This window comes from Paenibacillus sp. FSL P4-0081, assembly GCF_000758565.1.
GTDB classification, from domain to species: domain Bacteria; phylum Bacillota; class Bacilli; order Paenibacillales; family Paenibacillaceae; genus Paenibacillus_AQ; species Paenibacillus_AQ phytohabitans.
In genome coordinates, this window is record NZ_CP009280.1 from 3,229,603 (window position 1) to 3,344,945 (window position 115,343).

107 protein-coding genes and 2 pseudogenes (1 of these 109 running past the window's edge) are annotated in these 115,343 nt (G+C 50.9%); 77 read left to right on the forward strand and 32 right to left on the reverse strand.

What is annotated here, in order from left to right; translation table 11 throughout:
* The 7 genes from P40081_RS13340 to P40081_RS13370 form a co-directional block, all read left to right on the forward strand.
* A protein-coding gene (locus P40081_RS13340) for a GNAT family N-acetyltransferase (protein WP_042136040.1) crosses the window boundary here: on the forward strand, window positions 1-478 show its 3' portion. Its footprint begins 8 nt before the window's first position; 478 of the gene's 486 nt are visible here — the last part of the coding sequence; its start codon lies beyond the left edge, outside the window; the stop codon is at window positions 476-478.
* Window positions 479-496: 18 nt separating this feature from the next.
* Complete coding sequence (locus P40081_RS13345; RefSeq protein ID WP_042136042.1) at window positions 497-970, forward strand: GNAT family N-acetyltransferase; 474 nt, start codon at window positions 497-499, stop codon at window positions 968-970.
* A 364-nt stretch (window positions 971-1,334) separates the two neighbouring features.
* Window positions 1,335-2,273 (forward strand): ring-cleaving dioxygenase, encoded by a 939-nt coding sequence (locus P40081_RS13350; protein ID WP_042136044.1) that lies wholly within the window; start codon window positions 1,335-1,337, stop codon window positions 2,271-2,273.
* 29 nt (window positions 2,274-2,302) lie between these two features.
* On the forward strand, window positions 2,303-2,896 hold the full coding sequence (locus tag P40081_RS13355) for a flavin reductase family protein (protein ID WP_042136046.1): 594 nt from the start codon (window positions 2,303-2,305) through the stop codon (window positions 2,894-2,896).
* A 300-nt stretch (window positions 2,897-3,196) separates the two neighbouring features.
* Window positions 3,197-5,614: an RNA polymerase recycling motor HelD gene (helD, locus tag P40081_RS13360; protein WP_042136048.1), complete on the forward strand. Its 2,418-nt coding sequence runs from the start codon at window positions 3,197-3,199 to the stop codon at window positions 5,612-5,614.
* A gap of 44 nt (window positions 5,615-5,658) precedes the next feature.
* Window positions 5,659-6,402 carry a hypothetical protein gene (locus P40081_RS13365; RefSeq protein WP_042136050.1) on the forward strand — a complete coding sequence of 248 codons (744 nt, stop codon included), beginning with the start codon at window positions 5,659-5,661 and terminating at the stop codon, window positions 6,400-6,402.
* A 415-nt stretch (window positions 6,403-6,817) separates the two neighbouring features.
* Window positions 6,818-7,375 carry a P-loop nucleotide/nucleoside kinase family protein gene (locus tag P40081_RS13370; RefSeq protein ID WP_042136051.1) on the forward strand — a complete coding sequence of 186 codons (558 nt, stop codon included), beginning with the start codon at window positions 6,818-6,820 and terminating at the stop codon, window positions 7,373-7,375.
* Window positions 7,376-7,802: 427 nt separating this feature from the next.
* Here P40081_RS13370 and P40081_RS13380 read toward each other — a convergent pair whose 3' ends face one another.
* The 8 genes from P40081_RS13380 to P40081_RS13415 all read right to left on the reverse strand — a co-directional run bounded on the left by P40081_RS13380 (window position 7,803) and on the right by P40081_RS13415 (window position 19,807).
* Window positions 7,803-8,768 carry a hypothetical protein gene (locus P40081_RS13380; protein WP_042136054.1) on the reverse strand — a complete coding sequence of 322 codons (966 nt, stop codon included), beginning with the start codon at window positions 8,766-8,768 and terminating at the stop codon, window positions 7,803-7,805.
* Window positions 8,737-9,258: an RNA polymerase sigma factor gene (locus tag P40081_RS13385; RefSeq protein WP_042136056.1), complete on the reverse strand. Its 522-nt coding sequence runs from the start codon at window positions 9,256-9,258 to the stop codon at window positions 8,737-8,739. Before P40081_RS13385 ends, P40081_RS13380 begins: the two co-directional genes overlap by 32 nt.
* A 208-nt stretch (window positions 9,259-9,466) precedes the next feature.
* Entirely contained in the window at window positions 9,467-12,106 is a 2,640-nt protein-coding gene (locus tag P40081_RS13390; RefSeq protein WP_042136058.1) for a family 16 glycosylhydrolase, read from the reverse strand.
* Window positions 12,107-12,652: 546 nt separating this feature from the next.
* The gene (locus tag P40081_RS13395) at window positions 12,653-14,248 is read right to left on the reverse strand and encodes a response regulator (RefSeq protein WP_042136060.1); all 1,596 of its coding nucleotides are present in this window, start codon (window positions 14,246-14,248) and stop codon (window positions 12,653-12,655) included.
* A 1-nt stretch (window position 14,249) separates the two neighbouring features.
* Window positions 14,250-16,088 carry a sensor histidine kinase gene (locus tag P40081_RS13400; protein WP_042136062.1) on the reverse strand — a complete coding sequence of 613 codons (1,839 nt, stop codon included), beginning with the start codon at window positions 16,086-16,088 and terminating at the stop codon, window positions 14,250-14,252.
* A gap of 140 nt (window positions 16,089-16,228) precedes the next feature.
* Entirely contained in the window at window positions 16,229-17,899 is a 1,671-nt protein-coding gene (locus P40081_RS13405; protein ID WP_081969941.1) for an extracellular solute-binding protein, read from the reverse strand.
* 45 nt (window positions 17,900-17,944) lie between these two features.
* Window positions 17,945-18,829 carry a carbohydrate ABC transporter permease gene (locus P40081_RS13410; protein WP_042136063.1) on the reverse strand — a complete coding sequence of 295 codons (885 nt, stop codon included), beginning with the start codon at window positions 18,827-18,829 and terminating at the stop codon, window positions 17,945-17,947.
* A 57-nt stretch (window positions 18,830-18,886) separates the two neighbouring features.
* Window positions 18,887-19,807, reverse strand: a complete 921-nt coding sequence (locus P40081_RS13415) for an ABC transporter permease (RefSeq protein WP_042136065.1) — start codon at window positions 19,805-19,807, stop codon at window positions 18,887-18,889.
* A gap of 149 nt (window positions 19,808-19,956) precedes the next feature.
* Here P40081_RS13415 and P40081_RS13420 point away from each other — a divergent pair, with 149 nt between their 5' ends.
* Window positions 19,957-20,703, forward strand: a complete 747-nt coding sequence (locus P40081_RS13420) for a glycoside hydrolase family 16 protein (protein WP_052421811.1) — start codon at window positions 19,957-19,959, stop codon at window positions 20,701-20,703.
* A gap of 6 nt (window positions 20,704-20,709) precedes the next feature.
* On the opposite strand, the gene P40081_RS13425 is transcribed toward P40081_RS13420, so the two are convergent.
* Both P40081_RS13425 and P40081_RS13430 read right to left on the reverse strand, forming a co-directional pair.
* Window positions 20,710-21,684 (reverse strand): phosphotransferase, encoded by a 975-nt coding sequence (locus P40081_RS13425; RefSeq protein WP_042136067.1) that lies wholly within the window; start codon window positions 21,682-21,684, stop codon window positions 20,710-20,712.
* 656 nt (window positions 21,685-22,340) lie between these two features.
* The gene (locus P40081_RS13430; RefSeq protein ID WP_042136068.1) at window positions 22,341-25,454 is read right to left on the reverse strand and encodes a beta-galactosidase, LacZ type; all 3,114 of its coding nucleotides are present in this window, start codon (window positions 25,452-25,454) and stop codon (window positions 22,341-22,343) included.
* A 200-nt stretch (window positions 25,455-25,654) separates the two neighbouring features.
* Here P40081_RS13430 and P40081_RS13435 point away from each other — a divergent pair, with 200 nt between their 5' ends.
* Window positions 25,655-26,476 carry an AraC family transcriptional regulator gene (locus P40081_RS13435; protein WP_042136069.1) on the forward strand — a complete coding sequence of 274 codons (822 nt, stop codon included), beginning with the start codon at window positions 25,655-25,657 and terminating at the stop codon, window positions 26,474-26,476.
* A 42-nt stretch (window positions 26,477-26,518) separates the two neighbouring features.
* On the opposite strand, the gene P40081_RS36375 is transcribed toward P40081_RS13435, so the two are convergent.
* Both P40081_RS36375 and P40081_RS13445 read right to left on the reverse strand, forming a co-directional pair.
* Window positions 26,519-27,409 carry a choline kinase family protein gene (locus P40081_RS36375; RefSeq protein ID WP_052421812.1) on the reverse strand — a complete coding sequence of 297 codons (891 nt, stop codon included), beginning with the start codon at window positions 27,407-27,409 and terminating at the stop codon, window positions 26,519-26,521.
* Window positions 27,410-27,449: 40 nt separating this feature from the next.
* Window positions 27,450-28,907 carry an alpha-L-fucosidase gene (locus P40081_RS13445; RefSeq protein WP_042136071.1) on the reverse strand — a complete coding sequence of 486 codons (1,458 nt, stop codon included), beginning with the start codon at window positions 28,905-28,907 and terminating at the stop codon, window positions 27,450-27,452.
* 123 nt (window positions 28,908-29,030) lie between these two features.
* On the opposite strand from P40081_RS13445, the gene P40081_RS13450 reads away from it, so the two are divergent.
* From P40081_RS13450 to P40081_RS13460, 3 genes are all read left to right on the forward strand, one after another.
* On the forward strand, window positions 29,031-29,867 hold the full coding sequence (locus P40081_RS13450) for an AraC family transcriptional regulator (RefSeq protein WP_042136072.1): 837 nt from the start codon (window positions 29,031-29,033) through the stop codon (window positions 29,865-29,867).
* A complete protein-coding gene (locus P40081_RS13455) occupies window positions 29,864-30,385 on the forward strand; it encodes a GNAT family N-acetyltransferase (RefSeq protein WP_052421813.1) in 522 nt (173 codons plus the stop codon). The genes P40081_RS13450 and P40081_RS13455 overlap by 4 nt, the downstream gene beginning before the upstream one ends.
* A gap of 84 nt (window positions 30,386-30,469) precedes the next feature.
* Window positions 30,470-31,375, forward strand: coding sequence for a hypothetical protein (locus tag P40081_RS13460; RefSeq protein ID WP_042136074.1), 906 nt, complete (start codon window positions 30,470-30,472; stop codon window positions 31,373-31,375).
* A 122-nt stretch (window positions 31,376-31,497) separates the two neighbouring features.
* Here P40081_RS13460 and thiD read toward each other — a convergent pair whose 3' ends face one another.
* The 3 genes from thiD to P40081_RS13475 form a co-directional block, all read right to left on the reverse strand.
* Window positions 31,498-32,310: a bifunctional hydroxymethylpyrimidine kinase/phosphomethylpyrimidine kinase gene (gene thiD / locus P40081_RS13465; protein WP_042136076.1), complete on the reverse strand. Its 813-nt coding sequence runs from the start codon at window positions 32,308-32,310 to the stop codon at window positions 31,498-31,500.
* A gap of 286 nt (window positions 32,311-32,596) precedes the next feature.
* Window positions 32,597-34,066 (reverse strand): DUF4850 domain-containing protein, encoded by a 1,470-nt coding sequence (locus P40081_RS13470; protein WP_042136078.1) that lies wholly within the window; start codon window positions 34,064-34,066, stop codon window positions 32,597-32,599.
* On the reverse strand, window positions 34,063-34,605 hold the full coding sequence (locus P40081_RS13475; RefSeq protein ID WP_171719715.1) for an RNA polymerase sigma factor: 543 nt from the start codon (window positions 34,603-34,605) through the stop codon (window positions 34,063-34,065). Before P40081_RS13475 ends, P40081_RS13470 begins: the two co-directional genes overlap by 4 nt.
* 175 nt (window positions 34,606-34,780) lie before the next feature.
* On the opposite strand from P40081_RS13475, the gene P40081_RS13480 reads away from it, so the two are divergent.
* Window positions 34,781-35,902: a glycosyltransferase gene (locus P40081_RS13480; protein WP_042136080.1), complete on the forward strand. Its 1,122-nt coding sequence runs from the start codon at window positions 34,781-34,783 to the stop codon at window positions 35,900-35,902.
* Window positions 35,903-36,006: 104 nt separating this feature from the next.
* Here the strand turns inward: P40081_RS13480 and P40081_RS39330 are convergent, their stop codons facing one another.
* Complete coding sequence (locus P40081_RS39330; RefSeq protein ID WP_269323274.1) at window positions 36,007-36,231, reverse strand: glycoside hydrolase family 30 beta sandwich domain-containing protein; 225 nt, start codon at window positions 36,229-36,231, stop codon at window positions 36,007-36,009.
* A pseudogene (locus tag P40081_RS13485) lies at window positions 36,220-37,353 on the reverse strand (glycoside hydrolase family 30 protein); the annotation flags it as partial. The pseudogene P40081_RS13485 and the gene P40081_RS39330, both read right to left, overlap by 12 nt.
* A 137-nt stretch (window positions 37,354-37,490) precedes the next feature.
* Between P40081_RS13485 and P40081_RS13490 the strand changes: the two are divergent.
* On the forward strand, window positions 37,491-38,285 hold the full coding sequence (locus tag P40081_RS13490) for an AraC family transcriptional regulator (protein ID WP_042136081.1): 795 nt from the start codon (window positions 37,491-37,493) through the stop codon (window positions 38,283-38,285).
* A 138-nt stretch (window positions 38,286-38,423) separates the two neighbouring features.
* On the opposite strand, the gene P40081_RS13495 is transcribed toward P40081_RS13490, so the two are convergent.
* Window positions 38,424-39,185 (reverse strand): SGNH/GDSL hydrolase family protein, encoded by a 762-nt coding sequence (locus P40081_RS13495; RefSeq protein WP_042136082.1) that lies wholly within the window; start codon window positions 39,183-39,185, stop codon window positions 38,424-38,426.
* Between the two features lie 184 nt (window positions 39,186-39,369).
* Here P40081_RS13495 and P40081_RS13500 point away from each other — a divergent pair, with 184 nt between their 5' ends.
* The 4 genes from P40081_RS13500 (at window position 39,370) to P40081_RS13515 (ending at window position 42,157) form a co-directional block, all read left to right on the forward strand.
* The gene (locus tag P40081_RS13500; protein ID WP_042136084.1) at window positions 39,370-39,774 is read left to right on the forward strand and encodes a hypothetical protein; all 405 of its coding nucleotides are present in this window, start codon (window positions 39,370-39,372) and stop codon (window positions 39,772-39,774) included.
* Window positions 39,775-39,780: 6 nt separating this feature from the next.
* Complete coding sequence (locus P40081_RS13505; RefSeq protein ID WP_042136085.1) at window positions 39,781-40,179, forward strand: hypothetical protein; 399 nt, start codon at window positions 39,781-39,783, stop codon at window positions 40,177-40,179.
* Window positions 40,180-40,536: 357 nt separating this feature from the next.
* The gene (locus P40081_RS13510; protein WP_042136087.1) at window positions 40,537-40,908 is read left to right on the forward strand and encodes a hypothetical protein; all 372 of its coding nucleotides are present in this window, start codon (window positions 40,537-40,539) and stop codon (window positions 40,906-40,908) included.
* 16 nt (window positions 40,909-40,924) lie between these two features.
* A complete protein-coding gene (locus P40081_RS13515; protein WP_042136089.1) occupies window positions 40,925-42,157 on the forward strand; it encodes a beta propeller repeat protein in 1,233 nt (410 codons plus the stop codon).
* Between the two features lie 94 nt (window positions 42,158-42,251).
* On the opposite strand, the gene P40081_RS13520 is transcribed toward P40081_RS13515, so the two are convergent.
* Both P40081_RS13520 and P40081_RS13525 read right to left on the reverse strand, forming a co-directional pair.
* Window positions 42,252-43,355, reverse strand: a complete 1,104-nt coding sequence (locus tag P40081_RS13520; RefSeq protein ID WP_063779794.1) for a glycosyltransferase family 4 protein — start codon at window positions 43,353-43,355, stop codon at window positions 42,252-42,254.
* A gap of 277 nt (window positions 43,356-43,632) precedes the next feature.
* The gene (locus tag P40081_RS13525; RefSeq protein ID WP_042136091.1) at window positions 43,633-44,469 is read right to left on the reverse strand and encodes a sugar phosphate isomerase/epimerase family protein; all 837 of its coding nucleotides are present in this window, start codon (window positions 44,467-44,469) and stop codon (window positions 43,633-43,635) included.
* Between the two features lie 99 nt (window positions 44,470-44,568).
* On the opposite strand from P40081_RS13525, the gene P40081_RS13530 reads away from it, so the two are divergent.
* Entirely contained in the window at window positions 44,569-45,528 is a 960-nt protein-coding gene (locus P40081_RS13530) for an acetylxylan esterase (protein WP_042136093.1), read from the forward strand.
* Window positions 45,529-45,644: 116 nt separating this feature from the next.
* The gene (locus tag P40081_RS13535; RefSeq protein WP_042136095.1) at window positions 45,645-46,019 is read left to right on the forward strand and encodes a YkvA family protein; all 375 of its coding nucleotides are present in this window, start codon (window positions 45,645-45,647) and stop codon (window positions 46,017-46,019) included.
* A gap of 45 nt (window positions 46,020-46,064) precedes the next feature.
* On the opposite strand, the gene P40081_RS13540 is transcribed toward P40081_RS13535, so the two are convergent.
* A complete protein-coding gene (locus P40081_RS13540) occupies window positions 46,065-46,466 on the reverse strand; it encodes a winged helix-turn-helix transcriptional regulator (protein ID WP_042136096.1) in 402 nt (133 codons plus the stop codon).
* 149 nt (window positions 46,467-46,615) lie between these two features.
* On the opposite strand from P40081_RS13540, the gene P40081_RS13545 reads away from it, so the two are divergent.
* The 3 genes from P40081_RS13545 to P40081_RS13555 all read left to right on the forward strand — a co-directional run bounded on the left by P40081_RS13545 (window position 46,616) and on the right by P40081_RS13555 (window position 48,628).
* Entirely contained in the window at window positions 46,616-47,302 is a 687-nt protein-coding gene (locus P40081_RS13545; protein WP_042136098.1) for an NAD(P)H-dependent oxidoreductase, read from the forward strand.
* Between the two features lie 223 nt (window positions 47,303-47,525).
* Window positions 47,526-47,942, forward strand: coding sequence for a CidA/LrgA family protein (locus P40081_RS13550; protein WP_042136100.1), 417 nt, complete (start codon window positions 47,526-47,528; stop codon window positions 47,940-47,942).
* A complete protein-coding gene (locus P40081_RS13555; RefSeq protein WP_039297246.1) occupies window positions 47,939-48,628 on the forward strand; it encodes an LrgB family protein in 690 nt (229 codons plus the stop codon). Before P40081_RS13550 ends, P40081_RS13555 begins: the two co-directional genes overlap by 4 nt.
* Before the next feature lie 9 nt (window positions 48,629-48,637).
* Here P40081_RS13555 and arfA read toward each other — a convergent pair whose 3' ends face one another.
* A complete protein-coding gene (arfA, locus tag P40081_RS13560) occupies window positions 48,638-50,146 on the reverse strand; it encodes an arabinosylfuranosidase ArfA (RefSeq protein WP_042136102.1) in 1,509 nt (502 codons plus the stop codon).
* A 162-nt stretch (window positions 50,147-50,308) separates the two neighbouring features.
* Here arfA and P40081_RS13565 point away from each other — a divergent pair, with 162 nt between their 5' ends.
* The 9 genes from P40081_RS13565 (at window position 50,309) to P40081_RS13605 (ending at window position 56,493) form a co-directional block, all read left to right on the forward strand.
* A complete protein-coding gene (locus P40081_RS13565; RefSeq protein ID WP_042136103.1) occupies window positions 50,309-51,211 on the forward strand; it encodes an ArsR/SmtB family transcription factor in 903 nt (300 codons plus the stop codon).
* Window positions 51,212-51,328: 117 nt separating this feature from the next.
* A complete protein-coding gene (locus tag P40081_RS13570; RefSeq protein ID WP_042136106.1) occupies window positions 51,329-51,871 on the forward strand; it encodes a hypothetical protein in 543 nt (180 codons plus the stop codon).
* 90 nt (window positions 51,872-51,961) lie between these two features.
* Window positions 51,962-52,135, forward strand: coding sequence for a hypothetical protein (locus P40081_RS38985; protein WP_179093583.1), 174 nt, complete (start codon window positions 51,962-51,964; stop codon window positions 52,133-52,135).
* 255 nt (window positions 52,136-52,390) lie between these two features.
* On the forward strand, window positions 52,391-52,579 hold the full coding sequence (locus tag P40081_RS13575; RefSeq protein ID WP_039297241.1) for a hypothetical protein: 189 nt from the start codon (window positions 52,391-52,393) through the stop codon (window positions 52,577-52,579).
* Window positions 52,580-53,101: 522 nt separating this feature from the next.
* A complete protein-coding gene (locus P40081_RS13580) occupies window positions 53,102-53,686 on the forward strand; it encodes a putative ABC transporter permease (RefSeq protein ID WP_042136108.1) in 585 nt (194 codons plus the stop codon).
* A gap of 440 nt (window positions 53,687-54,126) precedes the next feature.
* The gene (locus P40081_RS13590) at window positions 54,127-54,585 is read left to right on the forward strand and encodes a DUF4362 domain-containing protein (protein ID WP_042136110.1); all 459 of its coding nucleotides are present in this window, start codon (window positions 54,127-54,129) and stop codon (window positions 54,583-54,585) included.
* A gap of 53 nt (window positions 54,586-54,638) precedes the next feature.
* Window positions 54,639-55,115, forward strand: coding sequence for an NUDIX domain-containing protein (locus P40081_RS13595; RefSeq protein WP_042136111.1), 477 nt, complete (start codon window positions 54,639-54,641; stop codon window positions 55,113-55,115).
* Between the two features lie 75 nt (window positions 55,116-55,190).
* The gene (locus tag P40081_RS13600; RefSeq protein ID WP_231575349.1) at window positions 55,191-55,580 is read left to right on the forward strand and encodes a ribosomal maturation YjgA family protein; all 390 of its coding nucleotides are present in this window, start codon (window positions 55,191-55,193) and stop codon (window positions 55,578-55,580) included.
* Window positions 55,581-55,701: 121 nt separating this feature from the next.
* Window positions 55,702-56,493 carry a lipid II flippase Amj family protein gene (locus P40081_RS13605; RefSeq protein WP_039297192.1) on the forward strand — a complete coding sequence of 264 codons (792 nt, stop codon included), beginning with the start codon at window positions 55,702-55,704 and terminating at the stop codon, window positions 56,491-56,493.
* A 14-nt stretch (window positions 56,494-56,507) separates the two neighbouring features.
* Here P40081_RS13605 and P40081_RS13610 read toward each other — a convergent pair whose 3' ends face one another.
* Window positions 56,508-57,296, reverse strand: a complete 789-nt coding sequence (locus tag P40081_RS13610) for a hypothetical protein (RefSeq protein ID WP_042136114.1) — start codon at window positions 57,294-57,296, stop codon at window positions 56,508-56,510.
* 301 nt (window positions 57,297-57,597) lie between these two features.
* Here P40081_RS13610 and P40081_RS13615 point away from each other — a divergent pair, with 301 nt between their 5' ends.
* The 11 genes from P40081_RS13615 (at window position 57,598) to lepB (ending at window position 67,314) form a co-directional block, all read left to right on the forward strand.
* Window positions 57,598-58,599, forward strand: a complete 1,002-nt coding sequence (locus P40081_RS13615; protein ID WP_042136116.1) for a beta-ketoacyl-ACP synthase III — start codon at window positions 57,598-57,600, stop codon at window positions 58,597-58,599.
* Complete coding sequence (locus P40081_RS13620) at window positions 58,589-59,800, forward strand: ATP-grasp domain-containing protein (protein ID WP_042136118.1); 1,212 nt, start codon at window positions 58,589-58,591, stop codon at window positions 59,798-59,800. The genes P40081_RS13615 and P40081_RS13620 overlap by 11 nt, the downstream gene beginning before the upstream one ends.
* Window positions 59,797-60,789 (forward strand): NAD-dependent epimerase/dehydratase family protein, encoded by a 993-nt coding sequence (locus tag P40081_RS13625; RefSeq protein ID WP_042136120.1) that lies wholly within the window; start codon window positions 59,797-59,799, stop codon window positions 60,787-60,789. Before P40081_RS13620 ends, P40081_RS13625 begins: the two co-directional genes overlap by 4 nt.
* A complete protein-coding gene (locus P40081_RS13630; protein WP_042136122.1) occupies window positions 60,786-61,640 on the forward strand; it encodes an MBL fold metallo-hydrolase in 855 nt (284 codons plus the stop codon). Before P40081_RS13625 ends, P40081_RS13630 begins: the two co-directional genes overlap by 4 nt.
* A 5-nt stretch (window positions 61,641-61,645) precedes the next feature.
* Window positions 61,646-62,953, forward strand: a complete 1,308-nt coding sequence (locus P40081_RS13635) for a F390 synthetase-related protein (protein WP_231575415.1) — start codon at window positions 61,646-61,648, stop codon at window positions 62,951-62,953.
* The gene (locus tag P40081_RS13640) at window positions 62,950-64,101 is read left to right on the forward strand and encodes a GNAT family N-acetyltransferase (RefSeq protein WP_042136125.1); all 1,152 of its coding nucleotides are present in this window, start codon (window positions 62,950-62,952) and stop codon (window positions 64,099-64,101) included. The genes P40081_RS13635 and P40081_RS13640 overlap by 4 nt, the downstream gene beginning before the upstream one ends.
* Window positions 64,102-64,131: 30 nt before the next feature.
* Complete coding sequence (pgsA, locus tag P40081_RS13645) at window positions 64,132-64,719, forward strand: CDP-diacylglycerol--glycerol-3-phosphate 3-phosphatidyltransferase (protein ID WP_042136127.1); 588 nt, start codon at window positions 64,132-64,134, stop codon at window positions 64,717-64,719.
* Between the two features lie 26 nt (window positions 64,720-64,745).
* Window positions 64,746-65,618: an SDR family oxidoreductase gene (locus P40081_RS13650; RefSeq protein ID WP_042136129.1), complete on the forward strand. Its 873-nt coding sequence runs from the start codon at window positions 64,746-64,748 to the stop codon at window positions 65,616-65,618.
* A gap of 143 nt (window positions 65,619-65,761) precedes the next feature.
* Window positions 65,762-66,346 (forward strand): hypothetical protein, encoded by a 585-nt coding sequence (locus P40081_RS13655; protein WP_042136131.1) that lies wholly within the window; start codon window positions 65,762-65,764, stop codon window positions 66,344-66,346.
* Between the two features lie 43 nt (window positions 66,347-66,389).
* Window positions 66,390-66,791: a DUF4265 domain-containing protein gene (locus tag P40081_RS13660; RefSeq protein WP_179093582.1), complete on the forward strand. Its 402-nt coding sequence runs from the start codon at window positions 66,390-66,392 to the stop codon at window positions 66,789-66,791.
* Between the two features lie 25 nt (window positions 66,792-66,816).
* Complete coding sequence (gene lepB, locus P40081_RS13665) at window positions 66,817-67,314, forward strand: signal peptidase I (protein WP_042136135.1); 498 nt, start codon at window positions 66,817-66,819, stop codon at window positions 67,312-67,314.
* A 6-nt stretch (window positions 67,315-67,320) separates the two neighbouring features.
* Here lepB and P40081_RS13670 read toward each other — a convergent pair whose 3' ends face one another.
* Window positions 67,321-67,626, reverse strand: coding sequence for a Dabb family protein (locus P40081_RS13670; RefSeq protein ID WP_042136136.1), 306 nt, complete (start codon window positions 67,624-67,626; stop codon window positions 67,321-67,323).
* Window positions 67,627-67,762: 136 nt separating this feature from the next.
* Between P40081_RS13670 and P40081_RS13675 the strand changes: the two genes are divergently transcribed.
* The 7 genes from P40081_RS13675 to P40081_RS13705 all read left to right on the forward strand — a co-directional run bounded on the left by P40081_RS13675 (window position 67,763) and on the right by P40081_RS13705 (window position 74,145).
* A complete protein-coding gene (locus tag P40081_RS13675; RefSeq protein WP_042136138.1) occupies window positions 67,763-68,215 on the forward strand; it encodes a hypothetical protein in 453 nt (150 codons plus the stop codon).
* Between the two features lie 153 nt (window positions 68,216-68,368).
* Complete coding sequence (locus tag P40081_RS13680) at window positions 68,369-69,403, forward strand: HD-GYP domain-containing protein (protein WP_042136140.1); 1,035 nt, start codon at window positions 68,369-68,371, stop codon at window positions 69,401-69,403.
* 198 nt (window positions 69,404-69,601) lie between these two features.
* Window positions 69,602-70,342: a GTP pyrophosphokinase gene (locus P40081_RS13685; RefSeq protein WP_042136141.1), complete on the forward strand. Its 741-nt coding sequence runs from the start codon at window positions 69,602-69,604 to the stop codon at window positions 70,340-70,342.
* Window positions 70,343-70,371: 29 nt separating this feature from the next.
* On the forward strand, window positions 70,372-71,229 hold the full coding sequence (locus tag P40081_RS13690) for a Cof-type HAD-IIB family hydrolase (RefSeq protein ID WP_042136143.1): 858 nt from the start codon (window positions 70,372-70,374) through the stop codon (window positions 71,227-71,229).
* Entirely contained in the window at window positions 71,222-72,847 is a 1,626-nt protein-coding gene (locus tag P40081_RS13695; protein WP_042136144.1) for a glycoside hydrolase family 9 protein, read from the forward strand. The genes P40081_RS13690 and P40081_RS13695 overlap by 8 nt, the downstream gene beginning before the upstream one ends.
* 20 nt (window positions 72,848-72,867) lie before the next feature.
* Window positions 72,868-73,572 (forward strand): HAD family hydrolase, encoded by a 705-nt coding sequence (locus P40081_RS36380; RefSeq protein ID WP_052421814.1) that lies wholly within the window; start codon window positions 72,868-72,870, stop codon window positions 73,570-73,572.
* Between the two features lie 21 nt (window positions 73,573-73,593).
* A complete protein-coding gene (locus P40081_RS13705) occupies window positions 73,594-74,145 on the forward strand; it encodes a YfiT family bacillithiol transferase (protein ID WP_042136146.1) in 552 nt (183 codons plus the stop codon).
* A gap of 109 nt (window positions 74,146-74,254) precedes the next feature.
* Here the strand turns inward: P40081_RS13705 and P40081_RS13710 are convergent, their stop codons facing one another.
* Entirely contained in the window at window positions 74,255-75,112 is an 858-nt protein-coding gene (locus tag P40081_RS13710) for an alpha/beta hydrolase (RefSeq protein ID WP_042136148.1), read from the reverse strand.
* A 171-nt stretch (window positions 75,113-75,283) separates the two neighbouring features.
* Here P40081_RS13710 and P40081_RS13715 point away from each other — a divergent pair, with 171 nt between their 5' ends.
* Entirely contained in the window at window positions 75,284-76,876 is a 1,593-nt protein-coding gene (locus tag P40081_RS13715; protein WP_042136150.1) for a sensor domain-containing diguanylate cyclase, read from the forward strand.
* Between the two features lie 139 nt (window positions 76,877-77,015).
* Window positions 77,016-77,544: pseudogene (locus P40081_RS39920) on the forward strand (cupin domain-containing protein); the annotation flags it as partial.
* Between the two features lie 397 nt (window positions 77,545-77,941).
* Here P40081_RS39920 and P40081_RS13725 read toward each other — a convergent pair.
* The gene (locus P40081_RS13725) at window positions 77,942-78,934 is read right to left on the reverse strand and encodes an acrylyl-CoA reductase family protein (RefSeq protein WP_042136153.1); all 993 of its coding nucleotides are present in this window, start codon (window positions 78,932-78,934) and stop codon (window positions 77,942-77,944) included.
* 120 nt (window positions 78,935-79,054) lie between these two features.
* Between P40081_RS13725 and P40081_RS13730 the strand changes: the two genes are divergently transcribed.
* From P40081_RS13730 to P40081_RS13740, 3 genes are all read left to right on the forward strand, one after another.
* The gene (locus P40081_RS13730) at window positions 79,055-79,651 is read left to right on the forward strand and encodes a TetR/AcrR family transcriptional regulator (RefSeq protein WP_042136155.1); all 597 of its coding nucleotides are present in this window, start codon (window positions 79,055-79,057) and stop codon (window positions 79,649-79,651) included.
* Window positions 79,652-79,689: 38 nt separating this feature from the next.
* On the forward strand, window positions 79,690-80,181 hold the full coding sequence (locus P40081_RS13735) for a hypothetical protein (protein ID WP_144026159.1): 492 nt from the start codon (window positions 79,690-79,692) through the stop codon (window positions 80,179-80,181).
* A gap of 292 nt (window positions 80,182-80,473) precedes the next feature.
* Window positions 80,474-82,873: a hypothetical protein gene (locus P40081_RS13740; protein ID WP_042136159.1), complete on the forward strand. Its 2,400-nt coding sequence runs from the start codon at window positions 80,474-80,476 to the stop codon at window positions 82,871-82,873.
* Here the strand turns inward: P40081_RS13740 and P40081_RS13745 are convergent.
* The gene (locus P40081_RS13745) at window positions 82,870-83,880 is read right to left on the reverse strand and encodes an ATP-grasp domain-containing protein (RefSeq protein ID WP_042136161.1); all 1,011 of its coding nucleotides are present in this window, start codon (window positions 83,878-83,880) and stop codon (window positions 82,870-82,872) included. The two genes, P40081_RS13740 and P40081_RS13745, sit on opposite strands and share 4 nt — an antisense overlap.
* A 23-nt stretch (window positions 83,881-83,903) precedes the next feature.
* Entirely contained in the window at window positions 83,904-84,848 is a 945-nt protein-coding gene (locus tag P40081_RS13750; RefSeq protein ID WP_042136163.1) for a tyrosine-type recombinase/integrase, read from the reverse strand.
* A gap of 230 nt (window positions 84,849-85,078) precedes the next feature.
* Between P40081_RS13750 and P40081_RS13755 the strand changes: the two genes are divergently transcribed.
* The 16 genes from P40081_RS13755 to P40081_RS13825 all read left to right on the forward strand — a co-directional run bounded on the left by P40081_RS13755 (window position 85,079) and on the right by P40081_RS13825 (window position 101,272).
* Window positions 85,079-86,485: an NAD-dependent malic enzyme gene (locus P40081_RS13755; RefSeq protein ID WP_042136165.1), complete on the forward strand. Its 1,407-nt coding sequence runs from the start codon at window positions 85,079-85,081 to the stop codon at window positions 86,483-86,485.
* Window positions 86,486-86,683: 198 nt separating this feature from the next.
* Window positions 86,684-87,616 carry a hypothetical protein gene (locus tag P40081_RS13760; RefSeq protein ID WP_144026158.1) on the forward strand — a complete coding sequence of 311 codons (933 nt, stop codon included), beginning with the start codon at window positions 86,684-86,686 and terminating at the stop codon, window positions 87,614-87,616.
* The gene (locus tag P40081_RS13765; RefSeq protein ID WP_042136169.1) at window positions 87,613-88,146 is read left to right on the forward strand and encodes an AAA family ATPase; all 534 of its coding nucleotides are present in this window, start codon (window positions 87,613-87,615) and stop codon (window positions 88,144-88,146) included. The genes P40081_RS13760 and P40081_RS13765 overlap by 4 nt, the downstream gene beginning before the upstream one ends.
* Before the next feature lie 64 nt (window positions 88,147-88,210).
* Window positions 88,211-88,372, forward strand: coding sequence for a hypothetical protein (locus P40081_RS38455; protein ID WP_156118603.1), 162 nt, complete (start codon window positions 88,211-88,213; stop codon window positions 88,370-88,372).
* Window positions 88,373-88,381: 9 nt separating this feature from the next.
* Complete coding sequence (locus P40081_RS13770) at window positions 88,382-88,660, forward strand: hypothetical protein (protein ID WP_042136171.1); 279 nt, start codon at window positions 88,382-88,384, stop codon at window positions 88,658-88,660.
* Between the two features lie 68 nt (window positions 88,661-88,728).
* Window positions 88,729-89,298: a histidine phosphatase family protein gene (locus P40081_RS13775; RefSeq protein ID WP_042136173.1), complete on the forward strand. Its 570-nt coding sequence runs from the start codon at window positions 88,729-88,731 to the stop codon at window positions 89,296-89,298.
* Between the two features lie 37 nt (window positions 89,299-89,335).
* Window positions 89,336-89,779, forward strand: coding sequence for a GNAT family N-acetyltransferase (locus P40081_RS13780; protein ID WP_042136175.1), 444 nt, complete (start codon window positions 89,336-89,338; stop codon window positions 89,777-89,779).
* Window positions 89,780-89,833: 54 nt separating this feature from the next.
* Window positions 89,834-90,709, forward strand: coding sequence for an alpha/beta fold hydrolase (locus P40081_RS13785; protein ID WP_042136177.1), 876 nt, complete (start codon window positions 89,834-89,836; stop codon window positions 90,707-90,709).
* Between the two features lie 425 nt (window positions 90,710-91,134).
* Entirely contained in the window at window positions 91,135-92,766 is a 1,632-nt protein-coding gene (locus tag P40081_RS13790) for a response regulator transcription factor (RefSeq protein WP_042136179.1), read from the forward strand.
* A gap of 5 nt (window positions 92,767-92,771) precedes the next feature.
* Window positions 92,772-94,553 carry a sensor histidine kinase gene (locus P40081_RS13795; RefSeq protein ID WP_042136181.1) on the forward strand — a complete coding sequence of 594 codons (1,782 nt, stop codon included), beginning with the start codon at window positions 92,772-92,774 and terminating at the stop codon, window positions 94,551-94,553.
* A gap of 187 nt (window positions 94,554-94,740) precedes the next feature.
* Window positions 94,741-96,081, forward strand: a complete 1,341-nt coding sequence (locus tag P40081_RS13800; protein ID WP_039297147.1) for an ABC transporter substrate-binding protein — start codon at window positions 94,741-94,743, stop codon at window positions 96,079-96,081.
* 210 nt (window positions 96,082-96,291) lie between these two features.
* The gene (locus P40081_RS13805) at window positions 96,292-97,188 is read left to right on the forward strand and encodes a carbohydrate ABC transporter permease (protein WP_042136182.1); all 897 of its coding nucleotides are present in this window, start codon (window positions 96,292-96,294) and stop codon (window positions 97,186-97,188) included.
* Window positions 97,181-98,005, forward strand: coding sequence for a carbohydrate ABC transporter permease (locus tag P40081_RS13810; RefSeq protein ID WP_042136184.1), 825 nt, complete (start codon window positions 97,181-97,183; stop codon window positions 98,003-98,005). The genes P40081_RS13805 and P40081_RS13810 overlap by 8 nt, the downstream gene beginning before the upstream one ends.
* A gap of 783 nt (window positions 98,006-98,788) precedes the next feature.
* On the forward strand, window positions 98,789-99,616 hold the full coding sequence (locus P40081_RS36385) for a stalk domain-containing protein (RefSeq protein ID WP_052421815.1): 828 nt from the start codon (window positions 98,789-98,791) through the stop codon (window positions 99,614-99,616).
* Window positions 99,617-99,640: 24 nt separating this feature from the next.
* Complete coding sequence (locus P40081_RS13820; protein WP_231575350.1) at window positions 99,641-100,717, forward strand: DUF1835 domain-containing protein; 1,077 nt, start codon at window positions 99,641-99,643, stop codon at window positions 100,715-100,717.
* Between the two features lie 63 nt (window positions 100,718-100,780).
* Window positions 100,781-101,272: a DinB family protein gene (locus P40081_RS13825; RefSeq protein ID WP_042136186.1), complete on the forward strand. Its 492-nt coding sequence runs from the start codon at window positions 100,781-100,783 to the stop codon at window positions 101,270-101,272.
* A gap of 115 nt (window positions 101,273-101,387) precedes the next feature.
* Here the strand turns inward: P40081_RS13825 and P40081_RS13830 are convergent, their stop codons facing one another.
* Complete coding sequence (locus P40081_RS13830; protein WP_042136189.1) at window positions 101,388-103,064, reverse strand: ABC transporter substrate-binding protein; 1,677 nt, start codon at window positions 103,062-103,064, stop codon at window positions 101,388-101,390.
* A 114-nt stretch (window positions 103,065-103,178) separates the two neighbouring features.
* On the opposite strand from P40081_RS13830, the gene P40081_RS13835 reads away from it, so the two are divergent.
* From P40081_RS13835 to P40081_RS13850, 4 genes are all read left to right on the forward strand, one after another.
* Window positions 103,179-104,711 (forward strand): DUF4153 domain-containing protein, encoded by a 1,533-nt coding sequence (locus P40081_RS13835; protein ID WP_052422187.1) that lies wholly within the window; start codon window positions 103,179-103,181, stop codon window positions 104,709-104,711.
* A 1-nt stretch (window position 104,712) separates the two neighbouring features.
* The gene (locus P40081_RS13840) at window positions 104,713-105,246 is read left to right on the forward strand and encodes a hypothetical protein (RefSeq protein ID WP_042136192.1); all 534 of its coding nucleotides are present in this window, start codon (window positions 104,713-104,715) and stop codon (window positions 105,244-105,246) included.
* A gap of 81 nt (window positions 105,247-105,327) precedes the next feature.
* On the forward strand, window positions 105,328-106,026 hold the full coding sequence (locus P40081_RS13845; protein ID WP_042136194.1) for a Crp/Fnr family transcriptional regulator: 699 nt from the start codon (window positions 105,328-105,330) through the stop codon (window positions 106,024-106,026).
* Window positions 106,027-106,802: 776 nt separating this feature from the next.
* Entirely contained in the window at window positions 106,803-108,509 is a 1,707-nt protein-coding gene (locus tag P40081_RS13850) for a methyl-accepting chemotaxis protein (protein ID WP_081969945.1), read from the forward strand.
* A gap of 158 nt (window positions 108,510-108,667) precedes the next feature.
* On the opposite strand, the gene P40081_RS39340 is transcribed toward P40081_RS13850, so the two are convergent.
* From P40081_RS39340 to P40081_RS13860, 3 genes are read right to left on the reverse strand one after another with little or no spacing between them, the layout of a single operon-like run.
* Window positions 108,668-108,958 (reverse strand): hypothetical protein, encoded by a 291-nt coding sequence (locus P40081_RS39340; protein WP_231575351.1) that lies wholly within the window; start codon window positions 108,956-108,958, stop codon window positions 108,668-108,670.
* A 1-nt stretch (window position 108,959) separates the two neighbouring features.
* Window positions 108,960-109,424 (reverse strand): creatininase family protein, encoded by a 465-nt coding sequence (locus tag P40081_RS39345; protein ID WP_231575352.1) that lies wholly within the window; start codon window positions 109,422-109,424, stop codon window positions 108,960-108,962.
* Window positions 109,425-109,470: 46 nt separating this feature from the next.
* Complete coding sequence (locus tag P40081_RS13860; RefSeq protein WP_042136197.1) at window positions 109,471-110,553, reverse strand: nucleotidyltransferase domain-containing protein; 1,083 nt, start codon at window positions 110,551-110,553, stop codon at window positions 109,471-109,473.
* A 365-nt stretch (window positions 110,554-110,918) separates the two neighbouring features.
* Here P40081_RS13860 and P40081_RS39770 point away from each other — a divergent pair, with 365 nt between their 5' ends.
* Together P40081_RS39770 and P40081_RS13865 are read left to right on the forward strand one after the other, a co-directional pair.
* Complete coding sequence (locus tag P40081_RS39770; protein WP_269323256.1) at window positions 110,919-111,044, forward strand: hypothetical protein; 126 nt, start codon at window positions 110,919-110,921, stop codon at window positions 111,042-111,044.
* 22 nt (window positions 111,045-111,066) lie between these two features.
* A complete protein-coding gene (locus P40081_RS13865) occupies window positions 111,067-114,996 on the forward strand; it encodes a galactose-binding domain-containing protein (RefSeq protein WP_063779795.1) in 3,930 nt (1,309 codons plus the stop codon).
* The last annotated feature ends 347 nt before the right edge of the window (window positions 114,997-115,343 follow it).

Consider the following 115,343-nt stretch of genomic DNA (forward strand, 5'->3'; position numbering starts at 1 on the left):
TGAATTTAAGAAGGTGAGCAGTTTTCAACGGGGAATATTGTTTGAATTATTGAAAGATGCCTATGCCTTTGATTGCCGGTATGAGCAAAGCTGCCTTGCTGAATGGCGGGAATTTGATAACTTTTTCTTTGACAATCCGCCGATTGCAGATAAATACGGGTTCATCACAACGCTGCATGATGAAGCTGTCGGCTTCGTTTCCTGGGACCCGAGGAACCTGCCTGAGGTTGCGGAAATCGGCCATAACTGCATTGCTTCAGCCCACAAAGGTAAAGGTTACAGTAAAATGCAGCTGCAAGAAGCAGTGAATAGAATCCTCCAAAATGAAGTCCGGAAAATTATTGTAACAACAAATGATGATCTGGTTCCTGCCCGGCGGATGTATGAGAGTATCGGATTCACCATGTATCAGACAAGGCCGAATCAACATATTGCAGGGATGGTCGGCGAACACTTGGATTATGTATATTTTGTATAAAATCTGGAGGTACATAGGATGGAAGTTACTTTAAGTAAAGCGGTAGCAGAAGATGCGGCAGCGATTCATGAAATGCAGACCCGGGCATTCCTGCCCTTGCTCGAGAAATATCAGGATTATGGTACGAACCCTGCTAATGAGACTGTAGACAGAGTAGTGGAGCGGCTCAATCAAGCTTGTGTGGATTATTACATCATCCGGAATGCGGGTGTTGCGGCAGGCAGTATCAGAGTCAAGAAGACAGATGAGCAGAAATATTGGCTCGGCCAAATATTTATCTTGCCGGAATATCAAGGTCAAGGCATTGCCCAGCAAGTTTTCAATCAGATTGAGCGCATCTATGCTGACGCCAAGTCTTGGGGGCTGGCTACCATCGTGCAAGAGGAAAGAAACTGCTACTTGTATGAGAAACTGGGTTACAGAAGAACAGGTGAGACCAAAGAGATCAATGACAAGCTGACTTTGTGCTTCTATGAAAAAACGCTTATTTAAGGCTCACGTTGTAAAAGTATAAAATGCTGTATATATTGCAACTTTGATTCATAAATACCTAAGTATTCGAGGGGGATTGTTGTATGAAATGCAGGAATTATCTCTTTCAGCGGCTTGGAGGCAGAGGAATACTGCATTCCGTACAACAATTTTCGATTATGGACGTTTTTGGGAGGAGAATGTTGTATTTTGTGCAGGATTGTAAATAGTAAGAGAGATAGACAAGTGCTTGACAAGCGGAATAATAAAAAGTAAAGTGAGAATATAAATTATCTTAACTTAAAGATAATATTTAACCTAATATCTTAAAGTAAAGATAAAATGTTAATCTAAGCTAACCAAATTTAATTAGGAGTGAATTTAAATGAACAAACAAACTATGGGCATTCATCATATCACCGCAATTGTCGGCCATCCGCAGGAAAATATGGATTTTTATGCAGGTGTGCTGGGACTCCGGCTGGTTAAGCAAACGGTCAATTTCGACGATCCGGGAACATATCACTTCTACTTCGGCAACAATGGCGGCAAGCCGGGGACGATTATTACTTTCTTCCCGTGGGCAGATGCATATCAGGGTAAAATCGGCGGGGGGCAGGTCGGCGTTACTTCATATGTGATTCCGGTAGGGGCGATGGCTTTCTGGAGAGAAAGACTGACGAAGTTCAAGGTTGCTTTTACCGAAATGGAGCGGTTTGGCGAGCAGTATCTGGAATTCGATGATCCCCACGGTCTTCATCTCGAACTGGTGGAACGGGAGGCTGGAGAGCGTAACGAATGGACCTTCGGCGGGGTAACTCCGGAGGTTGCGATCAAGGGCTTCGGTGGTGCGACACTGCTGTCCACGCATCCGGAGCAGACTGCTGAGCTGCTGGAGAAGGTGATGGGACTTACATTCGCAGGACAAGAAGGCGATATCGCCCGTTACCATTCCACTGCGGACCTCGGAAATGTGGTTGAACTGAAGGTAACAGCGGTACAGCGCGGCGAAATGGGTGTCGGCACCGTGCATCATATTGCCTGGAGAGCGAAGGATGACCAGGATCAGCTTGAATGGCAGGAATATGTGCATGATAATGGATATGGAGTAACGCCTGTTCAGGACCGGAATTACTTCAATGCTATTTACTTCAGAGAGCATGGGGAGATCCTGTTTGAGATCGCTACTGATCCTCCTGGCTTCGCCCATGATGAAACGCCGGAAACGATGGGCAGCCACCTGATGCTGCCGGCACAATATGAGCCGCACAGAGAACAGCTTGAGCAGGTATTGCTGCCTTTTACCGTAAGAGCAGTAGATTAACCGACTTTCAGAGAAGAGGGGATGCTAAGATGATTTCAATTGATCCACTGCAGAATAGCGAGCGGGATAATTATAAGCTTCTGACCGGGAGCATTATCCCGCGGCCGATTGCTTTTGTGACGACGATGTCGGGAGAGGGGATTTTGAATGGTGCGCCGTTCAGCTATTTCAACATTGTTTCCTCCAATCCTCCGATGATCTCCATTTCGATTCAGCATGCTGCGGGCCAGTCCAAGGATACGGCGCGGAATATTATGCAGACGAAGGAGTTTGTCGTTCATATTGTGGATCAGCAGAATGTCGGGCAGGTGAATATCACCGCAGCGCCCCTGCCACCGGACCAGAGTGAAGTTGCTTTAGCCGAACTGACGCCTGTAGATAGCCTGCAGATTACTGTTCCGGGGGTTAAGGAAGCGAAGGTGCGGATGGAATGTACACTTGAGCATTGTCTGGAGCTGCCTAATAATGACCTGATTATCGGCAGGATTGTACAGTTTCATATCGATGAGGATATCTACGAACAGGGAAGAATTGATCCGGTGAAATTAGGGGCGGTAAGCCGCCTGGCAGGGAATAATTATGCGGGGATTGGTGAGGTTTTTACCATAGAGCGCCCGGTTTAAGGCTGTGCTGGTAAACAGGCAGCCGTAGGAAGTCTGTTATACTCAGTTTCTTATATCTGAACAACAAAACCCTGGCGCAAGCGCCAGGGTTAATTATGTATCGGGAAGTATTGCATACAAAGAAGTAATATGTTAATGTTAAAGAACTGTTGACTTTTTTTAAAAAAAGAACGGAGGTAATGCATCTTACTTATATTTTAATTATAGCAAATGGACATCCGGTTTGTCAACCCGCCAGTTTGGGATTATTGCAGCGGGGAGGATAAGGAATATCATTCAAGAAAAGGGAGTGGTCGGGTGATGGAGAAGATTAGCAGCTGGGAGCAGGAACAGGAGTGGCTGGAGCAGGTAAAAGAAAAGCTGAAATTGGGGATCGCAAACCTGGAGCCGGAGGTTGGCCGGCTAAAGGAGCAGGCAACAGATATCCGCAAAAGATTCTGGGAAGAGGTAACGGTGAATACCAGCACCCAGGAAGACTTCGAAGAGAGCTTCTTCACCATAACTCAGCAGGATGCCGTCTTATCTGAGCGGGAACGCAGCCACGCGCGGAAGCTGCAGCAGTGGAAGAATATGAAGCGGCTGCTGCCGTCCCCTTATTTTGGGCGGATTGATTTTCATGAGGATGGGCAGAGTGCTGAAGAACAGGTCTATATCGGGGTCTCCTCCTTCGTCGATACAGACGGACTGAGCTTTGTGGTCTATGACTGGCGCACTCCAATTGCGAGCCTGTACTATGACTATCCGCCGGGAAAAGCAGCCTTCGACACACCGGGAGGACGGATCAGCGGAACAATGAGTCTGAAGCGGCAGTACCAGATCCGTAACGGCCAGCTTCAGCATCTGTTCGATGCGAATGTAACGATCGGCGACGAATTGCTGCAGCAGGTGCTCGGCAAGGGTGCGGATGCCCAAATGAAAAGTATCGTGGCAACCATCCAGGCGGAGCAGAATGCGATCATCCGCAACGATAACAGCCAGATGCTCATTGTGCAGGGAGCCGCCGGCAGCGGCAAAACATCAGCAGCGCTGCAGCGTGTAGCTTACCTGCTGTATAAACACCGCGAGCGGCTATCGGCGGATCAGATCGTGCTGTTCTCCCCTAACCCGATGTTCAACAGCTATGTGTCTACTGTTCTTCCCGAACTGGGTGAAGAGAATATGCAGCAGACGACCTTTCAGGAATATCTGGAAACTTGGCTAAGTCCGGAATTCCGGCTCGAAGATCCGTTTGATCAGATTGAATATGTATTGACCGGGGAGCAGGACAGGAGTTATGGCTCCCGCCTTCAGGCTATTGAATATAAGGCATCGGAAGCCTTCCTCCGGGCACTTCAGGGCTATTCGCAGTGGATCAAGCAAGAGGGCATGCTGTTTAACGACATCTGTTTCCGGGACCGCGTGCTGATCTCAGGAGAGCAGATCAAGACCAGGCTGTATAGCTATGATCCTTCGATTCGTCTGCCGAACCGCGTCACCCTGGTGCAGAAATGGCTGCTGGAAGAGCTGGCCAGACTGCAAAAGGAAGAGCAGGGAGCGTCCTGGGTACAGGAGGAGATGAATTACCTCGATAATGAGCAATACGCTAAGGTATACGGCATGCTGCACAGAGAGAAAGGGGTGTTTGACTTTGCCGAGAAATACCTCCGGCTTCAGGAAATGCTGGTGCACAAGCGCGAGCTGGATGAGAGTGATTTTGATTACGCCGAACGTGAGGAAGAGCTGCTGGGCCAGATGATCGTGAAGGAGCAGTTCAGACCTCTGAGACGGGGAATCAAGCGGTTCACATTTATCGACATGAGCGGGTTATACCGCCAGCTGTTCACTGATGAACGGGCCTACAGGGAAATGACAGGTGAAGCGGAGGTGCCGGAGCTTTGGCTGGAGATCTGTGCGCAGACGAAGGAGAAGCTGAGCGGGCAGGAACTCTTTTATGAAGATGCGACACCCTATCTGTATTTAAAAGAGCTGATCGAAGGCGTCCGGACGAACACGCAGGTGCGGCATATTTTCGTTGATGAGGGCCAGGACTACTCCATGTTCCAGTATGAGTTTCTCAAAAAGCTGTTTCCCCGCGCCCGTATGACGGTTCTTGGTGATTTCGGCCAGGCGATCTTTACCCAGGCGACGAATCTGTCAGGTGCGGGTTCACCGCTGGTTCAGCTGTATGGAGAGGCGGAGACTACGCAGTATCAGCTGGTCCGGAGCTACCGGTCAACTTATGAGATCGTGGAGTTCACGAAGCCGCTGTTGCCCGGCGGTGAGGCGATAGTCCCTTTTGAGCGGAGAGGCAGAAAGCCTGTTCTAACTAAGCTGGAGAGCCATGAGATGAAGGCGGAACGCATAGTGAAAGATCTTGCCACGCTTCAGGCGGAAGGGTACACTTCAATTGCCGTGATTACGAAGACTGCGGCTGAGAGTATAGAAGCTTATAAGAAGTTGACCGCCGGAGGCGCCGCCGAGCTGCGGCTAATCACGAAGAACACGCCTACTTTTGAGAAAGGGGTACAGGTGATTCCTGCTTATCTGGCCAAAGGCGTGGAGTTCGACGCTGTGCTGATCTATGATGCTTCCCCGCAGACGTACCGGAGGGAGAACGAGCGGAAGCTTTTTTATACCGCATGTACACGGGCGATGCATGTGCTTCAGCTGTACACGACGGGGGAATGGACGCCTTTCATCCGGGAGGAAGACCCGGCATTGTATGAACTGGCGGAGTGATAAGCGCAGGTTATACCCTGAGATTTCTTGAAAGGAGTGGATGCATGCTTATTTCCAGTCATTTGAACAAGTATAAACAGACGATTCTTGAGCTCCAGGAAGATAAAATGCTGTCCAAAGCGGAATTGCTGGCCAGTGACTTGCTCATGAAGCGCAGCGGCCTGCTTGAAATGTATTATGCTCCGCACAACGAGTATGTCAATCCTGCTGCCAAAGTAGTGATTATCGGAATTACGCCCGGATGGACACAAATGAGAATAGCGCTGCAAGCAGCCAAAGCCGGCCTTAAGGCCGGACTCTCCGATGAGGCAGTGTGCAGGCTGGCGAAGGAAGCGGCCGGCTTTGCCGGAACCATGAGAACCCATCTAATTGACATGCTGGACGCGCTTGAACTGCACCGATATCTGGGAGCCGGATCTTGTGGGGATTTGTTTCGGGATCAGCATGAGCTGCTGCACACCACTTCTCTGCTGCGGTTTCCGGTTTTTGTGGCGGGGAATAATTATAACGGAACCCATCCCCCTCTGCTGACCAACCCTTTTCTGAACCAGACTGTCTTACGCTCATTGCAAGATGAACTCAGTCTCATGAATCAGCCGTTAATCATACCTCTGGGCAAAAATGTAGAGCAGGTGCTTCAGCGGCTGGTAGCGGACGGGATGCTGGATGCACGAGACTGTCTATGGGGATTCCCTCATCCTTCCGGCGCCAACGGACATCGACATAAGCAGTTTGCCAGCCATCAGGAGTCCATGCGAAATAAGATACGTGCACTTAGCGGTAAATGAAGAACGCTCTGAATGCCATATCCTAGAGAAAATATGAACAGTAACCGACCGGCTGCGCTGCAGCTGGTTTTTTATTATATGTGTTTCCGCGCCTCATTGGTTGCTGGGAGACCTGAGATTCTTCAGACAATGTGGCTTAAATGTTGTACGTAATGCAACTTGGCTAGCCAGAAACCTAGGTGTTTGGACAGATTGTTGTATGAAATACAAGATTTATTCCTTTAAACCGCTTGCAGGAGGAGAAATCCTGCCTTTTGTACAACAATTTTGGATTTAAGCCGGGATCTCGAGGGAAATGTTGTATTATGTGCAGGATTGTTTATGGCGGGAATACCTTAAATCATTCCCGCATATGAACGGTCCTCAAACACCGGTATGATTAAGCTGTTTCGGAATACCTAAAGGGAGCGGGATTATGAAAGCGAAATTGCCATTATTCATTATCACTGGAGCCAGCGGCGTGGGAAAGACTACGGTTATGCACGAACTGAGAGGGCGGATGCCTGAATTTGTGCTGTTCAGCACGGATAACGATAATTTCGGGACAACGGCTGGGAAGCTGGAATATCAGGACCGGTATAACGTGCTGCTGCACTGTGCCCATGCGGTCGCCATGTCGGGAAGAGGGACCATTATATGTGGAACGTTCATGCCCTGGGATGCCAGGAAATGTGATGTCTACAGTACATTTAGTGAACTGCACTTTATTAATCTGCACTGTGATGATTCTACCCGGAACAGCCGCCTGCGTACCCGTGAAGATGCAGCGATGTGGAATGACGGTATGCTGAAGCGGCATGAAGAGTTCGCCCGGTGGCTGCTTGAGCATGCGGATACAGATTATGATCCGCCGATGCCTACGTTTGACTCGACTTCTACGCCGCCAGCCCTGCTGGCGGAGCAGATCAAGGAATACATCGGGTTAAAATGGCATGAGAGCGTTGGTGAGGAGAAGAAGGGGACGGGTGTATGAACGTGAAACTGGAGAATCCCAGGAGTTCATCTGTCCGGTTTATAATGCAACGGGAAGATAGAAAGGAGCCAACGGACAAATTGCCGTTGGCTTTAAAAGTTTTTGCACCCGATAAGGTGAATGGAGTGAACTGGATAAGCTCAGAGGGGAGGGGAAGCGGAATTAGTTGGATTTCCTCCACTTGCTGATGAACGAATGGCAGCATCTAAACCAACAGTTGTAAAAACAACACTTAAAGCTGCCCATTTTATCCACAGTAGCGAAAACTAACTAGATTAGATGCTGTTTTTCCACTTGCTTCCGTATATCCCGCGGAACTGGGCTAATTAAGATACCTTTATCCACTTGTTTGCCGCTGAAGAGGTAATGCAGGGGTAAAAGTGCACCTGATTCTGGTGGAAGTGGGCTGATGCCCGTAAGCAGCAGCTTAAGGATTCATGCTGTTCCACAGCGCCTGGAAAGCGCCGGATTCGACCTCGAAGAATACCGGAGCATTGCCGTAGCGTACCAGTCCCTGGCCGAACAGGGTCAGCTCCACCCGGGCCTTGTCATCCAGCTGAAGGTAGATGATCTTGCGGTCTTCGCTGTCATAGATGCCTTGCTCCGTCAGCGGCTCTGCTGCCAGTGGTTTGGCGGCATTAAGTGCGCTCAGGAAGCCATCCAGCGCGACACCCTCCGGCAGCGGCAGATACTGCTGCTGGCCATTATTCCAGCTGCTGAAGCTCTCCCACTGGGCGGAGGCAATGCGGCCTTCCAGATTCAGCTTGCCGAACAAATCAGCGCCGCTGCTTACAGTAATACCATTCGTGTGTTCATACAGCTCCGCATATACCTGGCCGTCAATCTCCGTATAGGACATCAGCAGGAATCCGGAATCGTATCCCTTTACGGCATAGATATCCGCTTCGCCAATATTGGAGGCCAGCTCGATATAGTCATCCTTGCCGCTCCATTCATCAATGCCGCCGGACGTCCGGCCCAGCTTCTCGCCGCGCAGTGCTGCAGCATCAGCCGCATCGATACGGGTCGCCGCTTGAGTATAGATGTTGCCCTTATATACGACAAGGGCGATCATATCTGCTGAAACACCGGAGCTTTTATCCGGCATCTCTATCTTGGGAATGACGATGCTGGCGGAAGTACCCGCAGCAGGTGTGCCCGGGTCTACCTGAGCCACTTGACCCGGGGAGGCCGTTCCATTCAGCTGCTGCATAATGCTTGGTCCGGCTAAGCCGATTCCGGCGGCGAGCAGTACGCTTGCTGCCACATAGACCATTTTACGCGGACGGCGTTTCTGCTCCATTTTATCGGTTAATCCTTGTTTCATGGTTTCACTGGATTTCATTGAATTCACCGCTTTCTTATAGTTTGTGCGAAAATCTTCTTCCTTCACTCGGGTCCGCTCCTTCCAGCTCCAGTTTTAACAGCTGACGTCCCCGCTGAAGTCTCATCTTCACGGCAGACTCGCTGATTTGCAGAATCCTGCTGATTTCCTGGATGGGGTAATCCTCGTAATAATACAGATGGATCACCGTTTTATACTTTACCGGCATCGCCAGCACAAGCTGCAGGATCGCCATATCCTCGGGGGTGTCGGCCGCAACCGGCTCAATACCCTCCAGCTTGACTTCGCGCTTGCGCCAGCCTCTGCCCAGCAGATTTTTACAATGATTGGTGATTACCCGGATCAGCCATGCCTTCTGATGTTCGTCATCCTTAAATGCGGGAGCTTTCTCCATCAGCTTGATGAAGGTGTCCTGCGTGGCTTCTTCGGCATCCTGGCGGCTGCCCAGATGGATCAGGGCAATCCGGAACAGCATATCTGAGTAGACCTCGTAACTTTGTATCACATGATTGCCCGGCCGGGTCATGGGTTGCTGCATGAGGTTATGCCCTCCTTTACCTATAACACCCTTAAGGACGGCATTTGGTCACATTTTGTTTCCGCAAAATTTATTTGGGCTGCATTACCGGCCCTTGAGTGAAATAGAACAGGGGATGGGAAAGTCCTAAGACTTCCCCATCCCCTGTATTAGCGGTCATATGAAGCGGCCATACGTTCAGCCGCTTATCTGTGCCAGGATGCTCTTCCTACTCCGGGGTTCCTTGGGTCACCCCATGCACATAAGTCTGCCATGGGGAATCCAGCGCCCCCTGACCCGGATTGTAGGTGAAGAAGTATTCCACGGTATCACCCTGCTGAAGGTTATTTACCGCGTAGGTGTAGTTGCCGTTGCCCGTTGAGGTCATGGCCACGTTCTGCTGTCCGCCGTTGTTGATTTTGTAATGCAGGTCGGCGAAGGTTGCCTCGTTCACATAGAACAGCAGGTTATTGCCTGTTTTCTTCAGGCCGCGCACCTGATCGCCGATCACAATTACAGTTGCAGGCTGGGGCACCACGGTAATCGTGCTGGTGGCTGTTTTGTTGCCATCTGCCGTTGTGGCCGTAACGGTTGCTGTACCCGGGGCAAGACCGGTTACGAGACCATTCTGGTTCACGGAGGCAGTACTGCTGTTCGATACGCTCCAGACAACCTGTTTATTAGTTGCACCAGACGGCGCCACATTGGCAGTTAACTGGACGCTCTGTCCGGCCTGCACCTGGGCGGTGGAAGGAGTTACGGAGACACCGCTAACCGGAACGTTGCCCGGGTTGCCGGGATTCCCGCCGCCGCTGCCTTCCTTGTAGACCCGTACATAATCTACCTGCATCGTTGCCGGGATGTCAGACGGAGCGGGGGAGAGCCCGCCGTCAAAATGTCCGCCGACCGCCAGATTCATAATCAGATAGAAGGGCTGGTCGAAGGGGGCATTCGGATTGTTCGGTGCTGCTACGGAATACCATTGCTCTCTGTTGACCTTGAAGAAGAATTTGCCGTCCACATACCATTTCACATTGTCTTCTTCCCAGACCATGGAATAGACGTGATAATCGTTCGCGAAGGTCTGCCCCGAAGGGAAGTGATACTCACCGGCGATATACCGGTTCACAGGCCATTGTCCGCCGAAATGTACGGCGCTGGTCGTGCCGGGAAGCCGTCCCTTGGCTTCCATAATATCGATTTCACCGGATGCGGCCCATGCCCCGTAAGCGGCATCTTCCGGCAGCATCCACAGTGCAGGCCAGATGCCATTGCCTGTAGGCAGCTTGGCGCGGATGTCCACCCGGCCGTACTGGAAGGACAGATGGTCCTTGGTGTTGATTTTGCCGGAGGAATATTGCGCATACCGGCTCGGGTCCTGCGGGAAGGACTTTGGTTCATTAATGGCCTTGATATTCAGCTGTCCATTCTGGACAAATACATTCTGGGTACTGTTGGTATAATGCTGCAGCTCCGCATTGCCCCAACCCCAGCTGTTGGGGTCATTAGTGATATAGTACCCCTGTTCATAATTCCACTTGCCGGTGTCGAGCGCTGTCCCGCTGAACTCATCCTGCCAGAGGAGGTTCATCCCGGCCACAGCCGGGTCTGTTGGTGTTCCCAGCGTAATATCTTCCTGGTCGCTTTCATCGGGACGCGGGGCATTGGGATTACCGGTGAAGGTGTAATAGACATAATTGCTGCCGACATTTCCGCCTTGCTGCCCGTTCAGCGGATACCCGATGCGGATTTCCATATTCACCTGGATCGGCTGGAACCACAGGCCATAGATGTAATCGGCCCAGTAGCCCCACTGGTTGGCAGCGGACATATTATTATAGCCATTGCCGGCATAGACGAATCCGCTCTGGCTGGAATCGCTGAGATCCACCCACTGGCCGCCCGCTTTGATCTGATAGACGAATTTGCCAAGCTCGCTGCCAACTGGTGCGCCTCCGTCTATTTTTGGGAGAGGGAAGCCGATGGAGCCGTTGTTATCCGCTGTGTAAGCCGTACCGTCATATGCCGATAGGACATATGAATTCCGGACCGGCTGATTGAAGGTAATCGTATAGATGAGACTGGCCGAAGAGGTCTTGGATGCCAGCTTGACATTGATGGATTCCGTAACGGTGAACCAATAGCCTCCGCCGCCATCGGTGAACTGGCCAAAGTTGCTGTCATAGATCCAGCCGCTGGCTGCGTTATTATCGATATCAATCCAGGTGCTGCTGTTAACAGGCTTCACGTATACTTTCAGATCATCCGCCACGGATTCATAAGTTAAGGCCGGATCATTATTGAAGGTAGGGTAGGTAAAGCCTGCGCTGCCTGTAAAGCCTGCTGTAATCTGCGGCCCTTGTGTAGGCGCCATAGCCGAGATGGTTGTTGTGTTCAGGTTCTGAAAGGCCAGTGTGTAATTAAGAGTGACCGCGCTATTAGCCTTGGAATAGAGCTGAATTTCGGTTGTAGCGGAGAGCGTGAACCAGTAGCCGTTCATCCCGCCGTCGCTCCAGTGCCCCCAGTTCTGGTTGTAGACATAGCCGCCTGCGCTGTCGATGTCTACCCAGTTGCCGTTTACTTTGACTTTGACGCCTACATCATCCGACACATCATTCCAGGTGGCAGAGCCTCCGTTGAACACTGGCATGACGAAGCCAAAGCTCGCTTGTCCAACCCCTGATTTGGAGATAACTGGACCGTCTGCTGCTGAAAAATAGGTCATGGAGCTAACAGTGATACCTGCTGCTTCCGCCGTCTGAATTCTCGAAGCAGGCAGCAGGCCGATACCGGCCAGCATCACTAAGCTCAGGAACAAACATAATACCTTCTGTTTAAATCCGATATCCCTAAGGTGAAGTCGCTTCATACTTGCCCTCCTTTAATTAAATGGTAGTGAAGGTAACCGCTTACATATGAGAGAACATCTTTATTCTATCGAATCTAATATCGCGCTTAAAGGGACAATCCTTTTTGTTATGACCCAATTTTTTGGCTTTTGCTTTATAGGCAGACGCTATTGCGCCTACAGTTCAGAACCTAAGAAGTGAGTGTATTCAACATTGCAGCAATTGATGGAGTTCTGTTCTAAGTGAATATTCAGTGATAGCTGTATAACGTGCAATTAAAAACAGTGAAAAGGAATGCGTGACTCTTATAACTGTAGTCTATACAACTAAATCTGCCCGGATAGGTGAGAACCAAGACAAGTGGAGGTTTTAATTGTACAAAATACAGCTAAACGGATAACTGGTAGCAAATCAGACATTTTAGTTGTACGAAGTACAATTAAGCCGCCTACCGCCTACCGTCTATGCTCATGTACCATAACGATAATCGTGGCACGGCAAACCCTCTGCAAGTATTTTGCCAGCGTGGTTGTCGATGGTCTAAATCTGACACTGTATTGGTGGACTTATTTAGTGAAGTCTTGCTCGATTTGCAGCCCGCTGTCCCGGTAATCGCCCTCCTTGCCATGCCTGCGGCGGATCAGCTGCCGGTATTCCGTGGGCTGCATATGCATCACATCCCGGAAGGCCCGTGTGAAGCTTTTGTAGCTTTCATATCCGACCATTGAGGCAATCTCGACGATCTTATGGTCAGTTTCTGCAAGCAGACGCCGGGCTTTATCCAGACGCACATCACGCAGGTATTCAGCGAAGCCTTTGCCGATATTCTTCTTGAACTGGTTGGAGAAATAAGCGTAATTCAGCGACACATGGTTGGACACCATCGCGAGATCCAGCGGCTTGTGGTAATTCTCGTGGATGAAACGGATGGCTTCGTTCAAGTCCTGAGAGTTGCGGTAGCTGCACTTGTATTCATAATAAAATTGGTTCAGCCGGAGCAGCTGCTGCTGCAGCGCCTGAATATAATCGCGGATGCCCGGATAGTCGAACAGGTTGCGCAGAGAGTCTAAGTCCAGCGCTTCTTCTCCCATGTACGGGCGGATTACACGCTCATATTCCTCCATCATCTGGACTACGGCCCGGCATAGCTGCTGTGTATATCGAATGTGATACCGCTGCAGCACATCCTTGTGGAATAGGCTGGAGATCCCTTGGGTGATTCTGCCGCTGTTCTTGGTGCCGGTTAACTGGAACAGGGCATACAGCTCCTCATAGGGGAGCTCCCACTGCTGCTCCAGCCGCTCTATATGCGCAGGCAGGAGACAGCGCTTATCCGGAAACAGGAAGCTGTGGCGGTACAGCTCCAATACCAGCGTATAGCTGCCCGGAAGCTCCCTTAATCCATGCTGCGGGCTGGTCATTGCAGTAATGGCCTCCATCTGCTCGGTTTGGAGTGCAGCAGGGAAGATCCCCGGATCTACGGCTGCATCAACCGCCAGGATCAGGTGGGGGCGGTGCTGAAGACAGATACAGCCGTGTCTGCCATATACGCGGTAAGCAATAGATTCAATGCTATGGCTGCTGCTGGCACCCGGCTGGTTAATCCACAGCTCCTCGCGCAGCAGGCAGAGCCGGTAGCTGCTCCATAGCTCTGCGCTCTGCTGCTCAGTCGCGTCAATCCACGTTTCATCACCCGCCGCGCCTTGCATATACATGCGCAGCTCCTTACGGTCGGTCTCCATGGCGCGGCGGGACAATTGCTCAAGATTACGCGAGAGCGACATTCGCGTCTGAATTTCCTGCCAGACATGCTCCACCGAGGACTGCAAATCCTCCCGTTTCACAGGTTTGAGCAGATAACCCTTAGCCCCAAGCTCAATGGCCTTCTGGGCATAGGCGAAATCGCTGTAGCCGCTAATAATCAGATAATCAACCTTAATACGTTCCTCTTTGGTCTGAGCCATCAGCTCCAGACCATCCATATCAGGCATCCGGATATCGGTAATCACCAGCTGGATGCTGTGCTGACGCAATAGCTCCAGTGCCTCAATCCCGCTTACAGCGCTGTATATATGGTCAAGCTGCAGAGGGAATTGGCGCAGCATGGCCTGCAGGCCGTCACGGATCTGCTTTTGATCATCCACAACCAGAATATTGATCATGCTACCATCCTCCAAGATTCACATTTTCCCAAGGGAGCCGTATGGTTACGCAGGTATAGGCGCTCTGCACGCTGTCAATCCAAAGTCCGCAGCCCTTGCCGTAATGCAGCTGCAGGCGCTTATGCACATTCTCCAGACCCAGCCCGTTCTTGCTGGTAATAATCGGCGTATCCGAGTCGCCCCGCAGCACAGACTGCAGCTTCTCCAGCATCTGCGGATCAATGCCTGCGCCGTCATCGCGGACCTCGATCAGCAGCAGGCTGTCATTCTCTACCCTAACAGTAATTTGGATATGTACACTGCCGCCTGCAGGGGCTGCGTGATGCACGGCATTCTCGACGATAGGCTGCATGCACATTTTGGGAATCGTATAGTGCTGCACCTCCGGGGGAAGAGCGGCCGACAATTCAATGCTTCCGCCTTCCATGAAGTTGATGAACCGGATATAGCTGTGGATGTTGGCAAGCTCTTCACTAAGGGCAACCGTATCGCTGCGCCACTGCATGCTATAACGCAGCAGTGAGCCTAAAGAGACCAGTGCACCAGCAATAGCTGGCTGCTGCTGGACCTCCGCATGCATCCGGATCGACTCCAGGGCGTTGTACAGGAAATGGGAATTAATCTGTGAGTGCAGGGAGTGGAGCTGTGCGTTCTTGGCGATAAGCTGTTTATCCACCACCTGTGTCATCAGATGCCGGATTTCGTCCAGCATATTATTGTAGCTGACGGCTACGTAGTCGATTTCGTCACCGGTTTCGTTATGCCGGAGTCCTGTTTCAATCTTCGCATCCAGTTGCCCCCTGCGTACCTTGCGCATGGAGACGAGCACCTTCTCCAGCCGCCGGAATATACGCCGGGTCATCTGTGAAACGAGCAGCAGCATAAGCAGCAGCACACAGGAGGTGACGGCGATCACAATCAGGTACCAGTTCCGCGGGCCCTGCATCAGCGCCTGACGGGAGGCGATATCGACCACATAGGCGTTCAGAGGAGCGATGTAGCGATACATCGCGTAGTAGGTCTGATCCCCGGAATGAATCTTAACCGGGTTATTCTGCTGCAGCACATCCAGCTGTTCATGAACCCGGCTAAGGATTCCGTCCAGCTTCTCCCCGGCATTCTGCGGGAATTCATGCCCCGGATTGTATACATTCCGGAAAGCACTTGTTCCGTCCATTACAACACTGAAGAAATCACCACCCGTGTCTTCAAGCAGATCGCTGAAAAAAACACTGTGCCTGGCGCGGATTTCCATAATGGTGGGGAGCTTCTGCTGCTGGCCCTGAGGCCGCACCAGCCTGTAGTAGGATAATGTATCCTCGCCATCCTTAAAGGCGGATAAGCGGAAGGCGGCCCCGCCTTCATCCCGGAGCGTCATCCAGTAATCCTGCGGCCAAAACTTGCTGTAATGATAGATTTCAGGCCAGATTTCGTATACATCCGGGTTATCGACATAGAAGCTTAGCTCACTTATCAGCTCATGGCTTTGAATGATATTATGCATCTGCTCATACTGGTTTTGCTTGAATTTCACGAGCCGCAGGCCGTCCCCGCGCATATTGGTATGAATGAAATCCACAAATGCCTTCTGGGTCAGAGCGGTGGAGGAAGCGTTCTCAAGAATATCCATCCGGCTGCGCAGCCGTTCATTCAGGCGTGCGACATGATTGCTGCCCTCCGCCATAGCTTCCTTGTAGAGCTGGCTTTCCTGCGTACGGATGAATAAAAAGGAGACCACGATCGCAGGTATGGCAATCATGAGGCTGAAGGCCAGAAACAGCTTGGTTGAGATGCGGGAATTCCGGTAAAGCTTCCTCATCGTAGTCAGCAAATACTTCATCTGGTTAACCTCCCATCCCTGTAATATACCATATATTACAAACCGGCTGGTAGGTAATAAGGCGCTGCGGCTTAAGGGGAGAAACCCCTCTAAGCAGGGAATACCGGCCGCCATTCCGGCCGCCGGCATAGTTCAAGACATTATTCCGCCATTTTGGCTTTGCGTGCATCCAGCTCCGTCTGGCGGTATTCCTTCACCTGCTCGAAGCCGTAGCTGTCGCGGCGGGACAGGAAGCTGTCGAAGATTTTGTCAAAAGCAGCTTCGTCCTTGGCCGTAATCAGCTCAGGGAGTACTTCTTCCCAGTTCTGGGAGATGCGCGCCCAGGCCACCGCTACATCCGAATCGCCAAGCGGGTCCAGTCCTTTATAGATACCGCTGTCGATATCGGCCTGTGCGTTCGCGAAGTCTTCCATCTGCTTGATAACAGGCGCTTTCTCCGGTCTCCACTGGTTGACGATAACAGGGTTGCGCATCATCCAGTAGGTATCCAGTATGCCGTATTCCTTCTCCAGCTTCTCAATATTGCTGCCCAGCATGTCAACGAATTCAGTCTTCAGCTGCGGTTTGCCGTCCACCGTATCCCAGGTTTCGCCTTTCTTGCCGAGGAACAGGTCTCGCTGGCCCTCTTCACTGGCGAGGTAGGTCAGGAAGCGGATCGCACGCTCCGGATTCTCTGTGGATTTGCTGATCATGGTTACCATCCAGCCGTCCATGTTGCCGGGGAACAGCTTGGCGCTGCCGCCTTTGCTGTTCTGCGGCCCGTCAACTGCGATGTAGTTGGAGTCCGGATTAGCACCCGCAGCCAGCATCGGATTGACAGCGGTCATGCCGGTCCATTCGCGGATCATCATGAAGTAGCGGGCGTTGTTTGTTTTCTCTTCCACCTGGGTATCGGAATCCACCAGGAAATCCACGTTAATCAGTCCGCGCTCGTAAGCGGTACGGAAGGTTTTGAGCCAGGCGATATAATCCGGGTCCGTTACACGGTCATATACGCTGCCGTCTTTCTCATGCGGAACGGCCAGCAGATTCTGCAGATATTCCGTCATCCCGTAAGGAACATTTCCCTGGGCGAAAAAGGGGCTCATAGGCTGACCCTTATACTCGGAATACTTATCCTTCAGCAGCTGCAGCGCACCCAGGAAGCCCTCCGGGGTACTGAGGTCCGGACTGCCCATTTCCTCGTACAGATCTTTGCGGACCAGGAAGGTCTGATTGGCGGCCGTCATGCCGGTCTCATGCATCAGGTTGGGGCTGTAGGAGTCATTCGGTACACCATAAGTGTTGCCGTTCTCCTGGCGGTACCACTTCAGCGTACCATCACCTGCTACCTTGTAAAAGTAAGGGTCATACTGATCGGCCAATTCATTGAGGGCATAGACATGATCGCCTTCCCACAGCTTTTTGACAGCGGTTTCCCAGGAACCCATAGAAATGAGATCCGGCAGCTTGCCCGAGGTCATCATCAGTGTGATCTGCTCATTCGCTTCACCGGAAGGGACCTCAAGCTTGACATTGACACCCGTTTTCTCCGTCACATATTTGGAAGCCAGGCTCTCGCCCCAGGTGTGTGCATACCAGTTCGCTCCAACAAACCAGGTTAAATCTATAGGGCTGGTATCGAGCTTCCAGGCGGGTTCATCAGGATTCAGAGTGGCTTCTGCCTGCTGCTCCGGCGTAGCCTCGGTCTGCAGCGCAGTCGTGGGCGAACTTTCCTTATTCGCGGAATTGCTGCTGCATGCGGCCATAGTTAACGTCAGTATTACGGCCAGAATGATAGCTAAGAATGGTTTGACAGATTTGCTTTTCACGGCATAATCATCCTTTCTGTATAGGTGTAGAATGCTTCATTACGGCTAGCCTTTAATAGCACCAATCATCACGCCTTTGACCAGATAGCGCTGGATGAAAGGGTAGAAGATGAGGATAGGCAGCGTAGCCACCATCATGGAGGCGAATTTGATCGAGTTGCCGGGTAATCTTGCACCGAATTGCGCCATCGCCTGCTGCTGCATGAAGGACATGGAGTTCTCGGCAATGATTTTGTACAGCATGGTCTGCAGCGGCAGCAGCTCCTGGGAATGGATATAGATGACTCCCTGATAATAGTCGTTCCAGTGATAGACTGCAGAGAAGAGGGAAATGGTGGCAATGACAGCCATGCTGTTGGGCAGGACAATCCGGAACAGGACGCCATAATCCGAAGCCCCGTCCACCTTGGCTGATTCCTCAAGGCTGTCTGGAATGGTGCGGAAGAAGCTCATAAATATAACCATATTAAAAAAAGTATACATGGAAGGGATAATGAATACCCAGAAACTATCATACAGGCCCAGCTTCGTCATGAGAATGAAGGAGGGGATCAGCCCGCCTGAGAACAGCATCGTAATCAAAGAGATTTTGAGATACAGCTTGCGGCCCATCAGATTGGACTTGCTCATTCCGTAAGCTACGATAGCGGTGAACAGCACATGCACCACAGTCCCTATCACCGTACGCATGGTTGTGATGTAGAACCCGTTCATCAGCGTCTTATCATTAAAGGCTACACTGTAGCTGGCCAGCGAGAGCTCTTTGGGAAACCAGTTGACGGTACCCAGCGAGGCCTGCGCCGGTGAATTCAGCGAGTTGACGAGTACAAACCACATCGGGTACAGCGTCAGAAAGCAGACCGCCAGCATCAGCAGGGTATTGCCGACCTCGAAAGCGCCAATCCGCCGGAATCTTCCGCGTCTTGCCATGAATCTGTTATCTCCTTTCCAGGTGGAGTCGGCTTCGCCGCTCATAATCCGTTTTTTCTAAAAAATACTGTCGCCGGTCAGCTTCTTGGAGGTCTGATTGGCCAACAGCAGCAGCCCCAGCGCTACGATTGAGCGGGCAAACAGGACGGCGGTGGAGAAGGAGTGACGCCCGGAGACAAGCCCCATGTTGTAGATGTAGAGGTCGAGACTTTCCGCCATCTTCATATTCATGTTGTTCTTAAGCATGAAGATTTGCTCGAAATTACTTCCGAGTATTCCGCTGACCGCAAGGATGAACAGAATAGCGATCGTGGGGCGGATGCTCTGTACCGTGATATGCCACATCCGCTGCCAGCGGTTCGCCCCGTCCAGCTCGGCCGCTTCATACAGCCCCGGATCAATGCCCGCTATGGCTGCTATGTAGATAATGGCGCTCCAGCCGGTTTCCTTGAGCGTATCGGTGAAAAAGGAAATCCACCAGAAGTACTTAGGGTCGCTGTTAAACAGGATTTCCCGGTCCTGGAACCCGATCGCCATCATCAGCTGGTTAATGACACCGCCCTCCCCCAGCCAGTTGAGTGCGATTCCGCCAAAGATCGTCCAGGCGATAAAATGGGGCAGGTACGAGATTGTCTGCACCGTGCGCTTAAACCGCAGACCCCGGATTTCATTAAGCAGCAGGGCGAATAGAATGGGGATTGGAAAACCTAGTACGAGCTTGATTGTACTCATCCCGAGGGTATTGCGGATCGAGCGCCAAAACCGGTCATCCGTCATAAAATCCTGAAAATGCTTCAGCCCGACAAACGGCGACTCCAGCATAGGCTTAGCGATGCTGAAGTCCATAAAGGCGATGATCAGCCAAAACATTGGGATATAACAAAAGATGAACATCCAGATAATGCCCGGTATTACCATGCTTTGCAGCTGCCACTGTCTGACAAGCGCTTTCATTTGTTCCGTTCTGTATTGGAACATGTGCTGTGCCCCCCTTCCTCTTTCATCGTATGAGAAAAGGGCAGAGGAAAAAAGGCCATGATTATTGACTCTATCCCAATTTTTTGGATTCCACCCACCGGGCCTGGAAATTAAGTATGCTGTGATTAACTGAAGGGAGTGTGCGAAGGATGAACAAGCTTGTATGGGAGCAGGATTTCCTAAGCGGAAATGCGGATTTGCAGAGCTGGAATATCCGCCTGGGTAACGATTTATTAGACAATGACGGGAAGCCGGTGTATCCGGGCTGGGGCAACGGGGAGCAGCAGTTTTATACGGGGAATCCGGGGAATCTGTCTATTGGAGAAGAAGGCCTGCAGCTGTGTGCGCGCCGCGAAACTGTGGAGCAGGATGGACGCAGCTTCGCGTATACTTCAGCCCGCCTGGATACCCGGAACCAGTTCTCTTTCTGCTACGGCAGGCTGGTCGTGCGGGCCAAGCTGCCGGTGGGGCAGGGAATCTGGCCCGCCATCTGGCTGCTTCCGCAGGATCAGGCTTACGGGCCCTGGCCCGCCTCCGGGGAGATCGATATGCTGGAGGCGAAGGGACGCCTGCCCCGGCAGATTGCGGGAACGCTGCATTATGGACCGGATCTTGCGCATAAAGTCGTCGAAGAGTTCACCTATGAGCTGGAGAACGGAACGATTAACGAGTTCCGGGAGTATGCGCTGGAATGGGAAGCCGGTTCCATGCGCTGGCTTGTCGACGGGCAGTGCTTCGCGGAGCGGAGTCTGGAGCCGGGGGTGATGCCCTTTGATCAGCCTTTTTATCTGCTGCTTAATCTTGCAGTGGGCGGGTGGTATGACAATGTGGCGGTGGACGAAGCTAGCCTGCCGGCGGTGATGACGGTGTCAAGCATCCGGCTGTATCAGCACTGAGGCAGCTCAAATTCCGGCGAAAATATCCTCCAGGCGGTCCCAGTTGGCGGCGACCCAATTATTTTCGTGGCGGAAACGGATGAGCGGTGTGAATTCATCCTTTTGGGGAACCGCAATCCATTCGGCTTCCCTCCACCACGTTAATTTAATGGAACGGATCAATTTGTTAACGGGTAATGGGATATGCTCGCGGTAGCCGGTCACAAAGGCTTGGACCCGGTCCAGCCGGAGCTGGCTGCCTGACAAGGCGCAGGACAGGATGGGGCGTGATATATCGAACTCCGGGTACACGAAATGCAGTCTGTCGAAGTCAAGGATAGCGGCCACTTCATCGGCGCTGAACAGAATATTATCGACGAACAAATCCCAGTGCCCCCAGCCCCGTTCGCAGTCTGCAAAGATACCGGTATCCATTCCATCAATAATTCTCCGCTGAATCTCAAGCGCTGCAACCGTTTCGCCATTATGAAGGGTGGTCGCCTGAAGGTATCTTTTGTCCCAGTGCTTCACCATAGCTTCTTGGGTCCGTATATTCCAGTGCAGGGGCAATGGAGTCAGGTCCGTGTTCAGCAGCTTATGCATCCGGCCCACTACGCTCCCCAGCGCATACATTTGGGGCTCACTTGCCGAGCCCGGCTCAACACTGCTTCCGTCACACAGGTTCATCAGCACATACCGTTCCTGCGAAGGCGTTCGTAAGACATATTTCCCCTGATGTGAAAATAACTTCGGAACCGGGATGCCCTGCAGCTGCAGCTGATCCTGATGAGTCAAAGAAACCTCAAGTCCGTGGGTGAGGTGCTCCGGGTAACGTATCTTGCTGTATTGCTTCACGAATAAACGTCCGTGATCACTTTCAAGCTTCCATTTCAGATTCAGGAAACCCTGATCAATCTGCGTAGCCTTAGTAACGTGTACCCCGAAAATCTTTGAAATGGAGCCTAAGATTTCATCCCGGATGGTTGCGGCTGTGTCGGACATATAATATCTCCTCACCTGGAAATATAAATGATGAATGTATTCAGGGTTAACACTAGTTTAATCTCTGTAATGCTGCTATATGACTTTATTTTCACCGGAGTGACGGGATTATTCAAGATAAATATTTGCTGAGAAACCGAAGGGGGACGCAGCCATTTACTGCCTGGTTAGTTTTTGTTCATAGACCAGGGGATGCAGAAAACAGGTGCTTAAATTTACACTGTAAAAGCTTAAATGTTGTACGTATTGCAACTTGGTTTCGCAGAAACCTGGGTGTGGGGATAGATTGTTGTATGAAATACAACAATTGTGCTGCTAATCCGCTTGGAGAAGAGAAAAATGTTGTATTTCATACAACAAAAGTGGATTATGCCCGGAATTATAAGGGAAATGTTGTATTTTGGGCATGATTTTTAAAAAATGGTTATTACCTCACAAGCATCCGGCAGAGAATTTTATTCGCCAGGGCGCATGAGGAGGATTGAAGCTCAATTTCGTGCGGTGAGGCTTAGTTCAGCAGTTGATGGGCAGATGATGAGCAAGCGAAAAGAGGTGTCCCAAGCCGCAGAACCGGCTGCCGGGACACCTCTTTATTGAAAATATAATTTATATGTTTCACATGCTAACTTATCCTTCTATTCTACTTGTGCGGAAATTTACACGAGTGAAAGCGTGAAACGGAAGGAATACGGACGGTTAGCAGGCAGGGTGAACTGCTCATGGGTCGGGGCGCCCCAGCTGTCGTCACCGCCGACGCCCATCTGCTTGTAGTTCACGCGCAGCACCGTTTTGTTGGATACAGGTAGCTTGTAGCCATGATCGCTGGCTTCCAGCTCAGCTGCACTCCAAGGCAGGGCGTTGACTTCGATAGGCAACGCGCCTTCTACATGCAAGCCGTGTCCATCACTGCCTGCAGTGACAGAGGCATATCTTACATCCGTCTTGTTGCCGCATTCCTGCGGACGGAGATACGGTGTGTATTGCCCGCTGACCGAGCCGCTGTAACGTCCCAGCGGAGCTCCGGACTGCCGGTCCCAGTAGTTCTCATGCGGGCCGCGGCCGTACCAGGAGATGGTGTCGAGGCTGCTGTCCAGCTCGAAGGCCATGCCGAATTCCGGAATCTCCGGCAGCTTGCTGCTGCCCGGCTGAAGCTCCTGAACAATCTCTACCGAGCCGTCTGTGCGGATCTCGAATTGAACACGCAGCAGGGATTTCGGCTGGGTATCCAGCAGATACTCAGCAGTCACGAAACCGAGACTGCCCTCTACACGGCAGCTGAACCCGGTGAGCTGACGGCTGTAAGAGACTTCCTTCCAGACTGCGCATCGCTCGGGATGCTTGTTGCCGAGGTCATTGTCGGTTACCGCTCTCCAGAAGTTAGGTCTTGCCGGTGCAAGCAGATGCTCTTTGCCGGAAGACTGGTAAGAAACCAGGGCGCCGGATGCCGTGTCGAACGATATTCCGAAGCTGCTGCCTGCAAATGTCACCAGCCCGTCTTGCTCATTGACCTGCAGCTTACTCCCTGGAATAACAGGAGTGGCGGCCGGAATATATGGGGACAGAATGAACTGTTCCCAGGCGACTTCGTGGCCTGCACCTGCCCAGGCTGTTTCGGCCTGCAGGACGAACGAGACCGTAAGTACAGCTTCTTTGCCGGTTTCAAGCAGGCTGTGATCGTACGGAACGGCAATTTCAGCGGTTTCACCGGGTGCTGCGGACAGAGGCAGCGTTCCCTCCTGGACGGCTTCTCCATCCAGCGCCAGCTTCCATTGCAGCTGATAGTCTTCCAGATCCGTAAACAGGAAGTTATTGCGAACCTGCAGACGTCCGGTGTTCAGGTCCAGCGCGGTGAGGACAATGCTCTGATAGCATTTTTTGACCTCCAGCAGCTTGGGAGTAACCGTACGGTCAGCAAACAGCAGGCCGTTGCCGCTGAAGTTGCCGTCATGCGGATTTTCCCCGAAATCGCCGCCGTAGGCCAGATAGCTTGTGCCGTCAGCTGTAGTAGTGCGGATCGCCTGATCTACCCAGTCCCAGATAAAAGCGCCCTGAATGATGTCATACTTGTCAAACAGCTCGGTGTACAGATGCAAACCGCCGCAGGAGTTGCCCATAGCATGGCTGTATTCACAGAGAATGTATGGCTTCTTGGGATGGTTCAGCGCATATCTCTCAACATCATCCGGTTTGATGTACATGGTGGATTCGATATCACTTGCGGCTTCCGATGCTCTGTAATGGAAAATCCCTTCGTAATGCACCAGACGGGTCGGATCGGCTTCCCGCAGATAGTCGTGCATGGCCAGGAAGTTGTCGCCGCCGAAGGACTCGTTGCCGAGTGACCAGATGATGACCGACGGATGATTCTTGTCTCTTTGCATCATGGAGTTGCAGCGGTCAATGACATTGGCGCGCCATTCCGGCCGGCTGGCAGGGACATTGAACTCATGCAGTTCCTGCTGCCCGTATTGCCAGGAGCCATGGGTCTCCAGATTCGTCTCGTCGATGACATAGAGACCGTATTCGTCACACAGCTCATACCATACGGACTGATTCGGATAATGGGAAGTCCGCACAGCATTGATATTATGCGATTTCATGAGCTTGATGTCGGTGATCATGTCTTCTCTGGAGAGTGCACGGCCGGTGTCGCAGGAGAATTCATGACGGTTGGTGCCCTTGAGCACAATCCGTTTGCCGTTGATCTTCATCAGACCATCCTGGATCTCGAAGGTACGGAAGCCTACCTTGCAGCTGACCGCTTCCAGCACTTGTCCCTGATCATCCGATACAGCAATAACCAGTGTGTACAGATAAGGCTTCTCGGCGCTCCACTTCTTCGGGTTCGTCACTGCTGCGGACAGCTCTAGCTGCTGAACTCCGTCCTGACCGAAAGCGACAGAGGCGGAGACAGGTTTAGCCCATATGGGCTGTTCCTTACCGTCATAGAGCTGCACCTGTACTGAATGAGACTCAATCACCTTATCAAAATAATTCTCGACCGTCAGGTTTACGTTCAGCTGCGCATCGGTATACTTCTCGTCCAGCTCTGTCCGGACGAAGAAATCGGCAACCCGCACAGGCGGTGCAGTATACAGATAAACGTCGCGGAATATTCCGCTCAGCCGCCAGAAGTCCTGATCCTCCAGCCAGCTGGCATCGCACCATCGGTAGACTTCTACAGCCAGCTTGTTGACACCGGGTACCAGATAAGCGGTAATATCGAACTCGGATGGCGTGAAGGTATCCTCACAGTATCCGGCCAGCTCGCCGTTCACCCAGACATAGAAAGCGGATTCAACCCCCTGGAAGCTGAGGTACACCGGCTGCCCATCCCAAGTCTCGGGTACGGTGAAGGTGCGGATATAAGAGCCTACCGGATTGTACACGGTCGGGGCAAAAGGCGGCTTCAGCTCCGGCTCGGACACGGCCCATGGATAACGGACATTGGTATATTGCGGATAATCATATCCCTGGAACTGCCAGTGGGAGGGTACGGTAATATCCGCCCAGTCTCCGGAGTCATAACCGGCAGTATAGAAATCCTTGATCCGTGCTTCCGCAGTTTCGGCGAATGCGAATTTCCAGGTTCCGTTCAAGGATTGATAACGGGAGGAGGCTTCTTTAGTTCCCTGCAGGGCTTCAGCCACTGCCGGGAAAGACATCATGGAGGCATGCGCGTCTATCCGGTTCAATTGAAATAGCTCAGGATTATTATTCCATTCCGGATATCCGTTTGCAGGCTGCTGGTATGAGAGCTTATGGCGCAAGTTAACATCTCCTTATATTGTTATATTCATATTATAGAATGGAGTATGTCTGGGGTATATATAATGATATTCATCAAATATATCAAAATATGAAACAAGAATAGACTGGAATTTGAAACTGCGGGCCGTTATGATGGAGAGGCGGGACAGGAATACCGGCGGTTAGAACCCGCTGGGCTTTTACAGAAAGGGGGACGCCTGTGAGAAGTACAATGATCTTCAGCGAAATGGAAGAAACGCTTCCGCTGCCGCTCTATGCCACAACCATCGGGTATTGGGAGCATCAGGAAGAGACTCTCCGGCCTACGGGCTTTCCGGATTACCAGCTGCACCAGGTACTTGGCGGAAAAGGCGAATTGACTATCGGGGATAAACGTTATACTGCAGGTCCCGGTGATATCATGTTTCTCTATCCGGATGTTCCCCATTCGTATGCGCCGCTGAGCCGGGAATGGGAGCTGGCCTGGATATCCTTTAACGGGAGGGAAGCGGCCCAGATGCTGCTCTATGCCGGTATACGCGAGTCAGGAATGGGGAGCTTAAGAGAGCAGCCCATCCTGAAACCGCTGGAGGAGATGCTTACCCTTTCATACGGCAATGAGCTTCAGGATAATCTGGAACGTTCGAAGTTATTGTACTCGCTGCTTCTGGATCTGAAACGCAGCCTGCTTCCCGCCTCGAATGAGGATAATGAGCTGGAGCGGATGAAGCCGGTGCTGCAATATATAGAGCTCCACCTGCACCGTCCGCTGCTGCTGAAGGAACTGGCCGAGGTGGCTGAAGTATCGCCGCAGTATCTGTGCCGGCTGTTCCAGCGCACCGTCCGCGAGCGGCCGGTCGCCTACATTAACAAACAGCGGGTGAACCGGAGCAAACAGCTCATGTTCAGCAGCAGAGGGCAGAGAGTCTATGAAATCGCCCAGCGGGCAGGGTTCGAGAATGTCAGCTACTTCTGTGCTGTGTTCAAACGGATGACCGGTATGCAGCCCGAAGAGTGGAGGCGCCTGCATGGTCTGGATTAGGGGCCGCCAGGCTCCGGATTCGGATTCGAATTCGAATCTGTATCATAGACTCTCCCTCAGCCGGGCGAACATCCAATTCGCGATTTGGCGGTAATTTGCAGCCGGTTCAGCGGACTCTGCGGGTACAACCGGCTTAGGGTCAAACGTCTGCAGCACTGCCCACATCGCATTCCAGAAGGTGACTACATAAGACATCTGTTCAAGGCTATGCAGGGTATCCGCATCATAATGACCGAAGTAGCAGGCAAGGAAGGTTTCCTTCTGTGGCAGGGAATAAGCCGAGCATACACATGCCAGATCAAACATGATATCGCCCATTCCGGCATATTCCCAGTCAATCAGCCGCACCGTTCCGTCATCCAGGAAGTTGTTTGTAAAAGGATCATTATGGCACAGCCCCAGCTGCTGTTGTCCGTTTGACGCCCTGTCCTGCTGAATGGCCGCAAGCTTCTCCAGGAACTCGTTCAGATCTCCAGGAAGCCCGAGCTGATGCCGGGCGGCGAATTGTATCCGGTCCTTAATATCCTGATAAGGAGAGAATGCATAAGGAACCGGCGGCAGGGCATGCACTTTCCTCAAAGTATCGGCGATCCGCTTCATATTCACATCGGTGCCGGCATCTGCGTCGTTCCATTTCACGCCATCAATAAACTCTGTGACCATATGACCCGTCTCCGTGGAGAAATACACTACCTCTGCACCTATCCCTAAGTCTGCCGCCGCCTGCATAGCGGCAAGCTCTGCTTCCCGCTTAATGCCAAGCCTGTCCGCATTCCCGCCGCTAATGCGCAGCGCCAGCTTGCGGTTACCGCTGGAGATTATATAATTCGTGTTGGTTAAGCCATCCTGCTGGTATTCAATGGTTGTATCCGCGATATCCCACTTCAATTCTTCTTCAATAATCTGCTTCATGGCTTCAGTCCATCCGCTCATGCTGGTTATTCCTTCCGTTGTGAAGAGTAGTAGGCAAAGATCACGCAAGTTCAAGCTTGAACACAACCGGCAGGGCGCTGGCCACCGCTGTGGTGCGGATCGTTAATGCTTCTGCATCCCGCTCCCAGGCAGGCTGCTCATCGAAACCGAGCACGGACATTTTCTGGATAATTCCCTCGAAATAGGGGGATTTCTCCCTAAGCGATGTAATGCGGACCACGCCATCCGCAGGGAACACCAGGACGGTTGCATACAGGCAGCTTCCCTTCACGGTGAAGCGGATGTCCTCAGGGGTGAACACCTTGGCGCAACCGTCGGTGAATTGTCCCTCTTCAATGCATGTCGGCCCTTCACCGAACGTGCGCCAGAAGGAGCTCTCATAGATGGCTTCACCATTTGTGCCCAGCCAGCCGCCTATAGCAGCCAGTATCTCCTTATCTTCATCAGCAAAGCTGCCGTCAGCCCGCGGACCCACATTCAGCAGGAGATTGCCGTTTTTGCTGACGATATCCACCAGATCGCGGATGATTTCTCCGGCGGATTTGAAGTCATTATTCTCCGTATAACACCAGGAGTTTCGTGCGGCTGCTGTATCCGTCTGCCAGAAGAACGGCTTCAGCTCAGCGAATTGCCCCCGCTCTACATCGGGAATGGCCGTGCCAAACATGAAGGCATCATGTTTATAATTAATGGCAGCCGTAGTTCCGCGCTGAACAGCCCGGTTGTAGTAATAGGCGGCGAATTTTTTCAGATACGGCTTGAATACAGCATTCTCAATCCACCAGTCGAAATAGAAGACCTTAGGCTGATACTGGTCGACCAGCTCGCAGCAGCGGATCAGCCAGTCTTCCAGATACTCTTCAGACGGGGGAGAGCCGTAGAGATCGTGATGATCGGGTTCCGGCATGGACGGCCAGTAGAAATCGCCGCGTTCCAGCGGCTCATGGATATCGGACTCGAACTCTTTGCCGTGGGACATGAAGAACCAATGCTCCGCGCGGTGGGAGGAGACGCCCAGCTCCAGATCATGCTTCCCGAAGGCGGCCTTCAGCTCGCCGAGAATATCCCGCCCGGGCCCCATCTCGTACGTGTTATAATGGGAGACAGCGCTTTTATACATCTGGAAGCCGTCATGATGCTCTGCAACGGGAATGACATACTTGGCGCCGGAGGCTTGGAATAAGGCAGCCCACTCGTCCGGGTTGAACTGCTGCGCCGTGAACAAGGGAATAAAATCCTTATAACCGAAATCCTTGTGGTTCCCGTAGACAGCCAGATGATGCTCATATTCCTTCGTGCCTTGGATATACATATTGCGGGAATACCACTCATTACTGAAGGCCGGAACAGAATACAGCCCCCAGTGAATGAAAATGCCGAATTTGGCCTGGCGGTACCACTGCGGCACCTCATACATACTTAGCGAATCCCAATCATCCTTATAGGGGCCGTTCTTAATGGTCTCGTCGATAAGGTGCAAATAATCAGTCAGGTTCATAGTCAGTTTCTCATCCTCCCGCGATTAATATAACGCTTTCATTGTACCGGGCCGCAGGGGGATTAAGAATGTACGGGATTAACTTTCTGATGTACAAAAATAACCTTTAAGGCGGTCTGAACGATGGATCATCACGCATTGCTCACCAGCTACTTATCCAATCTGAAGGTCGACCTGCTCATGGCGGACTATAACCAGTGCACCACACAGTGGAGGGATCTGGACTATACTCCGGACTACAGCAAGTTCTATTACATCTGCGGCGGTGAAGGTTGGCTGAAGATCGGGGATAAGGAATATTATCCGCAGCCGGGGGAGCTGATCCTGATGCCTGAGGGTGTGAAGCAGTCCTACTCATGCATCAGCGAACGCCCTTTTCTCAAATACTGGTGTCATTTCAGCGCCAAGGTCGGAGAGATTAATCTGTTCCGTATCCTGGAGATGAGCCATGTATGCATTCCGGAGAATCCTGCTGCTGTCGAGGCGGCGTTCAAAGGGATTACCGGGGGTGCCCAATCGGACGCTGTATATGCCCCGCTGCTGGCCAAGAGCAAGCTGCTGGAGCTGATCTCCTATTACATCATGAACCTCAGGCTGGATGAAATCTCTTATAAGAATCTGGGCTCCGCCCGGAAGCTGACAGCCGTTCTGGATTACATCGCCGCGAATATCGAACACAATATTACCATTCATGACCTTGCCGAAATTGCGCATATGCACCCTAACTATTTCATACGCCTGTTCAAGCAGCAGATCGGCGTGCCCCCCATCCAATACATCACCCGGCAAAAGATTGAAAAAGCGAAAGACCTGCTGGCAGCCACCTCCGGTTCGGTCAGCGAGATTGCCGACCAGCTCGGCTTCGGCGATCTGTTCTATTTCTCCAGGCAATTCAAGAAGCATGCCGGGCTTGCGCCCACAGAATTCAGGAAACAGGAAACAGGAGGTGTTAAACTATGATCAGCGAACCATACAGCGGTTATCAGATCCGGTTAATGGATGAGCCGGCAGCCAGAGAGATTCTGAACTGGAAATACGAACCGCCATATTCTCTGTACAATATGCTGGATGATTCTGCTGGAACGGAGGATATCGAAGAGCTGATGGACGGCTCCTACTTCGGCGTACGCACTGCGGAAGGGGAATTGGCCGGATTCTTCTGTTACGGGAGGAATGCCCAGGTGGGAAGAGGGGTAGAGCTGGGATATTATCTGGATGGTACAGCGCTTGATATCGGACTGGGATTAAGGCCGGACCTGACCGGCGCTGGAAAAGGGCTTGTTTTTCTGCAGGCGGGTATGAAGTTTGCACAGGGGACCTATAACGCGAAGCGGTTCCGGTTGTCGGTTGCGGCCTTTAATCTCCGGGCTATTGCCTTGTATAAGAAGGCGGGCTTCCTGCCCGGGCAGAGCTTCATCAACCGGTATGGAGACAGCGAAACGGAGTTCCTGCTGATGGAGACGCCGGGCCTGTTCTGAGCATCTATAGCCAGAGTGGAGAATACAGGGCGAAGTCTGTTAAAATAGAATTATGGCATCATACATATCAAAGGAGAACTGAATGTGAACGATAACTTGAAGCAAGCGTACGCGCGGCTAGGATTAACTGAAACCGTAACCAGAGAGGAATTGAACAAACGGTTCGATTTGCTCCTGAAGCGCAGACGGACCCTTTCTACGGATGAAGAAATAGCGGACTATGAAGCGGATTTCCAGGCGTACAAGCTTATTCTGGATACTTGGGACGAGCAGGAGATTCAGGAAGCTGAAGACCAGCGTCTAGCCAAATACGGGCGGTTCTCCGGGACTGCAAGCAAATGGGAACGCTTTATGCGGCTCTACAAAACGCATGTTATCCTGTCCATCGTCGCAGTGCTTGTGCTCATTTTTGGCGGGAAGGCACTGTACGATAACTATCAGCACAGACAGTATCTTGCTTCGCTGCCGCCGGTGGATGCGACCATTATGTTCGTGGGTAATTTCGGGGCCAAGGACAGCAGCGGGGATACAGCGGCATTGGAGCAAGCGGTCATTGACGCTTATCCGCAGTGGAAACGGGTAGAGGCGACCATTGTGTATCTGCCCAAGACCGGAGAAGGTGCTGATACGCTGGATATGAACCATATGCAGAAGGCTGTGGTCGAGCTGGCGGCCAACCGGCCGGATATCGTCATTATGGATGATGCGACCATCGAGTGGATCGGCGGACAGGCCGGATTCCAGAATCTCGAACCCATTACGGCGGACGGCAAGCTGGCTGCTGACGATACACGTATGAGATGGGGAACGAATGAAGATACCGGCAAGCGAGAGCTGTATGGTGTGAATATTATGGATTCTCCGTTTATCTCTGCGCTGCCCATTGACTACAATGTGAAATCGATCATTATTGGTGTGCTTGGCGAAGACAATAAGGATAAGACGATTGAGTTTGTGAAGCATATTGCGGAGGAACAAGCCGCGAAGTAAATAGAATACAGAGATCAGCATCTCTGAAAATAACAAAAAACCTCTCTTCCAATGGATGTTCACACCCATTCCCGAAGAGAGGTTTTTTGCTGCTGCGCCGTTATCCGGCAGACTGGCTGTTCCTAGTTCTCCAGACGGTAGCCGCCGTGGAATACTGGGCCGACATACTGGTTGAAGGCATAACCGTTGCGGATGGCTGCGGACACGAAGTCCTTCGCTTTCACTACGGCTTCTTTCACCGACAAACCGTTAGCCAGGCCGCCGGTAATAGCGGCAGCGAAGGTGCAGCCGGCTCCGTGATTGTGGGCGGGTTCGATCTTGGCCGTCTCCAGAACGACATATTCGCTGCCGTCGAAGAAGATATCGATCGCCTTATCTCCGCCCAGTGCCTTGCCGCCTTTGACGACAACATTCTTGGTGCCGAGCTGATGGATCAGGCGGGCCGCTTCTTTCATCTCTTCAAGAGTAGTCAGCCTGCCCAGTCCGGAGAGGACACCTGCTTCGAACAGGTTCGGTGTCGCTACAGTAGCCAGAGGCAGCAGCAGATCGCGGATCGCATTGGCGCTCTCCGGATTCAGCACTTCATCTTCGCCTTTGCAGACCATCACCGGGTCGATAACTACATTGGTCTGCAGATTGTTCTTGATTGCCTGCTCGGTAACTTGCACAATCTCCACGCTGCCCAGCATACCGGTCTTCATCGCGTCTACGGGACCGCCGGCGAAGATCGTTTTGAGCTGCTCTGCAACGATTGCGGCATCGATCGGATATACATTATGGTGCCAGCCCCGGTCGGGGTCCATGGTAACGATTGTAGTCAGTGCGCTGAAGCCATAGGTGCCGTATTCCTCAAAGGTTTTGAGGTCAGCCTGAATGCCTGCGCCTCCGCTGGAGTCACTGCCGGCAATAGTTAAGGTTTTGATGATTTTTGACAAAGGTAACGTCCCCTTTTTGTATATGAATGGTATGGAGCCTGTTTTGGGTGCAACTTTTTAAAAATATAAGCGTTTATATGTTTCACACGATAACTTATCCTTCTATTTCTCGCTGAAACGGTACCGTCCTTTAAAAGGACGGCAACGCCGTTTCCACTTGCTCTACGACATTATAACAAAAAACACTCTAGCTGTCCGCATGACAGTACTATTTTCAAAGATAAGAATTGAGAATAACCTATGTGTGCAGCCGGGATAAGTGGTGCGGGAGCAAATAAACGGAATCTCAGTCCGCTTCAGAGGCGGAGCTGCCTTCGAGGCTGCGCAGCGCCAGCTTGATGGCCTTGTCATAAACGTAGGGCTCAGCACTGTCTCCGCCCATCCAATACACCACAAGGAATTTCCCTCCCCTGAAGACATGAGGGTATATGCGAGCTCCTCCATCATTTGTCGTACGGTTAATCTCCAGCTTCAACGCAGCCAGACCTTCGGCACATTCCAGGCTGTCAGCGTAGGTATAGACGGACAACCGGTCCGGCCGGGCCGGTGTATCGGTCTTATCGATCAGCAGCTCTTCAGGCCAGACACCGGCCAGCTGCTTCTTGAACATGAGCTCAGTGGTATCCGGGACGAGACTGAGCTGCATGCCCCGCTGTTCCAGAGCCAGGTAGAGAGACTGCGTGGTATACTCTGCAATGCCTGCGGCAGATTCCGGATTCTGCACTGCAGGAAGGAGGAGCGGGCCATGATTGGCTGCAAAAAATCCCTGGATGCTGTCAATCACATCCTGCCCGTCAAAGGCTGAAGAGGTGGTCATCTCCAGCTTGCGGAACAGATACCCCCATTCGCCTTCATCATAGTAGGCCGTTCCGGCTGTTTCATACCCCCTGGCTTCCGCAGGCAGAGAATACCGCACAGTGCGTGCATCCGCTCCTCCGGTTCCCGCCATATACTGTTCGGTGAACGCAGGAGGAATAATGGTCAATCCGTATTCATCCGCCCATTCTGTCTTGCCGGGGAAATAGGTCCCGATGCTGCCGACTGCACAGCCCTGACAGCCCCAGGCATTATCGGTATATTGCAAAGTTTGCCCCGGATTTTCCGGGTCCTCAAACGTTGCCCCAAGGGAGCCGTTGGCTCCGGTAACGGCCGAAGCTTTCCAGCCGGCAGGGGCCAGCAGGATATAAGCACTGCCGGTATCGCCCTGGAAGATGAGGGCCGCCTGCAGCTTGTCTTCCATGCCGGCCGGCAGCGGGAAGGTCATTCCGGGCAACGGGGGCGGAGTGACATGTGCAGGACTGTTACCGTCGTCCAGAACGGGAACTGAAAGGATGGCAGTCAGCGGGATCGATACTTCAGCCCTTTTGTCTTCAACAGAAGGGAAAGGGACTTCAGCATTATAAATGCTGCGGATGCCAACCGCATAATCATTGCTTGGAACGCTTTGGCTATTGCCGGTGGGAGCGGGGGAGAAATCCGCAGCTCCGGTTTCCCGGGGCGGGGGAGCTTCCGATACCAGGGGAGTTATCCGGCCGGCAAGCTTGCCGGGTTCCAGGCCGCTGTAACCGAACCATAGCAGCATGGCCATGACCGGCAGCAGTACCGCTGCGTAAGCAAGAATCTTATAACGCTTGCGCTTGGGCTGATACCCTCCCAGACGCTGCTCTACCTTCTTCTGCATTTGCGGAGTGAAATTCATGCCCTCAAAAGGCTTCTCCTTCAACTGCTGTTCCCATTCCTCCGGTAATTTGCTCATGATCTGTTCAACTCCTTTTCCTTTTCCCAGTATTCATTGGCTTGCTGCCTTGCGCGGTGCAGTCTGGATTTGGCTGCAGATAAGGATATCCCCAGCATTCCGGCCAATTCCTCCATGCTGAGTCCGTAGTGGGCATAGAGCATAAGAACCTCCCTGGCGTTACGAGGCAGCTGCAGGACTACCTTCCACACCTCACTGCTCAAGGATTGCTGCAAAAACACCTCTTCAGCGGATGGGCTTGAGCCGGATCTGCCAGCGTGAGCTTGTAAGGTTACCCGCCGGATGAAGCTGCTGCTGCGGTAGGACAGCCAGCGGTTGCGGGTAATCCGCAGTAGCCAGGTTCTGACTGAAGCTTCACCGCGAAAAGTATCCCTGTATTTATAAGCCCGGATGAAGGTCTCCTGGGAGATATCATCAGCAGCGCTTCTGCTGCGGGCCAGGTAGTAGGCATAGTTCCATACATCCTCGCCATAGTCTTCCATAAGTGTCTTTAACGCGGCGGCGTTCATAGTATTGGAATCCTTCGTTGCACCGTACATACGGTCCCTCCCTTTTCTCTCTACTGTATTGACCTCTGCATCCTCCGGAAAGTTTCTTTTGTGCTGAATAAAATTATATAGGGGGGCATTAAGGGCGGCAGATTGGGTAGGAACGGGAGTTCCAATTGGAGGGGGCTGCATATTTATATAAGAGGATAACGATTAGGAGGCTGCCATGATAGAAATCAGCTTATGCATGATTGTCCGCAATGAAGAGAAGAGCCTGCCCCGCTGCCTTACTTCCATTGGAGCGATTGCGGATGAGATTATCATTGTGGATACAGGCTCGACGGACAGAACCAAGGAGATTGCGGAAACCTTCGGAGCGGTGATATATGATTTTACCTGGATCGAAGATTTCTCTGCTGCCCGCAATTTCGCCTTCAGTAAGGCGACCAAGGAATACATCTTCTGGCTGGATGCGGATGATTATCTGAAGGATGAGGATCATGCGCGGCTCAGGGAGCTGAAGCACGCCCTGCCGGAGAATGTGGACAGTGTGAACATGCAGTATAATCTTGCTTTTGACGGGGAGGGGAAGGTCGTTACGTCCCTGCGGCGCAACCGGCTGGTCCGCCGGTCCTGCGGGTTCAAATGGATCGGCCCGGTGCATGAATACCTCGAGGTATACGGCCCTTCTTACAGCAGTGACGTCTGTATTACCCATGAGAAAGACAAAGCGTATACGGACCGCAACTTGCGGATCTATCGCAAGCGGGTGGCTGAGGGGGAAGTCTTCTCTCCGCGCGATCAATATTATTATGCCAATGAGCTGCGCGATCATGGAATCCATGAGGAGGCCAGCCAATATTACGAGCAGTTTCTGAACGGAGGCCAAGGCTGGATTGAAGATAATATTCAGGCCTGCCTGCGGCTGGCCGAATGCCGGGAGCGGCTGGGTGACAAGGAAGCGGCGTTCACTGCGATTACCCGGACGCTCCAGTACGATTCTCCGCGTGCCGAGTTCTGCTGCCGGCTCGGTGCCTGGCATGTGGAGCAGGGCAAGCTTCACCCGGCTATCTACTGGTATGAGCTCGCTGTTATGCTGCCGCGGCAGACAGAGTCTATGGGCGTGAAGAATGAAGCCTTCGCCACCTGGATTCCGAATCTGCAGCTTGCGCTCTGCTACGACCGGCTGGGCCAGCATGAACGGGCTAATATGTTCAATGAAACGGCACTGCGTCACCTTCCCAGTCATCCCAGTATGCTGTATAACCGGACCTACTTCCAGAAGCTCCTGGGGGACAAATATGTTTCGCTTCAGCCGCAGGAGACCGCCGGGGAGAAGAAGGAATAGCAGGGTTACTTGACAGCGGTACAGAAGCGGCGAATAAATGCAGACCGGCCAAATGAATAAAGGCGCTCCTCAAGCCGTAGCTTGGGAGCGCCTTTATGTGTTTTTTATTGGAACAGCAGGGTTTGAATCGCATGGGCCGGAATTGAACCCTCCGCCAGCTGATCCCGGAAATGCAGGGTGTATGGAAGCCCGCTGTCCGTGCGGTTAAGTACGACTACGGCATAAGTGCCGTCTGTATTGCGGAACGCCGTAGTTTCGAATTTGTCGGTATATCTGGAGGTGCCTACACGGACGGCGCCCGGACGGATATACTTGCTGAAATGCCCGATGTAATAGAACGAGCTCTCATAGATTACTTCATCCTTCAGGGTATCGCCGATAATCGGTGCATCGCAAAAGTTGCCTACATGATTCGGGCCGCCCTGCTCATCAAGGACGATATTCCAGTCCGTCCAGCTGGACATCCAGTTGTTCAGGTTGCCGATGATATCATGGCCGTAACGTTCACCGGTGTTCCAGGAGCCGAGGTGTACGCCGCCCTCCTGGCAGCCTTCGCTGAAGAACAGCTTTTTGTCAGGAAAACGCTCATGTACAGCGCTCAAGGCTTCGAAATGATCACCGGAATACTAGTGGAAGCAGATGCCCCAGATATACTTTGCTGCTTCCTGATCTGTAAAAGCGGTCTTCGCCCGGTCATAGACCCGTTCTTTATTATGATCCCAGATCATGATTTTGACATGGCCTAAGCCGGCTGCTTCCAGGGCAGGACCGAGATAATCGCGTACGAAATCCTTCTCTTCTTCAGCGGTATAAATGCAGGAATCCCAGATCTGCTTGGCTTTGGCTTCATTCTGCACACTGACCGCCCAGATATCGATGCCGGCTTCAGCGTAAGCCTGAATGTATTTCACGAACAGATTAGCCCAGGCTTCCCGGTATTCCGGCTTCAGCTTGCCGCCGTTATTCATCTCGCCGTTCGTCTTCATGAAGGCCGGAGGGCTCCATGGGGAGGAGAACAGCCGGAAGCTCCCGCCCACAGCGTCAGCCGCGCGTTTGATTAACGGAAGTATCGACTCCTGATCTCTGGAGATATTGAAAGTAGCCAGCTCCGGGTCAACGCCATCTACATAAGCATAGTTGCCTGTTGAGAAGTCACAGCTCTGGATATGTGATCTGCACAGGGTGTAGCCGATTCCGTGCTCCGGATGGAAGTAGGCATCGATTATTTCCTGCTGCTTCTCCGGACTAAGCTTGGCCAGCGTGACTGCAGAGGCTTCCGTCAGCGCACCGCCGAAGCCTTCAATTTCCTGATATTCCAAATCCTCATAAATGTTAATCAATTCCATTTCCTTCTCTTCGGAATCGGGCCGGAAGGACAGAGGCTGTAATTCTGTTAACCGGTCACCGGTTTCTTTGGCTGTCTGGATTACGCGGACTGTAGGGCTGCTCATAGGACTTATGTTACCTCCTGAAAGTTTGTAGGAATAGTCTCATTATAGAAGGTATTCCGCTGCACTTTGAAGAAACAATATGGTTAAGAACCTCAACGATCTGGTCATGAGGCAAGAGCAAGGAAGGGTGATCCAGGATGGGTACAACCGGGGTAGACATTCATCTCAGCTCATTTTCCCGGCATATCCAGCCGTTCTGGCATTTGTTCCGGGAAGGGCTGGATACCTATATCATCAGGCTCCAGGCAGAAGGGGAATGTGAAGCGCTGATTGACGGGGTGATGGTCACGGTGATGCCGGGTGATCTGCTGCTGTTCCGTCCCGGCGAGCTCTACGATCTGCGGATTGGCGAGAAAGAAAGTCCGCTGGGCTTCAGCGCAGACTACTATGTCATGTGTACAGGTGAATGGGTGGATGAGTGGTGGAACAAGCAGGTGAGGGCTAAGAAGTCCAGGATTGCCGAAGACAGCAAGCTGCATAGCATCTGGCAGCAATTAATTCTGGAAAAGCGGCGGATCGACGGAGGCAGCCCGGAGATTCTTGAGGCGCTGTTCAAGGCCCTGTGCCTGCTGCTGGACCGGGCTATCGCCGAAGCGCCGGCCTCCTCCTCCTCTTCACTCCTGCAGGGACTGAAGATCAAGAATTATGTGGAAGAGCATGCGACATCCTCCATCCGGCTGGAGGATGTGGCCCGCCACGCAGGAATCAGCGTCACCCGGGCGGTTCACCTGTTCAAGGAACAATTCGGGTATTCGGTGATGCAGTATGCGGTGCAGGTCCGTCTGGCGATGGCGCTTCGGCTGATGGACAACAGCAACTATACACTGGAGCGTATTGCTGAGGAGACCGGCTTCGGCAGCTATACCTACTTCCACCGGGTATTCCGGGAGCGGTACGGCGTTGCACCGGGAGTGTACCGGAGGCGTTCATAGCCTGTGAAGATGAAAAGGTGTGTCCCAATCCGCCATTACGTGGCTATGGCGGATTGGGACACACCTATGTATGTAGCCCGCAGGGGCTGCCCTGAAATTTCAGTTGTTTGCTTAACCTATATTCCGCATGTCCGGTAATCAGTGTCCCGGCAACGCCGAATTGTCCATCAGAAGATGGGGTTCGCTTGTGCGGATGAAATCCATGACTTTGTCATAGATAATCCGGTGGCCCTCCCGGTTAGGGTGAATCCCGTCCCGGCAGATAAACTTGGTGTAATCCGGCTGCTGCAGGAATGCGCCCCGGACATCAATGATCTTGGTCTTGGTGCTCTCGGCGACCTTGATAATTGCGGAGTTGTACCGCTCCTGCCACCAGTAAATCTTGGTGACGCTGCCGAGGAATTTCAGAATGTTCAGCTCGGTGTCCGGATTATTGCCGCTGACCCATTTGAAATAGTTGTCCGCATTCAGCGGGGGCAGACTCATCAGAATAGGCGTAATCCCCTGATTCTTCAGGTAATCAATCATATCCAGCAGCATCCGTTCAAAGGCCGGAAAATCAGTTTTGGGATTATGCTCTGCCTCGGGATTGCTTGCAATTTCTTCCCAGTGATAGTCGCAGTCATTGCCTCCGTATTCAATCAGTACCACATCCGGTTTGTCTTTCAGCACATCGCGTTTCAGATTGCCGAAGCCCTTCATCAGCGTATTGCCGAATCTGGCGGTATTACGCATAGCTCCCTTAAGCTTGCCCTGCAGCAGGGACACGTAGTTATCCTCCAGAATGACATACCTGCTTCTTGCTTCATCATAGACAACACCCTTGGAGATCGAATCTCCGCTGACCATGTATTTAAATTCAAGCCCCGTGGCTTCCTTCTGCTCTTCGTGCGAGTTCATTGTCCCACCTCCGATAACCCTAGTGTATATAGCTTTAGTGTAAACCATACATGGAGCAGTGACTATGCATAGATGTCATGGTTTCATGCGGGCCGATGATGTGCCGGAATGGTGTTAGTCCAATCAGTAAGTTAAATTCACCATATTATATACGAGATTGAATTTGTAACTGGGAGGTTAGGGGATGACCCAAATTATTGATTTCAGCAAAAGTTCACTTACCAGCTTCAGCCAAACGATTGCTATACCGGTTCTCGCTGCTCCGGCCAGCAATACGCTCACCCAGTTCGGGCTTGCGACTGCTCAAGGCGGGAGCGTACTGCTTAATGCTTCTATAGGTGTGCAAACCGTGTTAGGCAGTCCCAACCTGTTATTTACTATTTTGCGTGCAGGGGCGCCCGTATTCACACTCCGGACCACGGCGCTTAGCACCGGGCAATATGATCTGGTCAGTCTTTCTTATGTGGATGCCAGTCTTCCGGCAGGGTATTTCGCTTACACCTTAACGGTCTCACTTGTGAACTCCTCTGTTCAAAATGCTGTTAATCTGATTGGTCCCGTGGATTTCTCGGGCCTTTCCATGGTGTGAGCGAGAATGAACATTATTGATTTCGGCAAAAGTGTCCCGTCGAGCTTCAGTCAATCCGCCACTCTTCCCGTAATGAGTCTGCCAAACAGTACTGTCCTGGGACAATTCGGGGTATCCGTCGGCGCTAACGGTTTAGTACTGCTGGAAGCAACGTTTGGTCTGCAGAACAGTAGTCCCAATACTTCGGATCTGATCATTACAATTGTTCGTAATGCGGTACAGATATTCACTGCAAGGTCCAGCTCCTGGGCCGGGAGTAATTATGGAGCCATTCATCTAGAATTCACTGATAGTGGTATTCCCGCCGGTTACTATGGATATGCTCTCATTGCCTCCTCGATTAGCAGCATGAATCCGCCGACCATTATAGGCCCGCTTGTGTTCTCGGGGCTGTCGGTTTCTTAGCATAAAGCCGGGGATGGAGTTCCCCGGCTTTATTAGCTGATCACTCAACCTTGCCGTCGAAGCGGACTGAGAATCGCTTATATTGTTCATTGGGGCCCGAAATGCGGCGTAACGGGACCTATAAAGGATTCTCGGTCCGATTGGGCAGTGAAACCGCCTGATCTGCTCAAATAGGGGTTTCTCAGTCCTCCTCATTAGCCAATCACAACCTTCTTACATATATTTGCTCATTGGACAAATAACGGTCTACATATACATAGAAATGGAGAGATATGCAGCCTGTTGTTAAGAGAGGAGAAGAGAAAGGCTAATCATGAATGCTCTGCTTGACAGAAGCCGGGAAGGAGTACGGGAATTATGCCCTATACAACGGGAGCGGTATACAATCCGCCCGCCGGAACGTCACATATCGACCGGATTCAAATTTCCTGCCTGAATGATTCCATTATCGTAGCCATTAATATTAATCTGCAGATCTTTCATTTCATCGGCAGCAGCTTCACGCGGGTACCAGTGGGTGAGGCTTTGTTTCAAGTGGATCCCCAGCAGCTGGTTGTGCAGACGTATTCGGTGAATGCTGCTAACTATTACGAAGCACAGATCAACTTTTATAGTGCAGTCAACACAATCGTGAATGTATTTGCACTAGATGCTGCCGGAAATATCATCGAGCAAATCCTTCAGCCTGAGCTTACATACATTGACCGGTTGTCCATTATTCCTACTTGAAGTGAGGTGATATTTATTGGCGAATGTCAATATTACCGCAGGACTGCCAGGCAATCATATTGAGCCTTCAATCGCGGTTAATGAACTGGACCCTAATATTATGTGTGCGGTAGCGGTAGATTCCAGTACCGGTACAGCTTTGACCGGCTTCTACCGTTCCATAGACGGCGGAGCGACCTGGTCAGCGACAATTCTGCCGCAGGCTCCGGGATTTATGAGCGCGGAGGCACCGACAATTGATTATACGTTTCCGAATACGTTTATCGTCGCTGTCCACTTCTTTAATGAGTTCAATGACGGGACAATCGCAACGTATACCACCTTTGACAATGGGCTGACCTTCAATCCGCCGGTGATCGTCCAGCGGGGGTATGGTTTATACGTTCATAACGACGAACCCTTTCTTGCGGTCGACCGTTCTCCCTCCAGCCCGTACCGGGGTCATGCTTATGTGGGCTATACGCCGCTGTATTATTTGGCGACCAATGCCGCCATCTTCTTCCAGCGTTCGCTGGATCAGGGCATGAGCTGGGAGCCGCCGCAGCGCATATCCGATCCAAGGGGCGACCTGGAACGGGCGGCTCTGATTGTCGGGCTTGCGGGCCAGGTATATGTGGGTTATATCCAGCTCGGGCCAGGCCCGAAATATGCCTATATCCGGGTCTCCCAGGATGGAGGCGTTACGTTTAGCCCTCCAGTAACCCGGGGAGCTACCTTCCTGGCGAATACAGTCCCGGTACCTAGTCCGCTGCCTGTCCCGAATTATGCCTTCCGGGTACAGACGAATCTGGCCCTTGGAGCCGATATATCACCCGGACCCTTCGCAGGTTTCGTATATGCGGTGTGGAATGATTTCCGGCTGGGCTATGCGGATATATTCTTCTCCCGCTCACCGGACGGCCTGCTATGGTCGCAGCCGGTCAGCATCACCGGCGCACCGCCGGGGTCGCAGAACTTCTCGCCTGCGATCACCGTTTCGCCGTCCAATGGAACGGTGCGTGTAATCTATTATACGAACCGGCTGAACGGCTTCCTGCTGGATGTGTTTGTGGCTGAATCCATCAACAGCGGCTTGTCCTTCGCGAACCGTAGAGTGTCCGATGTATCCACCAATCCGAATGGAAGCTCACCGATACCTTCAGTGCTGATTGGTGACTACATTACTGCGGCAACGATCTTCCCGGATACACTGGCGGCGGTGTGGAATGACACGCGGCTAGACAAACAGGATGTTATCTTCGGAAATTGAAGCATACTTTAAGCGGATGCAGACATACAGAAGAGGTCCAACTCATGTGCTTCCAAGTTGGGCCTGTTTCTGTATTTCCGTGTCCGGAGCAGGATTACTTCCTGCGCAATCTGAAGCCGCCTAGTCTTTGCAGAAGCGCTGATTTGGGCGGAGTGTTTACTGGATTTCCAGTCAGGAAGCCAAGCGCGGTCTGCTCCATAATCCTGACACTGTTCTCCCAGGTCCAGGCCCGGGAATCGGCTTCCCCCCGGGAGGCAAGGCGGACACGGAGCGCAGGGTCCTGAATCAGCCGGATGACATCCTCCGCAATCCGGTTCTCGTACCGGTAGGACAGCAGGCAGTTCTCTTCGTGGCGGGCATATTCCAGATTCCCTCCCGAGTATACGGACACAAGCGCAGCACCGCAGCGCATGGCCTCAAGGCCCGGCAAAGATCCGGTATCGAAAATACTGGAGCTGACAAAAATATCGGCCCCGTTATAGTGATAGCAGAGTTCATCATCATTCAGGGGCGTGAAAAAGCGGTATTTGCCGCTGGCCTTCATTTTTTGCAGTGAATCCGAACTGTAGAACTCATCCGGCGGACTGATGAAATTGATATTTACCCCCGGAACATTATGCTTCACGATATCAAGCTGCTTCACCAGATAATCCTGTTCACGGTGCCAGGAGAAGCCGTTCTCCACTTTGCGCAGGATGGCGGTAATGTTCAGCGGCTCCTGAAGCTTGTGGCGGATATGCATATTTTGAAAAGAGGAGCTGATCCCTACAGGCACAATGCTTCCGCTAATGCCGTGACCAAGCTCAATTAACTCCTGCTGCCACTGGGACAGAACAATCAGCTTATCGGTGGTATGATAGGAGGGAAAGGATACCTCATTCTGCGGCAGAAACAGCGGTTCGTAACACAGGGACAGGCGGATATGGATGCCCTTGCCATTCTGGCTTGCAGCCTGTGATACCGGAACCGTTGTATAAAAATTCGAAACGATAATATCGCTGACCGGGAAATCGGATTCACGGAGCAGCGTATAATCGGTAATCAGCAGAGTGGAATGGACTTCATAAGAAACATCGCCTCCAAGCGGCATGAGGATCACCACCTGATGCCCTCTGGCAGTAAGACCATTCGTGAGCTCCACGAGCATGCGTTGTGCCCCGCCATGGCATAAGGTAAGAATGGGGAAAGTGAATCTCATGTATGATCCCTTCCTTTCTGGCTCGAGAATCGCTTGCGAACCTGCGGTATGTATACTATTTTATTCAGCAGTTAGCGAAAAGTACCGGATATACGGCGTATTTGCAGCAAATGGGGGTTATGGAGTGAGGCTCAGGAATGGAGGGCTACAGCTGGAGTATATAAAAAATACTGGCCGGTACAGCAGAGGGATCACCCCTGACATACCGGCCGGATTGTAGCGCTGCCAAAGTCACTGCAGGAGGATGAAGCACGTCTCCTGAACTGGCAGCTTATGATTAGTGGCGCAGATTGCGCAGCAGGGTAACAGTGTCCTTAATATCTATGCCAGTTACTTCTTCCAGCGAAACGTCGATCATCGGCTTGTGTGCCTCCAGCTTGTTCAGGAACTCTGTGGTGTGGAACAGCCCTTGCCCTGAAGCGCCATGGCGGATCCGGGTTCCGTCCTTATAGATATCCTTGAGATGGGCCAGAATGATCCGGTCGCCGAACAGGCTGAATGCACTGTCTACGATCTCATCCTGCAGATGCACCTCTTCGCCAATCAGGTTGCAAGGGTCCAGTACCACACCGATGGAGCTGGAAGGAACCTCGTCGAGGATACGGCGCATTTTGGCCGGAGAGGACAGCGTATGGGTGCAGACTCCTTCAAGCGCCAGGAATACACCCCATTTCTCGGCTTCCTCTGCCAGCTCCTCGACCGTTGCCTTGAGGGCGTCCCAGCCGATTTCTTCATACCGGTAAGGATCGAATTCCTGAAAAGTCGTCAATGCGCCGGTCTCTGTAGCGACCATAGGTGCACCGAACTGGCGGGCATAACGCAAATGCTCCTTGAAACGGTCAATCTCTACCCGCCGGATGGCAGGATCGGGATGAATGGGGTTGATATAGCAGCCAAGTACGCCAATGCGGATGCCGGCTTTGTCGAACTGCTCACCGATATAGGAGGCCAGGCCGGGGCTCAGCTTGCCGGGAGACAGATCGATATCCTGAATGGCTTTGGCCAGGGCGAGCTGTACGAAGTCAATATCGTAGGTCTGTAGAGTGGCGGTCAATTCTTTGAGCGGCAGGCAGCCCGCTGTATGTGCCAAGGTTCCGTAACGAATGAATAACATCTCCTTTGGAATTCTATGGATTTATATTTATAATATTAAATGCGCTTACAGTGTCTTGCAATGATAAAGAAGTTTATGAGAAACAGGAGGAACCGATGAATGAATGCTATTGAGCAACGCAAACAGGAGCTTGAGAATTGCCGTCCAGAGCCTACGCTGGACCCGGAAACGATTGACGAATTCTGGAATGATCTGCTCGCCGAAGATGAGGAACTGCCGCTGGATGTTACCATAATCCCTGAAGAAACTCCATATCCGGGCATGGAGGTTAGCAAAGTAAGCTATACAGGTTATGGGGAAACGACCATCCATGCCTGGTACATCCGGCCTGCTGCTGACACAAGTGTGCAGAGAGATCTGCCGTGTATTGTTACGTTTCCCGGTTACACCGGCGACCGGGGGTATCCGGAACGGTATGCTCACTTTCTAATGCTTGGCTATGCTGTGCTCGCCGTGGATGTGCGTGGACAACTGGGAGAGACCGGCAATCTGCTGCCGCAGGAAGAAGGTATAGTCAGAGGCTGGATCACCCAGGGGCTGCTGGAGAAGGAACGTTCCTATTATGTGGCTGTAGCGATAGATACGGTTCGTGCCATTGAGACCGCAGCACAGCTGCCTGGTGTTGATCCCGAGCGTATTGGCATCACCGGTGGGAGCCAGGGAGGCGGGATTGCGCTGTTGGCCGGGGCACTGAGCCGCCGGGTTGCTGCAGTGGCTGCAGACATTCCGAATCTCTGCCGCCTGGACTTCGGAGTGCTGAATTCAACCAGCTCTCTCACAGAGATTGCCGATTACCTGAAGCGCTATCCGGAGCATCTGGAGCGGGTGCTGCAGAACCTGGCTTATTTCGATATTGTTAATCTGGCGCACCGGTTCACCGTACCAGTTCTGATGTCCGCAGGCTGGAAGGATACTGTGTGCATGCCGGAGACCATCTATGCTGCCTATAACCGTATCGGGTCACCCAAGCAGATGATGGATTATCCGTTCTCCGGGCATGAGGTCAGCGAATATCAGCGCAGGCAGACGGTACTCTTTTTCCGGGAGCATCTGGGTTAAAAGATTAATTACCGGAAGGCTGATTAGCGGCGGGTGTTTGGTGTAAAGGTTATAATGAAGCTGCTAAGCTGTTGTCAGAATGCGAGGGCAGTCTAAGGAATGGGAGGGAATGGCAGATGAATAAGGATGGAGACAAGCTTCCCGCGGAACTGGTCGTGGAGAATTTCGAATACAGCCAGAAGAATGAGCAACTGGTGAAGAAGAGCTTCTGGAGCAAAACGAGGAAAGCGGCGGGCAAAATCCCGTTCACCAAAGATGCGGTTGCCATGTATTACTGCGCCATTGATGCCAAAACCCCGTTATGGGCCAAAGGCATAGCATTCGGCGCGCTGGCCTATTTCATTTCACCCATTGACGCGATTCCTGATGCGCTGATCGGACTCGGTTTCACGGATGATGCAGCGGTCATTGCCGCAGGCATCCGGGCGATTGCCGGACAGGTGAAGGAGGAGCATAAGCAGAAGGCCGAGAATTTTTTTGAACAACCGTGAGGTAACGGTACAAAAAAAGTGCAGCGGGTTGCTGCACCGGATTCATTATGCTTCGTCCTCTAAATGTCCATTTCCAGGAGGGCAGCGGTCTGCGGATTGCTGCTTCGCCTGGTATTCTGTGCCCCAATCCCTCATCAGCTTAATGATCGGAATCAGCGTCCGGCCAAATTCGGTCAGCGAATATTCAACCTTCGGCGGAACCTGATGATACACCTCGCGGTGAACCACGCCATCCTCCTCCAGCTCACGGAGCTGAAGTGTCAGCATACGCTGCGTGATGCCGGGACAGATCCGGCGGAACTCGTTGAAGCGTTTCGTTGAATCCATCATATGGTATAAAAGCACACCCTTCCACTTGCCTCCGATGACGTCGAGGGTGAATTCAACAGGACAAGCGGCGCCCTGGCCGTCCGGACAAGCTCCGAAACCGCCTTTACGGTCACGCATAACCGAACACGCTCCTTAAGTATCATTTTGTATACTACATAACAAAAATGTGCGTACTTCACGAATGGTTATCTATCCACTACTATAAGCATGTGAGCAGGATAACGTCAATTCCAACCTGAAGGATACACTGAAAGGGAGTATGTGAAATGGATACTACAGTAAAAGAAACCGCAACAACCAAGCAGGAAATTCTGGCCGCCTATGCATACAGACACGCTACCAAGGTATTCGACAGCAGCAGAAAGATCAGCGATGAGGATTTCGGGTTCATCCTGGAAACAGGCCGCCTGTCACCAAGCTCCTTCGGCTTCGAGCCCTGGAAATTCGTTATTGTCCAGAGTATGGACATCCGTGAGAAGCTGCTTCCTTATGCCTGGGGTGCACAGAAGCAGCTGCCGACAGCAAGCCATTTCATGCTGATTCTCGCAAGACTGCCGCGTGATATGGCTGCGGATTCGGAGTATATTCAGGGCATAATGCGGGATGTGCAGAGTCTGCCGCCGGAGGTTGCCGAGGGTAAGCGGAAGGTCTATGATGTGTTCCTGAAATCCGATTTCGGACTGGAAGGCAATGAGCGGGCGATATTTGAATGGGGTGCACGGCAGACCTATCTGGCTCTGGGGAATATGATGACTGCTGCGGCGCAGATTGGCATCGACTCCTGTCCGATTGAAGGCTTCGACAAGGCAAAGATCGAGCAGGTGCTGACTGAGGAAGGGATAATGGACCCGGCACATTTCGGAATTGCCTGCATGGCGGCCTTTGGTTACCGGGTTAATGAGCCGCGCGGCAAAACCCGTCAAACGGCCGGTCAGGTGGTTCAGTGGGTCTAAACGCAGCCGCGTCAGCAATTTAGGCGAAGTGTGAGCCAATTAAAAACAGATGCCATCCTTATAAGGGCGGCATCTGTTTTTTTGACGAGTTATGAAAATACATAGAAGCTTCGAAAAAAGTTTGAAAACTTGCTGAAAATTCTGCTACTCTTAATAAGTCAGCTTGTTACTTGTAACAGGCTGCTTGTGACCGCCATTTCAAGATTGAAGGGATTCCTGCAATATGAAAATCATCCGCGTTATCGCTGAAGTCTGCTTGCTGTATGTGTTCTTCCTGGCAGGAGATTACTTGCAAAAGCTGCTGCATCTGCCGGTTCCGGGCAGTATCGTAGGGCTGTTGCTGCTATTCGCCCTGCTGCTGCTCAGGATTGTTCCGGTGAAGCTGATCGAGAACGGCTCATCCTTTATTCTGGCTTATCTTCCCATGTTCTTCATCCCGGCAACCGCAGGCATTATGAACCATCTGGATATCTTCAGCGGAAGAGGGCTTCTCCTGATTGGCATTCTGGTGGTCAGCAGTGTACTGACCATGGTCGTCACGGCACATTCCAGCCAGTGGATTGCCAGCCGCAGCGCCAAAAGGCTGATACGCCGGACGTATCGTGCCCGCAGCCTGCAAGGGAAGGGGAAGGAAGCATGAGAATTCTGCTGGCCGTTGGTTTTGTCCTGATGAATGTTCTCATCTATCTCTTCATGTCCATGTTATACAAGCGCTACCGTCTTCCTGTCCTGCTGCCGGCACTGACCGCAACGTTCACTGTAGTCGTGCTGCTCATGGGCTTCCATATCTCTTATGAGACTTATATGATCGGCGGCGACTGGATTAACCGTCTGCTTGGACCGGCGGTTGTATCCCTGGCCTATCCGCTGTACAAACAGCGGCATGTGCTGTGGAAGAATCTCCCGGCCGTTCTTGGCGGAACGGTGACCGGACTGCTCGTCGGAATGTTCAGCGGTCTGCTGCTGGCAGCCGGACTCGGCTTCTCCAAGCTGTATGTGCTCTCCATCCTGCCCAAATCAATCACAACCGCTGTAGCCATCCAGATCTCCAGCAATCTGGGCGGAGATTCCTCGCTTACCTCCGTATTCGTAATGATCGCCGGATTCACGGGGGCCATCGGCGGGCCGTATATTATTAAGCTGTTCAGAATCCGCGGCGAGTCCGGCATCGGCATCGGCCTGGGAACAGCTTCCCACGCCCTTGGCACAGCCAAAGCCCTGGAGTACGGTGAGCAGTCGGTGTCCATGAGCTCTGTGGCCATGACGGTATGCGCCATTGTCGGCTCCATTGCCGGACCGTTTGTTGCCTGGATCATGTACCATTAATGCAAGGTATTACCCGTTGACACGCAGCCGGATAACATTCCACGAAGCTGCCGGAAGCAGGGCGCTTACCCGGCCGCCGTCAGCGGCCGCCGTTCCGCGGTTATGCGGGAGCACATTCGCCGGGTTCGAGCGGGTGTTCGCCGCTTGGAGATCCTCATGCTCAAGGATGGTATGCTGAATCACCTCAACGGCACCGAAGCTGCGCAGATCGACGGTCAGCTCCATACCTTCGCCCAGATGACGGTTGACAGCAAAGACGGTAACCTCGTTCACCTCTTCGTTAAATACACTGACCGCTTCCAGATAAGGGACGTCGGTGAAATCCCGGGAATCATATTTCGGACTGGTAATCAGCGGGTGCAGCACCGTTCCCCGGCCATAGATTGAAGCGTGCATGTAAGGATAATACGTGGTCTGCAGCCAGAGGGGCCCCCCGTTCTCAGTCATAATAGGGGCAATGACATTGATCAGCTGGGCAATGCAGGCCATCTTCACCCGGTCCGCATGCTTCAGCAGGCTGATCAGGCAACAGCCTACCACAAGTGCATCCTCAAGGTTATAGACATCCTCGAACTCCGGCGGGGCAATTTCCCAATGCTGCTGCGCGCGGCTGGTCCCCTGCGTTTTCCACACATTCCATTCGTCCAGAGACAGATAAATCTTTTTCTTGCTTTTCTTCTTAGCCTTGATATAATCACATACTGCTGCTACGCTGTCGATGAACTGGTCCATATCGAGTGAGCGTGCCAGGAAATTGGCCGTGTCTCCATCATTATTGTTGTAATAGGTATGCAGGGAGAGGAAATCTACGTTATCGTAAGTGAGATCCAGCACGGTTGCTTCCCATTCGGCAAAAGTATTCATGGAGCTGCCCGAGCTGCCGCAGGCGACAAGCTCCAGGGTAGGGTCAACCCAGCGCATGGCTTTGGCGGTTTCATTCGCGAGTCTGCCGTATTCGACGGCTGTTTTGGCTCCGATCTGCCACGGGCCGTCCATTTCGTTGCCCAGGCACCAGGTGCGGAAATTGTGGGGAGCCTGATACCCGTGGGAGATCCGCAAATCGCTCCAGTAGGAACCGGAAGGGTGGTTGCAGTATTCCACGAGGTTCCTTGCGGCATCGATCCCGCGGGTGCCCAGATTGACCGCCATCATGACCTCTGAACCGGCCTGCTTGGCCCAATCGGCAAATTCATTGGTACCCATCTGGTTCGTCTCAGTAGTCCACCAGGCTAATTCAAGAGAGCGCTTACGGCTCTCCTTGGGACCTACGCCGTCTTCCCAGTTATAACCCGAGACAAAGTTACCTCCGGGATAACGGATGATTGGCACGCGGAGAGCCCGGATGGCCTGCAGGGCATCACCCCGAAAACCGTTAGCGTCTGCGGTTGGATGTCCCGGCTCATATATTCCGCCATAAACGGCCCGGCCCAGATGCTCGATGAATGATCCGTACAGTCTCGGGTCTACCTCGGCCAGCTTGAAGTCCTTGTCGACAATCATCTTGGATTGAATGCTCATTGTGTTAAGCTCCTTTTGTAGTGAAGTCGTATTACGATTAATGAAAATATTAATCTAGTATCCTGTATTATGATTACATCATACGAATTACAGCGTCTACTAAGCAATGAAAATATTTAGGATTAATAAAAATGCTAATTCAAAGAGTGCGGAGGTTAGAGGATGTATTTAACAACGGATTCCGAATCGCTAAAGGTATATGAAGCATTAGCCAGTGAAGTGCGGCTGCGGATTATTGATCTGCTCAGCGCGCGGGAGATGCATATCAAGGAAATCGCTGCCCGGCTGTATCTAAGCAGCGCCATTGTCAGCTCCCACGTAGCCAAGCTCCAGAAGGCAGGCATCGTCAGCTCCCAAATGAAGCGGATTGACGGCGGCACGTATAAATACTGCTCGCTTTCCGCTAATTTTCTGCAGATTAAATTGTCTGGAGCCAAAGGCATTGCCCGGAAGGTGGTTGAGGTCTCCGTGCCGGTAGGGCATTATACCGATCTTCAGGCTTCACCGACCTGTGGCATTGCCACCACCGAGAAGCTGATCGGATATTATGATGATCCGCGTTATTTCCTGGACCCGGAGCGGGTTGATGCCGGAATTCTCTGGTTCGCCAAAGGCTATGCCGAATATAAGGTGCCGAACTATCTGTTCATGGACCAGACGGTACAGGAGATTGAGATTTCGATGGAGGTCGGCTCGGAAGCGCCGCATGTCAATGAGAAATGGCCTTCAGACATTGCGTTTACGATGAACGGAATTCCGCTTGGCAAATGGACCAGTCCCGGTGATTTCGGTGTGCAGCGCGGAAGGCTGACTCCGGCCTGGTGGAATTCCGATGTGAACCAGTATGGGTTGCTGAAGGTGCTGAGGATTAATGCAGGGGGAACTTACATAGACGGCCAGCAGATTTCTGCAGTCACCATTGATGAAGTAGGCTGGCAGCAGGACCAGTGGAGCTTCAGGTTAACTGCAGAAGACACCACCCGAAGGCGGGGCGGTTTAACCTTGTTCGGACGCGGGTTCGGGAATTACGAGCAGGATATTGTTTTTCGCGTGTATTACGAATAGTGAAACTGTATGGATGAAGAGTATGCTGAGTGATAAAATATCTTGCCCGCCGCAAAGAGCTTATTTATTGTTAAATAATGGTCTTTGCGAAGCTTTTTACAGGGGATGTGTGCCGGTTTGAGACAATTGCTCTACGGCTGTATTGCTGTATTTATTCTGGCAGGAATTATTGCTTACGGCTTCCTGAGTGCACCCAAGGTGGTCCGGCTGGACCGGGAAATGCAGGTAACCGCCTATAAGCTGCAGGATGCGGGTTATGAGAAGACAGTAACTGTAACACTGAAAGGTGCTTATGCCGAAAAAACCCGGTCCTACACCGGCAAGCTTGCTGTTAACGGGGTTCAGTATGAATACTGTGAGTTGAATTCGGAGCTGGGGTTCATGATCTGTGCCCTGGAGGCCGCGCGGGGTGAAATTAAAGTATTGGGTCAGGTATTTGCAGATTCCGGCAGTATGGCATGGAGTCTTGCCCTGCAGAAGGGGGAGAAGGCACCCGGTTATGCTAGTAACAGCTTCTACTATGCAATTTACGGGGAAGATGATCCTGGTGATGACAGCATCATTCTCAGCTATCCGGCAGAAGACAGGAACTCAGCGATTCAGCAGTATGAGTCCCTGCAATCAGTCTGGCAGGATCAGTGGGAGCGCCGTGTGAAATAACCTCCAGCCAAAATGTTTGCAAAACAGGTCAACGGGTAACTATAACTAAGTAGTTCAAAACCTGCACAGCTTGCATAAGGAGGAGTTCAGATGCCAGATCATATCGAGAATGAAGCAGACATCCGCAACAAAGAGAATAAAGACGGTGATTCACTCGCGGAACGCAAAAAGATGGAAAATGGTGTGGACATTGAACCGGAAGCCGATGACTGGGTTGCCAAACCGGCAGAATCCGCTCATCCCGACCCGCTTCCGAAGAATTAGAGCGTCAAATACATTGCGCATGGATGCAGCAGACTGTTCCTAAGGGACAGTCTTTTTTCACATTGGTAGGACGCTCTCCTTACGAGGAGGGTATCGGGTTTTTGATTGTTTACGCTTATGTACATGGGCATATTGAGCTTGGTTTAGTAAATACTGTATACTATAGAGAAGTACAACCTCATCACGTCTTGATTCTCCAGATCATCGCAGGTTTACAGGTCTCAGGCAATTCAAATTGCAGGGAGGAAACCTAGTATGCGTAGTCGGAACGAGAACGGCCGGTATCGGCAAAAGCGCGGTGATGCCCTGACAGGCAACCTCGAGAAGAAGTACGGATCGAGCTTCGGTGTGCGAAGCGACATGAAGCTGGAAACGCTGAGAAGCCAGCGTGAGGAAGGTCCGCCCTTAATGCAGATGCAGAGAGAACAGCAGCACAAGGAATGAACCCTGAAGGCTAGTGTGGTCGTTATTCGGCCCTAAATCATTAACTCCTATAAAAGACTGCAGTTCCTAACCGGAACCCTGCAGCTTTTTCTTTGTATAGGAAATTACGATATTCGTCAGTTGTGGATAAGCTTCTCTGGAAATTGTAGCAGGTCCGTCTGAAGGAGGCAGGAGGAAATTAAAGGGATAAATCCCTCTGATTCCGCTGAAAGCGGGAGGCAGGAGGAAATTAAAGGGATAAATCCCTCTGAATCAGCTGAAAGTGGGCGCAGGCAGGAATAAGGGGCAAAAGTGCCCCTGATTTTACCGGAGGCTACCCCAAACAAAGCAGTCAGAAAAGAGCAATGTGAGATGGCTTATAATCTACATTAGCTGTAAGGCTGCATAGCACGGGCTGATTCACCCGTTAGGGTAATTTTGTTCGTGTGAGGACCGCCAGAAATTACCGTCATAACCTCCGTTTCCCGGAGGCATACTAGCTTCCATTAGTGAATACTGGGGCTGGAGGCGGGAGCGAACACGATGACAACGGTACTCTTGCAAGATAGTTATAATGCACTGGCAGCTATAAGTCCGTATTTGTTCTATTTCACCGTATATTCTTTCCTCGGCTGGGTGCTTGAAGGCAGTTATAACCTCTACAGCGCAGGCACCTTCCGCAAAGAAGGCTTCTTGAAGGGTCCGTTCAAACCCATGTACGGCTGTGCGCCGCTGCTGCTGCTGACGGGACAGGGTATTGGGCTTCCGCTTCCTGTATTCCTGATGCTTGCCCTGATTGTTCCGTCGGCTGTTGAGTTTGTCAGCGGCTGGCTGCTCAAGGGTATTTTTCGTAAGCAGTGGTGGGATTATTCGGGAATGCCATATCAGCTGCAGGGACATATCTGCCTGAAATTCTCGCTGTACTGGTGGGGGTTGTCTATTGCCTGTATCTATGGTTTGCAGCCGCTGGTTCATTTCCTGTATCTGCATGTTGAGCAGGTATGGACACCGGTGATTCCGCTGGCTATGCTGCTATTCTCGGCAGATCTGCTGTGGACTTTCCGTACCCGTCGGCGCGGGCTGAGGGAGCTGGATCCTACGGAGCAGCTGGAGCTTGGTGAGGGATAATTAGTCTAGGGGATGTTTGTGTTAATAGGTCAGCCAGAGCAATTTGGTTGGCCTATTTCTGTTGAGGATGAAAAAGAACTCACTCTTATCTGTTCTTAAGTCCCTTTAAGGTTTGATCATATTCATTCATAACCTGAAACAGGTAGTCCATGAATTCTATACTAATGCCGGCGGGTAATGAGGACTTCGTGTTTGTTTTGATTACAATCTTACGTTCCATTTCAGTCACCTTTTTCCTCGTCAGATTGATTTGATTTTTTTAGCTGTTAAAGCAATCATACGATAACCTTAAGACTTAAGAAATATTTATATCCAAAAATATAGGAAGTGGACTGCGTTATGGATCTGTTCGGATTACGCACAGACAAGGAATATCTTACAACCGTGTCAAATATAAGAGGTATACGGGTTGCCTAATATACCCCGGAGCGGGAGGGAATATGAAGAAATTCAAGAAATACTATCCGGCTATTATCATTCTGGAAGCGCTGATCATAGTTTTACTCTCAGGGTTATGGATACGGGAAATCAATAAGCCAGTCCCTCTAGCCAGGGATCAGCGTAACTTGATTACGCATTTTGATCAGCTGGATTTGGACAGAATTAGAGAAATGATACATAGATTTAAGGAAGGCAAGGGAGATAATCTTACCATGCTCCGGTGGGGTGTCGATAGCGGACCGTTTATTCATGATGTATATGATGACGGTAAGGTGGTGCACTGGACGGTGGATAGCAGCCGGGATGGGGCCGGGTACAATGGGAAAATAGAATATGTATGCAAAGCGGTCCGGATAGCCGATAGCGGAGATTTCTACAAGGTAGAGCTGTCTGATTGTGAGAATCAGCCGAAGGACTTCAAGGTTAATCCGGTTTCTTTTCGCAAGGATGAGCTTTAGGCCAGAATGAAGGGTTATAATAAAATGCTAAATCAATCTTAGGAGGAATCTTCATGCCAATGTCTGAATATTACCGGGAGCTGCGCGGCAATACCGGCAACGGGTTATTAATGATGCCGTCAGTAGCGGCGGTAGTGCGGGACGAACAAGGCAGAATTCTGCTGATCCGCAAGAAAGATGAAACGCTGTGGGGGCTGCCCGCAGGGGCGGTCGAACCTGAAGAAACACCATCCAGAGCACTCCGCAGAGAGGTGTTCGAAGAGACCGGCCTGATGGTTACACCGGAACAGATCATCGGCGTATTTGGCGGCGGGAAATACAGATATGAATATATAAATGGTGATCAGGTGGAGTACACGGTGATTGTGTTTGAATGCGTCATCGTCAAAGGACATCTGAGAAGTATGGATGGGGAGGCGGAAGAACTGGAGTTCTTCAAGGAAGATGAACTGCCTGAGTTAGCCATCCCGTATCCCCCAAAGCTGTTTCTGAGCGATGCCGCTGATACACGGAAAGTTATTTTTGAGTAGAGCACTGCCATTTAAGCAAAATGAAGATATTGTTCCTATAGGATTCAGCAGTTTCAATACAAAGGAGTAATTCCATTGCATAATCCGGTAATAAGATCCAAACTGATCTACTGCGGCGCAGTAATGCTCGCTGTTATGCTGGGCCTTGGGACCAGAGCATACGCTGACCAGCTGCCGCGCTTTGTCAGCGGACATTTTGGGGATGCGATCTGGGCAGGGATGATATATCTTGCCTTCCGGGTGCTGTTGACCCGGTATCCGCTAAAGGTGTCGCTTATACTCAGCCTGTGCTTCAGCTTCGGGATTGAGTTCAGCCAGCTCTATCAGGCAGAATGGATTATACATGTACGCTCGACAACAGCAGGCGGACTGATTCTGGGCCAGGGCTTCCTCTGGATTGATCTGGTCCGGTACACGGCCGGAATTCTGTTCTGCTATGTAATTGACCAAATCTTACAAAATTGATTCTGGAATATACAGGAGGAAGAATATATATTAAGTGAGGCGATGCCGGTATGTAATAATTTGGAATGAGACTGCCGGTAATCAGCCGAACGCTGCCTGATTTGGAGATGAGTAACTGCAAATGACGAACAGTTTAATCGTGGTATGCCTGCTGACCTTGATCATTCACACTGCTGAGACGTTATCGTATTCGGTACGGTTTGCCGGAGTGAAGCTGAATAAGATTGCCATCGCCTTATCCCTGACCGGTATCATTGTGCTGGTCTCCAGAACGGCTAATATGGTACAGGCTCCTTTAACCGCCAAATTCGTAGACTATGGCAAAATAGATGACAGCTTTCCGCTGCTCAACTATCTGCGGATTATTATGCTGGCTTCTTCACTGGGCACATTAATAGCCATCGCCTTGTTTCCTACCTTCGTAGGGCTGTTCGGAAGAATCATCTCCAAGCTTGAGATTGAAGGCTCCATTCCGAAGCTCCTGACCAGCGTAACCGTCGGCCAGCTCAAGAATACGCGGAAATATATCCGCAGGCCGAAGGTAAGGCTGCGCAGCTTCCGTTATCTGGGTATTCCAAAACGGTTCATTGTGATGAATATATTCGTTACGGCCTTCTATACCGTTGGGGTGTTATCCTCCATGTATGCAGCCAAACTAATGCCTGACTTAAGCACAACTGCATCCCAGGCTTCGGGTCTGATAAACGGGTTAGCGACGATACTGCTGACAGTGTTCATCGACCCGCAGCTCGGAATCATTACCCATAAGGCGACTGAAAATGTGGAATACCGTGATCAGCTGGGCAAAATCTATGTTCTGCTGATGGGCTCACGCTTTCTGGGATCACTGCTGGGTCAAGCACTGCTTGTTCCGGGAGCCTACATCATTTGCTGGCTGGTGAAGCTGCTCTGATTCTGCGGGACAAGTTACTTCGGCAGCTTCAATTCTGCGGAACGGAGTGCTGTACTGATCTGCTGTTCCCAGCTGTACATACGTCCGGTCATTGTCCGGATCTCACCCATTTTGCTGTAAGACAGCTTCATCGCAGCCGCGGCATTGGTGGCATCTCCCGCCTTGACGGCGGCTTTGTAGCGTTTGTCAGCTTCGCTTCTTTCGGCTTGCATGGCTGAGTACAACTTGTTCTGGGCGGTGATCTGTTTCTTGAGATTTGCAATGGGTGCAAGGGCATCCTTAGCAGGCTTATTTCTTGCAGCAGCAAGCGACTTGGCTTCTGCTAGTGCAGAGGTTGTGACCTTTACCTCAGCCCGCGCTGCAATTGCGGCCGGCTTAAGCTTATTGCGCTTGATCTCAAGGAGCGTGGCGCTCTTCAGGTTATTGGCCTTGCGCGCAGCTGCCGCCTGTTTACCAAGTGAAGTGTATTGCTCCAGCACTGGGGCATGCTTCTTCTGCATGGCTTCGGCTGCAGCACGCAGCTTGGCAAGCTGGGCGGCATCTGTGGATTGCAGCTTGGCATTAACCGCTGTGAGCGCCGTATTATTCTGCTTGCGCAGCTCCTGATTCCGCTGAATTTCCGACTTTAACACTACTTGCAGTTCCGTATAAGCCGAATAAAGATTGTGAATCTCTTCAAGTGCTGAATCCCAGTCTGAAGCAGCAGAAACCTGAGGGGCAACACCAGGCCAAAGTGTCAGCAGGATCAGCATAACCGTGATTCTCTTTACAAACTCGCTGGTAAAACGGTTCAATTTCAACATTCCATTCCGCTCCTGTCATCATTAATTTGCCAATACAACACCATAGGACACAAAGAAGCACCTCCAAGAAAGGCATGAACTGCCGATCCTGCGAGGTGCTTCTCCCGCTTAGCGTGTGTTATTGTTTATTTACTATAACCCTGAAGGAATGGATAGTCAAGGAAAATGAAGAACGTTAGTTCTTATTTGTGTTATGCTTCTTTTTATATGACTTGGCCAGGAAATCTAGTAGAATATATCTATAGTTTACAATAATATATAAAGTTCGACATCTAGGTACTCATAGGATAGGGGATGCAGGATGCAACTTAGACATGTAAAAATAAAAGGTACAGGCAAATATCTGCCGGAACGCGAGATTAGTGACGCGGAGCTTGATCTTGTCCTTGGCACACCTGCGGGCTGGGTTAATAAAATTACCGGAGTAGGCGTCCGTCACTATGCCGGTGAAGGTGAAACTGCTTCTATGATGGGGGCAAAAGCTGCGGAAGCAGCATTGGCCGATGCAGGCTTAAGCTTTGAGGACATCGATTGTCTGGTCTGTACAAGCGGGACCAAGGAGCAGCCGCTTCCGAGTACGGCAGTATTTATTCAGCAGGCGATGGGACAGGCAGATTCCGGCGTTCCGGCTTTTGATATCGATGCGACCTGCCTGAGTTTTCTGGTAGGTCTTGATGTTATGTCATATATGGTTGAAGCGGGAAGATACAGGAATGTACTGCTGGTTGCTACAGAAATAGCATCGGCAGGGCTCAACTGGGAGGATAAGGAGAGCTCGGCACTGTTTGGTGACGGGGCGGCGGCAGTCGTTATTGGTCCTACAGAAGCCGGTGATGCCTCAGGGATTCTTCATGCTTCACTCAAAACCTACAGCAGCGGCGCGCGTTATTCGGAAATCGCCGGGGGCGGCACAAGGCTGCATGCCCAGAAATTCACTGCGGAGAATGCGGTGCCTTATTTATTCCATATGGACGGGCAGGCCATCTTCCGCAAGGCTTCGAAGCTGCTTCCGGATTTCATCAGTGAAATGCTTACAGCTACGGGTAATCAGATGAGTGACTTCCGTCTGGTCATTCCTCATCAGGGCAGTGCCATGGCTATGCGGCTGCTGCGCAAGAAGCTGGGAATTGCCGAGGACCGGTTCCTCGACAATACAGCAGGACATGGCAATACCATTGCGGCATCCATACCGATGGGACTGCATGAAGCGATAGGGCAGGGCCGGATTACACGCGGAGACCGGATTATGCTGATTGGTACAGCGGCAGGGTTGTCTTTGGGAGGCATGATTATTGATTATTGATCAGAATATTCTGATTACCGGCGGACGCGCCCCGGTAGCCCTGGAGCTGGCCAGGCTGTTCAAGGCAGCAGGCCACCGGGTCTTCGTTGCGGAAAGCGCAGAGTATCATCTGTGCCGGGTGTCCTCCGCTGTCGAGGCCAGCTTCCTTGTGCCTTCTCCCCGGCATCAGCCACAGGCTTATATTCAGCGGCTCGCCGGATTAACGGAGGAACTGAATATTAACTGTCTGATTCCCACCTGCGAAGAGATATTCTATATCGCTGCTGGACTTGAGCATATAACCGACTGCCGGGTGCTTGCTCCCTGCCGTGAGATCCTGGCGCGGCTGCATCACAAGGGGGAGTTCATTGACTGGGTCCGCTCTCTTGGATTTGCCGTCCCGGAGACTACCCTAATTAGCAGCGCTGCCGAGTGGCACCGGACCCAAGAGATTGCTGCGGCGGAAGGTAAACAGCAGGTCTATAAACCGGCCTTTTCCCGGTTTGCCTCTAAAGTGATCCTGCCTGGTAACGGTGATGACGCAGGGTCCCGGAGCCAGAAGCAGCGACAAATCCCCCCTCCGTCCGGTATTTCCGCTGCTGCACCCTGGGTGGCACAGCAGTATATCAAGGGCAAGGCAGTCTGTACTTACAGTATCGTGTATGAAGGCTCGGTAGTAGCGCATGCAGCGTATGACAGCAGGTACCGGACGGGCCGGAGCGGTGCGAGTGTATATTTCGAGCATCTTGACCACCCAGCGGCACAGGAATGGGTGCAGCGGTTTGCCGGAGTTATTGGCTTCAGCGGCCAGATCGGGTTTGATTTTATAGAGTCGGAGGATGGAATTCTGTATCCGATTGAATGCAATCCGCGTGCGACCAGCGGGATTCATCTGTTCACCCCGGAGGAAGGGCTAACTGAGGCTCTGCTGAACCCCGGTATGCTTGTGCAGACCGGAGAGGTATTGATTCCGCGCTCAGGCCGAAGAGCTATGCTGACTCTGCCCATGCTCGGCTGCGGACTGAAGCCGGGGCGCGGGGGCTGGAGCAATTGGCGACGGGCATTGCGCGGGGCAGAAGATGTAATCTGCCGGAAGGATGACCAGCGTCCTTTCCGCGAGCAGTTCCGTGTGGTCTATGCCGCACAGAAGACTGCCTGGCGGCACCGGATTTCAATTACAGAAGCGCTGACAGAAGATATAGAATGGAATGGTGAAGGATGACAAAAGCACTGGTGACAGGGGCGACCGGCTTTCTGGGGCAGCATACCGTACGCAGACTGGTTAAGCTGGGCTGGGAGGTCTACGGGCAGGGACGGAATCCTGAGCTTGGGAGACGGCTTGAGAAGGAAGGAGCGGTATTCCTTCCCGGGGACCTGCGGAATGCTGAAACGGCAGACCGTGCCTGTCAGGGGATGGATTTCGTATTCCACTGTGCGGCGTTGTCTTCGCCTTGGGGGAAATACCGGGACTTCTATGCATGCAATGTGGAAGCGACAGGCCATATTGCCGAGGGATGCAAGCGGCAGGGTGTAGGGCGGCTGATTCATATCTCTACACCAAGCGTGTATTCCAGCCAGCGTCACCGCTTCGGAATCCGGGAGAGTGACCCGCTGCCCGGGAAGCCGGCCAATGCTTATGCCGCGACGAAGCTTATGGCCGAGCGGGTAGTGGAGCAGGCAGCAGGGCACGGGCTTACAGCATTTATGCTCCGGCCGAGAGCGATCTTCGGCCCGATGGACAATGCCCTCTTCCCGCGGCTGCTTGCGGCTAATGAGACCAAGGGTGTTCCGCTGATGAACGACGGAACGGCAAGAATTGATCTTACCTGTGTGGAGAACGTAATCGATGCCATGCTGCTCTGCTGTGAAGCCCCGCACTCTGCCTCCGGGCGGGCCTATAACATTACCAACGGTGAGCCGGTCATGTTCAGGGACCTGATGACCAGCTTGTTCTCCCTGCTTGATATTCCTCTGCATACCAGGCGGCTGCCGTATGCTGCCGCTTATGCCGCAGCAGGGATGATGGAGGGTGTCCACAGGCTGCTGCCTTTCCTGGGAGAACCGCTGCTCACCCGTTATTCGGCAGCCGCGCTGGGAATCTCCCAGACACTGGATATTTCGGAGGCCCGGGAGCAGCTTGGCTATCACCCGCGCGTGACCTTAGACGAAGGTCTTCGTAACTTCGCAGAATGGTGGAGGGAACAGCAATGATTACAGAGATACCGGTTGGATTATCTATATTGTCTGCGGGATATTGCCTGCATCCTGAACTGCTGACACTGCGGGGAGGTTCGCTTAAGCCCGCCCGTTTTCCGGCAGGCTATGCCTTGATCCGGCATCCGCAGCATGGCCCAATCCTGTTCGATACGGGCTATAGTGCCCGGTTCTTTCAGGAAACAGCGCGTATGCCGGCTTCGCTCTACCGCCGGATCACGCCAGTAGTGTATACAGATGAAGAGAGTGCTGCGCGGCGGCTCCAGGAAGGCGGGATTGCTCCGGAGGATGTTCGTTATGTTGTGCTGTCTCATTTCCATGCCGATCATATCGGCGGGGTGCAGGATTTCCCGCAGGCGAAGTTTATCTATTTGCGTAAATCCTACGATGCCGTAAGCAGACTGGGTCCGGTCCGGGCAACGAAGGCAGGATTTCTGCCGGGACTGCTGCCGGAGGACTTCAACGTCCGTTCGTTGCCCGTAGATGAGTATTCGGCTATGCGCCAGCTGCCGGAAGGGCTTCCGTTCACGGAGGCGTATGATCTGCTTGGAGACGGAAGCCTGCTGGCGGTGGAGATGTCAGGCCATGCCGCCGGCATGATTGGCTTGTTCGTCTCCACCGGGGAACATGATTATCTGCTCTGCGCGGATACGGTCTGGTCCAGCCGGGCGTTCCGGGAGAACCGCAAGCCGCATCCGGCAGCCGGCCTGATCATGTCCAGCCGCGCGGAGTACAAACAGAATTTTGAACGGCTGCGCCAGATCCATGAGCGGTTTCCGGATATCCGGATCGTACCGAGCCATTGCCGCGAGGCGCTTGCGCTCTGGGGAACGGGAAGTGTGAAATGAAGCGGATGAGGCTAGTCATTACACATTATATTCTCACCAAATGGGGCCGGCGCTGGAAGAACCGAGCAGAGCTGGAGCAGTGGCAGGAGCTGCGCATCCGGCGCCATGTGGACAAGGTAAGGGAGAGCTCACGGTTCTACAGGGAGCTGTGGGGAGGCATTCCGGCGGCTGAATGGCGGAAGTTTCCTGTGATTGAGAAGTCACTGATGATGGGGAATTTCGATGACCTGAATACAGCGGGTATCACGAAGGAACAGGCGTTTGCTGAAGCCTATGAAGCGGAGAACAGCAGGGATTTCAAGCCTACCCTTCAAGGCGTCACTGTTGGTTTGTCCTCAGGAACCTCGGGCAGCCGGGGGATCTTCCTCGTCGGAGAAGACGAACAGGCAGCCTGGACCGGCACCGTGCTGGCCAAGCTTTTGCCCGGGGGACTGTGGAGACGTGCGCGGATTGCCTTTTTCCTGCGGGCAAACAGCAATTTGTATGAATCCGTGGAGCAGGGCCGGCTGCAGTTCCAGTACTTCGATCTGCTGGAGCCGCTTCCGCAGCTCATGGCCCGGATGGAGCAGTACCGCCCGGATATCTGGATCGCACCGCCTTCCATGCTGAGACTGTTAGCCGAAGCACGGCAGTCAGGCAGCCTGAATCTGCAGCCGCGCAGAATCATCGCTGTCGCGGAAGTGCTGGACCCGCTGGACCGGGAGCATATTGAGCGTACTTTCGGACAGAAGGTGCATCAGGCTTATCAATGCACCGAGGGCTTTCTTGGCGCTACCTGCAGTCATGGGACACTGCATCTCAATGAGGACATCGTACATATTGAAAAGGAAGTACTTGATGAGGCATCCCGGCGGTTCATACCGGTCGTGACCGATTTCTCCAGATCCGTCCAGCCTATAGTCCGCTACCGGCTGAATGATATTCTGACCGAAGCGGCTGAGCCTTGTCCCTGCGGTTCACTGTTTACAGCGATCGAGCGGATTGAAGGCCGTTGTGATGATATCCTGTATCTGCCGCATGTTTCAGACGGCCAAATGGTCACGGTGTTTCCGGATTTCATCACCCGGGCAGTACTGGCAGCCTCTGCAGATATTGAGCATTACCGCGTTATCCAGCATAGCTTGCTTGAGCTGGAGATCTCGTACCGCACACGGCCGGGCAGCACGGAAGATACGGAGCCGCTGATTGCCGGCGAGCTGTCACGTCTGTTCGCTCGGCTGTCCTGTATTCCTCCGCAGCTGAAATTCAGAGCGTACAGCTTCACTCCCGGCAGGCAGAAGCTGCGCCGGGTGGAGAGGGGCTGGAAGCTGTGAACAGCAGAGTAATTCAATATGACCGCCATTCGGTGGATCAGCTGGAATGGCCGGATACAGAATATGGGCGGTATGCCCGCGCGTATATTACTCCGCTGCTGGAACGGGATACGGAATATTATATCTCCAACGTCCATACCATCGTTAAGGTGCTGACAGTGGACGGGATCCCGGTTCCGGTTACGGTCAACGATGGCAATTATGATAATTCATATGTGTGTTCCCCCTATACGCATTATGTCAGTTATGCGCGCGAGGAGCTTGCTCTGCTGAACAACCGGATGCTTGAAGGCGCATTATCCATCATGCTGGGGGGAATGGGCTGGCTGCTGAGACAAGGACGGTTCAACCGGGTGATTCAGGTTAATAACTGGCTGCTGTCCACCAATCTGTATCCTGCGCTCAGCGCCAGTCAGCTGACGGAATTGCTGGAGTATCTCCGTCACGCCTATCCCGGCTATACGATTATGTACCGCTCGCTCAGTATAGAAACTTCAGGAGACCTCATCGGCAGTCTGCGCGGGTACGGCTGCAAGCTGGTGCCAAGCCGGCAGATTTACCTGCTGCAGCAGAACAGCACCGGCTCCAAAGCCAGATGGCTCGTTAAACGCGACCATAGTCTGCTGGCCAAACACGGGTACACCGAAGTATCCCCGGCTGAAATTAAACCAGAGGATATTAACCGGATTGTGGAGCTGTATAGGCTGCTGTACATTGACAAGTATTCGGCGTATAACCCGCAGTTTACAGAAGCTTTCATTGCCTTGGCACTGGAGCGGGGGACGCTGCAGATCTACGGGCTGCGGCATGAACAGGAAGGAAGGCTGGATGCGGTACTTGGCTTCTATGAGCGGGATGGCGCAATGACAGCGCCGCTCTTCGGCTATGACACAGCTCTGCCCCAGTCTGTCGGACTCTACCGTATGCTGTCTGCCGTTCTGATCGGGCTTGCCGGAAGCCGCGGTCTACTGCTGCATGAGAGCTCTGGTGTAGGCCAGTTCAAACGCAATCGGGGAGCGGTGGGGGCCATAGAATATTCTGCCGTGTACGACCAGGACACTTCCTGGCTGAACCGCTGCGGCTGGTCATTTCTGGAGCAGGTGCTCCGGCGGATCGGCATGCCGCTGATTCAGAAGCTGAAGCTGTAGTCTGGATCAACAAATCGTAGGAGGCAAAAAATGAATCTCGCTAACCGTATCACCTTATTCCGGATACTGCTGATTCCTTTGTTCATTGCACTCTTTCCTATTTATCCTGAAGCCTTAGTTAGTAAATCGGCAGTCCTGCAACATCTTGAAATACATGGGGTTTTCTATGCGGCATTGGTCTTTATTGTGGCTTCTGCTACAGACAAGCTGGATGGATATATCGCAAGAAAATATAATCAGATCACAAATTTCGGGAAATTGCTTGATCCTCTGGCAGACAAACTGCTCATTGCCGCTGCGTTAATCCTGATGGTATGCCTGCATTTGATCGCTTCTTGGATTGCTTTTGTAATCTTGGCCAGGGAAATTGTAATGATGGGCATCCGGATCGCTGCTTCAGCGCAAAGACTGGCTCTATCAGCTGACAGATATGGCAAGTGGAAAATGGTGCTGCAGGTTGCGGCCATCTCGGCAATCCTGTTGAATGATGCTCCGTTCAGCCTGTTCACTTCGTTTCCGGTCAGCCAGACACTGATGTATGGCGCTTTGGGCATGACTGTATACTCGGGATATAACTATATTAAGAACAACTATCTGGCATTGCAGCTAGGCCGCTAATAATCACCTAACTAAAGGAGTTGCTTATGGAACCTATTTCCAATTTGCCCCATGGTCATGATCCAATCGCACTCATTACCGGCACTTCCAGCGGTTTCGGGCTGCTGACTGCACTTACACTGGCGCGCAGAGGCTATAAGGTAATCGCAACCATGCGGGATCTCAGCCGCAAAGATGAGCTTGTTCAGCAGGCTGAACAGGCAGGTGTTCTGGAGCGTATTCATCTGATGACGCTGGATGTGACGGATGAATCTTCCGTTGCTTCAGCAATCCACGCGGTTACTGAGCTGTTCGGAAGAATGGATGTGCTGGTGAACAATGCCGGATATGCTGTAGGCGGCTATGTGGAGGAAGTAAGCATGGAGGCGTGGCGGCGGCAGATGGAGACGAACTTCTTCGGCCTGATAGCAGTAACCAAGGCGGTACTTCCCATCATGCGCATGCAGCGCGCGGGGCTGATTATCAACGTAAGCAGTGTCAGCGGGCTGACCGGTTTTCCCGGATATGCACCGTATGCCGCCTCCAAGTTTGCAGTGGAAGGCTTCAGCGAGAGCCTGCGGCAGGAGATGCTTTCTTTTGGCGTCCGCGTAGTACTGGTGGAACCCGGCTCATTCCGCACGCCGATCTGGGGAAAAGGCATTGCCGGAATCCATAGCAGCGAAGGCTCTCCTTACCAGGCCAGGCTGGAGGAGGTGCTGCGCTACTCCCGGCGGACCGCTGAGACAGCGCCGGATCCGCAGGAGGTTGCTGAGCTGATCGGGCGGATTACAGAGAAGCGTGCACCCAAACTGCGCTATCCTGTCGGCAAAGGCTCACGGGTCCTCATGCTGGGCAAAATGCTGCTTCCCTGGAAGGTACTGGAGGGCATCATTGCAAGGTCATTGCGCGCGATGAAATGAATGACAACCTGAAATAGCTGGGAGCCGCAGCCCAAGGATGAGGATTGCGTTCTGCCGGAATTTCCCTTACAGTTTAGCTATGGCGCTGACGCCGGGAATTGTCTGGAAGATCACATTTTGAACTTGAACAGAGGAGAATGGTCATGCATGAGCTGAATGGAGCTAATCAATGGCATATCAGCATTGGCGGAGATTACGGGTTGAACTTCGCATCATATGTAGGCTGTTCAGTCGGGGCATTGCGCGGACCTGGAGGGCAGCATGTGTGGCCTGCTTCCGGCTCTGACCCGGGTCTTCCGGACTCCGATTCGCTGAAGTTGGCTTATGAACAGTGGTGGCTGGAGCTGGTGCGTTATAAAACGGATTGCATCCTGGCGGGGAGACATCCGCTGCTGCATCAGCCTCCGGGGTTTGAGACTGTGGCCGATCCGGCACTGCGGCAGACCTGTGCCGGACTGTGGCCGGCTTTTATAGAATGGTGGGAGATGGAGGTGGGGGGGCAGACTGCTATGCGCTTCTGGGAGGCTGCACCGGACATCTACAATTATATTAACGAGTTTGAGGTGCAGACAGGCAGAAACATCAGTACCTTCACACTGAGGATTGATCTGGTCTATGGTATTACGGAACCCGTGAAGCCGGTCCATGGTTATCTTCTGCTGCCGCCCGGTTATAAGTATCTGGTGAACAAGCAGTGGTGGATAACGCTTTTGGAGGAGTATTGTTAGCTGTATTTCTTATCTTTGCAGAAGCAGAACTGGGGTGTATGCATTGCCGGGAACAGTAGGATTACATATTTGCTTTGATGAGCGTGGCCGTGAGATTGAGGTTCTGGATGTGACTCCAGTTGCCCCGGACAAATACCGGATTGAAGAAACGCCGATTTTTAACCCGGGGATTGCTCTTGGAGACATTATCAGAGTGAGAGAACAAGAGGGCATTGCCTATTATGTAGAAACGGTGCAGAAATCCGGGTTCGTCAGGTATGCCTGGCTGCTTAGCAAAGAAGCGGCTGCTTCGCAGGAGATCCGCAGCTTCACTGAACGGGTTACGGAGCACGAGGGGAGATGGGAGCAGATCTTCGGCGGTTTGCTTGTGATTCATCTGCCTAAACATTCTGCTGTGGATGCAGAGCTGGAAATGTCACGGATTATCGGACGTTTTGAAGCCTAATTATACTAATTCGAGGTGGCATATTATGAAGAAATTCTTGAGACAATGGGTGCCCAGTATTGCAATCGGCATTATTCTATCCTTATTTATCCGGACTTACGTGGCCGAAGCGATGAGAGTACCGACCGGCTCCATGATTCCGACCATTGAGATTAACGACCGCCTGGTTGTGGACAAAATGCTCTGGAACTCCTCGCTGAAGCATGGCGACATTGTTGTGTTCTATCCCCCGGTAGCCGGAGATGAGCATAAAAGATATGTGAAACGGCTGATTGGGCTGCCGGGAGATGAAATTGAGATTAAGGACGGTACCCTGTACCGTAATAATGAGGCGGTTGACGAGCCGTATCTCCAGGAAGCGATGACCTACACCTTCGGACCAGTCACCGTTCCTGCAGACCACTATTTCTTCCTTGGCGATAACCGGAATGTCAGCTATGACGCGCATTTATGGAGTACTCCGTTTGTAGCCAAAGACAAACTGATTGGTAAAGTGCTGTTTGATGTGAATAATCTTTTCTGATATAAGCTACGGGCGAACCGGGTAATCTACCACGACGACATTCTCCAGAATCCCCTCCAGCCTTGCCACAAAAGCACGGTGCGCCGGATGCGGCCCGTATTGACGCAGGGCTTCCTGATCTGTAAAGGTCACGCGAAGCCCCAGCGTATAGCCGTGGATATTCTCTGTTTCCTCCGTCATGTTCACTCCTGCCGTAATCTCCACAATTCCCGGAATCTGATCCTTCAGCCCCAGCAAGGCTGCAATCAGGCCTTCTTCACTGCCCGGTTCGAAATGCTCATTGAATTGGAAAGCTACCAGATGCTCGTACATAATTGATCCTCCTAAAAGTTTTGTAAGCATAAGCTCCCTGTGATCACTTCGTCAAAACTGACTACGGAAGCATAAGCATCGTTTTGTAAGCATAACGGAATTATACTATAAATTTGTTCAATGGAAGGAGAACACAATGCCTGAATACTCCGCCGGCAGCAGAATCAAGGCCCCCATGTCCCTTCGGACATTGATAGGCATCCTTCTCCCGGGGCTGCTCGTGGCTCTGACTCCCATAACCAACGCAGATAGGCATCCGTATATCTACTATATCCGGGTGTTCTGGTTGAGTGCCAGCCTCCTGGCTTTTCTGTTCATTCTATTCAACGCTTTGCGGAAGGCCAGTAGTCTCCAATGGGAGACAGATGCACTTATAGTTCGCAACCGGAGTTACTCCGGCAAGGAGATTAAGGCAATATACATAGATGGTCCGTTAGTAGGAATATTGCCCGAAGGTAAAAGGATTGTCCCGGTTAATCTGTGCTTCAGGTTCATCGAAGACCGGGAGGAGGACATGAGAAGACTGATGAACTGGACGGAAGCCAACGGAATCAAGCTGAAATATAAGAGATTTGTGAAGTGGATGTGAATATTTAATGGAAAGGCGGCTTAAGACAGGGATTCATTTGAACTATATTAAGGGCAGATTGTGACTTTCACCGGATTGTTACTTTGGGGTCTATTGACTATGATCAAGTGGAGCATAACGGAATATTCCTATAAACTAAAGGAGTGCTGAAACTTGAAAGTACATGTCACGGATCTCAAACACGGCGATTGTCTTATGACAGACACTTTCAACGGTGTAGGTCTGCATGTTCTCCCCAAGGGGACGCATGTTGAACGGGAGGAGATTAGTATCCTCATCCGGCACAAAATTCATTATGTGGATATTGAGCCGCGCAGTATGCAGCAAACGGGCAGTGAAGAAGAGCAAAGTCACGGATTGCATGATGATTTCGATCACGCTATCCTGAATTATGAATCTATTTTTCTGGAAGCGTTGACCCAGGGGAGCTTCTCACAGTCCATGGTCGATGATACATTGAAACCGCTTCTGGAAACATTGGAGGGGCAAAAGGACGTAGTCTCCCTGCTGCTTCTGCTGGACCGGGATGACATTGATACATACCATCATTCTTTACAGGTTGGCTTACTATCATATTATATTGCATTATGGATGGGCTACTCCAAGGAGGAGCGTTATCTGATCAGCCGCGCGGGCTACCTTCATGATATCGGCAAAAGCCAGGTTCCCCTGTCTATCCTGAACAAACCGGGTATTCTAACCGGTTCTGAAATAGAGGAACTGGCACGCCACACCTCCTATGGTTATGATCTAATCCGCGGCTCCAAGCTGGATGAGGTTACAGCACTCGTGGCGCTGCAGCATCATGAATATGAGGATGGCTCTGGATATCCGAAGCAGCTGCTCAAAAATAATATTCACCCTTACACCCAAATTGTTACCGTAGCCAACATATATATGTCCTTGACCACTTCAACCTTGAACCGTCCGAAGCAAGGACTGGTTACAGTACTGCGCAAGGTACATGAGATGGGCTTCGGCCAGTTGAACGGAACGGTTGTACAGGCACTTACCGGACATTTGCTGCCAAGCTTCGTAGGTAAGAATGTTCAGCTCAGCAACGGCGAAATGGGTATGATTGTAATGAATAACCCGCTGGATCTGTTCAAGCCGCTGGTAAAGGTAGACGAGGGCTTCAGAGATTTGTCCCGTGAGCGCAGCCTGTCTGTAGTTGAAGTCTTTAATTGATACGCCGGATAAGCGGCCTCTCTGGAGAGCGCCCGGTTCTTATGAACGGATATACCGTCCCCCCGGGATGGTGTATCCGTTTTTTGCGCAACTAGAAGAAGGTATAGCTTGCCGGTTTGTATTCCGGGAATAGATTGGCTATGATTAATGAGAGATTACTATAGCAATTCTGTGCAGCAGCATAAAGGAGAAATTACAATGAATGCCGACAATCAATTAGAGAAATTCAAGCAGATTAAATATGAGCTTACCCGGTTTATGATGATTTACAAATTCGCCCTCGCCGAAATGGAGACCAAGATTGAGATTCTCAAAGAGGAATTTCAGCTGCTCCACGACTACAGTCCGATCGAGCATACCAAGTCGCGGATTAAATCCCCGGAGAGCATTATGAATAAAATGCTGCGCAAGAACAATGAGCTGTCACTCGCACAGATCAGATCCAGCATCAAGGATATTGCCGGACTGCGCATCACCTGCTCGTTCATTTCGGATATTTATCAGGTCAGTGCCATGCTGCAGAAGCAGGACGATCTCAAGGTGCTGGCGGTCAAAGATTATATCAAGAACCCGAAGCCGAATGGTTACCAGAGCCTGCACCTGCTCGTAGAGGTTCCGGTATTTATGTCTGACTGCCAGGAGCATGTCTGTGTAGAGGTGCAGATCCGTACGATTGCCATGGACTTCTGGGCCAGTCTGGAACATAAAATTTTCTATAAATACAGCCAGGCGGTTCCCGAGCATCTGACACGTGAACTCAAGAATGCGGCAGACAAAGCGAACGCACTCGATTTGCAGATGGAACGGCTGCACCGTGAGATTCAGGAAATCAAGGATGCCCAGGAGGACGAGGATTCCTTCTCCGGACTGCGGGAGATTATCCTCAATAATCAGCAGTTTAACCTGCCGGCAAACTTTATTAAGCTGTTAGGGGAATAGCCATTCCGAAGTCGAAGGGTGGAAGGCTCATGCACAGAATGGCCTATGTTACAGATCTGGATGGAACCCTGCTGAACTCGGAACAAAAACTCTCTGCTTACACAGTGCGGGTAATAACGGAAGCGATGGAACAAGGAATGATAATCAGCTTCGCTACAGCTAGAGGGTTCATCAGTGCAGACATCGTAGCTGCGGATATTTCCTGGAAATATCCGCTTATTCTTTATAATGGGGCACTTATCTATGACAGCATGACGCACAAAGTGATTGCCGGTTACTGGCTGGACCCCGTTATTTCCGGGGAAATCATCAACATCGGACGGGAATTTGAACTTACACCGTTTCATTTCCTGCTGGATGCAGCGGACGGCGAGCGGGTGCTGTATGAAGCGCCTATCCGCACAGGAGATGTGGAGTTCTACAAGTCCCGTATGAATGATGTACGTTTCCGTGAGGTGAAGCGGCTTGATTGTCCGGCAGATCACCGGACGGTGGTGATAACTTACATCGGACGGCAGGAGGAATTGGCCCCGCTGCATCAGAAAGTGCTTGACCGGTTCGGTTCAGAGGTACATATTCATTTCATGAAGGATATATACATAAAAGATCATTATTTCCTGGAATTCAGCCATCCGGATGCGAATAAGAGCCAGGGGCTGAAGCTATGGGCACAGCATATGGGGCTGGATACAGCGGATGTTGTTGTCTTCGGCGACCATTTGAATGATCTGGGGCTGTTTGCTGCAGCGGGAACAGGTGTCGCGGTGGAGAATGCCCATGAGGATCTCAAAGCTGTCGCACATCGGATTACCGCATCCAACAATGAGAATGGTGTTGCAGTGTTTCTGGCAGAAACTATGAACAAGGGAGAGATGACAGGTGAGTGAACAGCGTCTTCGTACCATTACAGTGAACCAGGCGGGTTATTCCAGTGCAGGGGAGAAGCTTGCCCTATTTACCGGAGAGGTGTTCCGTTTCCGGGTAGTTGATCTGCAGACTGGAAGCGTTGTATTTAGCGGACAGACAGGGGAAGGAGTGGAGGATAAGGCAAGCGGGAGCCGTGTACATACCGGTGTATTCTCCGCCGTGACGGCTCCGGGCAAGTACCGGATTGAAGGTGAGGATGGACAGGCTTCGGCTGCGTTTATGATTGCAGACAAGCCTTACGGGGAGCTGCAGCAGGGTTTATTGAAGGCCTTCTATTATTACCGCTGCGGAGTGGAGCTAAGCGGAGAGTACGCCGGACCCTGGGGACATGAGTCCTGTCATCTGGCAGCAGGAACGGTAATCGGCCAGCCGGAGCTGAAGCTGGACAGCTGCGGAGGCTGGCATGATGCCGGTGATTACGGGAAATATTCAGGGCCCGGAGCCAAGGCCGTTGCCGATCTGCTGCTGGCCTGGGAGCTGTATCCTGCGGCATTTGCCGGTGTATGTACACTGCCGGAGAGTGACGGCGTGATGCCGGATGTACTGCTGGAATGTAAAGTGGAGCTGGACTGGTTGTTCAAAATGCAGGAGAGCGGCAGCGGTGCTGTGTACCACAAGCTGACCACACAGAACTTCCCTGGGCTTGATGTGATGCCGGAAGAGGATACGGCGGAGTTGTATTTCTCCCCGGTGTCCGCTACGGCTACAGGTGACTTCGCCGGTGTAATGGCGTTGGCGGCGCGGGTCTATAAGCCGTTCGATGAAGTCTATGCTGCCCGGTGCCTGGAAGCTGCGGTGGCTGCCTGGAGCTGGATGGAGGCACATCCGGCGGAGCCGGGCTTCACTAATCCGCCGGGTATTACGACCGGGGAATACGGTGATGAGGAAGATCACGACGAGCGCTTCTGGGCAGCGGCGGAGCTGTTCCGGACTACAGGCGGTGAGCAATACCATAGCGCAGCCAGAGAATTGGCGAAGCTTCCATTCCCGAAATACAGCCTCGGCTGGGCGGATATGGGCGGCTATGGCACACTGGCATACCTGTTGAACGGGGAAGAGCAAGCTGAGGCTTCTCTGTATGCGGAGCTGAAGGAGGGGCTGGTGGCTGAAGCCGCGCGCCTCCTCCGGCAGAGCCGGGAGGATGGTTACAGAATCTCGCTGCGGGAAGAGGATTATATCTGGGGCAGCAACATGCTGGTCATGAATAATGCCATGCTGCTGCTGGCGGCGGAGCATTTCAGCGGGGAGACTGAATATGCGGCCTGTGCACTGGATCATCTGCATTATCTGCTCGGCCGCAATGTGCTGGGCATCAGTTACGTGACCGGCTTCGGTGAACATGCGGTCATGCATCCGCATCACCGCCCATCCGTGGGAGACAACATAGCAGAACCCGTTCCGGGTCTGGTCTCAGGGGGACCTGACCGCGGGCTGCATGATGAATATGTGCAGGAGCACTTGCAAGGCAAACCGGCAGCCCAGTGTTTCGTTGATCATGAAGACAGCTACTCGACGAATGAGGTCACCATTTATTGGAATTCACCGGCGGTGTTCGTGACGGCAAGGTTCAATTCCTGATCAGAAGAGGAGACGGGTCCATGCAGACATTCAAGGTTATTAGTCTGGATATGTTCCAGACTCTGGTGAATATTCAGGGGAGGCGGGCAGAAGTCTGGAAGCCGATTCTTAAGCAGGAATTCAGCGAAAATAAGTCCCGGGAGCTGGGCAGCAAGCTGCTCAGCCACTATTTCGCTGTATCAACCGAAGCACGGGAGGCGGGCAGCTTCATCAGCAGCAAGGAAATATACAGCAGAGGATTTCAGCAAGTATTCATGCAGTATGGCTTGGACTATGATTGCTCTCAGGCTGTTGATAACCTGTTTGCCCAGCACCGGCTGTCCGCAATGTATGCGGACACCGAAGCCTTCCTACAGCGGATCTGCGGGGAGTATCAGGTCTGCATTGTCAGTGATACCGATGAGCTTATGCTTCCGGACTTCTACCGGAGTTATCCTATCGCTTTATTCACTTCCGAAAGGTACCAGTCTTATAAGAATGACAGTCATAACCGGATGTTCACTGAGGTTATCGCCCATTATGGTGTGGAGCCGGAGCAGATTCTCCATATCGGAGACTCGGCATCAGATGTGCTGGGAGCAGCCCGGGCGGGAATCAAATCCTGCTGGATCAACCGGGAGCAGCTCGCCTGGAAGCATGGGGTGAAGCCGGATTATACAGTGGGAACCCTGGAAGAGGTCTATGAATTGATATCGATAGCGAGTAGTCCGATATCCATTGATTAATAATGAGGAGCCGTGAGGGAAATGAACCACAAACCGACAGAGCAGGAACTGGAGTTACTGAAGTATCCGATCGGGAAATTTACAGCTGTGGAGAGCCGCACGGAAGAAGCGCGGCAAGAATCCATACGGATCATGAAGCAGCTGGCGGCTGAACTTAGGGAGGCTGTAGGGCCGCTAACGGCGGAGCAGTTAGACACGCCTTACCGTCCGGGCGGCTGGACAGTGTGTCAGGTCGTGCATCATCTGGCGGATACCGGCATGTATGCCTATCTGCGCTTCAAACGGGGGCTGACAGAAGAAGCACCGCAGGTACCAAGCTACAGACAGGATCTCTGGGCGGAGCAGAGCGATTATACGGATGAACCGGCGGAGTCCTCACTTCAGCTGGTGGAGCTGCTTAACCGGAGATTCGCAACCCTGCTTACTTCACTGAAGCCGGGTGATTATGATCGAAGCTTCGTAAGTGCCGGTCTGGGCACGTTGACGCTGGATGCCGCAATTCAAAGATACATCTGGCATAGCCGCCATCATCTGGCCCAGATTACTTCACTAATCCGGCGGAACGGCTGGTAAAACATATTCATATTCATCAAAAAAAGAGCAGACGGAATGGGGTAGCCCCTTCCATCTGCTCTTTTTCAGTTGTTCGTTATCTCTGCATCATACGGTATCCTAATGAAATCTACTCCCGGCTGGCTTGAACGATTTTGCCGGCAATGGCCGCAGGCTTGGTATGCACAGTAGTCAGATGATCTCCGGTTCCCTCTATATAGCGGAACATACCCAGGTGGCCGGATTGACCCGGATGCCAGCCTCCTGCAGCTCCCTGCGGCAGGACCATATCCTCGGTCAGGAACAGATAGCTTTTGGGAAGATCGAGACTGTAGAACTTCTTCAGATCCAGCTTCTGAAAAGCCGGACCGGCAGGCTCGGGAATGACTTTTTTATACAAAGCCTGTGCTTCTTCAGTCGTAGCTGTGTTCACAAACACATCCCGGAATAAGGGGTAGGGGAGCATAATCGTATTGTTTCCGGAGGCTTTCAGCAATCCCTCGAACAGCAGCTGTACCGGAGCGGGGAACTGGTCGGCCACACTCTGCCCGTCCAGCGGTACAAAAGCATCAAAGAACACAAGCCGTTTAACCCGTTCCGGAACCAGCTCAGCGGTCTTCTGAACAACAGAACCGCCAAAGCTGTGCCCGAGTAAAATAATATCATGCAGATCCTTCTGCTTAATGAAATCCGCTACGGACTTCGTTACCTGTTCGTGCGTGACCATAGTATTCTTGTCCCCGCCGTGACCCGCATATTCCGGAGTATAGACGGTATGGCCCATTTTGCGGAGTTCTGCCGCCGTTTCATCCCAGAAGCTGGCATCCACCCATGCACCGTGGACAAGCACGAAGGTTAAGTTTTGCTGATCTCCCGGCGTACCTTTTGCCGCTGCTCCTGCGGGTGAAGGGTAGAACGGCAGTAATGCGAGAAGGAAGAGCAGGGCAACCTTCCCGGTTAGCGCTTTTCTGATTCGTTGACTATTCATATCGACTCTGGCCTCCCGCAATGTGATCGAACCTAATAGACAGGATACCCGGATCCATGCTTAAAGATGTAATTTCACGGAAGAAAATGGAACTCAAACTGGTTGTGTACTCCATTTCCCAATCGTATATAATTAAACCATATGGGCTCAGGCAGACAAGGAGGTTGAGGAATGCCTACACCAAAAGGAGCAGAACATAAACCTAAAAGGAAACTCAGTCTAACATTGCTGCTCATGGCCCTGGTGACCATGGTGTTTCTGCTCACAACAACGATTCTGTTTGTTGGCTCTTACCAATCCAAGAAGAAATCCCTGATGGCTACCACGCTTAGTCTGAATTACTCCAATGCAGACAGAATGAGCAAAACGGTGGATTCGCTTATCCTTTCAATGCGCAGCAGCTTGATTTATGGTGCAGACAAAATCTCCGGCATGGAGTCAGCAGGGCCGGAAGCTATAGATGAATATCTTGATTTAATGCGCAACAGCAGCAATTACTTTAATTCAATCATCCGGGTAGATGCCGAAGGGAAGGTGCTGAATAATTCACCGTCTGCCCTTGGAATGATAGGCAAGCAGATTATGTCACCTCCGGTGCTGGAAGCGCTGCGGTTGAAGAATGAGTACCTGTCACCGTCCTATACTTCGTCCACGACCGGCAGAATTCTTTTTTTCATGAGTGAACCGCTGTATAACCAGGACAAACAATATCTGGGTCAGCTCGGGGGTACAGTCTATCTCCAGGATTACAATATCCTGAACATGATATTCGGGAACAATACCGTCGATGAATCGGGTTCCTATTACTATATTGTCAGCTCGGAAGGGCATCTGCTCTTCCATCCCGACAAAACACGAATGAACGAGGATGTAAGTGACAACGAGGTTGTGCAGCTGATGATGCAAGGGAAGAGCGGGGAAATGATGGGGCGCAATACCAAGGGCGTGTTGATGCTCGCTGGTTATTCGGCAGTTCCGGCTAACGGCTGGGGTGTTGTTGTGGTGTCACCGGTCAAAGTCATCAAGGATCAGCTGCTGGCCCATTTGCGCAAAATCGTAACGTATACCGTGATTCCGTTTATTATCCTGCTGCTATGCGTATTTGTGCTGGCTCACCGGCTGGCGAAGCCTTTTGTGGTGCTTGCAGATCTGGTGAACCGTATAGGCAAAGAGAATGTTGAGCTCCCCGATCTGAAGCCCCATTGGAACCGGGAGGTGGACCTGCTGACCAAAGCGGTGGTCATTGCCTGGACGGACATCCAGAAGCAGACGAACCAGCTAACCCAGGAAGCGATGACGGACCTGCTGACAGGACTTACGAACCGCAGATCCCTGGACCTGAGTATGAGCCAATGGATTGCCGCCCGGGTACCTTTTTCCGTCATTGTTCTGGATGTGGACAAATTCAAATTCGTTAACGATACCTACGGTCATCTGGCCGGGGATGAGGTACTGAGACAGGTGGCTGAAGTGCTTACCGCAAATATCCGCCCGGGTGATGTGTGTGCCCGTTACGGGGGAGAGGAATTTGTGCTGCTGCTCCCGCGGACCAGACCCGAGGATGCCTACAATGTGGCCGAACGAATCCGCCAGACGCTTGAGAAAAGCAAGGTCCCCTTGCCGATGCAAGTGACCTCTTCCCAGGGGATTGCCCATTATCCTACGAATGGCCGTACGCGCGAAGAGCTGCTGGGGAAGGCGGATGAAGCTTTGTATACTGCGAAGCATACCGGCCGGAACCGGACTGTGATTGCCCGCGAATAGGGAAAAGGAGCATCTCCATCATGGGGATGCTTTTTAGGTTCCACTCCTGCAGCTGAAATTAATCGTCACCTGGGCCTGGGCGGATACATATCCTACCTCAGAACGATAAAAAACGGCCCCGATGAAAGGAAGGATTCGCGTGACCTCTTATATGGATTACACGTCACCTAATACACAGTTTACGTTTGACATGAATTGCAACACATTGTTTAAGAAGGATGACTGCAATTATATCAATGTACTGGGTATCAAGAATTTGAACACCCTGGAGAACACCTCGCTGCTTGATATCTATCTCAGTAAATCCAATGTGGTAGAACCGCATTATCATCAGAATGCTGCAGAGCTGGTGTATTGTATATCCGGCTGTGCGGTGGTATCGCTGATCAACCCGTTCACGAATGAGCTGCTGCATTTCCCCATATCACCGGGCCAGGTAGCCAATGTGCCGCAGGGCTGGTGGCATTATGAAGTGGCAACGGTGGATTGTACCCATCTGCTGGCTATATTCAATGCGCCGACGCCGGAGGTCATTCTGGGCTCGGATATTCTGAGCAAGACACCTGCCAATGTCCTGGCTCATACGTACTGTCTGAATGAAGCACTGGTTAAGGAAGCGCTGGCTCCCGTTAAGCCCCAGACCTTCATTGGTCCGCCGGCAGATTGCTGCGATCCCTCGCAGGCGGCTGCTGCGAATATGAAGGGTACGAAGCTGGCTCCCGTCAATATGGCGCCTATGATGGACAATGCCAATATGCCTCCGATGATGGCAAATGCGAATATGGCGCCTTATAGTTATCAGCAGGCTCCGCAGTCTTTCGGATACCAGCCTATGCCGGTCCACGGCTACTATACCCAGCCGTATGCCCAGCCTTACCGCCAGCATCCATATGTCCAGTTCAATCCGAATGCGGGTAATGCCGTGAATGAGACCGGAATCGAATAGCAGAAAAGGGAATGAAAGAAGACGGCAGCGAATTCTGAGGATTCAGAATACACTGCCGTCTTGTTATATATATTAAACTGAAAAATTAACGAGGGAACAGCGCCGGGAAATTATGGAACCTAGGACAGGCGGACAAGCACGCGGCCCCGTGTATTCGACTTCAGAATATCCTCGAGTGCAGCAGGCAGCTCCTTCAGGGTAATCTCGCGGTCCACCAGCTCCTCCAGTACGGCAGGCTTCATGTCGCCGGCCATACGCTGCCACAGCTTCGCCCGTTTCTCCGCAGGGCAGGAGACGGAATCAATGCCAAGCAGGCTGACTCCGCGCAGGATGAACGGCAATACCGTTGTTGGAATGGCAGTTCCTGCAGTTAAGCCGCTTGCGGCAACTGCGCCGCCGTATGCGATTTTGCTCAGCACAGCCGCTAGCGGTGTGCCCCCTACAGAATCTACAGCAGCCTGCCACAGCTGCTTGTCGAGCGGCTTAACCGTGCTGCCGGCTACATCCTCGCGCGAGATTACTTCAGCTGCGCCCAAGGCTTGCAGATAACCAGCTTCGTCTGTTCTGCCGGTGCTGGCGGTTACCTGGTAGCCTTGCTTCGCCAGAATGGCCACAGCAGCACCTCCGACACCTCCGGTTGCACCGGTGACGAGCACTTTTCCGTTATCCGGAGTTAGTCCGTGAGCTTCCAGCGCTTCAATAGACATTGCAGCCGTGAAACCGGCCGTTCCGTAGATCATCGCTTCCCGCAAAGTTAAGCCCTCAGGCATGGGAACAACCCAGTCTGCAGGAATACGTGCATATTCACTGAAGCCGCCGAAGTGCGATACGCCGATGCCATAGCTGGTGGCAATAACGGACTGGCCTTTCTGGAAACGGCTGTCGGCAGAAGAGACCACGGTCCCAGACAGATCTATGCCGGGAACAAACGGATAATTTCGCACAATGTTGCCATCCGGGATACCCGCTAGTCCATCTTTATAGTTTACACTGGAATAGGCTACCTTAATTAGGACTTCACCGGCCGGCAGGTCTTCGAGTGACAGCGGCTTGACCTCTACAGAGAAAGTGTCAGTCTTATCTACCACCAAAGCTTGAAAAAGATTAGTCATATCTTATATTCTCCTTAACCGAACTCTATTTGTACATCTGTTATATAATATTTATTCTGACCGGTCAACTTTTTATTGACTATGATATAATACACATTATTCTTACTTCGCGGAGGTCCTATGGTACGTTACAAGAAATCTGAAGAGAAGCGCAAGCAGATCCTGCACGCTGCGTTTCGGGCATTGTCCGAGCGGGGCTACGATGCTGTAACCCTGCAGACGATCGCCGATCATGCGGAGGTCAGCAAGGGTGTCGTCCATTATTATTTCGAGAGCAAGGAAGCCGTGCTGGTTGAACTCCTGGAATGGCTGACCGGCAGAATCTCTGCCAAGGAGCAGGCCGCTGTGGGGGAACAGCATACCGCAACGGGGAAGCTGACGGCTTACATTGAGTCTGCATTTCCGGGTCCGGCGCAGAACCGTGCCTTTTACCGTGTCTACCTGGATTTCCTGGCGCGGGCCAGCCGCATTCCGGTGTACCGGGAGATTAATCAGCGTTTCTATGACAGCTGTGCGGGAATTAGTACGGAGGTGCTGACACTCGGGCAGCAGGAAGGTATTTTCTCCAAAGAGCTGTCGCCAGACAAGACTGCCCCGGTGATCCGGGCGATTATTGACGGCTGCCTGATCCAGTGGCTGATGGCCGATAGGGACGAGCTGCATGAGGTATTCAAGGATTCCTGTTACACGGCAATTATGAAGGTGCTGAGTGTGTAGATGAGAGTATGCAGAAAACAGGGGAAGGTTGATAGCATTTGGGGAGAAAATGGCGAAAAATCGTACTAATAGCTGTGGTCTGTCTTGTTCTTGGCGGGGGAGTGTTGTATTGGCTATACGGCACCGGATTCGCTCCTGGTCACAGCAGACTGCGGATTAGTGAAGGTGAACCTGTACAATATCTGCAGGGAAACGGGGTAGTGGTTATCGATCAAATGGAGCTGTCACTTGGCCATCAGAGCCAACCCGACGGCTACATCAGTATCTATAATCATTCGGAGATATTGTGGAAGAAACCGGTCACGATTCCGGCAGGAGAAGGGCAGCTGATCAAGTTCACACAGGGAGGGAGTGCTGTATTTCCTGCTCCTGAGGTTATTTATTATTGGCTATGTATTCAGCGACCCGGCAAACATGCGGAGGATAACCTTGTAACCTACTATATTGAAGCCAAATTACTTGGTGGAGATGAAGATGCTGCGGAAAATAAGCTGCTGAAGCTTGCGGAGAACTGGGAGGTTCCGGATTGAGCAGTATACGTTGTCTCGTTTTGAAATATCTGATTGGTGAAGATAAGTCAAATTAGTTAATTTTTTGTCGGTAATTGTTGTATTTCCATGGATTATTTTAAGAATTGAGGAGGATGGTGGGAATGAGGTGGCGAATATGTAGTTTTGAAAATGAGTCTGGTTCATGTTTGAAGTTGGTTTGGACTATGTGTTTCTTATAAATCCGCTGTTCAGAAAGGATTTGAAGAACGTCTTCCTAAACAGCTCACTTATGACCAAATAACTACGAATTATTTGGAGGTTATTATAGTCTATGACAACCGAATTATATAAATTTCAAATAAAGGTAATAGATATTTTAAAGCGAAAATTTCAAATTGAAGGCATTGTGAATTTAGTAGGTACCTCATTAAGCGGAAGAACAACTATTATAGAGAATTTTCAATTGAATGGATATGAAAAACATGTAATTACAGGAAGAATTGATAATAAATTCGAGGATTTAGAACTTTTCAGGAAATCGTCCTTGTACTCCAAATTGCGAAAGATAAAAGGGCCTTTAAAAGAAGTAGCTTCAATTGTTACTTCTTTTTTGGGGCAGGAATCTTTCATAGAAGGAATTGATGGATTAGTTGGCCTCATTCAAACACCAGATATTACTTACTTGTTAGAACGACTAAACAAAGGGAGAATTTTGCTCGTTATAGATAATATTGAATTAGTTGATCAAATGTCCATTACCTTTATCGAATATATTATGAGCTCTGTGATTAATAAAAAAATGCCTAATTTAAAAATATTACTAGTGATGAATTCGTTAGAACACAAGACTGCTTTTAGAGAAAGCAGTTATCATTCTGTTCTTATTGAAGACCTTACTGATGAGGATTACTACACATTAAATCTAACTGAACCTGCTAATTTTAAAGGCGTTCCGATTGGAATCATAAGAGAATTTGTAGCTAACCAAGAGGAACGGTCAATTAATGATTTTCGAAAAAATGATTTTGAAAAAAAGTATAGTCTAATTGTTAATGATACAGATAAGAAACTGATTCTAAAAACTATTTTGTTATATGGGGAAATCGCAGAAAATAGATGGATCAAATTGGATAATGTTCAAGGGTATTTATTACAAAATCATACTTATGATGTTCAATTCAATCTAGATTCATTAATTAAAGTTGATTTTATTGAGATGTCTAATAACAAACAGTACGTCTCTTTACACAATAAGTATTTGGAGTACATAACTAAAGAATTAAGAAATATAAGTGATAACGACCGTACATTTATATATTTGGATTTTCTCGAAAGAAATGCTCCTTTTATGTATTATGAGAAATATTTAAGTTATGTACATATAGGGAATATTGACCTTGCACTGAAAAACGCAATGCTTGCATATTCACAATTAATGAGAGAACAAGGGATTACATCTACTACAAATCAATTATTACGTTTTATTGAAAGTACCGGGAGTTTTGAAATTAAGGAGATACTGGAACAAGTCTTTACTCAGTTTGTACACCATAACTATCAAAATGCTTTTCACATTGTGGATTCTTTTATAGAAAATTTACAGGGTAATTATTACGCTTTTTCTGTAGAATTTATAGCGGAGCTTTCCTATATTCGAGCTTTATCACTGGCAAGATCTATAAATCGAAAAACTACAGGTGACCGTCATATTTTCGAAGCGGATATTACCCATCTGGAGAAAATATTAGGTTCCTTAAATGATATTAATATAGATTTATCAACTAGACTACAAGAGGCTATATTAGTACTTTCTAATGATATCTTAGATTCTAATAAAGTTAATGAACGAGAGAGCCCAACCAAGATCTTTGATCAACTATATAAAATATATCAGAAAAAAATATCTGAAACATCTCCGAAATACGTTGAGTTTTGGCAAATCAGATTAGCTGTACTTCTTTCAAAGATTGAAATGGTCCAAAGTGAACATACCCAAGATTTAATACCTGTACTCCAAAGATCATATTTAATATTAGAACAGTATAAACATAAGTATCCAAAAAATTACCTTGGAATTGCGTGTAATTATTCAGGAGCTAATTATTGGAAGGATCCCTTTAATAATGCTTTACAAGTGTTAGAAAAAGCTATTGCCTTTATAGAAGAAAAAGATTTAACCCCGAATTGGGGTGTTATCTATCAAATGGATACCATGCTAAGAATCATCAGAAACAAAGGTGATGAATCTGCTGTTAATTTCTATACTTCAGAAGTATGGGAAGTGGAGTGGATAAGGAATAAAATGCACGAACAGTATATATGCATTTCTAATTATTCGATTTTCTTATTATCAACTAGCACTATAGAGAACATTAACAAAGCCATAGAATATCTTGAACTTTCTTTACAGAATAGCCCGGATGATCCTTATGATATGTATCTGTTAAAAACGAATTTAGGGGTTGCAAAATATTTGAACGGTGAGAGAACCATCGCACTGGAAATTGAAAATGAATGTCTAACTCTAATTGATGGAGGTGAAATAAAATATTTTGACAACAGATTATTGAAAGTGAGAAATAGATTATTACAAAATCTCTATCAGAATCAAAGTGAACAACTACATGTTTTGGATGTTTTAAATCTTAACGAAATCATAGATTGCAAGCAATGCGTGGATAATTATTTAAGATTAGGTTTATTTTCTGATATATCCTACTGGGCAGATTAGATTAATTGAATCAATTTTGCTCCTATTAAAGCTTTGTATAAAGCATGCTTATTATTAGGAAATGAATGAGCAAATGAAGTGTAGCAAGAACTATGTTCAGTTATAAGAGGAATTGCAGCAATATCAAACAACCATGGTTCTCCAAATTCATCAATAATAAAGTCCACACGGCAAAGTCCTTGGCTCTGCAGAGTAGTAATCACTTTCTCAGCAGATCTTTGAATGTTTTGGATATTATATTCATTTGATAATATTTCGAAAGAATATTTTTCATAATCCACTTCTTCCTGAGATAAAATTTCATGTTTTTTATTTATCCTTATTGGATGCAAGGCTAAGGCTTTTCCGTTTTTTACAATAACAGGGACTTCTACTTCTATCCCTGCCTTAAATTCTTGAATTAGAATAGGTTGTACAAATTCTAAATACAGGTCAATTACTGTACTCTTGGAACCATTACTATAAATGATATCTTTTACCCCTCTAGCCGAACATTCGATATTAGGTTTAAGAATGTATCTACGATTGGTAAGTTGTTCAAACACACTATGATCCTTTCCATTAAATAGAAAGGTTTTTGGAACATTGACATAATTTTTTGCCAACTCATAATAATGTGCTTTATTCTGCAGTAAAGATAAACTGTAACTATCACAAGTTAAGTTGAAAATATTATGTAATTGCGCGAAGTTAGGGATAAAAGAACGACGATTAACATCTACTCCTATTTGAGCAGCCGAATAAAGAAAAATGAATTTGTTTTTATAATGTAAGAATTTATTTAATACAATATCGCCTACAAAAGTGGAAGGGTTATTATAAAAGTAGAAACATTCGGAGGTCATTTCAAAGCTTTTAATAATTTCTTCGGCTTCTTTTTTTTCTAAATATCCAGAATTAGCTTCAGTGTATTTTTTATCCCCATTAATAAATATTATAACAAATTTTTCTTGATGCTTTTCTGTAAGAGAGATTAATTCTTGAATTTCCAATATGTTGTCTGTCATAATAACCTCCAAATAATTCGTAGTTATTTGGAGGTCTCAAGCCGGTTGCGCGGATTAAATTGAGAAAGTACATCTTTCTTTCGTTTTACTGATACTTCGGTGTATATTTCTGTGGTGCTCACGCTAGAATGACCTAAGATTTCCTGGACAGCTCGTAGGTCAGCTCCATTCTCCAGTAGCTGGGTAGCAAATGAATGACGGAGATAGTGTGGGGTTGATTTTTCATTAATACAGGCCAGCTTTCTGTACTTAGCAAATATATCTTCAACACCATAAATGGATAGAGCTTGACCATATTTGTTAAGAAAAAGAGTATCGCTTTGTGGACGGAATAACTCCCTTACAGCTAACCAATTGTTGAGTTTGTCAATGAGTTCAGTGCTGGATAAATATAACAACCTCTCTTTGCGTCCCTTTCCGAATATAATAACTACTTGATTTTTTAAATCAATATCTTCCAGTTGAATTTGTGCAAGTTCGCCAATCCGGATTCCAGTTGAAAATAACAAATCGATAATGGCATCATTACGAATAGATAAGCGGGTACGGAAAGGGGATGCAAAATGTTCTCTGTCCTTCAGAGGTGATTGCAACAATCGTTCTATTTCTTCAACGGCTAGTGTTTTCGGAATTCGTTTTGCAGTTTTGAATTTTCTTCCGAAGTTGTTGAGCGGGGATTGGTCAATCCAGCTTTTCTGGACTAAGAATAAAAAGAAAGCTTTAAACGTTATGTATTTTCTCTTAATTGTGGAATCCTTAAGGATTCCTGCGCTGTTGAAGCTGTGAAAGTAGCTATGCAGGATATCGCTTGTAATTGCCTCTACTTTATTTTCTTTCAGCCAGTTATGAAGTCGGTTTAAGTCTGATACATAAGCCTTGATAGATTTAGGTGAAAGGTTTTTTTCGATAATTAGAAAAGATATGTATTTTTCAATGTATTCATCTAATGCTGAAACGGAAATTGCCAATGATATTCCTCCTGATGTTTAAGTATCTTTAAAATGGATGTTCAAAGTATAACAAAGCCTTTCGGTAAAGGGGGAAATAAGAAATATATATTTATATAATCAAATAGACGAATGTGAATGTTACAGCATATAAGTCACCTATCCCTTATGTATGATTGGATTTTATTATGTACAATCTGTGAACTGTAGTATATTGGACTTAGATTCGTCTGATGAGGGAGGCATATTCTATGTCAATTGCAACAACGATGATTATCCGGCTGGAGATCCGCAAGTCTGAAGCGTCTTTCGGGGATGTGGCAGCAAGGCTCGCGTCTGCGGGCGGCGATATCGTGGCGATAGACGTCATCCGTGGTGGTAAAGATGTGACAACCCGGGATCTTACAGTAAATGTGCAGGATGCGGCCAATGAAGAGATAATAAGTGTGCTTAGGAATATGCCGGGTATAAAAGTCATTAACGTCTCCGACCGGACCTTCCTGGCCCATCTCGGCGGCAAAATTGAGATTACTCCGAAGATGCCGATCAAGAACCGGGAGGATCTGTCCCTGGTCTACACACCTGGTGTGGCCCGTGTCTGTATGGCGATTGCCGAAGATCCCGCAAAGGCCTATTCGCTGACGATGAAAAGAAATACGGTAGCTGTCGTTACCGACGGCACCGCAGTGCTCGGGCTTGGCGATATCGGACCGGAGGCGGCGATGCCGGTGATGGAAGGGAAGGCCATGCTGTTCAAGCAGCTGGCGGATATTGATGCTTTTCCGCTGTGTCTGGACACGAAGGACCCGGATGAAATCATCCGGATTGTGAAAGCGGTTGCTCCCGGCTTCGGCGGAATCAATCTGGAGGATATCAGCTCTCCGCGCTGCTTCGAGATTGAGCGGCGGCTGTCAGCCGAGCTGGACATTCCGGTCTTCCATGATGATCAGCACGGCACCGCAGTGGTAGCGCTGGCCGGTCTGCTGAATGCACTCCAGGTAGTGGACAAGGCTATAGCCGATTGCAGAATTGTTGTCGTCGGCATCGGCGCGGCTGGTGTGTCGATCTGCCGTCTGCTGCTGGCAGCAGGGGCGAAGCAGATATATGCTGTGGACCGGGCAGGGATTCTGAACCGGGACGTAACCTACACCAACTCCGAATGGAGCTGGCTGGCTGAGGCTACGAATCCGGAGAATATGAGCGGAGGTCTTGACGAAGCGATGCGCGGGGCAGATGTATTCATCGGCGTATCCGGCGGAGGGATTCTTCAAGTGAAGCATCTGCAGACCATGGCGCCGGACAGCATTGTGTTTGCTATGGCTAATCCCATCCCGGAGATTGAACCGGAGCTGGCTGAGCCTTTTGTCCGCGTGCTGGCTACCGGAAGAAGCGATTATCCGAACCAGATTAATAACGTTCTCTGTTTCCCGGGGATCTTCCGCGGAGCGCTGGACTGCCGGGCGAAGACCGTGAATCTGGAGATGAAGCTGGCGGCGGCACAGGCCATCGCTGCAGTTGTCCATCCGGATGAGCGGAATGAGCAGTACATTATTCCGAGTATTTTTAACGAAAAGGTAGTGGAGCAGGTACGTCTTGCTGTTATCCAGGCAGCCATCGCTACCGGCATAGCGCGGCGTATTCCGCCGGATATTAGCTGAGCGGAGATTGCTTACCCGGACAGCGACTTGAATACTGGCAAGGCAAATGAAGCTGCGGCCACTATGGCTTGCGGCTTTTTTGTGTTGGTTGCGGAGATATTTATGTTAAATTAACAAATTTCGACAAATATCTCGGTATTACTGTGGTACCATTCGTCTGATAATCAATAATCAGCTGGCTGTTGCATATGGAGGTCTATGATGCACGATGACAATAACTATCGGGTAAGAGAAAGAAGAGTTTCTAAAGATGGTAAACAAGCGGGATTCGGAAAATACGGCTGCGCAAGCATTATACTGCTTATTATGATTGGGCCATTCCTCATTTTGGGATTGAGTCAGCTGATTGATACGATCAAAGTAAGCAATCGACATGAAAGTAAACTTGCCATTCAGTATCTCCAAAGCAAATATGGCGAAGCGTTTAAGGTAGTACGCGGAACCGTGAATTATAACACTCCTCTTCAAATGATAACGCTGAAGGCCTCGTCGGAGGCTGAGCCGGACATCATATTTTCAACTAAAGCCTATATAGGGGGAAGTGAGCGATTTTACTGGGATGATCTCCCTGTCCAAAGAGGATTCGACCGGATTATCTCCCATTATTTTAATAGAGATGAGTTCTTCTATACAGTGAGTTCATTTAATGAAGACAATTTGGGGAGTTCAACGTTAGCGCAAGAACCGAAAAAGTATGTTGACGAATGGACAGGATATCTTGAAATGTTTAGAGACAAAGAATTCAACGTTTCATTATACACCTATTGGAGCTCAGATCCGGTTGTCAATACAGCAAAGTTTGCAGACATGAACAGCTTCTTTCAGGCGCTGAAAAAATATTCATTAAATGATTCTAACATTTTATTAAATTACGATTTTAGAAATACTAGTGGAGATAAGGGGGAATTCGATCGGCTTGTAGAATATTTGAGAAAAGAGCAAAAACATATGAAAGTGAAGAATTCAGAAGTAGTTGAATACGAAAGCTGTGATATTCCAATTACATATATTAATAGCAAAAATGATCTTGAAAAATATATACTGGATAACTGTTCTTATGTTCGGACCAACATCAACATGGTAAAATATACAATTGAAAACATCTATTCAATTATTCAGGAGGCGCTATGAACCGCAGAATTCATATTATGGGAGCTTCCGGAGCGGGGACTACCACACTTGGCAAGGCGCTCGCGGCAAGGCTTCCGCATGTTCATCTGGACAGTGACGATTATTTCTGGGAGCAGAAATATAGTAAGCAAACTCCGGTTGCAGCGCGGCTAAGCAGATTGCGGGCCGATTTGGAGCGGCAGGAGCCGTGGATTCTATCCGGTGCGGTCTGCGGATGGGGAGACGGGCTGCGCGATACTTTTGATCTGGTGATTTTCCTGTGGATACCTGAACAGCTCCGGCTGGAACGTTTGCGGGCGAGGGAATATGAGCGATATGGCGATGAGGGGCTGCCTGGGGGAAGCAAATATGAGGATGTGAAGACCTTCATGGAGTGGGCGGCGCTCTATGATACGGCTGGACCGGAGGTCCGGAGCCTGGCGCTGCATGAGGAATGGATGGCGGGGCTGAATTGTGATGTTGTACGTTTAGAAGGAGATATGCAAGTGGAAGAACGGGTGGCGGCTGTACTGCACCATATGTCCCGGTAAATCCCGGCATGACCGGATCAGGCTTGTTTTTTCACAATATAAGCAATGGAAAAGAGGGCTAAACATGAAGAAGATCGTGCGTGCGCTGCTGCTTCCCGGAGTCATGCTTATGCTGCTTACGTCCTGCAATACGGAAACTACTCATTTCAATTATACTTTTAAAGGCGAGAGTGAAACCTGGTCGGCTGTATATGGGCAGACAGCAAGCCAGAAGCTGATCATCTAAAATGACCGCGTGAAGGATTCCGAAACCAGCAAACGGTATACATTTGATCTTCATTACAAAGGAGAACAGTCAGACCTCGGAGAGATCAAACAGTTCAAATACAGCTATAAAGGGACAAGTGGCGGTGGCAGTCGGACTCAGGAAGGACCCGTTAGCCTCGACATGCTGCATTCAGGAGGGGATGGAACCGGTGCATTTGAGCGGGAGGATTCCGTCATTAAAGTAAATGTGGAATGGGACGGTCACAGTGAGGAGTTTGAACTCAAAAATGATAAGCAGGGCAATTAAGAGCTAATTCCACGGGGAACTGATTAGGAGAGGCTGCCCATGATGAAAAAAGAGAGGGTTGCGGTGGAATGAGCTTAGGGCTGGTTAGGCATTTCAGAGTGCAGCACAAGCCGGAGCGGACCTGGCTGACTGGAGAGCAGTTCAATCTATGGATACAGGGATATGAGACAGCCCCAATTCAGCAACCGGGACATAAGAGCAATATGCAGAAGTGGGATATTTGTCTGTGCAGTGATCAGGTGAGAGCGGTACATACGGCAAGTTATTTTGATGCTCAAGAGTTCGTATATACAGAGCAGCTAAGAGAAATTGGTATAGCAGCCCTGCAGTTAGGTGAATTTAAGCTAAGCGGACTGCGTCTGCCTCTCTCCTGCTGGCTCGTACTTGCACGTTTGTCCTGGACTGCCGGTCATCCCTCTCAACCGGAGAGCAAAGCGGCTGTTCTGCAGCGTGCCCATATGGTAATAGATTCTCTAGCGGCAGAAGCTGAAGCAGCTGCACCGGAAGGACGTGTGCTGATCGTCAGCCATGGAGCGTTCATGAAGGTACTGGACAGGGAACTCCGGCGCAGGGGATATAAGGCAGAACGGATGTTTTTTCCGCGCAATGGGCAGTTATTTCTGTATGAGAAGAACTAAAGGATTCACAAATATATGAAAGCGGGGCACACAGACTATGGTAACAATCGAAGAAATCGGCATTGAATCGCTTAAGGCGCTAAACACGCTGTACGAAGAACTGATTGGCGGACCGACAGATCCGGTGAAGCTGGAGACGGCATTCCGGTCCATCCGGGAGGATAGCCGGTATGTATTATTGGGTGCTTTTGTAGACGGGGAATTGCTGGGCTCTATGATGGGGATCGTCTGCCAGGACCTCGTTGGGGATTGCCGCCCGTTCATGGTGATTGAGAATGTAGTGGTCTCTTCGCGTGCACGCCGTCAGGGCATTGGCAAAAAACTGATGACCGCCCTCGAAGACATCGCCCACGAGCGGGACTGCTACTATATTATCTTCGTGTCGGGAGAGAAGCGGAAGGAAGCGCATGTTTTTTATGAGAAGATGGGCTACAAGGAAGAGCGGGTGGAGGGCTACCGTAAGCATTTGAGCTCGCATTAGGTGGATAAGGTGCAAACGAGTAGAGGGAAGCTCACAAGCGTAGGAAATCATAAATTGTATAACATTATCGAAGGTAACAATAAGGGTCTGCCCCCCGTGGTATTTGAGCATGGCTGTGGTTCATCTGCCTTGTTATGGTCGCTTGTAGCCCCCGAAGTTGCCAAGGTTACACAAGTCATCGTATATGATCGCGCAGGTTACGGATGGAGTGAACCAGGGCCGTTCCCGCGTACCAATGAGCAGTGTATATCAGAGCTTTATGAGCTGCTGCTGCAGGCTGGAGTTGAGGGGCCTTATATTTTTGTGGGTCATTCCTTCGGAGGATTAAATGTAAGGCTGTTTACCGGGAAATATCCGCAGCTCGTGGCAGGGGTTGTGCTGGTTGATTCCATGCATGAAGATGAAATAACAGACCGTTTTCCGGAAGAACATGTTAAGGGACAGCTTATGGCTGTTAAGTTCTATTCTGTATTAAAAGTACTGTCTAAGATCGGAGTATTGAAGATTCTTTCGAGCTTAAAAAAGTTCCCCGGGTTCTCTGCAACCATTAGCCCCTTTTCAAAGCAGACCCGGACGCTTTTATGGAAGACATCGTTTCAAAAAAAGACTATTGCGGCCATGCATAGTGAATTCTCCAATGTGCAGGATGGTTACCGGAAAGTCAGGGAGTTGCCCGCAACAGATATTCCCTTGATTGTCATCAAATCAGGTGTAGTCAATGAATTCTATCCGGGGACTTCAGAAGATACGAAGAGAATAATCAGAGCGAAGCTCCTGGAAGCGGCAAATGATCTGAAGAACTGGTCAGTCAACGGGAGGCTGGTTGAAGCGTCGGGCAGCGGACATAACATACATATTGAGAACCCGCAGGTTGTTATAGATTCAATTATTGAGATCCTCGGAAATACATCTCTGACTAAGATTCGATGAAGCCTTCGAATCAGTCATAAATGGATTATTCAGTAAAGCTGGGACGTCCACGTTCCAGCTTTATTGTATTTGATACAACTAAAAAGAAGGATTGGGGTTCCAAATGTAATTTAGTTGCATTCTCTACAACTAAAAACCTGCTTATTCTCTTAGGGAGCACTTTTCTTATTTTTAGTTGTACTGAATACAGTTAAACTTGGAAAATCCGGCTTTGCCTCGTTTTTAACTGTATGAAATACAATTATCCCGCTAAGCTATACTTTGTATTAGATTTCATCCCCCGTAGTAGCCTTAATATTCTTCTCCAGAGCGCATTATCACCTCTCCCCCCAAAATTACCGTTTGACCATCCCGATGACAGCGCTTTATAATCCCTTCATGAGTGGCGGACCAGTGGTCATGACTACAGAAGGCGGGGGACAACTGTGAATCAAATATGCAAAGTGCTGATTGTGGACGATGAAATTCTGGTCCGGCAGGGGATTAAATATGTGCTGGACTGGGAACGCGAAGGATTTCAGATTGTAGGGGAAGCGGCCAACGGGCAGGAAGCGCTGAATTCGCTGCAGACCCTGCAGCCGCATATCATCATTACCGATATTGTGATGCCGGTGATGGACGGCGAGGAATTAACACGCCTAGTGAAGCGGGATTATCCGGCTACGGAGGTAATCGTGCTTAGCAGCTTCAGCGAGTTCCATTATGTGCGCTCCACCTTCCAGAATGGGGTGGCCGATTATATTCTGAAGCCGAAGCTGGAAGCCGGGTCGCTGCTGCAGGTGCTGCGGAAGACCCGGGAACGTATCCCGGGTCTGGGAGCCGCAGCATCTGGAGTTCAGCCGGAAGCGGCACCCCAGCGGCTGGATGCCCTGCTCAGCCGTATGATCTCAGGCTACCGGTTGCAGCCCGAAGGCGAGGAGTTCGTGAAGCAGCAGCTTCCGCAGGACTGCTTCAGCTTCCTCGGCTGGGAGACCGGGCGGACCGGACCTGCCGGTGCTGTTGATGCTGATGGCGCTGCACTCGCAGCTGGTGCCACTAACGCTAACGTTGCCGCAGACGCAGACGCATTAACAGCCATCACCGCAGCTGTAACCGGGGAGCTGGAACGGACTGTTCCAGGATTGGTGCAGTGCATCATTCCTGGCGGCGAGCCGAACGCGGCACTGCTGCTGGTCAACCTGCAAGAAGAGCAGTGGCCGGCGCTCTTGCGGGCTGTGAATAGGCTGGCCCACGCCTTGGCGGGACAAGAGCCTGAGCTGCGCCTGACCCTCAGCCGGGCCTTTGGTTCGCTTAGCGGGATGGCAGCGGTCTATCAGGAGAGTGTTCTGAAGCTGAGGCAGTACCGCTTCTTTTTGCCGGATCAGGTACTGCTGGTACACGATGAGCTGCCGCAGCGGGAAGCGCAGCTGCCCAAATTTAACCTGACCCAGTTCACGGAGCAGTTGAAGCGCCAGCAGCTGGAGGAGGCGTTCGGCGATCTGCATCAGCATGTCGATGTGCTAAGCCGGCAATATGACGGGGATGTGTTTCAGTTCAAGTCCTTCCTCGGCAATATTATCTTCAATGTGACGAATCAGTTCAGCCACCTGGGAGAGCTGGAGGAAGGGAAATACGGGCTGTTCCGGGCCATAGATGAGGCGGGCTCTGCGGATGGAGCCGTGCGGATTCTGGATCATTTTCTTGCCCGGGTCATGGAGTTGACCTCATCGGCAGCACTGACACCAGGGAGCAATGCCAATATGGCCAAGCTGCTCCAGTATATGGAGGAGCACTACGCCGAGCCGCTGAGTCTTACGGAGCTGGCCCGTCATTTTCATTTCAACCCTTCCTACCTGTCCAGTCTGTTCACGACCTATAACCAGGAGGGCTTCAAGGAGCATCTCAATACGATCCGTACGGGCAAGGCGGCAGAATTGCTACGGGCAGGCGAGGCGCCAATTTCCGAGATTAGCAGCATGGTCGGATATGGCGATCACAGCTATTTTTGCAAAGTGTTCAAGAAATACACCGGCCTGTCCCCGAGCGGCTACAGACGTCAGCATTACGGACAGGAGTAGAGCCTATGCGCAGATATTGGGACCGCTTCAAATTCCACAGCCTGTTCATCAAAATATTCATCGTGATGCTGATCAGCATTATTGCTGTAGCCATCGCTTCATCATGGACCACCGTCCGCATGTCGGAGAAGCTGTTCATGAACACCTTCAGCATTACGAATACCAAGGTGATCAGCCAGATTAAGGCGAGCTTCGAATCGTTTCATTATTCCATCGTTACTGCAACCAACAACACACAGCTGAGCGGCACCATTAAGAGCTTCCTGACGGAAGAGGACTCGAATTCCCTGCGGGTGCTGCGGACCTATTACAATATGACGACCCAGATGAAGAAAATCCAGTCTACTCTGGACTCCTACCAGGTAGGGATCAAAATCATGGGCAAAAACGGACGCAGCTATTCCACCAATACGAACAATCTGCTGATGAGTGACCAGGAACTGCAGCAGCATGAGCTGACCAGGAATACCTTGGCAGAGCCGAAACGGCTGATGTACCAGTTCTATGAGGAGAGCAGCAAGGATTCCCCGCAGAAAGAGGCTGTGATCGTAGCCAGCAAAGCGCTCATGGAACGCACAACAGGCGATATTTATGGAACCTTGTATTTTACCATTCATGAGCAGGACTTCCGCCCCTTCTATGCGAGTTTTGTCAGTACCGGGAATGATGTGGCGATTCTGAACAGGGATGGAGTCATTGTCTCGAGCAACCGCAGTGATCTGATGGGCCAGCAGGCGGAGGATTTACTGCGGTTTGCCAAGGAGATCGAAGAGAAGCAGCTGGATTACAAAAATGTTGATTTCCGCGGCACGGATTCCATTCTGATTGCGGATTATCTGTCTTCATATGATTTCTATATTGTGAATCTGATTGATAAAAAGACGGCCCTCGGCCAGATGGTCAACGGTAAAATGGTGGTGCTGATCTGCTCAGCCATCGTCATCGTAGCGCTGATCGTCGTGTTCCTGATCTTCAGAAGGCTGACCCGGTCGCTAACCCTGCTTACCCGGCAGATGTCCAAGATTACCCAGCGGGGCTTCCATAATTACATTACGGTAACCGGCAGCTTTGAATTTCAGGAGCTGGGACATGCCTATAACTATATGCTTGATGAGCTGAATGATTATGTAGAGAAGTTGGTCGAGACCCAGAAGGAGCAGCGCAATGCAGAACTGGCTGCCCTGCAGCATCAGATTAACCCGCATTTTCTGTATAATACGCTGGCCTCGGTCAACTTCCTGGTGCAGCAGGGCAGCCAAGAGAAGGCGGTTCACACGATTCATGCCCTGATCTCCATGCTGCAGAATGCGCTGAGTAACGTCAGTGAGAGCATCACGGTGGCGCAGGAGCTGGAGAATCTGAAGTCCTATGTGTTTATCAACCATGTACGCTACGGGGAACGGATCAGAGTGAATTTCTTCATCTCCCCGGACTGTATGGACTTCCATCTGCCGAAGCTGATCATTCAGCCGTTTATTGAGAATGCTTTTTTCCATGCGTTTACGAAGAAAAGCGGCGGGTATATTCATATCCTCATCTCCCAGGATGCCGGTTCCCTGCTCTGTGAGGTTGTTGACAATGGAGACGGTATGGATACCGGAGAAGCCGATCTCTCCATGTCCGGGCCTGCGAGCAAGCGCCAGCTATTCACCGGGATTGGAATCAAGAATGTGCATGACCGGCTGGTGCTGATGTATGGCGAAGAGTACGGGATTACTATTAAAAGCGTCCCTGGTGAGGGGACAGCCATTAGAATCCGCCTGCCGCTGATCCCGGGACAAAAATAATACCAATATCTAAAAAAAGAACAAATTGCAGATGGGTAGCGCTTACAATAAGGCGATAAAATGACAAATCCCTATAAAGTAAGTTCTAACGGGTCCTCTTACGCGGATGATAAGATTACTTATGTAATAAATAAGCGCTTACATGGAAGCGGAACTCATAAAAGCGCATCAAAGGGGAGGATTACAAATGAAAAAAGGCATTGCGTTATTGCTGATTTGCCTGCTTATGCTTACTGCCTGCAGCTCCAATTCGAACTCTAACTCCGGCTCCAAGAACACAGGGAATGCAGCTGCGGACACCGGAACAGCCGGAAACACAGCAACCACAGAACCTGCTCAGGCAAAAGAAATTACAATTTGGGCCTGGGACCCTGCATTCAATATTGCCGCACTGGAAGTGGCCAAAGCGGAATATGCCAAAACCAACCCTGATGTAAAAATCAACATTGTAGAATATGCACAGGCTGATATTATCCAGAAGCTGAACACTGGGCTGAACTCTGGAACAACCAAAGGCCTGCCGAATATCGTGCTGATTGAGGACTACCGTTCCCAGAGCTTCCTGCAATCGTATAAGGATTCCTTCTACGACCTGAGCGGCTCGATCAAAGGCTCTGACTTCGCGGATTACAAAAGCGGTCCGACCAGCCTGGACGGCAAGCAGTACGGAATTCCTTTTGACTCCGGCGTAACCGGACTCTATGTCAGAACCGATTATCTGGAGCAGGCAGGCTACAAGCTGGCCGATCTGCAGGATATTGACTGGAACAAATATATTGAAATCGGCAAAGCCGTGAAAGAGAAGACCGGCAAGGCGCTGATTACACTGGACCCGAACGACCTTGGACTGATCCGTGTGATGATTCAATCCGCCGGTGAATGGTATCTGAAGGAAGACGGCAAGACGCCGAATATTGCCGGCAATGCGCCGCTGAAGGAAGCGTTTGAAATCTATAAACAAATTATGGAATCCAATGTGGCTAAGGTGCATGCGGACTGGAGCCAGTTCGTAGCTGCTCTGAACAGCGGGGACGTCGCTTCGGTACCGACAGGTAACTGGATCACTCCATCGATCACAGCTGAAGCTACACAATCCGGCAAATGGGGGATCGCACCGCTTCCCAAGCTGACTGCGAATGAATCGGTTCATGCCTCGAATCTCGGCGGAAGCTCATGGTATGTGATGAATGTGGACGGCAAGGAAACTGCAGCTGACTTCATGGCAAAGACTTTCGGCTCCAATGTGGAAATGTATCAGAAGCTGCTCACAGACATCGGTGTTATCGGTACCTTCAAAGCGGCAGCGGGCGGAGAAGCTTACAGCCAGGCCAATGAATTCTTCAGCGGCCAGAAGATTGTATCGGATTTCGCCGCCTGGACAGAGCAGATTCCAAGTGTCAATTACGGTATCAATACTTACGCAATTGAAGACATCCTCATTGTAGAAATGCAGAACTATCTGAACGGCAAGGACATTGACAGTGTGCTGAGCGATGCCCAGGCCCAGGCTGAATCACAGATTAAATAGCTGAGTCTTGCACACAGGTAAACCTTGGGCGTGGCCTGCGGCTTCCGGGCTTTCAGGAGGGCGGGGCAGCGTCCGGGGTTTATTTTAAAAGATAAGAATTTATATGCTCCGCGCATAAATTATCCTTATCTTTCTCGCTGAAACGGTACCGTCCAAAAAAAGGACGGCAAAGCCGTTTCTACTTGAATACCATGAAGGGGCTGGGCCGATGTGAAAAAAACAAATGCGAGCGTGAGTATCCGTACCAAAAGCGTATTGACCGGATGGTCCTTCGTCCTGCTTGCGGTCATTCTGATCTTCGTCTTCTATTTCTACCCGATGCTCCAGGCGCTGATTCTGTCGTTCCAGACAGGCACCGGCAGCAATCTTACCTTCACCGGATTCGATAACTATACACGGCTGCTCTCAGACAAAACATTCCTTACTTCCGTGAAGAACACCTTCATCTATCTGCTGGTTCAAGTGCCGCTGATGATTGTACTGGCGCTGTTTATCTCAGTGCTGCTGAATGACAGCAAGCTGAAATTCAAAGGGTTTTTCCGGACGGCAATCTTCCTGCCTTGTGTAACCTCGCTGGTTGCCTATTCGGTAGTGTTCAAGTATTTGTTCGCCGGCAACGGGCTGGTGAATACCATGCTGCTGAAGCTGCATCTGGTCAGTGTCCCGATTGAATGGATCACCGATCCGTTCTGGGCCAAAATTACGATTATTATCGCAATCACCTGGCGCTGGACGGGCTACAATATGATTTTTTATCTGTCCGCCCTGCAAAATATTGATAGCTCCATCTACGAGGCCGCCAGAATTGATGGGGCTTCGGCGTCACGGCAGTTCTTCGGAATTACTGTCCCGCTGCTGAAGCCGATCATCCTGTTTACCTCGATCACATCCACCATCGGTACCCTGCAGCTGTTCGATGAGGTCATGAATATTACGAAGGGCGGTCCGGGAAATGCAACACAGACGATCTCCCAGTACATTTATAATTTGTCGTTCAAATATTCAGCGGACTTCGGCTATGCAGCCACTGTATCGTATTCCATCGTGATTATGATTGCGCTGCTGTCGGTCATCCAGTTCAAAGTGGCAGGTGATAAAAATGGCTAAGAGCAAACGTTTCTTCATGTATCTGTTCCTAAGCATCGCGGCCATTGTCTCGATTTTCCCGTTCTTATGGATGGTGGTCAGCTCCACGAACAAGTCGGTTGACGTCACCCGCGGACGGCTGCTGCCCGGAACACATCTGCTGGATAATTTCCAGAAGCTGCTGGACACCACAGACCTGCAGTTATCCCTGATCAATTCTGCTAAAATCTCGATAACCACCACCCTGCTGGCGCTGCTGATTGCCTCGCTGGCCGGTTATGGCTTCGAAGTCTTCCGCAGCCGCTCGAAGGATATTGTGTTCAACATCCTGCTGCTGTCGATGATGATTCCGTTCGCCGCGCTGATGATTCCGCTGTACCGGATGTTCGGCAAGATCTCGAATGTGTTCCCGTGGATGGGCATTGATACGATGACTTCGGTCATCCTGCCTACGGTCACGACGGCATTCCTGATCTTCTTCTTCCGGCAGAGCACGAAGATGTTCCCGAAGGAGCTGCTGGAGGCCGGACGGATGGATGGGCTCAGCGAGCTGGGCATCTTCCTGCGTATCTATCTGCCCACCATGAAAACGACATACGCCGCCGGGGCAATCATCACATTCATGTCGAGCTGGAATAATTATCTCTGGCCGCTGATCGTGCTGCAGACCCCGCAGACGAAGACGATGCCACTCCTGATCTCAACTCTCGGTTCGGGCTACGCCCCGGACTACGGCATGATTATGATCGCGATTGTGATCGGCACGATCCCGACGGCGCTGGTGTTCTTTGTGATGCAGAAGCAGTTTGTGGCTGGGATGATCGGGTCGGTGAAATGAATTGAAATAGAACCTTCCTATTATTGGGAGTAGTCTTGGCTGCAGAGATAGTTTGGACTTCCAGCCGCTGTTATATTTGAATTTCCTGATTTAAGCCGCATTGGTTGCGGTAGAAATTCAAATCTAAAGGCGGACGCTACCGCTCCTACAGTTCCAAACATCTCTTCCGCCACTCTTCCCAATTGGGAAAGACTCAAGTTCAATTGATTGATGGGGTGTGGGCAAGGAAGGGCAAGTGATCAGCGAAAGAGGCAAGCAGCAGGAAGGATGCTGCTTGCCTCTTTCGCTTGCTTATTTTACTAGACGAGGGTTAAATTAGGGGGGGAGGGATAAGATGAGTTGCTAAACTGCGGACATTCAACCCGAATTTGGCGGCTGGAGCGGTGTTCGCTCAAGCGGAATTCAGCAATAGTTGTATTCTGTACAATTAAAAACAGTGAAAAGGTAGACTCGCCTCTTTTAACTGTAGTTTGTACAACTAAATTTGCTTGAATGGGTGAGAACCCATATACATGGACTCTTTAGTTGTACGAAATACAACTAAACGGAGAATCGTTTGTAAATCAGACGTTTTAGTTGTACAAAGTGCAGTTAAGCGTAACGGAGGTGTACCGTAATCGGGTCACGGCAACCCTCAGCAGGCGATTTACCAAGGTTTTGTCATTAGGTTTAACCTGATACGGGTACTAGTTTAATCGTTGCATGCGTTAACTTAACAAGAGCCGCAGTAGCGGGAGCGCTACATTATTTCAACCGGAGCAGAATGAGAGGATGATTTATACTATGAAGCAGACAAAGAAGCTACTGGCGGGGCTGCTGGCAGCGGGAATGAGCTTGGCGTTATTAATAGGGGGTAGTGCGGGGAAGGTGCAGGCCGCAGCCAAGGAATATCCGGTGCTGCTCAAGATCAACGATTATTATGTGGTCTATACGGCACCGAAGGCGCCTTATGTGGATTCACAGGGACGAATGATGATTCCATTGCGCTCGATCAGCGAGCTGCTCGGGGCGAAGGTCAGCTACGATGCCAAAAGTAAAACGGCTACAATCGGGATGGATGATGTAACAGTTATGTTCACGATTAGGTCGAAGTCTGTTTCGGTTAACGGGGTTGCCCGCTCCATGGATACGATTCCGGTATTGGAGCAAAATTCGATGTTCATCCCGGTCAGTGTACTGGCGGGCAGTTTGGGCATCGTGAGTAAATGGGATCAGAGTAATCATCTCTATACATTGACAGGGGACACTCTGATGCAGACGGATATTATTAAATTAGCGATAGAGGATTTGGAGAGAAGCGCCTTTGGAGCACCGCCGGGGGCGATTATCAGCAACGATGCTTTCCGTCCTGTCTCGTACACGTATGACGAGGTAAAGGGCAGCTTTACTGTCAAGTCGCAGAATATAACCGGACATGATATTCCGGCAGGAGCAGCGGATGTGGCAGCATATGTGGTGTTCAAAGATTCAGTCCAGTTCCCGGTGCAGAAACGGGAAAGACCGGCTGTCGGGAAGGACGGGTTCACCTTGGTTACCGCTCAGAAGCAATCGCCCTATCCCCCGCTTTATTTGCTTGTCAAAGGGAGGCTGCTTGACCGCTCCCCCATATAATTACCTGAACAAAGGTGGAATCAGATGATGAAAGATATGCAGGAAATCGTAAACGCTGTTAGCGGCTTGAAGGAAGATGAAGTACACTTGTATTTCATGCGGATTCTGGCGCAGATCAAGCGGTTAAAGGAACAGAGTGAGCGGCTTGAAGCACCGCTTGATGAACATATCGCCGGACCGGTTGCCAGCCTGCTGGGATACTACACCAGTCTGATGGATACTCCCAAAAAGCGGGAATTCTGGGACCCCTCACCTGATTGTACCCATGTGCATATCGTGTGCGGTGATTCCTTCGCCGGAGGCATGAAGCAAGCGTTGACAGGGCTAGGCTGGACAGACTCGCACAAGCTTGTTACACTGCGGGAGAATTATGCCATAGGTCCGCTGGGCCAGCTGGATTCGCCGGAGGGAAGGAAGGCCCGGAGTGAATGGTTCTTCCAGAATATCGTGGGATACACTACCGCTTCTGATGAGTGCGAAGAAATGTATTCGGAGCTTATGGATAAGCTGGAGCAGATTCCTGAACAGGCTCAGGTCGTGATCTGGACCAGCGGTAATGCTAATGAGCAGACCGGGCTGCGTCTTGCTGTTCATCTGCTGGGGAGCAGACAGAGCGGGATTGTGGTATGTGATGCCTGTGCAACTTGTGAAGAGCTGTACAACACTCCGGATGCCTCCATCAAATACCGTAGTTCCGGTGAGATTCCGGCCGATAAGCTTCGGGAGGCGCTGCTGCGCATTCAGGACGGCAACAGGCTTACTGCTGCGGATATCACGCGGCTGGACCTGGAGTGGCAGAACATCTCAGAACAGTCCCGGGTATTGCGGATATGGCAAGAGGATGCTGTGCTTGAGGTGCCGGCTGATTATTATGACAGCTACCTGCTGGAGAAGCTGGACTACCTGAAGCCGCCTTCCGGAGATGACGGATTCCTGAAATCAGCCCGGTTAGTTGGAGAGGCGCTGGGATATTGCGACCAGTGTATCGGGGACTCTTTTTTCGAATATAGGGTAAGAGAACTGATCTATAGCGGTATCCTGGAGATTAAGGGCGTTCCGACAGCGCTGAGATTCTACAGTGTCAGACGGAGAGCAAACTGAACATGGAAACAGTACGTTGAATGCCGGAAATTCAAAATTACATTACAATTCAGGAGGCAGCCTATGCAAACATTATTCCGTTATAACTGGATGGTCCGCGAGGAATGGTACAAATGGTGTGAGGAGCTGCCGGAGGAAGAACTGCTGAAGGAACGGACCGGCGGAATGGGCGGAATCCTGAAGACGCTGGTTCATATTATCGATGTGGAATTGAGCTGGATCCGGGATATGGAGGGGAAGCCTGATTTTCGGGCAGATTTCCCGGAATATAACACGCTGCAGAAGATCAGGGAGCTGGATGCAAGGTTCCGGCCGGAGGTAGAGCAGTTCGTGCTGGCGTGGCATGAGGGGCTGGAGCAGAACATACTGAAGGATGAGCGGGCGGATGGACGGGTAATTGAGGATGCCTGGGGTGAGATTATGCGCCATATTATCGCTCATGAGATTCATCATTCCGGCCAGCTCTCTGTATGGTCCAGGGAGCTGGGCAGGAAGCCGGTATCCGCCAATCTGGTGGGCAGAGGGCTTGCGGGCAGTTTGCCCGGCAGAGAATAAAGGGTGCGTTTAGTCCTCTTTCAGACTTGATTTTACACTGCCAGCAGGCATGAACAAGATACAAATCTGAGTGTTGAAAAGGCCGCATCCAAGGCGGGCGAAGCTTAGATTAGCTTTACAGCTCCGGCGGAAACCAAAGGTGACGCAGATCCACCCAGCCCTGGCTGTTGAAGGTAACGCCACGGACAGAGGGCAGATAAGCCGTCTCGGCAGGCTTCTCGTACAGGATGTGCAGCTGATGATCCCGGGTCAGGCTGTCCTCGATAATCCTGAAGCCCTCTGTCCGGGCAGCGGCGTCAGGCTCCCGGGAGATCATATGCAGTCTGCCTTCAATGTCGGCGCGGGTGCGCGGCTCAATATGCTGCGATAGTGTCAGATACAGATCGTACAGCCGCAGCTGTTCATCCTGATCACGGAGCAGAGAGAAGACAATCAGATCCGATTGCAGGCGGATCGGTCCCTTGAATTCCTCCGGGGATACGGAGACCACCTTACAGGCATATCCGTGCTGCTTCAGCCTTGCTGCAATGTATTCAGCGTCCCCGGCATACTGCGGAATGGTGGCAATCTGCAGTGCTGCCGCCGGAAGACCGGCTGAATGCGTGAAAGGTTCACGGGGAGCTTCATGCAGACAGGACAGAATATCGGCACGGAGAAGGGGATCGCTTAGCGGTCCCTTTTTTTTGGTGTTGCAGGTGACGAATTTGCGTACCGAGGATTCGGAATGAATCTTGCTCAGGGAGCCGGTACCTGCTGCCTGCGGATTCGGAATGACATGGAAGCCCGAACCTGTCTCGGAGGGGCCCGGCGCAAGCCCCCAGGGTACATAGATGATTTCCACACGGTCCAGATGAGCCCGCCCCTGAAAATAATAAGGGAACACCTCCAGCACGCAAGTATCCTCGCTCATCTCCACTACCTTGAAAGGCCCCGTTCCCGCAGGTCTTCGTCCAAATACATTCTCACCGATGGACTGCAGGTCACGGGGGACGATCGCCGCCCGGCTGGTGCAGAGGAACGGGAGGAAGAGCTCGTTCGGCTTCTTCAGCAGAATGCGGACGGTGGAGGCATTCAGTGCTCTAACTTCCTGGATTTCCTTGAAAATATAGCTGTACAGCGTCCGCTGTGAGGTAGACATCATCCGTTCAAATGAGTAGACTACGTCCTCGGCGGTCAGTACCTTGCCGTGATGGAACAGGACTTCTTTGCGAAGATGGAAGGTCCACGCGGTACGGGCTTCGTCGGTCTCCCAGGCATGGGCCAGACCGGGGATCACTTTGCCGCGTTCGCCGCTGCGGCCGACCAGACCGTCGAAGACATGGCTGGAAACAAAAGACTCTGCCAGCAGATTCATATACAGCGGATCGAAGGTATGCAGCTGCTGCGTGACCGGCAGCCGTAGCGTATCAATCCGCTTGTCGCTCTGCATCTCGGCATGATGCCCGAAGTAAGCCAGCAGCCAGCCCTGGAGTGTATCCTGCAGGGCGGAGGTGCGCGCATGTCCGCGGATTCCCTCCAGAGCGCTGCTGATATCCTTGCTGCTGATGGCCTGCATCATGGATTCCAGGGCAATATCCTCGGAGGCTGCGAGGAACACCAGCTTGGAGCGCCGCCCCCGTCCCCGGCTGGGCGTCCAGGTGATCCAGTTCATTTCTACCATTTTGCGGATCACATGCAGTGCATTGCGGTGGGTACAGCCGAGGGTCAAGGCCAGCTCATCGAGAGTAACAAGGACCTCTGCCGGGCCTCCATGATGCGAATGCAGCTTCAGAAATTGACTGTGTAGCTTCATTTATAGGGTTCTCCTTTCACAAAATAGGAAATTAATAATAATATATTTCTCTTTTTCTTCTTATTTTATCAGCTAGAATCAGGGTAGGAAAGTAAAAAGATGGAGGAATTTACCATGGACAATCAAACCGTATCCAAACCGGGGTTTGCGCGCGTTGTTTTGTTGGCCGCGTTTCTGCTTGCGCTTGTGCATCAGTACCTGTTCTACGGCAAGATGCCCGGAATCTCTTACCCGATTTTTGTAGTGCTGTTCTACGCCTTTATGCTCCATTTCGGCAAGGAGAAGCTGCGTAAGCACAACTGGTTCAGCTATATGTGGATGGGTTCGGTCTTACTCTTGTCGCTGACGTACGCACTGTTTGGCAACTGGTTTTTCTTCGGGCTTAATTTTCTTGTCATTCCGGCGCTGATTCTATTACATATGACTTATATGTTCAGTTACCGCCTGCCCGCCTGGAGCGGCTTCGGGCTGATCGGAGCGGCTTTGGAGCATTTCTTCCCCCAGAGCCTGCGCCACTGGAATACTGCAGTGAAACTGTTACGCCGCAGACAGGGCGGAGTGTCTAATGAACGCAAGCAGGTTCTGATCCGTGTGGTGATCGGGCTGCTGATTTCCCTTCCGCTGCTGCTCATCGTCACCTCGCTTCTCTCCACGGCGGATGGGGTATTCAACCGGCTGCTGTCAGAGCTCCCGGGTTACTTTGATAATATCTCCTTTGGCGAATGGATCAGCAGGGCGTTGTGGATTATTCTGCTTGGACTCGGGATGTTCGGCTTTGTGTGGGGATTCATTGACAGTAAGTCCTATATCCGGACCTATCCGCCGAGCGGGCTGGATGCTCTGACAGAGCAGGATGTGACCGAACCGGAAGAGGAAAGCATCGGCGTTGATGATCCCATCATCATTACTACAGTTCTGGCGGTAATCAATGCCGTATACATGCTGTTTGTGAGCGTGCAATTCTCGTATTTGTTCGGGGCCTGGGAAGGCATTCTGCCGGATGGCAAGACGTATGCGGATTATGCGCGGAGCGGATTCTTTGAGCTGATTCTGGTGACAGCGATCAATTTCGCTATTCTGCTGCTCTCCTTGCTGGCGGTGCGCAAAGCAGGCGGCGGGCTGAAGCGGGTAATTCAGATTCTGCTCTATATTCTGGTTTTGTGCTCCATGGTCATGCTCTACTCTGCATACTCCCGGCTGACATTGTATGAAGAAGCGTATGGTTATACCTATATCCGCTTCCTGGTGCATGCCTTCATGATCTTCCTCGGGCTGCTGCTTGTTCTGGCTGCGGTGCGGATCAGCCGGGCAGAATTCCCATTGCTTAAGTGTTACATCGTGCTCGGTTTGTTGTCTTATGTGCTGATGAACTATATCGGGATGGATCATATTATCGCCAGGCAGAATATTCAGCGGTACGCCGCAAGCGGCACCCTGGATGCCAATTATCTGGCCGGACTGTCCGCGGATGTGGTTCCGGAGCTGATTGAGTTCAGCAGGCAGGAGAAAGGTATTCTTGACGAAGCGCTGCACAGGCGGTTGTCTGACCGGTCAGACCCGCTGAAGAGCTGGCCATCCTTCAATCTAGCTAAATTCCAGGAGCGTAGGGAACTGGAACAATATTTTGAGAAGGGCGTTGCACACTAATATGGGGATAAAACGGATAGTATTTATTCTGATTGCTGTGATCATTGCGGGTTTCGGTGTCTATCAGTTCTCGGCATATTCCGAAAAGCTGACGTCTTCCACAGACCTTGCCCGCGAAGCGATCGGCGGTGTGAACCTGCATGACAATATTAATGACAGTCATCTGCTTAAGCAGTTAGGCAGCCCGTTAAGTAAAGAGGATAATGAGCTGTATGATTACTATCATTGGGAGGACGGTCTTGTCACTGCCTCAGTTCATTCCGGCCCGGATGAAGGAATGATCAAGCGGATCATGATCACCGCCACGGATAATAACCGTTCGGATGATCCGCTCCATACAGCCTTAGGCATCGGACTCGGAGACAGCAAACAAAGTGTGCTTGACCTGTATGGAAGCAAGTATTACAAAAGCAATGAGCAGACCGCAGATATTATCGGATACATTGATCACAAACAAGGGGTAACTTTGGAATTCTGGTGTTCTCCGGATGCAACTGTAGCTGAAATCCGCCTGGACGACGCCGATATGAAGTAAGGCCGGTTAGCCCTTTGCCCTGGAGCTGTGGTACAGTTTGAACATAAGCTTGACTTTACACGGCGGGAGAGGAAGAACGGCATGAATTCGATAGTAAATCCGGAGGCGGTACGCAGTCTTGCGGAGCAGAATAATCTTACGGCAATGTTCAGCAGCGGCGCAATTGCCCAGATGGAGCTTCGGCGCTACAGCGACGGGGAAGCAGTGTGTTCGGTGGGCGACCGGCTGGAGAGCATGTTCATTCTGGTGCAGGGCAAGCTGAAGATTCATACGCTGCTGCCTAACGGCAAATCAATGCTGGTCCGGTTCGCCAGGCCGATGTCGGTGATCGGGGATGTGGAGCTGCTGCGCCAGTATCCGGTCAAGAATGAGGTGGTATCGGTGGGGGACAGCCTGCTGCTGGTGGCCGGAAGAAAGCTGCTGCTAAAAGAGTTCGAAGACAATACGGCGCTGCTGCGCTTCCTCGTCGGGGAGCTGAGCCATAAGCTGTATACGCTGGGCCAGACCTCGGCCATGAATGTGCTGTATCCGGTGGAGAACCGCTTCGCCAGCTACCTGATGTCACTCTTCTCGGACAACACCGGCGCTCAGCGCGTGGAGGAGATCCGCACCTCCAGCCTGACAGAGACTGCCGATCTGCTGGGGACAAGCTACCGTCATCTGAACCGGGTGGTGCGCCGCCTGATCGAAGAAGGGATCATTGAACGCAGGCGCGGCCGGCTAATTGTGCTGGATGAAGAGAGGCTCGCCATGCTTGCGAACGGGAATTTGTACGAATGAATCTAAGTGAACTCTAGCGAGACTGAGCAAACCTGGGTGAATGACAGCAACCTACTTACATAGCTATAGAAGTTTAACGCATAGAGTACTCTTCCAGAAAACCGTCATTTCCTGCCTTTGGCCGGGGGGGCGGTTTTTTTGTGTTGTTTATGCAAAAAGGGTGATTTTGCTCTTGCATCAGGAATCCCGCTGAATCCCCCGGAAGCCGGGCCAAAGGAGAGCCAATGTATGCGAAAAACCGAATACAATGTGCTGCCATGGAGGTAATCGGGCCAATGTATGCGAAAAACCGAACACAATGTGCTGCCATGGAGGTAACCGGGCCAAATGTATGCGAAAAACCGAACACAATGTGCTGCCATGGAGGTAACCGGGCCAAATGTATGCGAAAAACCGAATACAATGTGCTGCCATGGAGGTAATCGGGCCAATGTATGCGAAAAACCGAATACAATGGGCTGCTATGGAGGTATGTTACTGTAATTCACGATTCTTATATTTGCCGCAATCTCCTGCTGAAACATACATTGCCTTAGAGCCGGATCAGCTGCTTCTGCATTGTTTCAGCGAATGCTCAGCTCCATTTCAGATTGGTTTAAGGATTGGAACGTAAGATACAGGCATGAGGAAAAGATTAGCAACATGCTTAAGGAGGGACGGGCCAGCACCAGACGCATGGAGCGTGCATGCAGGTGGATACACGCAGGATACATAGTGTATAAGCCCCTAAGGGCAGGGGTTATGCAGTATAGCTTACATATGGAGTGGAGGAATTCATGATGTTCAACAGACTTAGAGGGATACGTGCCAAAATCATGTCGGGGTTCGCCGCCGTTATTATCGTGTTCATTATCGCAATCGCGGGCAGCACATTATTTCAGGGGAAGGTAACCATGCTTACGGAGCAGATCAACCGTAATTACAGCAAGCTGTCACTGGTGCAGGGGTTAACCGGTGATATCCGTACAGCAGATGGGCTGGCGGCGAGGTATGTCATGAGCAATACGGATGAGGAAAGAACGGCCAACCTGACTGCTTATGAAGCGATGATCCCGCAGATTACGGCGGCGGCGGAAGAACTGAAGGGTGCGGGCCTGAACGAAGCTGAGCTTGCGGGAATTACGAATCTGGAGAGTGAATGGGACAATTATCTGGCCGTACTGGAGGAAGCTTTTGCCTTAGCCAAAGACGGGAATTTCCCGGAAGCCCAGAAGTCGTTCACGACGCTCTCTCTGGATACCATTATCGATTCACAGCTTGTATTTGAGAATATGCTGCATGAAGAGATTGCGAAGGAGCAGAGTCAGGCGGCTACCCACCGCAGCTCGTCTATGGTTACGAGTATGGGAGTCACGGGACTATCTGTCCTGCTGGCTGCGCTGATCGCGTTCGTGATGTCAGCACGGATTCTGAAGCCGCTGAGTAATGTGAACAAGCAGCTCAAAGAGATTGCAGACGGCGATGCCGATCTGACCCGCAAGCTGAGTGTGCGGACGAAGGATGAGATTGGTGATCTGGCCCTGAATTTCAATAAAATGACCGATAATCTGGCGGCGATGATCGGCCAGGTAAATGCTTCTGCGGCCGGCCTCGCCGCTTCTTCGGTCAAGCTGACCGCTGATAGCGGGATGACTGCTGAAGCGACTGAGAAGATTGCCGGGATTATGGGCGAAGTTGCCACCGGAACGGGCCGGCAGATGAATGATCTGCAGACCAACATGAATACGATTATTGAAATGTCAGCCGGGATTCAGCAGATTGCCTCCAGTGTGCAGGATATTTCTGAAGCTTCGCTGCGCTCTGCCGAATATGCGGTTGCCGGAGATCACTCCCTGCAGTCCGCCGGCCGTCAGATGGATTCCATCAACGAATCCATTCAGTCCCTCTCGCACCAGGTCATGGGCTTCGTGAAGCGGTCACAGGAAATTGGCAGCATTGTCGGAGTGATCAAGGGGATTGCCTCGGAGACGAATATGCTGGCGCTGAATGCGACGATCGAAGCGGCGCGGGCCGGAGAGCAGGGCAGAGGATTTGCGGTAGTGGCCGATCAGGTGCGCAGACTAGCCGAACAGTCAGCTGAATCCGCCAATCTGATTGCCGAGATGGCGGCCGGAATCCAGTCCGATGCCGACCATGCAGTGAAGGTGATGAAGAACAGCATGAACGAAGTGCAAAGCGGAACTAATATCATTGAAGAGGCCGGACATTCCTTCCATGAAATCCGCAGCTCGATTGATTCGCTGGCCGGACAGGTTCAGGAGGTATCCGGGGCCGTGGAAGAAATCACGGCGGCTACGGAGGAAATCGTAGACTCCATCCGCATGGTTACGCAGATTTCGGAGACTACTGCGGCGAATACGCAGCAGGTATCCACTGCCTCGCAGGAGCAGATGGCTTCGGTAGAACAAATTGCTTCATCTGCCAGCGCGCTGAGTATGCTGGCGCAAGGTTTGCAGGGTCTCGTGGCACGTTTCAACGTGTAGATTAACAGGCTTTCAGCTTATTTTCAGCTTGATCATGCAGAATAATTAAGAATTCTCTCCCAGAGAATATAACAAAGACCCTCGCCGGAAACGGCGGGGGTCTTTGCATTCAGCGGGTAGAAGCATTTATAATCATTCATGCCCGATGGACGAATATACTATTTCGCCATCTTTCTCCGGTAGGCTTCCTCAAGAATCTGAAGTAACCCTTCACTCCGTTTATGAATGAACGTCTCCCAGAACAGCCTGCCTTTCTCACTTAATTCTTGATCGGTGTAGCTGCCTTCTTCAAATTTCCCCCAGCAGCCATCTTCGGTAAGCTTGTCCCATCCCATATAGTCTGCATACAACCGGTTATCAGCAGGGATATTGGAGCCCATAGACTTCGTCTGGACAAGTTCAGGGCAGAGCCACATGGCAGTGCACACCGACAATAACCCGGCATGCATTTCATCTACCTCTTCCAAACCAGCTTGCGTCGCTGCTTCTGTCCAGGCATGAGGAGTGTTGTGATTTGGGGCAATCAAAAGAAGCTCGGGGGTACTTGTAATTGATATGCTTAACAAAGGCCGCTTCCCAGTACGCTCCACCATGTCCATTGCATACTACAAACTTGGTAAATCCCTGTCTTGCTAAATTCATAATAATATCTTCTAACATTGCAGTTAAAATATTCGGGCTGACCGTTACCGTTCCCTTACAGTTGGCATGCTCTTCTGAAGTGTTAAACGGGAGGGTAGGCAGAACGTAGGCATTTAATGCTTTTCCATAGGATTCAGCGTACAACTCTGCAATTAATGTATCCAAATGCATGGGAAGAAAGGGTCCGAATTGCTCGGTTGCACCAACGGATATAATAACGGTATCAATTCCGCTGGCTGCAACTTCGGTCGTTGTATTTTTATAACTAAGCATAATAACCTCCTGATCATATGGCCATTTAATTATCCCGTAGAATTACCTAAACCTTCATATATTGTCTATACAGCTCCTCAAAGGTACTATAGCGTTCGACCGGCCGGCCGGTGCGGTTATATTCTTCCAGATATTCATCCATCGCCAGCAGGAACTGCTCCTTAAATCCATCAAGCTGATCCGCATCGAAGTGTTGCAGCAGATCAAACCTCCGGGTTCCCCGCGACTCTGTCATTTCATCCAGGAACTGCTGTGCCCCCATTGCGGTATAGAAAGCATAGGATTTGTCTTTCATTTCGCTGCTTGCAATAACCTTATGGCGGTAATTACACCATAGCTCTTCATAGGTGCCCGCCAGATTATCGTAGGCCGGTACAGGCTGGATTACATATTTTTGATACAAGGTATTGTACAGATCATGGATGCTTCTTAGAAGGGTATAGGTGGTGCTTCGTATGTCATCCATAGTCTTGGCATGAATCACATCCATATATATCGTTTCAAAATCCTCAGGAATATACCGGTAGGCGGCAATTTCCTCCAGATATCGCTTAAGCCCTCTTTTAAAATACGTATTATTCAAATTTGTCAGTGCATAGACCAGATTGTAGACTACCTCGCATGAAGCCAGCCTGACGGTTCCGAGATCCTCAGCAAGCATGGTATTCGCATACTCCTGCTTGGCACTGTCGATCCACTTCTTCGCTCTGCCGATGCATTCGCTCCCGATAGGCTTAGCTAAAGTGTCCAGCGCCCTCTGTCTGTACGCATTGAATTTCTCCATATATTCCGGTTTGGCACAATAGAGCACCTGCAAATCTATCAGACTGGAGGTCATCGGACTCTCAAGCGCAGCCTGCTCTTCAATCCGGGTCTCCCATGGAGTGCAATAGATATCGTATCCGACATCCCCCAGTATGAAGCAGGAAGAGATGCCCCAGCCCTGATGGTTGTTATTGATGATAATTAGATCCAGATCGCTTTTGTCATGGAAATCTCCGGTACGAAAAGAGCCCGTAAGCCCGATTATTGCAATCTCCTCCGGATAATCCCGCTTTGCCCGCTCAATCACCATGTTAATGAGTTTCTCGTTTTTAAGGAATAGTTCCTGTTGGTCAGCTTCATTCATGTGTAGTTCCCCCTTGGCCCGTGCCTTGTGTATCCATTGTATAGGCATCTTACCTGCGGGGGTATGCCGACTTTAATTAAGTTTAAACTCTCCCGGTGTTGTTCAGAGGAAGGGCTCCAGTCAACATCACTTAGCGTGCTGCATAAAAATATGAAATCCGTATTTATGCACACACTAATCATAGAATAAGCCATCGACCTCAACCTAGTGATATCTTATATTATTACCATAATTAGTTAGTTCATAGGCTCACTCCGGGTCCGGTCCGTTTCTCTTGCGCTTGCGCTTGCGGTTTGCTGTTCTGCATATTGACGCAAGGAGCGGACCGGTCTTTTGAATGTGTAAGGGAAGCAGTGGGGGGAGGAGTGAACTGGCTGATTGCAAAATTATCTTCAGGACTGCAAGAAGGCAAGGGAATCAAGGAGGCGAGGAGTATAAGGATAAGGGGAAGGGATATTTTTGAAAGCGCATACTTTAAGGCGGCATCATAAAATTATAGGAGGTGGTTGGCAGATGATTACCAGACACAAGGCTTCTGTGAAAAGGACATTCCTGTTGTACAGTCTGATTCTTGCGCTATGTGTGGGCCAGTTGGCGTTATTCCCGGCAGTGGGGGCAGCGGCAGGCAATCTGGCTCAAGGCAAGACGATTACCGCTAGCTCGGTCGGTGATGTGTATGTGGCAGCGAACGCCAATGACAGCAACCAGGGGACGTATTGGGAGAGTGCCAGCAATGCTTTTCCGCAATGGATCAAGGTCGATCTAGGCTCCAGCAGCAGCGTCAATCAGGTTGTACTCAAGCTGCCGTCAGCCTGGGAAGCAAGAACACAGACATTGTCCGTTCAAGGCAGTACGGATGATGCTTCTTACAGCAACCTGGCTGCATCTGCTGCCTACAGCTTCAATCCTTCCAGCGGCTCTAACACAGTCACTGTTAATTTCACTGCTGCAATAGCCCGTTATATTAAAATAACCTTCACGGCCAACACCGGCTGGCCTGCTGCGCAGTTATCCGAACTCGAGGTGTACGGAACTGCGGTTTCGGCACCGGGAACTTATGAAGCGGAAGCTGCCGCCTTGTCCGGCGGGGCCAAAACCAACACAGATCACACCGGCTATACCGGGTCGGCGTTTGTTGATGGTTATCTTGCCCAAGGAGCAGCGACAACGTTCACCGTTTCGGCTGCATCTGCTGGCAATTACAGCGCAGCGCTGCGGTATGCCAATGCCTCCGGCAGCACCAGGACGCTGAGTGTCTACGTGAACGGTACCAAGATCAAGCAGACCTCACTTGCTAACCTGGCCAACTGGGATACCTGGTCTACACAGGCAGAAATCCTGGCGTTAAATGCCGGAAATAACACGATTGCCTACAAATACGATGCGTCCGACTCCGGCAACGTGAATCTGGATCAGCTGGTCCTGACCGTCTCAACGGCCCCGACGGCTACTGCAACCCCCGTTCCGACGGTGGCACCAACGGTAGCGCCGACAGCCACACCAGTGCCAACGGCAACAGTAGCACCAACGGCTTCTCCTACTGTAGCCCCGACGGCCACACCAACCCCAACGCCTGCTCCAACCCCAACTGTCACACCATCACCTTCGCCAACTGCCTCGCCGACGGCCTCCCCAAGCGCGGGTCCTGGCTCGAACCTGGCAATCGGCAAAGCGGTTAATGCCTCATCTTCAGTCTTTACGTTTGTCCCCGCGAATGCCAATGACGGAGATGTGACTACGTACTGGGAAGGAGCGGGCGGAAGCTACCCGAACACACTGACTGTGAACCTTGGCGCGAACGCCAATGTGACCTCGGTAGTTGTGAAGCTGAATCCTGCAGCGGCCTGGGCTACCCGTACCCAAACCATTCAGGTACTGGGTCATAACCAGTCTACCGGCACCTTCACGAGTCTAGTTCCGGCCACGGTGTACACCTTTAACCCGGCCAGCGGCAACTCCGTGACCATTCCTGTCACAGCAACGGCCAGCGAGCTGCAGCTGAAATTCACCACGAACTCCGGTTCAAGCGCCGGACAGGTAGCTGAATTTCAGATCATCGGCACACCGGCTGCGAATCCGGATCTGACAGTAACGGCAATGTCCTGGAGCCCTTCCGCTCCGGTAGAGACCGATGTCATCTCGCTGAATGCTACCGTCAAGAATACCGGGTCTGCATCAGCGGCAGCAACAAACGTCAGCTTCTATCTGGGTACCACGCTTGCCGGGACAGCACCAGTCGGTGCACTGGCCGCAGGTGCTTCGGCTACAGTATCGCTGAACATCGGCGCCAAAGATGCCGCAACCTATGCCTTAAGTGCAAAGGTCGACGAGAGCAACACCGTCATTGAGCTGAATGAAGGGAATAACAGCTTTTCGAATCCCGCATCGCTTACCGTAAATCCGGTATCCAGCTCGGATCTGATTGCTTCTCCGGTCAGCTGGTCGCCGGGGAATCCGGCTGGCGGGAATCCCGTGAGCTTCTCAGTCGCTATTAAGAATCAGGGAACGGCAGCCTCGGCAAGTGGTGCACATAACATCACACTGACCTTGACTGATGCGACCACCGGTGCGGTAATCAAAACGCTGACCGGTGCTTATAACGGTGTCATTGCCAGCGGAAGCACAACGGCTCCGGTTGCCCTTGGAACCTGGACCGCTGTGAACGGGAAATATAATGTAAAAACTGAAATTGCCGCAGACGCTAATGAACTGGCAGTGAAACGGGCCAACAACATCCAGAATCAGTCGCTGTACATTGGACGCGGGGCCAACATGCCTTACGATATGTATGAAGCGGAGGACGGGGTTGTCGGGGGCGGAGCAGTCAAGCTGAATCCGAACCGCAATATCGGTGATCTTGCCGGTGAAGCCTCGGGCAGAAGAGCAGTTACACTGAACACAACGGGCAGCTATGTTGAATTCACCACCAAAGCCAGCACCAACACGCTCGTTACCCGGTTCTCAATTCCGGACTCGGCAAGCGGTGACGGAACAACCGCTACACTTAATATCTATGTGAACGGCGTATTCAACAAAGCCATCACGCTGAACTCCAAATACGCCTGGCTGTATGGCTCAGAGATCAGCCCGGGCAATTCCCCAAGCGCCGGTTCGCCGCGTCACATCTATGATGAAGCGAATATTATGTTCGACAGCACCATTCCGGCGGGCAGCACAATCAGACTTCAGAAGGACGCAGCCAACACTTCACAGTATGCGATTGATTTCGTCAGCCTGGAGCAGGTAGTGCCGATTGCCAATCCGGACCCGGCCAAATATACGGTTCCGCTCGGCTTCACGCACCAGGACGTGCAGAATGCGATTGATAAGGTCCGTATGGATACAACCGGCAACCTTACCGGTGTATATCTTCCAGCCGGATCGTATGAAACCTCGAACAAGTTCCAGGTCTACGGCAAAGCGATTAAAATTGTCGGAGCCGGACCCTGGTATACGCGGTTCTATGCGCCGGTTAACCAGTCCAATACGGATGTTGGCTTCAGGGCTACCGATTCAGCGAATGGATCAACCTTCTCAGGGTTTGCCTATTTCGGCAACTATACCTCACGGATTGACGGTCCCGGCAAAGTGTTCGACTTCTCCAATGTAGCGAACATTACGATCGACAACATCTGGACCGAACATCAGGTATGTATGTACTGGGGTGCGAATACCGACTTCATGGTGATCCGAAACTCCCGTATCCGCAACACCTTCGCCGACGGCATTAATATGACCAACGGCAGCACGAACAACCTCGTGTCCAACAATGAAGCCCGGGCGACCGGAGATGACAGCTTCGCGCTGTTCTCGGCAATCGATTCCGGCGGCTCGGACATGAAAGACAATGTATACGAGAACCTGACCTCAATCCTGACCTGGCGTGCAGCCGGTGTAGCCGTCTACGGCGGTTATGCCAACACCTTCCGCAACATCTATATTGCGGATACACTCTGCTATTCGGGGATTACGATCAGCTCACTGGACTTCGGGTATGCCATGAACGGCTTCGGCGCATCGCCGACTACGAATTTCCAGAACATTTCAGTCGTCCGGGCCGGCGGACATTTCTGGGGCTCACAGACCTTCCCGGCCATCTGGGTATTCTCCGCCTCCAAGGTGTTCCAGGGCATCCGCGTCAGCGATGTGGATATCATTGATCCGACCTATCACGGGATTATGTTCCAGACCAACTATGTCGGCAATTCACCGCAATTCCCTGTAGCGGACACGATTTTTACAAATGTTACGATTTCCGGCGCGCAGAAGAGCGGCGATGCCTTCGACGCCAAATCCGGAGTCGGCATCTGGGCCAACGAATCGGCTGAAGCAGGTCAAGGCCCGGCGGTAGGTAACGTTGTTTTCAATAACTTGAAGATCCTGAACACTGTAACGCCTATTAAAAATACCACGTCAACGTTTACGATTACGGTGAATCCGTAGGGCTGAATAGTATAGCTGATTATTGTATGGCTGAATATTGCTCAGCTGCATTATGCTAAGTTGCATGATATTCAGCATGCTGCAAAAAACCGCCTCCCGTGTGTCCGGGGGGCGGTTTTTCCCGTTGAACCGGATAACTGTCCTCCTTTGGACAGCAGAACCTGTTCATCTTGGAACCGGGTCTAGGACTGTTTGTACAAACAGCCACCAAACTGCGGAAATCCTGCAGGTTATACAACATTTCAGGCTCAAGCTCGCCTAACTGCGGAAATCCTGCATATTTTACAACATTTCAGGCTCTGTCCAGCCTAAAAAGACGGAAATATTGTATGTTTTACAACAATTAA

Excerpts from the sequence above, each read along its gene's own strand:
- P40081_RS13345 (WP_042136042.1), top strand. The coding sequence starts at position 497 with ATGGAAGTTACTTTAAGTAAAGCGGTAGCAGAAGATGCGGCAGCGATT.
- P40081_RS13350 (WP_042136044.1), top strand. The coding sequence starts at position 1,335 with ATGAACAAACAAACTATGGGCATTCATCATATCACCGCAATTGTCGGC.
- P40081_RS13355 (WP_042136046.1), top strand. The coding sequence starts at position 2,303 with ATGATTTCAATTGATCCACTGCAGAATAGCGAGCGGGATAATTATAAG.
- helD (WP_042136048.1), top strand. The coding sequence starts at position 3,197 with ATGGAGAAGATTAGCAGCTGGGAGCAGGAACAGGAGTGGCTGGAGCAG.
- P40081_RS13365 (WP_042136050.1), top strand. The coding sequence starts at position 5,659 with ATGCTTATTTCCAGTCATTTGAACAAGTATAAACAGACGATTCTTGAG.
- P40081_RS13370 (WP_042136051.1), top strand. The coding sequence starts at position 6,818 with ATGAAAGCGAAATTGCCATTATTCATTATCACTGGAGCCAGCGGCGTG.
- P40081_RS13385 (WP_042136056.1), bottom strand. The coding sequence starts at position 9,258 with ATGCAGCAACCCATGACCCGGCCGGGCAATCATGTGATACAAAGTTAC.
- P40081_RS13390 (WP_042136058.1), bottom strand. The coding sequence starts at position 12,106 with ATGAAGCGACTTCACCTTAGGGATATCGGATTTAAACAGAAGGTATTA.
- P40081_RS13395 (WP_042136060.1), bottom strand. The coding sequence starts at position 14,248 with ATGATCAATATTCTGGTTGTGGATGATCAAAAGCAGATCCGTGACGGC.
- P40081_RS13400 (WP_042136062.1), bottom strand. The coding sequence starts at position 16,088 with ATGAAGTATTTGCTGACTACGATGAGGAAGCTTTACCGGAATTCCCGC.
- P40081_RS13410 (WP_042136063.1), bottom strand. The coding sequence starts at position 18,829 with ATGGCAAGACGCGGAAGATTCCGGCGGATTGGCGCTTTCGAGGTCGGC.
- P40081_RS13415 (WP_042136065.1), bottom strand. The coding sequence starts at position 19,807 with ATGTTCCAATACAGAACGGAACAAATGAAAGCGCTTGTCAGACAGTGG.
- P40081_RS13420 (WP_052421811.1), top strand. The coding sequence starts at position 19,957 with ATGAACAAGCTTGTATGGGAGCAGGATTTCCTAAGCGGAAATGCGGAT.
- P40081_RS13425 (WP_042136067.1), bottom strand. The coding sequence starts at position 21,684 with ATGTCCGACACAGCCGCAACCATCCGGGATGAAATCTTAGGCTCCATT.
- P40081_RS36375 (WP_052421812.1), bottom strand. The coding sequence starts at position 27,409 with ATGAGCGGATGGACTGAAGCCATGAAGCAGATTATTGAAGAAGAATTG.
- P40081_RS13445 (WP_042136071.1), bottom strand. The coding sequence starts at position 28,907 with ATGAACCTGACTGATTATTTGCACCTTATCGACGAGACCATTAAGAAC.
- P40081_RS13450 (WP_042136072.1), top strand. The coding sequence starts at position 29,031 with ATGGATCATCACGCATTGCTCACCAGCTACTTATCCAATCTGAAGGTC.
- P40081_RS13455 (WP_052421813.1), top strand. The coding sequence starts at position 29,864 with ATGATCAGCGAACCATACAGCGGTTATCAGATCCGGTTAATGGATGAG.
- P40081_RS13470 (WP_042136078.1), bottom strand. The coding sequence starts at position 34,066 with ATGAGCAAATTACCGGAGGAATGGGAACAGCAGTTGAAGGAGAAGCCT.
- P40081_RS13475 (WP_171719715.1), bottom strand. The coding sequence starts at position 34,605 with ATGTACGGTGCAACGAAGGATTCCAATACTATGAACGCCGCCGCGTTA.
- P40081_RS13480 (WP_042136080.1), top strand. The coding sequence starts at position 34,781 with ATGATAGAAATCAGCTTATGCATGATTGTCCGCAATGAAGAGAAGAGC.
- P40081_RS13490 (WP_042136081.1), top strand. The coding sequence starts at position 37,491 with ATGGGTACAACCGGGGTAGACATTCATCTCAGCTCATTTTCCCGGCAT.
- P40081_RS13495 (WP_042136082.1), bottom strand. The coding sequence starts at position 39,185 with ATGAACTCGCACGAAGAGCAGAAGGAAGCCACGGGGCTTGAATTTAAA.
- P40081_RS13500 (WP_042136084.1), top strand. The coding sequence starts at position 39,370 with ATGACCCAAATTATTGATTTCAGCAAAAGTTCACTTACCAGCTTCAGC.
- P40081_RS13505 (WP_042136085.1), top strand. The coding sequence starts at position 39,781 with ATGAACATTATTGATTTCGGCAAAAGTGTCCCGTCGAGCTTCAGTCAA.
- P40081_RS13510 (WP_042136087.1), top strand. The coding sequence starts at position 40,537 with ATGCCCTATACAACGGGAGCGGTATACAATCCGCCCGCCGGAACGTCA.
- P40081_RS13520 (WP_063779794.1), bottom strand. The coding sequence starts at position 43,355 with ATGAGATTCACTTTCCCCATTCTTACCTTATGCCATGGCGGGGCACAA.
- P40081_RS13525 (WP_042136091.1), bottom strand. The coding sequence starts at position 44,469 with ATGTTATTCATTCGTTACGGAACCTTGGCACATACAGCGGGCTGCCTG.
- P40081_RS13530 (WP_042136093.1), top strand. The coding sequence starts at position 44,569 with ATGAATGCTATTGAGCAACGCAAACAGGAGCTTGAGAATTGCCGTCCA.
- P40081_RS13535 (WP_042136095.1), top strand. The coding sequence starts at position 45,645 with ATGAATAAGGATGGAGACAAGCTTCCCGCGGAACTGGTCGTGGAGAAT.
- P40081_RS13540 (WP_042136096.1), bottom strand. The coding sequence starts at position 46,466 with ATGCGTGACCGTAAAGGCGGTTTCGGAGCTTGTCCGGACGGCCAGGGC.
- P40081_RS13545 (WP_042136098.1), top strand. The coding sequence starts at position 46,616 with ATGGATACTACAGTAAAAGAAACCGCAACAACCAAGCAGGAAATTCTG.
- P40081_RS13550 (WP_042136100.1), top strand. The coding sequence starts at position 47,526 with ATGAAAATCATCCGCGTTATCGCTGAAGTCTGCTTGCTGTATGTGTTC.
- P40081_RS13555 (WP_039297246.1), top strand. The coding sequence starts at position 47,939 with ATGAGAATTCTGCTGGCCGTTGGTTTTGTCCTGATGAATGTTCTCATC.
- arfA (WP_042136102.1), bottom strand. The coding sequence starts at position 50,146 with ATGAGCATTCAATCCAAGATGATTGTCGACAAGGACTTCAAGCTGGCC.
- P40081_RS13565 (WP_042136103.1), top strand. The coding sequence starts at position 50,309 with ATGTATTTAACAACGGATTCCGAATCGCTAAAGGTATATGAAGCATTA.
- P40081_RS38985 (WP_179093583.1), top strand. The coding sequence starts at position 51,962 with ATGCCAGATCATATCGAGAATGAAGCAGACATCCGCAACAAAGAGAAT.
- P40081_RS13575 (WP_039297241.1), top strand. The coding sequence starts at position 52,391 with ATGCGTAGTCGGAACGAGAACGGCCGGTATCGGCAAAAGCGCGGTGAT.
- P40081_RS13580 (WP_042136108.1), top strand. The coding sequence starts at position 53,102 with ATGACAACGGTACTCTTGCAAGATAGTTATAATGCACTGGCAGCTATA.
- P40081_RS13590 (WP_042136110.1), top strand. The coding sequence starts at position 54,127 with ATGAAGAAATTCAAGAAATACTATCCGGCTATTATCATTCTGGAAGCG.
- P40081_RS13595 (WP_042136111.1), top strand. The coding sequence starts at position 54,639 with ATGCCAATGTCTGAATATTACCGGGAGCTGCGCGGCAATACCGGCAAC.
- P40081_RS13605 (WP_039297192.1), top strand. The coding sequence starts at position 55,702 with ATGACGAACAGTTTAATCGTGGTATGCCTGCTGACCTTGATCATTCAC.
- P40081_RS13610 (WP_042136114.1), bottom strand. The coding sequence starts at position 57,296 with ATGTTGAAATTGAACCGTTTTACCAGCGAGTTTGTAAAGAGAATCACG.
- P40081_RS13615 (WP_042136116.1), top strand. The coding sequence starts at position 57,598 with ATGCAACTTAGACATGTAAAAATAAAAGGTACAGGCAAATATCTGCCG.
- P40081_RS13625 (WP_042136120.1), top strand. The coding sequence starts at position 59,797 with ATGACAAAAGCACTGGTGACAGGGGCGACCGGCTTTCTGGGGCAGCAT.
- P40081_RS13630 (WP_042136122.1), top strand. The coding sequence starts at position 60,786 with ATGATTACAGAGATACCGGTTGGATTATCTATATTGTCTGCGGGATAT.
- P40081_RS13635 (WP_231575415.1), top strand. The coding sequence starts at position 61,646 with ATGAGGCTAGTCATTACACATTATATTCTCACCAAATGGGGCCGGCGC.
- pgsA (WP_042136127.1), top strand. The coding sequence starts at position 64,132 with ATGAATCTCGCTAACCGTATCACCTTATTCCGGATACTGCTGATTCCT.
- P40081_RS13650 (WP_042136129.1), top strand. The coding sequence starts at position 64,746 with ATGGAACCTATTTCCAATTTGCCCCATGGTCATGATCCAATCGCACTC.
- P40081_RS13655 (WP_042136131.1), top strand. The coding sequence starts at position 65,762 with ATGCATGAGCTGAATGGAGCTAATCAATGGCATATCAGCATTGGCGGA.
- lepB (WP_042136135.1), top strand. The coding sequence starts at position 66,817 with ATGAAGAAATTCTTGAGACAATGGGTGCCCAGTATTGCAATCGGCATT.
- P40081_RS13670 (WP_042136136.1), bottom strand. The coding sequence starts at position 67,626 with ATGTACGAGCATCTGGTAGCTTTCCAATTCAATGAGCATTTCGAACCG.
- P40081_RS13675 (WP_042136138.1), top strand. The coding sequence starts at position 67,763 with ATGCCTGAATACTCCGCCGGCAGCAGAATCAAGGCCCCCATGTCCCTT.
- P40081_RS13685 (WP_042136141.1), top strand. The coding sequence starts at position 69,602 with ATGAATGCCGACAATCAATTAGAGAAATTCAAGCAGATTAAATATGAG.
- P40081_RS13690 (WP_042136143.1), top strand. The coding sequence starts at position 70,372 with ATGCACAGAATGGCCTATGTTACAGATCTGGATGGAACCCTGCTGAAC.
- P40081_RS36380 (WP_052421814.1), top strand. The coding sequence starts at position 72,868 with ATGCAGACATTCAAGGTTATTAGTCTGGATATGTTCCAGACTCTGGTG.
- P40081_RS13705 (WP_042136146.1), top strand. The coding sequence starts at position 73,594 with ATGAACCACAAACCGACAGAGCAGGAACTGGAGTTACTGAAGTATCCG.
- P40081_RS13710 (WP_042136148.1), bottom strand. The coding sequence starts at position 75,112 with ATGAATAGTCAACGAATCAGAAAAGCGCTAACCGGGAAGGTTGCCCTG.
- P40081_RS13715 (WP_042136150.1), top strand. The coding sequence starts at position 75,284 with ATGCCTACACCAAAAGGAGCAGAACATAAACCTAAAAGGAAACTCAGT.
- P40081_RS13725 (WP_042136153.1), bottom strand. The coding sequence starts at position 78,934 with ATGACTAATCTTTTTCAAGCTTTGGTGGTAGATAAGACTGACACTTTC.
- P40081_RS13730 (WP_042136155.1), top strand. The coding sequence starts at position 79,055 with ATGGTACGTTACAAGAAATCTGAAGAGAAGCGCAAGCAGATCCTGCAC.
- P40081_RS13740 (WP_042136159.1), top strand. The coding sequence starts at position 80,474 with ATGACAACCGAATTATATAAATTTCAAATAAAGGTAATAGATATTTTA.
- P40081_RS13745 (WP_042136161.1), bottom strand. The coding sequence starts at position 83,880 with ATGACAGACAACATATTGGAAATTCAAGAATTAATCTCTCTTACAGAA.
- P40081_RS13755 (WP_042136165.1), top strand. The coding sequence starts at position 85,079 with ATGTCAATTGCAACAACGATGATTATCCGGCTGGAGATCCGCAAGTCT.
- P40081_RS13760 (WP_144026158.1), top strand. The coding sequence starts at position 86,684 with ATGATGCACGATGACAATAACTATCGGGTAAGAGAAAGAAGAGTTTCT.
- P40081_RS13765 (WP_042136169.1), top strand. The coding sequence starts at position 87,613 with ATGAACCGCAGAATTCATATTATGGGAGCTTCCGGAGCGGGGACTACC.
- P40081_RS38455 (WP_156118603.1), top strand. The coding sequence starts at position 88,211 with ATGAAGAAGATCGTGCGTGCGCTGCTGCTTCCCGGAGTCATGCTTATG.
- P40081_RS13775 (WP_042136173.1), top strand. The coding sequence starts at position 88,729 with ATGAGCTTAGGGCTGGTTAGGCATTTCAGAGTGCAGCACAAGCCGGAG.
- P40081_RS13780 (WP_042136175.1), top strand. The coding sequence starts at position 89,336 with ATGGTAACAATCGAAGAAATCGGCATTGAATCGCTTAAGGCGCTAAAC.
- P40081_RS13795 (WP_042136181.1), top strand. The coding sequence starts at position 92,772 with ATGCGCAGATATTGGGACCGCTTCAAATTCCACAGCCTGTTCATCAAA.
- P40081_RS13800 (WP_039297147.1), top strand. The coding sequence starts at position 94,741 with ATGAAAAAAGGCATTGCGTTATTGCTGATTTGCCTGCTTATGCTTACT.
- P40081_RS13810 (WP_042136184.1), top strand. The coding sequence starts at position 97,181 with ATGGCTAAGAGCAAACGTTTCTTCATGTATCTGTTCCTAAGCATCGCG.
- P40081_RS36385 (WP_052421815.1), top strand. The coding sequence starts at position 98,789 with ATGAAGCAGACAAAGAAGCTACTGGCGGGGCTGCTGGCAGCGGGAATG.
- P40081_RS13820 (WP_231575350.1), top strand. The coding sequence starts at position 99,641 with ATGATGAAAGATATGCAGGAAATCGTAAACGCTGTTAGCGGCTTGAAG.
- P40081_RS13825 (WP_042136186.1), top strand. The coding sequence starts at position 100,781 with ATGCAAACATTATTCCGTTATAACTGGATGGTCCGCGAGGAATGGTAC.
- P40081_RS13830 (WP_042136189.1), bottom strand. The coding sequence starts at position 103,064 with ATGAAGCTACACAGTCAATTTCTGAAGCTGCATTCGCATCATGGAGGC.
- P40081_RS13835 (WP_052422187.1), top strand. The coding sequence starts at position 103,179 with ATGGACAATCAAACCGTATCCAAACCGGGGTTTGCGCGCGTTGTTTTG.
- P40081_RS13840 (WP_042136192.1), top strand. The coding sequence starts at position 104,713 with ATGGGGATAAAACGGATAGTATTTATTCTGATTGCTGTGATCATTGCG.
- P40081_RS13845 (WP_042136194.1), top strand. The coding sequence starts at position 105,328 with ATGAATTCGATAGTAAATCCGGAGGCGGTACGCAGTCTTGCGGAGCAG.
- P40081_RS13850 (WP_081969945.1), top strand. The coding sequence starts at position 106,803 with ATGATGTTCAACAGACTTAGAGGGATACGTGCCAAAATCATGTCGGGG.
- P40081_RS39340 (WP_231575351.1), bottom strand. The coding sequence starts at position 108,958 with ATGCATGCCGGGTTATTGTCGGTGTGCACTGCCATGTGGCTCTGCCCT.
- P40081_RS39345 (WP_231575352.1), bottom strand. The coding sequence starts at position 109,424 with ATGCTTAGTTATAAAAATACAACGACCGAAGTTGCAGCCAGCGGAATT.
- P40081_RS13860 (WP_042136197.1), bottom strand. The coding sequence starts at position 110,553 with ATGAATGAAGCTGACCAACAGGAACTATTCCTTAAAAACGAGAAACTC.
- P40081_RS13865 (WP_063779795.1), top strand. The coding sequence starts at position 111,067 with ATGATTACCAGACACAAGGCTTCTGTGAAAAGGACATTCCTGTTGTAC.